Annotated in this window: 102 protein-coding genes, 7 tRNA genes, 1 other RNA gene, 5 pseudogenes and 1 riboswitch (1 of these 116 cut by a window edge); of the genes and pseudogenes, 59 read left to right on the forward strand and 56 right to left on the reverse strand. The window is 72.1% G+C overall.

The window, feature by feature from the left end; all coding sequences use genetic code 11:
• Positions 1–558: 558 nt before the first annotated feature.
• From AC0682_RS16925 to AC0682_RS16935, 3 genes are all read left to right on the forward strand, one after another.
• On the forward strand, positions 559–861 hold the full coding sequence (locus AC0682_RS16925; RefSeq protein WP_478533601.1) for a thiolase C-terminal domain-containing protein: 303 nt from the start codon (positions 559–561) through the stop codon (positions 859–861).
• 254 nt (positions 862–1,115) lie between these two features.
• Positions 1,116–1,682, forward strand: a complete 567-nt coding sequence (locus AC0682_RS16930; RefSeq protein ID WP_478533603.1) for a SigE family RNA polymerase sigma factor — start codon at positions 1,116–1,118, stop codon at positions 1,680–1,682.
• Positions 1,683–1,839: 157 nt separating this feature from the next.
• Complete coding sequence (locus AC0682_RS16935) at positions 1,840–3,492, forward strand: long-chain fatty acid--CoA ligase (protein ID WP_478533605.1); 1,653 nt, start codon at positions 1,840–1,842, stop codon at positions 3,490–3,492.
• Positions 3,493–3,573: 81 nt separating this feature from the next.
• On the opposite strand, the gene AC0682_RS16940 is transcribed toward AC0682_RS16935, so the two are convergent.
• Positions 3,574–7,950 carry a response regulator gene (locus AC0682_RS16940; protein WP_478533607.1) on the reverse strand — a complete coding sequence of 1,459 codons (4,377 nt, stop codon included), beginning with the start codon at positions 7,948–7,950 and terminating at the stop codon, positions 3,574–3,576.
• Positions 7,951–8,164: 214 nt separating this feature from the next.
• Positions 8,165–8,716 (reverse strand): SSI family serine proteinase inhibitor, encoded by a 552-nt coding sequence (locus AC0682_RS16945; protein ID WP_478533609.1) that lies wholly within the window; start codon positions 8,714–8,716, stop codon positions 8,165–8,167.
• Positions 8,717–8,978: 262 nt separating this feature from the next.
• Between AC0682_RS16945 and AC0682_RS16950 the strand changes: the two genes are divergently transcribed.
• Both AC0682_RS16950 and AC0682_RS16955 read left to right on the forward strand, forming a co-directional pair.
• Positions 8,979–9,069, forward strand: a tRNA-Ser gene (locus AC0682_RS16950).
• A 215-nt stretch (positions 9,070–9,284) separates the two neighbouring features.
• Positions 9,285–9,357, forward strand: a tRNA-Arg gene (locus tag AC0682_RS16955).
• Between the two features lie 98 nt (positions 9,358–9,455).
• Here the strand turns inward: AC0682_RS16955 and AC0682_RS16960 are convergent.
• The 3 genes and pseudogenes from AC0682_RS16960 to AC0682_RS16970 all read right to left on the reverse strand — a co-directional run bounded on the left by AC0682_RS16960 (position 9,456) and on the right by AC0682_RS16970 (position 11,092).
• Positions 9,456–9,740, reverse strand: coding sequence for a transposase (locus AC0682_RS16960; RefSeq protein ID WP_478533610.1), 285 nt, complete (start codon positions 9,738–9,740; stop codon positions 9,456–9,458).
• A gap of 135 nt (positions 9,741–9,875) precedes the next feature.
• The gene (locus AC0682_RS16965; RefSeq protein WP_478533611.1) at positions 9,876–10,346 is read right to left on the reverse strand and encodes an NUDIX domain-containing protein; all 471 of its coding nucleotides are present in this window, start codon (positions 10,344–10,346) and stop codon (positions 9,876–9,878) included.
• 2 nt (positions 10,347–10,348) lie between these two features.
• Positions 10,349–11,092, reverse strand: a pseudogene (locus tag AC0682_RS16970) (XRE family transcriptional regulator).
• A gap of 105 nt (positions 11,093–11,197) precedes the next feature.
• Between AC0682_RS16970 and AC0682_RS16975 the strand changes: the two are divergent.
• The 4 genes and pseudogenes from AC0682_RS16975 to AC0682_RS16990 all read left to right on the forward strand — a co-directional run.
• Positions 11,198–11,428 carry a hypothetical protein gene (locus tag AC0682_RS16975; RefSeq protein WP_478533613.1) on the forward strand — a complete coding sequence of 77 codons (231 nt, stop codon included), beginning with the start codon at positions 11,198–11,200 and terminating at the stop codon, positions 11,426–11,428.
• A gap of 251 nt (positions 11,429–11,679) precedes the next feature.
• Positions 11,680–12,123: a glycine-rich domain-containing protein gene (locus tag AC0682_RS16980; protein WP_478533615.1), complete on the forward strand. Its 444-nt coding sequence runs from the start codon at positions 11,680–11,682 to the stop codon at positions 12,121–12,123.
• Between the two features lie 75 nt (positions 12,124–12,198).
• Positions 12,199–13,035: a protein kinase family protein gene (locus AC0682_RS16985; protein WP_478533617.1), complete on the forward strand. Its 837-nt coding sequence runs from the start codon at positions 12,199–12,201 to the stop codon at positions 13,033–13,035.
• Positions 13,036–13,350: 315 nt separating this feature from the next.
• Positions 13,351–13,482, forward strand: a pseudogene (locus tag AC0682_RS16990) (SAM-dependent methyltransferase); the annotation flags it as partial.
• Positions 13,483–13,642: 160 nt separating this feature from the next.
• On the opposite strand, the gene AC0682_RS16995 reads toward AC0682_RS16990, so the two are convergent.
• The 5 genes from AC0682_RS16995 to sigJ form a co-directional block, all read right to left on the reverse strand.
• Entirely contained in the window at positions 13,643–14,626 is a 984-nt protein-coding gene (locus AC0682_RS16995; protein WP_478533619.1) for a tetratricopeptide repeat protein, read from the reverse strand.
• Between the two features lie 621 nt (positions 14,627–15,247).
• Positions 15,248–15,781, reverse strand: a complete 534-nt coding sequence (locus AC0682_RS17000) for an NUDIX hydrolase (RefSeq protein WP_478533620.1) — start codon at positions 15,779–15,781, stop codon at positions 15,248–15,250.
• 63 nt (positions 15,782–15,844) lie between these two features.
• The gene (locus AC0682_RS17005) at positions 15,845–16,120 is read right to left on the reverse strand and encodes a hypothetical protein (RefSeq protein ID WP_478533622.1); all 276 of its coding nucleotides are present in this window, start codon (positions 16,118–16,120) and stop codon (positions 15,845–15,847) included.
• A 303-nt stretch (positions 16,121–16,423) separates the two neighbouring features.
• Positions 16,424–17,776: an NAD(P)/FAD-dependent oxidoreductase gene (locus AC0682_RS17010; RefSeq protein ID WP_478533623.1), complete on the reverse strand. Its 1,353-nt coding sequence runs from the start codon at positions 17,774–17,776 to the stop codon at positions 16,424–16,426.
• Positions 17,777–17,872: 96 nt separating this feature from the next.
• Complete coding sequence (sigJ, locus tag AC0682_RS17015) at positions 17,873–18,817, reverse strand: RNA polymerase sigma factor SigJ (RefSeq protein ID WP_478533625.1); 945 nt, start codon at positions 18,815–18,817, stop codon at positions 17,873–17,875.
• An 83-nt stretch (positions 18,818–18,900) separates the two neighbouring features.
• Here sigJ and AC0682_RS17020 point away from each other — a divergent pair, with 83 nt between their 5' ends.
• The 5 genes from AC0682_RS17020 (at position 18,901) to AC0682_RS17040 (ending at position 22,447) form a co-directional block, all read left to right on the forward strand.
• Entirely contained in the window at positions 18,901–19,116 is a 216-nt protein-coding gene (locus AC0682_RS17020; protein WP_478533749.1) for an excalibur calcium-binding domain-containing protein, read from the forward strand.
• A gap of 77 nt (positions 19,117–19,193) precedes the next feature.
• Positions 19,194–19,766 carry a hypothetical protein gene (locus AC0682_RS17025; protein WP_478533626.1) on the forward strand — a complete coding sequence of 191 codons (573 nt, stop codon included), beginning with the start codon at positions 19,194–19,196 and terminating at the stop codon, positions 19,764–19,766.
• Positions 19,767–19,820: 54 nt separating this feature from the next.
• On the forward strand, positions 19,821–20,708 hold the full coding sequence (locus tag AC0682_RS17030) for a DUF2797 domain-containing protein (RefSeq protein WP_478533628.1): 888 nt from the start codon (positions 19,821–19,823) through the stop codon (positions 20,706–20,708).
• A gap of 33 nt (positions 20,709–20,741) precedes the next feature.
• On the forward strand, positions 20,742–21,623 hold the full coding sequence (locus tag AC0682_RS17035; RefSeq protein WP_478533629.1) for an amidohydrolase family protein: 882 nt from the start codon (positions 20,742–20,744) through the stop codon (positions 21,621–21,623).
• Between the two features lie 77 nt (positions 21,624–21,700).
• A complete protein-coding gene (locus tag AC0682_RS17040) occupies positions 21,701–22,447 on the forward strand; it encodes a response regulator transcription factor (protein ID WP_478533631.1) in 747 nt (248 codons plus the stop codon).
• 236 nt (positions 22,448–22,683) lie between these two features.
• Here the strand turns inward: AC0682_RS17040 and AC0682_RS17045 are convergent, their stop codons facing one another.
• Complete coding sequence (locus AC0682_RS17045; protein WP_478533633.1) at positions 22,684–23,922, reverse strand: serine hydrolase domain-containing protein; 1,239 nt, start codon at positions 23,920–23,922, stop codon at positions 22,684–22,686.
• A 101-nt stretch (positions 23,923–24,023) separates the two neighbouring features.
• The gene (locus AC0682_RS17050) at positions 24,024–24,881 is read right to left on the reverse strand and encodes an endonuclease/exonuclease/phosphatase family protein (RefSeq protein WP_478533635.1); all 858 of its coding nucleotides are present in this window, start codon (positions 24,879–24,881) and stop codon (positions 24,024–24,026) included.
• A 251-nt stretch (positions 24,882–25,132) separates the two neighbouring features.
• Between AC0682_RS17050 and AC0682_RS17055 the strand changes: the two genes are divergently transcribed.
• Both AC0682_RS17055 and AC0682_RS17060 read left to right on the forward strand, forming a co-directional pair.
• Entirely contained in the window at positions 25,133–26,845 is a 1,713-nt protein-coding gene (locus AC0682_RS17055; protein ID WP_478533637.1) for an MFS transporter, read from the forward strand.
• Positions 26,846–27,009: 164 nt separating this feature from the next.
• Positions 27,010–27,795, forward strand: a complete 786-nt coding sequence (locus AC0682_RS17060; protein WP_478533639.1) for a TetR/AcrR family transcriptional regulator — start codon at positions 27,010–27,012, stop codon at positions 27,793–27,795.
• A gap of 75 nt (positions 27,796–27,870) precedes the next feature.
• Here the strand turns inward: AC0682_RS17060 and AC0682_RS17065 are convergent, their stop codons facing one another.
• From AC0682_RS17065 to AC0682_RS17085, 5 genes are all read right to left on the reverse strand, one after another.
• Complete coding sequence (locus AC0682_RS17065; RefSeq protein ID WP_478533640.1) at positions 27,871–28,866, reverse strand: NAD(P)-dependent oxidoreductase; 996 nt, start codon at positions 28,864–28,866, stop codon at positions 27,871–27,873.
• Entirely contained in the window at positions 28,866–29,336 is a 471-nt protein-coding gene (locus AC0682_RS17070; protein WP_478533641.1) for a PPOX class F420-dependent oxidoreductase, read from the reverse strand. The genes AC0682_RS17065 and AC0682_RS17070 overlap by 1 nt, the downstream gene beginning before the upstream one ends.
• A gap of 64 nt (positions 29,337–29,400) precedes the next feature.
• Positions 29,401–30,216: a YceI family protein gene (locus AC0682_RS17075; RefSeq protein WP_478533643.1), complete on the reverse strand. Its 816-nt coding sequence runs from the start codon at positions 30,214–30,216 to the stop codon at positions 29,401–29,403.
• A gap of 237 nt (positions 30,217–30,453) precedes the next feature.
• Positions 30,454–32,880 (reverse strand): MFS transporter, encoded by a 2,427-nt coding sequence (locus AC0682_RS17080; protein WP_478533751.1) that lies wholly within the window; start codon positions 32,878–32,880, stop codon positions 30,454–30,456.
• 145 nt (positions 32,881–33,025) lie between these two features.
• Positions 33,026–33,538, reverse strand: a complete 513-nt coding sequence (locus tag AC0682_RS17085; protein WP_254812086.1) for a MarR family winged helix-turn-helix transcriptional regulator — start codon at positions 33,536–33,538, stop codon at positions 33,026–33,028.
• A gap of 259 nt (positions 33,539–33,797) precedes the next feature.
• Here AC0682_RS17085 and AC0682_RS17090 point away from each other — a divergent pair, with 259 nt between their 5' ends.
• Complete coding sequence (locus AC0682_RS17090) at positions 33,798–34,013, forward strand: hypothetical protein (RefSeq protein WP_478533645.1); 216 nt, start codon at positions 33,798–33,800, stop codon at positions 34,011–34,013.
• Positions 34,014–34,712: 699 nt separating this feature from the next.
• Here AC0682_RS17090 and AC0682_RS17095 read toward each other — a convergent pair.
• The 7 genes from AC0682_RS17095 to AC0682_RS17125 all read right to left on the reverse strand — a co-directional run bounded on the left by AC0682_RS17095 (position 34,713) and on the right by AC0682_RS17125 (position 40,010).
• Positions 34,713–35,579 carry an RNA polymerase sigma factor SigF gene (locus tag AC0682_RS17095; RefSeq protein ID WP_254812085.1) on the reverse strand — a complete coding sequence of 289 codons (867 nt, stop codon included), beginning with the start codon at positions 35,577–35,579 and terminating at the stop codon, positions 34,713–34,715.
• Between the two features lie 234 nt (positions 35,580–35,813).
• The gene (locus tag AC0682_RS17100; RefSeq protein ID WP_254812084.1) at positions 35,814–36,671 is read right to left on the reverse strand and encodes an RNA polymerase sigma factor SigF; all 858 of its coding nucleotides are present in this window, start codon (positions 36,669–36,671) and stop codon (positions 35,814–35,816) included.
• A 312-nt stretch (positions 36,672–36,983) separates the two neighbouring features.
• On the reverse strand, positions 36,984–37,277 hold the full coding sequence (locus AC0682_RS17105; RefSeq protein WP_030562785.1) for a Dabb family protein: 294 nt from the start codon (positions 37,275–37,277) through the stop codon (positions 36,984–36,986).
• A gap of 20 nt (positions 37,278–37,297) precedes the next feature.
• Positions 37,298–37,462, reverse strand: coding sequence for a hypothetical protein (locus AC0682_RS17110; RefSeq protein WP_254812083.1), 165 nt, complete (start codon positions 37,460–37,462; stop codon positions 37,298–37,300).
• Between the two features lie 107 nt (positions 37,463–37,569).
• Positions 37,570–38,184 carry a helix-turn-helix domain-containing protein gene (locus AC0682_RS17115; RefSeq protein ID WP_478533646.1) on the reverse strand — a complete coding sequence of 205 codons (615 nt, stop codon included), beginning with the start codon at positions 38,182–38,184 and terminating at the stop codon, positions 37,570–37,572.
• A gap of 171 nt (positions 38,185–38,355) precedes the next feature.
• Complete coding sequence (locus AC0682_RS17120) at positions 38,356–39,162, reverse strand: protein phosphatase 2C domain-containing protein (protein WP_254812081.1); 807 nt, start codon at positions 39,160–39,162, stop codon at positions 38,356–38,358.
• Positions 39,163–39,164: 2 nt separating this feature from the next.
• Positions 39,165–40,010, reverse strand: coding sequence for a sigma-70 RNA polymerase sigma factor region 4 domain-containing protein (locus AC0682_RS17125; protein ID WP_119825715.1), 846 nt, complete (start codon positions 40,008–40,010; stop codon positions 39,165–39,167).
• A gap of 511 nt (positions 40,011–40,521) precedes the next feature.
• On the opposite strand from AC0682_RS17125, the gene AC0682_RS17130 reads away from it, so the two are divergent.
• From AC0682_RS17130 to AC0682_RS17200, 15 genes are all read left to right on the forward strand, one after another.
• Positions 40,522–40,803, forward strand: a complete 282-nt coding sequence (locus tag AC0682_RS17130) for a DUF6284 family protein (protein WP_478533647.1) — start codon at positions 40,522–40,524, stop codon at positions 40,801–40,803.
• Positions 40,800–41,084 (forward strand): DUF6303 family protein, encoded by a 285-nt coding sequence (locus AC0682_RS17135; RefSeq protein WP_478533648.1) that lies wholly within the window; start codon positions 40,800–40,802, stop codon positions 41,082–41,084. The genes AC0682_RS17130 and AC0682_RS17135 overlap by 4 nt, the downstream gene beginning before the upstream one ends.
• On the forward strand, positions 41,081–42,079 hold the full coding sequence (locus AC0682_RS17140) for a DUF2637 domain-containing protein (RefSeq protein ID WP_435285357.1): 999 nt from the start codon (positions 41,081–41,083) through the stop codon (positions 42,077–42,079). The genes AC0682_RS17135 and AC0682_RS17140 overlap by 4 nt, the downstream gene beginning before the upstream one ends.
• On the forward strand, positions 42,076–42,432 hold the full coding sequence (locus tag AC0682_RS17145; protein ID WP_478533650.1) for an RRQRL motif-containing zinc-binding protein: 357 nt from the start codon (positions 42,076–42,078) through the stop codon (positions 42,430–42,432). Before AC0682_RS17140 ends, AC0682_RS17145 begins: the two co-directional genes overlap by 4 nt.
• The gene (locus AC0682_RS17150; protein ID WP_435285355.1) at positions 42,419–42,589 is read left to right on the forward strand and encodes a hypothetical protein; all 171 of its coding nucleotides are present in this window, start codon (positions 42,419–42,421) and stop codon (positions 42,587–42,589) included. The genes AC0682_RS17145 and AC0682_RS17150 overlap by 14 nt, the downstream gene beginning before the upstream one ends.
• A gap of 18 nt (positions 42,590–42,607) precedes the next feature.
• Positions 42,608–42,964 (forward strand): DUF6251 family protein, encoded by a 357-nt coding sequence (locus AC0682_RS17155; protein WP_478533651.1) that lies wholly within the window; start codon positions 42,608–42,610, stop codon positions 42,962–42,964.
• 85 nt (positions 42,965–43,049) lie between these two features.
• Complete coding sequence (locus AC0682_RS17160; RefSeq protein ID WP_478533653.1) at positions 43,050–43,373, forward strand: hypothetical protein; 324 nt, start codon at positions 43,050–43,052, stop codon at positions 43,371–43,373.
• Between the two features lie 85 nt (positions 43,374–43,458).
• The gene (locus tag AC0682_RS17165) at positions 43,459–45,627 is read left to right on the forward strand and encodes an FtsK/SpoIIIE domain-containing protein (protein ID WP_478533654.1); all 2,169 of its coding nucleotides are present in this window, start codon (positions 43,459–43,461) and stop codon (positions 45,625–45,627) included.
• A gap of 284 nt (positions 45,628–45,911) precedes the next feature.
• A complete protein-coding gene (locus AC0682_RS17170; protein WP_478533656.1) occupies positions 45,912–46,160 on the forward strand; it encodes a hypothetical protein in 249 nt (82 codons plus the stop codon).
• A gap of 35 nt (positions 46,161–46,195) precedes the next feature.
• Positions 46,196–46,417 (forward strand): hypothetical protein, encoded by a 222-nt coding sequence (locus AC0682_RS17175; RefSeq protein WP_478533658.1) that lies wholly within the window; start codon positions 46,196–46,198, stop codon positions 46,415–46,417.
• Between the two features lie 92 nt (positions 46,418–46,509).
• A complete protein-coding gene (locus AC0682_RS17180) occupies positions 46,510–47,409 on the forward strand; it encodes a bifunctional DNA primase/polymerase (RefSeq protein ID WP_478533659.1) in 900 nt (299 codons plus the stop codon).
• Complete coding sequence (locus AC0682_RS17185) at positions 47,406–47,756, forward strand: hypothetical protein (RefSeq protein WP_478533660.1); 351 nt, start codon at positions 47,406–47,408, stop codon at positions 47,754–47,756. Before AC0682_RS17180 ends, AC0682_RS17185 begins: the two co-directional genes overlap by 4 nt.
• Complete coding sequence (locus tag AC0682_RS17190) at positions 47,753–48,964, forward strand: DUF3631 domain-containing protein (RefSeq protein WP_254812080.1); 1,212 nt, start codon at positions 47,753–47,755, stop codon at positions 48,962–48,964. Before AC0682_RS17185 ends, AC0682_RS17190 begins: the two co-directional genes overlap by 4 nt.
• A gap of 197 nt (positions 48,965–49,161) precedes the next feature.
• Positions 49,162–49,389, forward strand: a complete 228-nt coding sequence (locus tag AC0682_RS17195) for a helix-turn-helix domain-containing protein (RefSeq protein WP_119825739.1) — start codon at positions 49,162–49,164, stop codon at positions 49,387–49,389.
• 74 nt (positions 49,390–49,463) lie between these two features.
• Positions 49,464–50,741: a tyrosine-type recombinase/integrase gene (locus AC0682_RS17200; RefSeq protein WP_478533662.1), complete on the forward strand. Its 1,278-nt coding sequence runs from the start codon at positions 49,464–49,466 to the stop codon at positions 50,739–50,741.
• Between the two features lie 67 nt (positions 50,742–50,808).
• Here the strand turns inward: AC0682_RS17200 and AC0682_RS17205 are convergent.
• The 4 genes from AC0682_RS17205 to AC0682_RS17220 form a co-directional block, all read right to left on the reverse strand.
• A tRNA-Ser gene (locus tag AC0682_RS17205) sits at positions 50,809–50,896 on the reverse strand.
• Positions 50,897–50,963: 67 nt separating this feature from the next.
• A complete protein-coding gene (gene tadA / locus AC0682_RS17210; RefSeq protein ID WP_478533752.1) occupies positions 50,964–51,392 on the reverse strand; it encodes a tRNA adenosine(34) deaminase TadA in 429 nt (142 codons plus the stop codon).
• Between the two features lie 249 nt (positions 51,393–51,641).
• A complete protein-coding gene (locus AC0682_RS17215; RefSeq protein WP_478533754.1) occupies positions 51,642–52,232 on the reverse strand; it encodes a tRNA adenosine deaminase-associated protein in 591 nt (196 codons plus the stop codon).
• Positions 52,233–52,473: 241 nt separating this feature from the next.
• Positions 52,474–52,725 (reverse strand): hypothetical protein, encoded by a 252-nt coding sequence (locus AC0682_RS17220; RefSeq protein WP_254812078.1) that lies wholly within the window; start codon positions 52,723–52,725, stop codon positions 52,474–52,476.
• 102 nt (positions 52,726–52,827) lie between these two features.
• Here AC0682_RS17220 and upp point away from each other — a divergent pair, with 102 nt between their 5' ends.
• Complete coding sequence (upp, locus tag AC0682_RS17225) at positions 52,828–53,463, forward strand: uracil phosphoribosyltransferase (protein ID WP_006126141.1); 636 nt, start codon at positions 52,828–52,830, stop codon at positions 53,461–53,463.
• Between the two features lie 119 nt (positions 53,464–53,582).
• Here the strand turns inward: upp and AC0682_RS17230 are convergent, their stop codons facing one another.
• From AC0682_RS17230 to AC0682_RS17245, 4 genes are all read right to left on the reverse strand, one after another.
• Positions 53,583–54,206 carry a LytR C-terminal domain-containing protein gene (locus AC0682_RS17230; RefSeq protein WP_478533755.1) on the reverse strand — a complete coding sequence of 208 codons (624 nt, stop codon included), beginning with the start codon at positions 54,204–54,206 and terminating at the stop codon, positions 53,583–53,585.
• Between the two features lie 224 nt (positions 54,207–54,430).
• Complete coding sequence (locus AC0682_RS17235; RefSeq protein WP_096626547.1) at positions 54,431–54,727, reverse strand: type II toxin-antitoxin system VapB family antitoxin; 297 nt, start codon at positions 54,725–54,727, stop codon at positions 54,431–54,433.
• 273 nt (positions 54,728–55,000) lie between these two features.
• Positions 55,001–56,560: a M28 family metallopeptidase gene (locus AC0682_RS17240; protein WP_478533664.1), complete on the reverse strand. Its 1,560-nt coding sequence runs from the start codon at positions 56,558–56,560 to the stop codon at positions 55,001–55,003.
• A 230-nt stretch (positions 56,561–56,790) separates the two neighbouring features.
• The gene (locus tag AC0682_RS17245; protein ID WP_478533666.1) at positions 56,791–57,450 is read right to left on the reverse strand and encodes an HhH-GPD-type base excision DNA repair protein; all 660 of its coding nucleotides are present in this window, start codon (positions 57,448–57,450) and stop codon (positions 56,791–56,793) included.
• A gap of 193 nt (positions 57,451–57,643) precedes the next feature.
• Here AC0682_RS17245 and AC0682_RS17250 point away from each other — a divergent pair.
• A pseudogene (locus tag AC0682_RS17250) lies at positions 57,644–58,114 on the forward strand (eCIS core domain-containing protein); the annotation flags it as partial.
• 22 nt (positions 58,115–58,136) lie between these two features.
• Here AC0682_RS17250 and AC0682_RS17255 read toward each other — a convergent pair.
• Both AC0682_RS17255 and AC0682_RS17260 read right to left on the reverse strand, forming a co-directional pair.
• Positions 58,137–59,396, reverse strand: coding sequence for an RNA polymerase sigma factor (locus AC0682_RS17255; RefSeq protein ID WP_478533667.1), 1,260 nt, complete (start codon positions 59,394–59,396; stop codon positions 58,137–58,139).
• A gap of 13 nt (positions 59,397–59,409) precedes the next feature.
• On the reverse strand, positions 59,410–59,820 hold the full coding sequence (locus AC0682_RS17260) for a YciI family protein (RefSeq protein WP_478533668.1): 411 nt from the start codon (positions 59,818–59,820) through the stop codon (positions 59,410–59,412).
• 298 nt (positions 59,821–60,118) lie between these two features.
• Here AC0682_RS17260 and cbiE point away from each other — a divergent pair, with 298 nt between their 5' ends.
• Together cbiE and cobM are read left to right on the forward strand one after the other, a co-directional pair.
• Positions 60,119–61,387, forward strand: coding sequence for a precorrin-6y C5,15-methyltransferase (decarboxylating) subunit CbiE (cbiE, locus tag AC0682_RS17265; RefSeq protein ID WP_478533669.1), 1,269 nt, complete (start codon positions 60,119–60,121; stop codon positions 61,385–61,387).
• Positions 61,384–62,133, forward strand: coding sequence for a precorrin-4 C(11)-methyltransferase (gene cobM / locus AC0682_RS17270; RefSeq protein WP_478533671.1), 750 nt, complete (start codon positions 61,384–61,386; stop codon positions 62,131–62,133). The genes cbiE and cobM overlap by 4 nt, the downstream gene beginning before the upstream one ends.
• Positions 62,134–62,681: 548 nt before the next feature.
• On the opposite strand, the gene AC0682_RS17275 is transcribed toward cobM, so the two are convergent.
• A complete protein-coding gene (locus AC0682_RS17275; protein ID WP_478533673.1) occupies positions 62,682–63,836 on the reverse strand; it encodes a cobalt-precorrin-5B (C(1))-methyltransferase in 1,155 nt (384 codons plus the stop codon).
• 17 nt (positions 63,837–63,853) lie between these two features.
• Between AC0682_RS17275 and AC0682_RS17280 the strand changes: the two genes are divergently transcribed.
• The gene (locus AC0682_RS17280) at positions 63,854–64,708 is read left to right on the forward strand and encodes a cobalt-precorrin-6A reductase (RefSeq protein ID WP_478533675.1); all 855 of its coding nucleotides are present in this window, start codon (positions 63,854–63,856) and stop codon (positions 64,706–64,708) included.
• Here AC0682_RS17280 and AC0682_RS17285 read toward each other — a convergent pair.
• From AC0682_RS17285 to AC0682_RS17295, 3 genes are all read right to left on the reverse strand, one after another.
• Complete coding sequence (locus tag AC0682_RS17285; protein WP_478533676.1) at positions 64,606–66,225, reverse strand: precorrin-2 C(20)-methyltransferase; 1,620 nt, start codon at positions 66,223–66,225, stop codon at positions 64,606–64,608. The genes AC0682_RS17280 and AC0682_RS17285 overlap by 103 nt on opposite strands.
• Before the next feature lie 2 nt (positions 66,226–66,227).
• Positions 66,228–66,854, reverse strand: coding sequence for a precorrin-8X methylmutase (locus AC0682_RS17290; RefSeq protein WP_478533678.1), 627 nt, complete (start codon positions 66,852–66,854; stop codon positions 66,228–66,230).
• 83 nt (positions 66,855–66,937) lie between these two features.
• Positions 66,938–68,377 (reverse strand): cobalamin biosynthesis protein CobG, encoded by a 1,440-nt coding sequence (locus tag AC0682_RS17295; RefSeq protein WP_478533679.1) that lies wholly within the window; start codon positions 68,375–68,377, stop codon positions 66,938–66,940.
• A 405-nt stretch (positions 68,378–68,782) separates the two neighbouring features.
• Positions 68,783–68,865, forward strand: a riboswitch (cobalamin riboswitch).
• 93 nt (positions 68,866–68,958) lie between these two features.
• Here AC0682_RS17295 and cobN point away from each other — a divergent pair.
• From cobN to AC0682_RS17315, 4 genes are all read left to right on the forward strand, one after another.
• A complete protein-coding gene (gene cobN, locus AC0682_RS17300; protein WP_478533681.1) occupies positions 68,959–72,564 on the forward strand; it encodes a cobaltochelatase subunit CobN in 3,606 nt (1,201 codons plus the stop codon).
• Positions 72,565–72,772: 208 nt separating this feature from the next.
• Positions 72,773–73,264 carry a hypothetical protein gene (locus AC0682_RS17305; RefSeq protein ID WP_478533682.1) on the forward strand — a complete coding sequence of 164 codons (492 nt, stop codon included), beginning with the start codon at positions 72,773–72,775 and terminating at the stop codon, positions 73,262–73,264.
• Positions 73,265–73,274: 10 nt separating this feature from the next.
• Positions 73,275–75,098 carry an alpha/beta hydrolase gene (locus AC0682_RS17310; RefSeq protein ID WP_478533684.1) on the forward strand — a complete coding sequence of 608 codons (1,824 nt, stop codon included), beginning with the start codon at positions 73,275–73,277 and terminating at the stop codon, positions 75,096–75,098.
• Positions 75,099–75,294: 196 nt separating this feature from the next.
• Positions 75,295–75,831 (forward strand): hypothetical protein, encoded by a 537-nt coding sequence (locus tag AC0682_RS17315; RefSeq protein WP_478533685.1) that lies wholly within the window; start codon positions 75,295–75,297, stop codon positions 75,829–75,831.
• Positions 75,832–75,972: 141 nt separating this feature from the next.
• Here AC0682_RS17315 and AC0682_RS17320 read toward each other — a convergent pair whose 3' ends face one another.
• The 4 genes from AC0682_RS17320 to AC0682_RS17335 all read right to left on the reverse strand — a co-directional run bounded on the left by AC0682_RS17320 (position 75,973) and on the right by AC0682_RS17335 (position 81,330).
• Entirely contained in the window at positions 75,973–76,680 is a 708-nt protein-coding gene (locus tag AC0682_RS17320; protein ID WP_478533687.1) for a TetR/AcrR family transcriptional regulator C-terminal domain-containing protein, read from the reverse strand.
• Between the two features lie 106 nt (positions 76,681–76,786).
• Positions 76,787–78,004 carry a serine hydrolase domain-containing protein gene (locus AC0682_RS17325; protein ID WP_478533689.1) on the reverse strand — a complete coding sequence of 406 codons (1,218 nt, stop codon included), beginning with the start codon at positions 78,002–78,004 and terminating at the stop codon, positions 76,787–76,789.
• 227 nt (positions 78,005–78,231) lie between these two features.
• Entirely contained in the window at positions 78,232–80,664 is a 2,433-nt protein-coding gene (locus AC0682_RS17330; RefSeq protein WP_478533690.1) for a helicase-associated domain-containing protein, read from the reverse strand.
• Between the two features lie 354 nt (positions 80,665–81,018).
• The gene (locus tag AC0682_RS17335; RefSeq protein ID WP_478533757.1) at positions 81,019–81,330 is read right to left on the reverse strand and encodes a PIN domain-containing protein; all 312 of its coding nucleotides are present in this window, start codon (positions 81,328–81,330) and stop codon (positions 81,019–81,021) included.
• Positions 81,331–81,974: 644 nt separating this feature from the next.
• On the opposite strand from AC0682_RS17335, the gene AC0682_RS17340 reads away from it, so the two are divergent.
• From AC0682_RS17340 to AC0682_RS17350, 3 genes and pseudogenes are all read left to right on the forward strand, one after another.
• Complete coding sequence (locus tag AC0682_RS17340; protein WP_478533759.1) at positions 81,975–84,215, forward strand: serine/threonine-protein kinase; 2,241 nt, start codon at positions 81,975–81,977, stop codon at positions 84,213–84,215.
• 170 nt (positions 84,216–84,385) lie between these two features.
• Positions 84,386–84,654, forward strand: a pseudogene (locus AC0682_RS17345) (site-specific integrase); the annotation flags it as partial.
• A gap of 168 nt (positions 84,655–84,822) precedes the next feature.
• The gene (locus AC0682_RS17350) at positions 84,823–85,017 is read left to right on the forward strand and encodes a hypothetical protein (RefSeq protein WP_478533692.1); all 195 of its coding nucleotides are present in this window, start codon (positions 84,823–84,825) and stop codon (positions 85,015–85,017) included.
• Between the two features lie 59 nt (positions 85,018–85,076).
• On the opposite strand, the gene AC0682_RS17355 is transcribed toward AC0682_RS17350, so the two are convergent.
• The 5 genes and pseudogenes from AC0682_RS17355 to AC0682_RS17375 all read right to left on the reverse strand — a co-directional run bounded on the left by AC0682_RS17355 (position 85,077) and on the right by AC0682_RS17375 (position 90,430).
• On the reverse strand, positions 85,077–86,549 hold the full coding sequence (locus AC0682_RS17355) for an AAA family ATPase (RefSeq protein ID WP_478533694.1): 1,473 nt from the start codon (positions 86,547–86,549) through the stop codon (positions 85,077–85,079).
• 406 nt (positions 86,550–86,955) lie between these two features.
• The gene (locus tag AC0682_RS17360) at positions 86,956–87,378 is read right to left on the reverse strand and encodes a PIN domain-containing protein (RefSeq protein ID WP_478533696.1); all 423 of its coding nucleotides are present in this window, start codon (positions 87,376–87,378) and stop codon (positions 86,956–86,958) included.
• On the reverse strand, positions 87,375–87,590 hold the full coding sequence (locus AC0682_RS17365) for a type II toxin-antitoxin system VapB family antitoxin (protein ID WP_100202944.1): 216 nt from the start codon (positions 87,588–87,590) through the stop codon (positions 87,375–87,377). The genes AC0682_RS17360 and AC0682_RS17365 overlap by 4 nt, the downstream gene beginning before the upstream one ends.
• Positions 87,591–87,647: 57 nt before the next feature.
• A pseudogene (locus tag AC0682_RS17370) lies at positions 87,648–90,078 on the reverse strand (helicase C-terminal domain-containing protein).
• Between the two features lie 267 nt (positions 90,079–90,345).
• Positions 90,346–90,430, reverse strand: a tRNA-Ser gene (locus tag AC0682_RS17375).
• Positions 90,431–90,583: 153 nt separating this feature from the next.
• On the opposite strand from AC0682_RS17375, the gene ffs reads away from it, so the two are divergent.
• The 6 genes from ffs to AC0682_RS17405 all read left to right on the forward strand — a co-directional run bounded on the left by ffs (position 90,584) and on the right by AC0682_RS17405 (position 99,212).
• An RNA gene (ffs, locus tag AC0682_RS17380) (signal recognition particle sRNA small type) lies at positions 90,584–90,680 on the forward strand.
• Positions 90,681–90,783: 103 nt separating this feature from the next.
• The gene (locus tag AC0682_RS17385) at positions 90,784–92,994 is read left to right on the forward strand and encodes a DNA polymerase III subunit gamma and tau (RefSeq protein WP_478533697.1); all 2,211 of its coding nucleotides are present in this window, start codon (positions 90,784–90,786) and stop codon (positions 92,992–92,994) included.
• Between the two features lie 106 nt (positions 92,995–93,100).
• Complete coding sequence (gene purD, locus AC0682_RS17390) at positions 93,101–94,351, forward strand: phosphoribosylamine--glycine ligase (RefSeq protein WP_478533698.1); 1,251 nt, start codon at positions 93,101–93,103, stop codon at positions 94,349–94,351.
• A 360-nt stretch (positions 94,352–94,711) separates the two neighbouring features.
• On the forward strand, positions 94,712–96,478 hold the full coding sequence (locus AC0682_RS17395; RefSeq protein ID WP_478533699.1) for a hypothetical protein: 1,767 nt from the start codon (positions 94,712–94,714) through the stop codon (positions 96,476–96,478).
• A gap of 268 nt (positions 96,479–96,746) precedes the next feature.
• Positions 96,747–98,201, forward strand: a complete 1,455-nt coding sequence (locus AC0682_RS17400; protein ID WP_254812073.1) for a N,N-dimethylformamidase beta subunit family domain-containing protein — start codon at positions 96,747–96,749, stop codon at positions 98,199–98,201.
• Between the two features lie 96 nt (positions 98,202–98,297).
• Complete coding sequence (locus AC0682_RS17405) at positions 98,298–99,212, forward strand: phosphoribosylaminoimidazolesuccinocarboxamide synthase (protein WP_254812072.1); 915 nt, start codon at positions 98,298–98,300, stop codon at positions 99,210–99,212.
• Between the two features lie 58 nt (positions 99,213–99,270).
• On the opposite strand, the gene AC0682_RS17410 is transcribed toward AC0682_RS17405, so the two are convergent.
• From AC0682_RS17410 to AC0682_RS17450, 9 genes are all read right to left on the reverse strand, one after another.
• Positions 99,271–99,343: transfer RNA gene (locus AC0682_RS17410), tRNA-Gly, on the reverse strand.
• A 23-nt stretch (positions 99,344–99,366) separates the two neighbouring features.
• The gene (locus AC0682_RS17415; RefSeq protein WP_478533701.1) at positions 99,367–100,014 is read right to left on the reverse strand and encodes a response regulator; all 648 of its coding nucleotides are present in this window, start codon (positions 100,012–100,014) and stop codon (positions 99,367–99,369) included.
• Positions 100,011–100,157, reverse strand: coding sequence for a hypothetical protein (locus tag AC0682_RS17420; RefSeq protein WP_478533702.1), 147 nt, complete (start codon positions 100,155–100,157; stop codon positions 100,011–100,013). The genes AC0682_RS17415 and AC0682_RS17420 overlap by 4 nt, the downstream gene beginning before the upstream one ends.
• Complete coding sequence (locus AC0682_RS17425; protein WP_478533703.1) at positions 100,154–101,479, reverse strand: sensor histidine kinase; 1,326 nt, start codon at positions 101,477–101,479, stop codon at positions 100,154–100,156. Before AC0682_RS17425 ends, AC0682_RS17420 begins: the two co-directional genes overlap by 4 nt.
• 79 nt (positions 101,480–101,558) lie before the next feature.
• Complete coding sequence (locus AC0682_RS17430; protein ID WP_478533705.1) at positions 101,559–102,383, reverse strand: ABC transporter permease; 825 nt, start codon at positions 102,381–102,383, stop codon at positions 101,559–101,561.
• Entirely contained in the window at positions 102,380–103,426 is a 1,047-nt protein-coding gene (locus AC0682_RS17435; RefSeq protein ID WP_478533706.1) for an ABC transporter ATP-binding protein, read from the reverse strand. Before AC0682_RS17435 ends, AC0682_RS17430 begins: the two co-directional genes overlap by 4 nt.
• A gap of 133 nt (positions 103,427–103,559) precedes the next feature.
• Positions 103,560–103,635, reverse strand: a tRNA-Gly gene (locus AC0682_RS17440).
• 79 nt (positions 103,636–103,714) lie between these two features.
• A tRNA-Gly gene (locus tag AC0682_RS17445) sits at positions 103,715–103,786 on the reverse strand.
• A 167-nt stretch (positions 103,787–103,953) separates the two neighbouring features.
• On the reverse strand, positions 103,954–104,289 hold the full coding sequence (locus AC0682_RS17450; RefSeq protein ID WP_254812071.1) for a histone-like nucleoid-structuring protein Lsr2: 336 nt from the start codon (positions 104,287–104,289) through the stop codon (positions 103,954–103,956).
• A gap of 441 nt (positions 104,290–104,730) precedes the next feature.
• On the opposite strand from AC0682_RS17450, the gene purS reads away from it, so the two are divergent.
• From purS to purM, 9 genes are all read left to right on the forward strand, one after another.
• On the forward strand, positions 104,731–104,982 hold the full coding sequence (gene purS, locus AC0682_RS17455) for a phosphoribosylformylglycinamidine synthase subunit PurS (RefSeq protein ID WP_145798409.1): 252 nt from the start codon (positions 104,731–104,733) through the stop codon (positions 104,980–104,982).
• Positions 104,979–105,659, forward strand: a complete 681-nt coding sequence (gene purQ / locus AC0682_RS17460) for a phosphoribosylformylglycinamidine synthase subunit PurQ (protein WP_254812070.1) — start codon at positions 104,979–104,981, stop codon at positions 105,657–105,659. The genes purS and purQ overlap by 4 nt, the downstream gene beginning before the upstream one ends.
• Positions 105,656–107,905 (forward strand): phosphoribosylformylglycinamidine synthase subunit PurL, encoded by a 2,250-nt coding sequence (purL, locus tag AC0682_RS17465; RefSeq protein ID WP_478533708.1) that lies wholly within the window; start codon positions 105,656–105,658, stop codon positions 107,903–107,905. Before purQ ends, purL begins: the two co-directional genes overlap by 4 nt.
• 104 nt (positions 107,906–108,009) lie before the next feature.
• The gene (locus AC0682_RS17470; protein ID WP_478533709.1) at positions 108,010–108,570 is read left to right on the forward strand and encodes an ArsR/SmtB family transcription factor; all 561 of its coding nucleotides are present in this window, start codon (positions 108,010–108,012) and stop codon (positions 108,568–108,570) included.
• A gap of 49 nt (positions 108,571–108,619) precedes the next feature.
• Positions 108,620–109,516 (forward strand): M23 family metallopeptidase, encoded by an 897-nt coding sequence (locus tag AC0682_RS17475; RefSeq protein ID WP_478533710.1) that lies wholly within the window; start codon positions 108,620–108,622, stop codon positions 109,514–109,516.
• Between the two features lie 10 nt (positions 109,517–109,526).
• The gene (locus tag AC0682_RS17480; RefSeq protein ID WP_478533712.1) at positions 109,527–110,324 is read left to right on the forward strand and encodes a maleylpyruvate isomerase family mycothiol-dependent enzyme; all 798 of its coding nucleotides are present in this window, start codon (positions 109,527–109,529) and stop codon (positions 110,322–110,324) included.
• 79 nt (positions 110,325–110,403) lie between these two features.
• Positions 110,404–111,291, forward strand: a complete 888-nt coding sequence (locus tag AC0682_RS17485; RefSeq protein ID WP_478533761.1) for an META domain-containing protein — start codon at positions 110,404–110,406, stop codon at positions 111,289–111,291.
• A 342-nt stretch (positions 111,292–111,633) separates the two neighbouring features.
• The gene (purF, locus tag AC0682_RS17490; RefSeq protein WP_254812068.1) at positions 111,634–113,160 is read left to right on the forward strand and encodes an amidophosphoribosyltransferase; all 1,527 of its coding nucleotides are present in this window, start codon (positions 111,634–111,636) and stop codon (positions 113,158–113,160) included.
• A gap of 60 nt (positions 113,161–113,220) precedes the next feature.
• A protein-coding gene (gene purM / locus AC0682_RS17495) for a phosphoribosylformylglycinamidine cyclo-ligase (protein WP_254812067.1) crosses the window boundary here: on the forward strand, positions 113,221–114,236 show its 5' portion. 58 nt of this gene lie beyond the right edge of the window; the window shows 1,016 of its 1,074 coding nt (coding positions 1–1,016); it begins with the start codon at positions 113,221–113,223; its stop codon lies beyond the right edge, outside the window.

The following is a 114,236-nucleotide window of genomic DNA, read 5'->3' on the forward strand; positions in this document are numbered from 1 at the left end:
CCGACCCCCCCCCCCCCCCCACCCCCCACCCCCCCCCCCCCCCCCCCCCCTCCCTCCCCCCCCCCCCCCCCCCCCCCCCCACCGGCAGCTCCTCGGCCGCCCAGCAGCAGGCCGTGGGCCCCGGCGCCTCGAACCAGAACACCTCGGCCCAGGTCGGCCGCTCGGCCTTCACCGCCATCGACCAGTCGGACCGCAGCGTCGCCGTGAACTTCACCCCCTCCCTCTGGTGGCTCCGGAGGGGACGGCTCCGAGGAGGGCTCCTCCTCGGTGATCAGGCTTCCGGGGTCTTCCGGGGGGTGGGCCCCGGAAGTCTGAACGACAGCCCGTGCGACGGCACTTCGGTGCCCCGTACGGGCTGTCGCCGTTGCGCGCGGCCTTGACAGCGGACATGAACCTGATGAGCCATCGGAAACGGTCAGGTGTGGTGATCCGTGTCCTGGGAGGTCTCCGTGCACCTCGCCCCGCCGGTGGAGGTGTGTGGAGTGCGCCCGCGGTCTGCGCCGGTCGCCCGCCGTCGTCGTGGCGGCTGCGCAGGGGGCGAGCCGGTCGCAGGAGCAGATGACGAGCTTCGCCCGCGACGGGCTGACCGGGCCGCCGGAGACGAGGGTGGTCGCCCGGCAGCTCTGGTGCGGCGCGGGGCTGTCGGCGGCCGGCATCGATGGGGGAATCCTCTGCGACCACTTCACGCTGTTCGTCCTGATGCAGCTGGAAGCGTTCGGATTCTGCGGCCAGGGGAGGGCGGGCTTTCGTCGCGGCGGACACGCTGCCCTGAACACCCACGGGGGCCGGCCGGGGGAGGCGTACCTCCACGGGATGAACGGCATCGCGGAGCCCGTCCGGCGGCTCCGCGGCACCCCGTGAACCAGGTGGCGGGAGCGGCTGGAGCCCTGGCCGCGGCCGGTAGGGGGCCCCGGCGTCCGGGCTGATCCCGGGGGCTGGCGGTTGAGCCGCCCGCGTACGGACCCTGAGGTGGGGCGGGGGGACCCTTAAGGCCGGACGGTGGCCCGTCCGCCTTCAGGAGGTGGAGGGCGGACCACGCCTACAACCTGAGGCGGACGGGGCTTCGCGACCTGGGGGCGATCCCCCGAGCGGGCCCCGCTCCTAGCGTTGAGTACATGACCACGCCAGTCTGCACAGGCGCCCGCAGGGCGGCTTCCGCCACCGCCGCCGGCCACCACGCGCACACGCCGTACGCGTCGTTCTCCTCGTACGTCCGGGCTCGGGGCCCGGTCCTGCTGCGCACCGCACGCTCGCTCACCGCGAACCCGTGCGACGCGGAGGACCTGCTGCAGACCGCGCTCGCCAAGACGTACGTCGCCTGGGAGCGGATCGAGGACCACCGGGCGCTCGACGGCTATGTCCGCCGGGCCCTGCTGAACACCCGGACCTCGCAGTGGCGCAAGCGCAAGGTCGACGAGTTCGCCTGCGAGGAGCTGCCGGAGCAGGGCGGCACCCCGGCGCCCGACCCGGCCGAGGAGCAGTCGCTGCACGACGCGATGTGGCGCGCGGTGCTCAAGCTCCCGGACCGCCAGCGCGCGATGGTGGTCCTGCGGTACTACGAAGACCTCAGCGAGGCCCAGACGGCCGAGGTGCTGGGCGTCTCGGTCGGTACGGTGAAGAGCGCCGTCTCCCGCGCCCTCGGCAAGCTCCGCGAGGACCCGGAGCTGGCCCCGGTGCGCTGAATCCCCGTCCCGACGGCTTCGTGCTCCGAGCGCGTTCCGTACCGCGGGGGCGCGGCCCCCGGCAGGAATTTCCTCCCGCGAGTAGTGACATACCGCGTGGTATGTGCGCAGAATCAGCGCAACCCTACTGCCGCGTAGCGCCCACCGGGAGGACGCCGTGCTGAGCACCATGCAGGACGTACCGCTGACTGTCACCCGCATCCTGCACCACGGGATGACGATCCATGGGAAGTCGCAGGTCACGACCTGGACCGGCGAAGCCGAGCCGCACCGCCGCACCTTCGCCGAGATCGGCACCCGCGCAACCCAGCTGGCCAACACGCTCCGCGACGAGCTGGGCGTCGACGGCGACCAGCGTATTGCGACCCTCATGTGGAACAACGCCGTCCACGTCGAGGCGTACCTCGCGATCCCCTCCATGGGCGCCGTGCTCCACACCCTCAACCTCCGGCTGCCGCCCGAGCAGCTCGCCTGGATCGTCAACCACGCCGACGACAAGGTGGTCATCGCGGACGGCACCCTGCTGCCGCTCCTCGTACCGCTCCTGCCCCACCTGCCGAGCATCGAGCACGTGGTCGTCTCCGGCCCCGGCGACCGCTCGGCGCTCGACGGGGTGGGGCCGCGCGTGCACGACTACGAGGAGCTGATCGCGGGCCGCCCGACCACGTACGACTGGCCGGAGCTGGACGAACGCCAGGCCGCCGCCATGTGCTACACCTCCGGCACCACCGGGGACCCCAAGGGCGTCGTCTACTCCCACCGCTCGATCTACCTGCACTCCATGCAGGTCAACATGTCGGAGTCGATGGGGCTGACCGACAAGGACACCACGCTGGTCGTGGTCCCTCAATTCCATGTGAACGCGTGGGGGCTCCCGCACGCCACGTTCATGAGCGGCGTCAACATGCTGATGCCGGACCGCTTCCTCCAGCCCGCCCCGCTCGCCGAGATGATCGAGCGCGAGCGTCCCACACACGCCGCTGCCGTCCCCACCATCTGGCAGGGCCTTCTCGCCGAGGTCACCGCCAACCCGCGCGATCTCTCCTCCATGGCCAACGTGACCATCGGTGGCGCGGCCTGTCCGCCCTCGCTGATGGAGGCGTACGACAAGCTCGGCGTCCGGCTCTGCCATGCCTGGGGCATGACGGAGACCTCGCCGCTGGGCACGATGGCCCACCCGCCCGCCGGGCTGAGCGCCGAGGAGGAGTGGCCGTACCGCATCACCCAGGGCCGCTTCCCGGCCGGTGTGGAGGCCCGGCTGGTCGGCCCGGCGGGCGAGCACCTGCCGTGGGACGGCGAGTCGGCCGGCGAGCTGGAGGTACGCGGCCCTTGGATCGCCGCCGCGTACTACGGCGGGTCCGACGGCGAGCACCTGCGCCCCGAGGACAAGTTCAGCGAGGACGGCTGGCTGAAGACCGGTGACGTCGGAGTGATCAGCACCGACGGCTACCTCACCCTCACCGACCGGGCCAAGGACGTCATCAAGTCCGGGGGAGAGTGGATTTCCAGCGTTGAGCTGGAAAATGCCTTGATGGCCCACCCGGACGTCGCGGAGGCCGCCGTCGTCGCCGTGCCGGACGAGAAGTGGGGCGAGCGGCCGCTCGCGACGGTGGTCCTCAAGGAGGGCACCACGGGGGCCGACTACGAGGCGCTGAGGGTGTTCCTCGCCGATTCGGGCATCGCCAAGTGGCAGCTGCCGGAGCGGTGGTCGGTGATCCCGGCGGTGCCGAAGACGAGCGTCGGCAAGTTCGACAAGAAGGTGATCCGGAAGCAGTACGCGGACGGGGAGCTGGAGGTCACCCAGCTCTGAGACACCGGGGCGCTTGTTTCACGTGAAACAGGGCGGGGGCGGTACGGGAACTCCGTACCGCTCCCGCCCTGCTCTGTGCGGTCAGTTGGTCCCTATCTTCGCCAGCAGGTCGACGATCCGGGCCTGCACCTCGTCGCTCGTGGACCGCTCCGCCAGGAACAGGACGGTTTCCCCGGAAGCCAGCCGCGGCAGCTCCGAGGGGTCCAGGCCTGCCGAGGTGTAGACGACCAGCGGGGTGCGGTTGAGCTGCCCGTTGGCGCGCAGCCAGTCGATGATCCCGGCGCGCCGACGGCGTACCTGCATGAGGTCCATGACCACCAGGTTCGGCCGCATCCGGCCCGCCAGATCGACGGCCTCGCTGTCGGTCGCCGCGCGGGCGACCTGCATCCCGCGCCGTTCCAGGGTCTGTTCCAGCGCCCCCGCGATCTCCGCGTGCTCCTCGATCAGGAGGACGCGGGGCGGGTGCTGCTCGCTGTCGCGGGGGGCCAGGGCCTTGAGGAGGACGGCCGGGTCGGCTCCGTACGCGGCCTCCCGGGACGCCTGCCCCAGACCGGCTGTGACCAGCACCGGAACCTCGGCGGCGACGGCCGCCTGGCGCAGCGACTGCAGGGCCTTGCGCGTGATGGGTCCGGTCAGCGGGTCGACGAAGAGCGCGGCGGGGAACGCGGCGATCTGGGCGTCGACCTCCTCGCGGGAGTTGACGATCACGGGGCGGTAGCCGCGGTCGCTGAGCGCCTGCTGGGTCGGTACGTCGGGGGCGGGCCAGACGAGCAGCCGACGCGGGTTGTCCAGAGGCTCGGGCGGCAGCTCGTCGTCGAGGGGCTGGGGCTGCGGCCGGTTGGCGACCTCGACCGCGCCCCCGGGCCCGTCCAGTGGCTCCGGACCCTCGGCGCCCTCGTCGGGCGCCCCTATGGCGTACGCGCGCCCCTCGGGGACGCCGGGCGCGAGCAACTGGCCGGCCCCGGAGACCGTGGCCTGCGCCTCCTGGGACGGGTGCCGGGGCGCGGTCGGAGCCGTGGGCTGCTGGCCGGGCGCGCCCTGAGCGGCGGCAGTGGCAGCCGGGGCCGGGGCGGGCGGCTGGGCCGAGGGGCGCTCGCCCTCCGGCGGGGCGGCGAGCTTGCGCCGCCGACCGGCCCCCCCGAGGCTCTGCTGCGACGCGGCAGGCCGACTCGGCTGGACGGCCTGGTTGGGCTGGTTCTGCTGCTGGGGGAGGTGCTGGGCGAAGGGCACACCCTGGCCCAGCGTCCGCACGCTGAACGCCCGCCCCTGGGTGGAGTCCGGGTTGACGCCCGGTACCGGCTCCTCGGCGGGCAGCGGTTGCCGCCGCGCGTCCGGCACCGGATCGCCCGCTCCCGCGTCGGCCGGGTGCGGAGCGGGGCCGGTCGCCGCGGTTCCGGTGGTGTGGGCGGTCTGCCCGCTGCCGCCCCAGGACCGGTCGTCGGGGGCGGGCCGGGAGCCGTGCGGCGCTGCCTCGGGGACCGGAGCCTGCGGCACGGCGGCACCCCAGGACTGCTGGTCGTCGGAGGCGGGAGCGGGAGCCGGGGCGGGAGTGTGTGCCGGTGCGGGGGCAGGGGCCTGCGCCGCGTCGGCTGTGCCGGCCGGAGGCACGCCGGTGCCGGGCCAGTCGGCGTGGTGGGGCGCGTGCGGGGCCACGGGGTGGGCCTGCGGGGGCGTGTGACCAGCCTCGGCAGCGGTGCGCTCGTGGTGGCTGTCCTCGCCGGGTGGTGGTACGGGGGCGGCGCCCGGTGCCTGCACGGGGGCGGGTACGGCGACGGGGCCCGGGTCCAGCGGTGCCCGGTCCGCGTCTGCGGGCGGCAGGGCGAAGGCGGTACGCGGCCCGGCCTCGGCGGCGGCGCGCTCCTGGGCGGCGGCCAGCGCTCGGCGGGCCCGACGCCCGCCGGGCTGCTGGGCCTGGGGCTCCGCCTGGGCGGCCGGAGCCCGGGCGGGGGCCTGGCTGAGTGCGTGGGCTTCTTCCAGGGGCTGGTTCGGGCTGCCCGGAACCTGCTCCTGACCTGCACCCGTACCGCCGCTGCCGGCCGCGAGGGCAGGGAGTGCCGGGCGGTGGTCGCCGCCCTCACGCCGCGCCCGTCGCCCGGCGGGCGGTACCGGCTGCTGCGGGTCGGCCGGTACGCCCTGCGGCGGCACGGTCTGCCCGCGCTGGGGACGGCCTGCGCCCTGGGCGCCTTCGGCCGCGGTGACCACGGACCCCTCGGACGGCGCGGAGGGCGCGGCCGACGCCAGTGCGAGGGCCTGCCGCTGGGGCTGAGGCGCCTGGGGCCGGGCCTGCTGAGGAGCGGCGGTCTCCCGCTCGCCCTCGGCGGCTCCGACACCGGCCTGACCGCCCTGAGCAGCCCCGATGGCCAGCGGCCCGCTACCGCCGCGACCACCACCGGCGGGACCGCCCCCCGCCGCTCCGTTCTCCACCGTTCCGGCTCCCGCGGTTCCGGATCCGACCGCTTGGGCCTCCGCCGGGCTGGGCCGACCGCGCCGACGCCCCGACCCCTCGCCCTGCTGGGCCGGGATCAGCTCGGGGGCCGCCTGCTCCTCCGGGGCGCCGGGTCCACGGCGGGCCCGGCGCCGCCCGGTCGGCTCGGCGCCGGGGCCGTCCGCAGGGCCCCCCTCCGCCGGGGTCTCGGTCTCGGACGCCCCGGGGCTGTCCAGGAACGCGTCGGTGGACGACCGGCGCGCCCGGCGCCGTCCGCCGCTGGTGACGCCCGGCGCCCCGACGGCCTCGGCGGGCGGGGCCGGGGGTGGCGGGGACGGGTCGGCCGGTACGTCCACCGGCGCCTCCGGGGGCGCCATGGTGCCCGCACCGGCGCCGATCGGGAGGTCGAGCACGTACGCGCTGCCGCTCATCCCCGGCATCTCGTGGGTCTGGAGCACACCGCCGTGCGCCTGGACGATGCCGCGGACGATCGGCTCGTGCACCGGGTCTCCCCCGGCGAACGGCCCGCGGACCTCGATCCGTACGGCATCGCCGCGCTGGGCGGCGGCCACGACGACGGTCGAGTCGACGTAACCGCCCCCGGGGACGGCCCGGGTCTTGCCGGTCGAGTCGACACCGCAGACGTCCGCGACGAGGTGGGCCAGGGCGGTGGCGAGCTGACGGGCGTCGACCTCGGCCTCGATCGGAGGGGCGTGCACGGCGAACTGGGCGCGCCCGGGCCCGATCAGCTCGACCGCCCCGTCGATGCCGCCCGTCACGATCCCGTCGACCAGCGCGGGGGCCTTGTGCAGCCCCTCCACGCCCGCGTCGAGGCGCTGGTAGCCCAGGACGTTGTCGACGAGGGTGGTCATCCGGGCGTATCCGGCGGCGAGGTGGTGCAGGATCTGGTTGGCCTCGGGCCACAGCTGCCCGGCCGGGTCTGCGGCGAGCGTGGACAGCTCCCCGCGCAGCTCCTCCAGGGGCCCGCGCAGCGAACCGCCGAGGACGGCCGTGAGCTGGGAGTGCCGGGCGCCGAGGGAGGCGAGCCGCTCGGCCTGCTCCTCCAGCTCGGCGGCGTACCGCTCGCTCCGGTCGGCCAGCTCGGCGGTGTGGGCTTCCTTGAGCGCCTTCAGCTCGGCCGCGTGGGCTTCCTTGAGGGCGGTGACCTCGTCGGAGTGGCTCTTGGCCAGCTCGACGACGACGTTCTTGTGCTGGGCGGACAGCTCCTCGTACGGGCGGCGGTCGGTGAACGTCATCACCGCGCCGACGAGCTGGTCCCCGTCCCGTACCGGCGCGGTCGTGAGATCCACCGGCACCTGGGCGCCGCTCTTGGACCAGAGCACCTGGCCGCGTACGCGGTGCTTGCGCCCGGACTTGAGGGTGTCGGCGAGCGGCGACTCCTCGTACGGGAACGGCTCGCCCTCCGCACGTGAGTGCAGGATCAGCGGGTGCAGCTCCTGGCCGCCGAGGTCGCTGGCCCGGAAGCCGAGGATCTGGGCGGCGGCGGGGTTGACGAGGACGACGCGCCCGTCCGTGTCGGTGCCGACGACCCCCTCGGAGGCGGCGCGCAGGATCATCTCGGTCTGGCGCTGCGAGCGGGCCAGCTCGGCCTCGGTGTCGACGGTGCCGGAGAGGTCCCGTACGACGATCATGAGCAGCTCGTCGCCGGTGTAGCTGGAGTGGATGTCGTTGTACGCCGCCTGACCGCTGTCCAGACCGGCGCTGGTGACCTCGACCGGGTACTCGTGCCCGTCGGTCCGGCGCGCGATCATGCGCGTCGGCTTGGTCCTGCCCTGCTCGTCCGCGGCGTCGGGCCGCCGCATCGATCCCGGGATCAGCCTGGAGTCGAACTCCGGCAGCAGATCGAGCAGTCCGCGACCGACGAGCGCGGTCCCCGGGGTCTCGAACATTTCGAGGGCGATGGCGTTGGCGTTGACGACCGTGCCGTTGCAGTTGACGAGCAGGAGCCCGTCCGGAAGGGCATCGAGTATGGCTGCGAGGCGAGCAGTGCCTCGGGACGGCCTGCTGCTCACGACGACGCTTCCTCCCTGATTACCGCACCTTGCCGACAACCGGCCCCATCCTGCCTCTCGGGTCCCGGACTGTCACTGGAGGAGTCTAAGGCCAGGGGCGGGCCCCGGGGCGGCGGATGAGGGGCAGCTCTCACCAAGGTTCTGTGTGCGCGATGTATGCCGCCGGCCCCTGACGTCGGCGGACGCGGGGCGGCGGCCGGTGGCCCGCCGGGCCCTACCGAAGGTCGGGGAGGACCGGCACCAGGTTGTTCCAGCGCGCGATCTCGCAGCCGTCGCCCCGGGTCACGGTGGTGTCCACGGCCCGGCCCTCCCAGGTCCCGACGATGCGGGCGGAGGCGTCGCCGCCGTAGATCATGGTGCACATGGTCCCCTGGGGCGCGGGCCGGAACAGGTCCTGCCCGGCCCGTGCGCCCCCGATCTCCGCGAGCCGGTCGCAGGCGCCCTGCCGCTCCGGGTGGCTCCCCCCGGTGGGGCCGCAGGTCAGCTCGAACGTCCCGTCGGCACCGGCCACCCCGGAGCGCTCCACGGTCACGGTGAGCCGGGTCCGTGCGGCGGGCTCGCCCTGGCCCCCGTTGCCGCCCCCGCCCAGGAACGAGGGGAGCGGCGGCAGCGGCACGGGCAGCGGTCCGAGGGCGGGCTGGACGGCCGAGAGCGGCCCGGAGGTCGGCAGTGCGGACGGGCCGTGCCCGGAGGCGGACGCGGCGGGCGCGGTGGCGCTCGCCGCGGCGAGCGTGACGACGGCGGTGAGGGCGAGACGACGCAGCATGCGGGCTCCTGTATCTCGGCTAGCTCTGATCTCGCTAGCGCGGCAATCTCAGCGAGGGCGGCGGGCGAGGAACACGCCCCACCGACGGAGGCCGAAGCCCCACGCCTCTCTAACGCGCCTCCCGCCCGGACGTTGCGCCAGCACGCCGAAGTGCTTTGCCCTGGCCCCCGCATCGCTAGTAACGTGAGCAGCGATTGGTGGCACGACGGTCGACTGTGTCATCATCTGCACGCACCACTCGCGTCCGCGCGAGGTGTGTGGAGGAGGCGTCGCCTAGTCCGGTCTATGGCGCCGCACTGCTAATGCGGTTTGGGTCTTAAAGCCCATCGAGGGTTCAAATCCCTCCGCCTCCGCTCCACCCCGAAGCCCCGTGCCCCAGGCACGGGGCTTCGGCCGTTCCTGACCCTCGGGGCGGGCGCGCGGCGTGGTCAAGGGGCTGGCGGAGATCCGTCCGGAAAGGTGTTTCCGCAGGTCAGAGGCGGTGGGGGCAATGGATTTCGCGTCACGGCGCAGGTCATGTAATGTTGTTCCCGCAACGCCGACCAGGCAGAAAAGCCCGGAACGCCAAGCACTCGTAGCTTAACGGATAGAGCATCTGACTACGGATCAGAAGGTTGCAGGTTCGAATCCTGCCGAGTGCACAGCAGACCAGAGGCCCTGTGGAGAAATCCACAGGGCCTCTGGTTTTTGCGTTGACGGCAGTGTGTGACGCTGAGGTTGAAAGGGTGAGGTGACAGGGCTACGGAGGCTCCAGCCCGAGTCCAGTCTCGGCGATGAAGCCGTCGAGGATCTCGGGGCGGCGTTGGATGCCGCGCAAGCGGTTCTTCACGAGTGGAGTGAGGTCGTCGATCGTCCGGGGTGCGAGGTTGGCCAGGGACTTCTTCAGGTGGGCCCACACGCCTTCGACCGGGTTGAGGTCGGGTGCGTAGGGCGGGAGTTTGACGATGGTCAGCCAGTCGCTATTGCGTTCGCAGAACTCCCGCAACGCCTTGGCGTGGTGGGTGCTGGCGTTGTCCCACACCACGATCAGCGGGGGAACCTCACCAACGGCGCCGGACGTAGGAACCCATGCGCGGCTCAACACGCTCCCCCCGATCGAGCAGGGACCGTGCCGGATCACGCTCCGATCGAGCTCCTGAAACGGGTGTCGCAGGTTCGATCATCCGAGATAAGGCCGCTCACGGTGCTCCAGGAAGTGACGGATCCGGAGCCGCTGCGTGTGGTGCATCGGCAGTTGAGTTGTCTCTTCCGGCTGGACGAACCGCAGCTCCGTGGACTCGTCCGAGATCGCGAGCCGGCCCCCGACCACGCGGGCGGTGAAGCAGACGTTGAACTGCCTGCGCACCTCACCGTCCGAGTAGGCGATGACGTGGCGAGGGTCGGTGTACGTGCCCACGAGCCCGCTGATCTCTACGTCCAGACCGGTTTCTTCCTTCACCTCGCGGACGGCCGTTCCCGGGAGTGAGTCGGTGATCTCCATACCGCCGCCTGGCAGCGCCCAGAGATCGTTGTCCCGTCGGCGCTGAAGGAGAATGCGCCCATCGTCGTCGGTGACCACGGCGGACGCTGCGACCACCAGGCTGTTCGGCTCCGGTGCCGCTGGGTCGTCGTAGTACTCGGTCCGCGCCATGGTCACCCTTCTCGTACCGGCGTCGCGGCTCCCCACACCGCGTCGAAGCTGCTGGCGTAGGTGTCGAACATGCCGCCCTTCCCGCTGCGCCGGAGATGCCACACGGGAGCACCGTAGGCGTTCACGCCCCAGACATGGGCATTGACCAGTGCCTGGTCATCCGCGCGATAGATCGAGTTGTAGAGCGTGGTGGCATGGGTTCGAACCTCGATGCCAGGTACCCCGGCAAGCGGGCGGTGGTGCATGAGGGCGAGTCGGCAACGGGACTCGATCCCGTGGCCGAACCTCTCTTCCGCGCCGCGCTGTTGGACATTCGTACTGTCCGGGTCGCCGATCGCGATACGGACCGCACACCCGTCGTCCGCTCGCTCTCGCAACATGTCGTTGAGCCGCGGGTACGCCTCGTGCAGGAAGACTGCGGCGTACACCAGCACGTCGATGTGCTCGCGCGCCTGGGTCAGCATGTCCACGAAGGTGGACGTGGGGATGTCCGACCGCTGGTCGTAGAGAGCCACAAGTTCCGGACTGACAGCGCGGGCAGGGCGTGCCTGCCGGAGCGCAGGCCATAGAGCGTGCACGTCTTCTCCTAGTGTTTCCGCTGCCAGCATGGCCGTGGCACGGCGCGGCGTACGCCCCAGATTGACCTATCTTTCAACGGACTTGGGATCGACTTCGGCCTTGTCCGCAAGGGCGGCATACGTCCAGCCGCCGGCCGCCATGGCAGCACGTAATCTCTCGTTCGGCATCTCAATCTCTCCTAACACCCGGGGACGGCACCCGACGCGGGACGTCCCGAAGTGGGGTTTGTCGGAGGTTCCGGCGTCCTGATGAGCGGCAGGATCCTCGTCCGCATGGCGAGCAACCAGCAGACCAGACCAGGCATCGGTGAATTGGCGAATGACACCGCCAGGGGACGTATCGGCGTCGTCATGGGCGAGGTCGGCGGCCGTGTGCAGATACGGCCGATCCGCGGCGGCTCGGAGTGGGATGCCATGCCGGACAACGTCGTGACGCCGAGTGCGCGGGAGGAACTGAGCGCACGTCTGGCCATCCGGAACGCCAACACTCGGGACGGGCTGTGATGCGCGCCGTCGGCCGGTATGCGGGAGTCCTGTTCATCGTCATGATCAGCGAGTCGTGCGGCCTGGTGATCGGCATGGCTCTCGCCGTCGGCCAGTAGACCGGCCGCCCCGAACGGGTGCCAGTTCCCCGGCTCCCCGTCCCCGTTCGGGGCCGGCCTTCCAAGCCCGCCTTCTGGTCGTCCTTGAGCCGTGGCTCAGCGACCGATGCGGGAGGTAAGTGCCACGCACCGCCACACACAAGGAGTAGTCGCATGACGGCAACGGCGAACGGTCAGAGGACCGGTCGCGCGGTGGCTGGTGAGGAGTTGTTCGAAAGCCTCGCCCACTTCGTGGTCGTCCACAACGGGCAGTCGCCCGAGCGTGCCCAGCGGATCGCGGACCAGGCCGTGGCCTTCTTGGTCACCGCCGCCACCGCCACCGTTCCCATGGTCCCGTCGGACGACGTGGACCTCGGGCTGCACGCGCTCATCCTGCACACGAAGGAGTACGCGGCCCTGTGCGAGCGGTACGCGGGCCGCTTCCTGCACCACAACCCGGCGCCGGGCGGCGGGGCCCGTGACCCGGAGAAGGTCGCCGCCTCCGCGCACGCCATGAAGGCGGCCGGGTTCATGGTCTTCGACGACCTGTGGACCGTGGACGGCACCAACCTCGCGCAGTGCGACTCGGACTGCGGCCGACCGTACGGTCAGGCGTAGCACACGACAGCAGCGACGCGGCCGACCACGAGTCGTGGCCGGCCGCGTTCGCCGGAACCGGAAGGAGAAGAGACGTTGTCCGGGTCACCCCCTGAACTGCCGATCGTGGTGCTAGACGCCCTCATGCCTACGGCTCAGCGCCTGGTGGTGGACCGCCGGGGCTCCACGGTCTGGGAGGTGGAGAGCCATCGGGGTCGCTACGCCGTGAAGCTCGGTCATCCGATCGAGGCCACAGCCGACTGGCCCGCCCAGCCCTGGACCGCGCTCGCACCCGCACGCGAGGGGGCCGTGCTGCATCGCCTCGGCCTGGATGACCTGGCGTACGGCGAGTGGGAGCGCGGAACGTGGAACCTCCAGCCGTGGCACGAGGGGCCGGACCTCTACCGACTGTGGGAGTCCTGCCGCGCAAAGGACTCGCCTTTCGAACCGCACACCGGCGACGCCCTGGGCTGTGTCGAGGCGCTGGCCGAACTCCACGCCAAGGGCTGGGCGCACGGTGACGTACAGCCCGCCCACTTCATCGTCGGGCCGGAGCGGACGCACCTCATCGACCTCGCTCTTGCCCGGGGCGGGCACGTACCCGAGGGGTACGACTTCCCGTTCCGCGGCTGCCTCGTCCACTACGAGGCTCCGGAGATCGCGCGCAGCGTGCTCGCGACCGGAGAGGCCGAACCCACGCAGGAAGCCGACGTCTACGGACTCGGCGCGTCTCTCCTCATCTCCACCACCGGGTGGCGAGCCATGGAGTATCCGGACGACGCTCCGCGCCCCATCCAGAGAGAGGCGGTGGCGAACGGCAAGCGCCGGCCCGTGAAGGCTCCCGGTCCGCTGGGCGAGCTGATCGACGCGATGCTCAGCCATGCCCCGGAGGATCGGCCAACCATCTACGAGGTGGGCACAGCCCTGAGCTGACTCCCAACAACCAAAGACCGGAGCACCCCTCAGCCTGGACAGCATTCCGCGTGGTCCGGTCGTGGAATTCCAGTCAGGAACCCGGTGCCCAAGGTACCGGGGTAGTTGACGTGCTCGCACACGGGTGCTACGTCAACCCCGTTTCTACGTTGTCGAGTTGGAGAGGGGTCCTGACCTGAGACACCGAGAGTCAGCCACGGCGGCGGGTGCGTCGAACGAGCACCCGTCACGTGTGCTTCCAGCAACCACCTGCCGGTCTCAGCCACGCTTCTTCCATTCGTCACGGCCTCGCCCTCATCCCGGCCTGAGCGATGGAGACGCGTCCTCTTCCCGCGCGAGCTCGAACAGTACGCGGAGCGTGTCGGCTTCGAGATCCTGGACATGATCGATGGCTCCGGAGTCGGCCTCGTCGGGCCGACTGCGTACACCGTGGCCAAGTACGCCTGACGTGACCAACGCATGGCGAGGAGCGTGACAGGGCCAGGCCGCCCGACGGGAAACCGGGCTTGGCCAGGGCCAGTATCCGTGGGAGGACCTTGCAGCGTGGATGACTGCCGTGGGCACGGAGTTCCGCTCCGGTTCACGGCAATCATTGAGCGTGGTGTGTTCAGCGCTTGCTGATGCGGCGGGCCTTGGCCACGAGTCTCCGGGGCAGCTCCGGCCCCGCGCACGCGTAGTCGATCAGCAGGTTCCGGTACGAGGTGTTCGCGAGTTCCGGCGCCAGGTCGATCAGCGCCCGCAGGTCGTCGGACGAGCCGGACAGGCGTGCGCGATAGGCGGCACCCGCTGCGCGCAGGGAGGCTTCATGGGGTTCGTGTCGCAGGCCCTGTTCGACGAGGGCCACCGCTGCGGCGAAGTCGGCCTGCAAGGCACGCACGTCGGCAAGGTCCAGGTAGAGGGACCAGTTGGTGGCGTCCAGCGCCAGGGCCTGTTCGAAGGCCGCCGCAGCCTGGTCCAGGTCGCCCATCGCCCGCCAAGTGTTCGCTCGCGCGACCGCAGTCCACATGACCCGATCGACGGCATCGGCGCGGTCACAGAGGGCGAAAGCCAGCTCGTAGCGGCCGCAGGCCCGGGGCAGCCGGGCCATAGCAGCCAGCGACTCCGGTACAGGACTGCGTTCGGAGATCACGTCGAGGGCATGGAACCAGGGCGTGAACCGCTCCCGCATCTCTTCGGTATCCAGGTCGTGGCCGTAGTCCAACGCTCGCAGACACGCCTCCGCCAACGCCTCGGCACTCACCACGCCGAGGAACCGCGGATCGCCGAACCAGGGGGCGCTGCCCCAGGCCACGTCGGGCCGCACCCCCGTGACCGAGCCAAGGGCCATCACCGCGTCGTCCATGTCCCCGTCGAGGAACAGGAAGTACGCCTGTGCCAGCACAGCGCTCAAGGAGCCGTCTCCTTCGAGGCCCTTCTTCAGCTCTGAGCGCCGGTCCTGCCACAACTCGGCGAGGGCCGCATAGGGCTCCGGGGCCGCCGGCGCGGAGGCTATCGCTCCCACCAGAAACTCCACGGCGCCGACCGGGCTTCCGCCGCAGTGCGCCATTACACCGGCGAGAGTGACTCCCGCTGCCACTGACTGATTCGACATTGCCGGAGAATATCCGTGGCCAGAGGTTCTGTGAAACCTTCCGCTTGCACGGCGGTGCAGCCATCAGTGATCCGTAATTGACGGCAACCCTGACGGCAACGACGGCACACAGAGGCCGATGATCACCGCCACCGGCGATCACTCCGGGAGGAGGCGGGCTACCCTCCCGAGGGGCTGCCCGATCCTGCGGATCAGAAGGTTGCAGGTTCGAGTCCTGCCGAGTGCACAGCAGGCCAGAGGCCCCCAGGAGAGATCCCGGGGGCCTCTCGCGTTGCCCGTACGGCAGCGAAGTACGGCAACCGTGTCAGCCGGTACCGCCCACGCGTCCGAAGTTTCTTTACTGGATCAAGGCGGCCCGCTGGCTCCATGTCTCCGCCCCCGCCCGCAGCGGCCCCCGCCCGCTCGCGCCGCAAAAGCCCGAGAGGCGGGCAGCCAGATCCGTGAAGAACCCCGACAGCTGCCCCACGACGGGCACGGCCAGTGGGAGCGGGGTGCACGCCAAGTCCGCACCGGTCGCCGCGGATTGCCGTTCAACCAGCCGTGACCCGGGCAGTCGGCCTACCGCCTGTTCGTCAGACGAGTGGACGTGCTCGGCCCGGGACGTGCTGGAGCGCCCTCGGGTCAGCGGATTGCCTCGTCCATGAGGATGTAGAGCAGGCCGACCAGGGATCCGCTGCTGACGATTTCGCGGCGGTCGACCATGGCCCGGATGTCGGCCAGGGGGATCCACTCGATGCGGTCCGACTCGTTCCGCTCGGTCGGGGGGCCTTCGTACGTGGCTCCGTCGGCGCGGAAGAGGTGGTGCTGCGAGTCGGTGATGCCGTTGGCCGGTTCGGCGTAGATGAGCGGCTTGATCGGGCCGGGGCGCCAGCCGGTTTCCTCCAGGACTTCGCGGGCTGCTGCCTCCGCCGGGGTCTCGTCCTGTTCCACCAGGCCCATGGGCAGTTCCCAGGCCCAGGTATCGGTGATGAAGCGGTGGCGCCACATCATGAGGACCTCGTGGCGCTCGTTGACGACGGCGGCCACGGCCAGGTTCCGGAGCCTGACGACGTGGTGGTCGAAGCGGTTTCCGTCCGGGGTCTCGATGTCGGTGACCCACAGGTCCACCCAGTGGTTCTCGTAGACCGGGCGTTCCCCGTGGATCTTCCATTGCATCGCTGCGGCCCCTCTCGATCAGGGTGTTCAGCATCGCAGAGTCGGCCGGGGAGGCGGCGGGATTCAGGTGTGCACGTCGGTGATGCGGGTCTGCGCGTTCATGACCACATCGTGGAGGCGTCCCGGCCGTACGCCCTCCCGTGCCATCCACGCGTCGAGGCGGGGGCGCAGGTAGTGGGCCATCCAGGGGCCGTGGCGGCGTAGGGCGGAGCGGTGGGTCGAGATCTCTTCCTGGATCTCCCGCCGCAGGTCGTCCGTCCAGCCCTGCTCGCGGTCCTTCGGTTCCAGAGGGGCCTTCAGGGCGGACACTGCCTTGTCCAGAGCTTCCGTCAGGTCCACAGCTCTCCCGCTACGAGTCTCTCCGAGGCCGACTGCGGCAGTACTGTACCGAAGCCTGAAGGCCCTGCTCACGGGGATTGTGGGCGGGGCCTGCTGGAGAGCGTCACGGAGCCGGAGCGGGCGTCGACGAGGGCGGCGGGGTGGGGGCGGGTGGCGGTGGTGATGCTGCCGGCCGTTGCGCTCCCGTGGTGCTCTTCGTGCTCTGAGGTCGTGAACGCTCGGCCGGAGTGGCCGTGTTGTCCGAGCGGGGCGCCCAGGATCCCGCGGATGTGGAGCGTCTCCGGGGGACCCTGGGGCGGAACCTCAAGCGGTTGTGGCGTCCGCCGGTGCCGACGTGGGAGCCGGCGTCGGAGTGGGCTTGACGACGAGGGGGCGGCGGCGGGTGGGGACGGCCAGGGTCGGGTTGGCCACGCCCCAGGCCGCGCCCTTGCAGACCAGCTCCTTGTAGAGCGCGGCCAGGCGGCCGGTCAGGGCGGCGGTGCGGGCGCGGTCGTCGGCGGTGACGTACTGGATCAGGCCCTCCTTGCGGCCCAGCGAGATGCACTGGTTGAAGTAACGCCGCGGAATGGTGGGGGACTTGGTGCCGGTCAGGCGGGCCGCGATCGAGTCGGCGGCCTGCCAGGCCATGGGCACGCCCGAGGCGCACGACATGCGGAGCGGCTTGTCGCCGGGGCCCTGTGCCAGGGCCGCGTCGCCGATGGCGTACACGTCCGGGTGGGAGAGCGAGCGCATGGTGCCGTCAACCTCGATCCGGCCCGTGGCGTCGGTCTTCAGCGTGGTCGCCCGCGCGATCGGGTGGGCCGTGAAGCCGGTCGTCCAGACCGTGACCGACGCGGGCATGTCGCCTTCCGTGGTGGTGATGTGGTCGGCCTCCACCCCGGTGACCGTCGTGTTCTCGCGCACCGTGATGCACAGGCCGGCCATGACCTTCCGCAGGTGGCGGGCGCCCTTGGGGGAGAGCCAGTCGCCCAGGGCGCCTCGGGCGGCGAGGGTGACCTTGAGGTCGGGGCGGGCCTCGGCGATCTCGGTTGCCGCCTCCAGGCCGGTGAGCCCGCCGCCCACGACGACCACGGGCTGCCCGGCGCCCAGGGCGGCCAGGCGTTCGCGCAGCCGGAGGGCGCCGGGGCGGCCCGCGATGTCGTGGGCGTGCTCGTCGACTCCGGGGACGTCGTGGGTGGCCCAGGTGGAGCCGAGGGCGTACACGAGGGTGTCGTACGGGAGTTCCTCGACGCCGGTCGTCTCGGAGGCGGCGCCGACGGTTCCGGTGGGCCTGTCGGTTCCGCCGGTTGCCTCGGAGGCGGTCCCACCGGTTCCGGTGTTCCTGGTGCCCCGGCCGTTCCCGGCGGCCTCGGATGCCCCGGCCCCTGTGATCGATACGGTCCTGCGGTCCGCGTCGACGGCCGTGACCCTCGCGAGCCGCAGCCGCACCCCCGTACCCGCGAACATCTCGCTGAACGGGCGGGGCCTGAGCTCCTGCCCGACCGCCAGCTGGTGCATCCTGACCCGCTCGACGAAGTCCGGCTCGGCGTCGACGAGGGTGATGGCGACATCCTCGCGGGGCAGCCGCCTGGCGAGGCGACCGGCGGCGGTCGCTCCGGTGTATCCCGCCCCGATGACGACGATGCGGTGCTGTCGGTGTCCGTGTCCGTGCTGCATGACGTGTACTCCTGTCTCACGCGGCTTCGCCCCTTGAACCGGGCAGCCCGTCGATTTCTGACAGGAGTGGAGTGTGAGCTGCGTCACGCGGACGGCTCAGAAGGCGTGGAACAGGGGGTCCCCGTGCTCCGTGGCCGCCCACCGCCTCGTGGCGCGCTCCAGCTTGTCGGGGTTGGCCTGGCTGCGGAACGCGGCGATGCCCTCCGCCGTGACCTCCAGGCACAGGATGCCCACGACCCGGCCGTCGACCACCGCCACCAGCGCGGGGGAGCCGTTGGCGGTCGTCGCGTGGATCTCGGCGGAGCCGCCCAGCAGGTCTCGCTTGGCCTTGCCGGGCTTGAACAGGCCCCGCATGAACTTCGCGACCGCCACGGCCCCCTCGAACGCCTTGGTGCGGGCCGGCACCTTTCCGCCGCCGTCGCCCACTGCGATGGCGTCCGAGGTCAGGAGCCGTACGAGCGGTTCGGTCCGCCCGCTGGTCGCGGCGGCGAGGAACTCCTCGACGACCGGCCGGGCGGCCTCCGCGTCGATCTCCGTACGGGCCCTGCCCTCCGCGATGTGCTTCTTGGCGCGGTGGAGGAGCTGCTGGCAGGAGGCCTCGGTGATGTCGAGCATCTCCGCGATCCTCCGGTGCGGGTAGTCGAACGCCTCCCGCAGTACGTACACCACCCGCTCGTTGGGCGAGAGCCGCTCCATGAGGGCGAGTACGGCGTACGAGACCGACTCCCGCTGCTCGGCCGTGTCGGCGGGGCCCAGCATCGGGTCCCCGGCGAGCAACGGCTCCGGCAGCCACTGGCCCACGTACGACTCGCGCCGTGCGCGGGCCGAGGTGAGCTGGTTGAGGCAGACGTTGGTGAGGACCTTGGTCAGCCACGCCTCGGGGACCTCGATGCGGTCGACGTCGGCGGCCTGCCACCGCAGGAACGTGTCCTGTACGGCGTCCTCCGCATCGCTCGCCGAGCCGAGCAGCCGGTAGGCGATGGACTCCAGACGGGGCATGGAGGCCTCGAACCGGTCCATGTGCGTCTGCGTCAGCGCCATGTTCGGATCCTAGCTCCGGCGGGGGCCGGGCGGGCAGGGGCGGGCCGGTGCCCTGAAGGCCGACGTCCACGCCGGGCCTCATGATGAGGCTTTCGGGCCAGGCGGGTGGATTCCTGTCCGTGCCGCCGGGGTCCTGCTCGTGGTGTTCTCGCTGGTGGTGGGCGGGGCCTGCCGGCTGTACGGGCGGCGGGGCGGGCGCGGCGCCTGCGGTCCCGTCTGAGGGGTTCGCAAGACCCGGATACAGGGCCGAGCTGGACCGGGACAAGGACGGGACCGCCTGCGAACCGGACGGCTCCTGAGCACGCGTCGGCGCACCTGGACGGGGTAGCCGGAGCAGTACGGGGTGTGAGGGACGCCCCGGCTCGGAGGTTGTGGGATGGGATCGCGCAGGCACGGCCGGGTGCGCAGGTGGCAGGACGAGTGGTGGGCCGTGGGGCTGCTGGTGCTCGTGGTGTGGGTCGGTATCCGGCTGGCCTTCGACGGGTGGTCGGGGTGGCCCGGGATTCTGGCCGGCGGGCTCGTCTACGCCGGGTTCACGGCCTGGTACGTGATGCGGCGCCGACGCCGTGACGCCCGGGCGGTGGGGACCGAGGCCGCGCGCGTGCCGGAGCTGGAGCGCCGGATCGCGAGGAACGGCGAGCTGCCCGACGATCCGGCCGAGCAGGCCGCCATGGTCCGGTTGATCCGGCGCCGGGAGGCGAAGCTGCGGCGCCATCAGTGGTGGGCCTTCCCGGTGCTGGGGCTGCTTCTTCTTGGGACCCCGCTGCTCTGGTTCGCCGCCGGGAATCTGGTGGCGGGTGTGTGGGGGATCGGGTTCGGGGCGGCGTTCCTGGGGTGGATGGCCTGGTTCAACCGGCGTTTCGTCCGCCGCATGGCCGGGATGCGACGGCGGATCGAGGGCGTCGGGGCGCCCGGAGCTCCGGGGGGCGTTGTCACTGGCGGTCGTTAGCCTGGGCGGGCGGGCCCCGGTGTGGCGTGACGTGGCGGAGAGAGCGGAGTTCGGGTGGCCTTCGGGTGGCGGTGTACCGGGGTCGCGTGGTCGGGGGGCGGGCCCGAGCTGGGGTGGAGCCGGGGGCGGGAGCGGCGGGTGAGCGTTCTCGCGTACGGGAGCGGGCTCGGGTTCCGGGCCCTGGGGGAGCGGCACTGTGTGGGGGCCCGGGGGAACGAGTGCCCGCTGAAGGCCCTGGTGCCCGCGCGCTCCACCGGGGCCCGGTGCCCGGAGTGTGCGCGGCTGGACCGGGCCCACTCGGTGGCCGCCGACACCATGGTCGACGACCCGCGTCCGTACCGCGTCTATCTCGCCTGGTTCGGGCCCGGCCTGGTCAAGGTCGGCATCACCCGGGAGGAGCGCGGTGGGGCACGGCTGCGGGAGCAGGGGGCCGTGGCGTACGCCTGGCTCGGGCGCGGGCCCCTGATGGCCGCCCGGCGGACCGAGGAGGTGGTACGGGCCGCCCTCGGGGTGCCGGACCGGATCCCGTACGCCCGGAAGCGGGCTGTGCGGGGGCAGCTGCCGGGCGAGCGGCAGCGGTTCGGCGAGGTGGCGGAGCTGTACGGGCGGGCCGTGGGGCTGCAAGGGCGCGGCTGGCCCGAGTCGTTGGAGCCCGTTCCGCTTGAAGTCGTCGACCATGCGGCGATGTTCGGGCTCCACCGGTCGGCCGGTGCCACGCGGGCCGTGAGGGAGCTGGTCGACGGGGGTGTGGTCGCGGGTCGGCTGGTGGCCGCCGCCGGGCCCGATCTTCACCTTGCGGTGGACGAGGGGGGCGTGGTCGTGCTGGATACGCGGTTGATCACCGGGTGGGAGCTGGCGGCAGTGGACCCGGAGAGGAAGAGCGAAGCAGGGGTCCCGCTCATCGACATCGCGGGCGGTGGCGTGCAGGGTGGGTTGTTCTGACCTTGCCCGACGAGCCCCTGCGAGGAGCTGCGTGTGCAAGACGCCGGCCTTGACGTCGTGCGGTTCCGGGAGCGGCTCGGGCTGCCCGGGATCATCGACGTCCACACCCACTTCATGCCCGAACGGGTCCTGCGCAAGGTCTGGGCCTACTTCGACTCCGTCGGGCCGCTCACCGGGCTGGAGTGGCCGATCACCTATCGGCACGAGGAGGAGCAACGGCTCGCCCTCATCAGGTCGTTCGGGGTGCTCCGCTTCACCTCCATGCTCTATCCGCACAAGCCCGGCATGGCCCGCTGGCTCAACGGCTGGGCCGCCGACTTCGCCGCCCGGGTGCCCGACTGCCTGCACACCGCGACCTTCTTCCCCGAGGAGGGCGTGGAGGTGTACGTGAAGGAGGCCGTCGAGAGCGGGGCGCGGGTCTTCAAGTCGCACCTCCAGGTGGGCGCGTACGACCCCAACGACCGGCTGCTGGAGCCTGTCTGGGGGCTGCTCGCGGAGGCGGGGGTGCCCGTCGTGACGCACTGCGGGTCCGGGCCCGCGCCGGGGCGGTTCACCGGGCCCGGGCCGGTCGGGCGGCTCCTCGCGCGCCATCCCCGGCTGCGGCTGATCGTCGCGCACATGGGGATGCCGGAGTACGGGGAGTTCCTGACACTGGCGCAGGCGTATCCGCAGGTGCGGCTCGACACGACGATGGCGTTCACCGACTTCAGCGAACGGCTCGCCCCGTTCCCGGCCGGTGAGCGGGGGCGGCTGGCCGATCTCGGGGACCGGATCCTGCTCGGGACGGACTTCCCGAACATCCCGTACCCCTACGTCCACCAGCTGGAGGCCCTGGAGCGGCTCGGGCTGGGGGACGAGTGGCTGCGCGCCGTCTGCCACCGGAACGCGGAGGGGCTGTTCGGGCCCTTCGCCTGACAGCCGGGACCTGCTTTCTCAGGCAATTCACAGAAACGGGTCAGGCTTCTCTCACGGGCGCCTCACAGGGTGGTCCCATGACGACGACGACCGCGCCCCAGGGGCGTACCGAAGTGCTCAGGCCGGACCGTGCGCCCGTGCGCGTCCTGGTCGTGGACGACGAGGCTCCGCTCGCCGAGCTGCTCTCGATGGCCCTGCGGTACGAGGGGTGGGAGGTGCGCTCCGCGGGTGACGGGGCCGGGGCCGTGCGGGCGGCCAGGGACTTCCGCCCGGACGCGGTGGTCCTGGACGTGATGCTCCCGGACACGGACGGGCTCTCGGTCCTGGGCCGGCTCCGGCGCGACCACTCCGACGTGCCCGTCCTCTTCCTCACCGCCGGGGACGGAGTGGAGGACCGGATCGCCGGGCTCACGGCGGGCGGAGACGACTACGTGGCCAAGCCGTTCAGCCTGGAGGAGGTGGTGGCCCGGCTGCGCGGGCTGATCCGCCGCTCGGGCGGGGCGCTCGCGGCGGAGCGCAGCCGGTCGACACTCACCGTCGGGGACCTGGTGCTCGACGAGGACAGCCATGAGGTGAGCCGGGGCGGGGACGCGATCCACCTGACCGCCACGGAGTTCGAGCTGCTGCGGTTCCTGATGCGCAACCCGCGCCGGGTGCTGAGCAAGGCGCAGATCCTGGACCGGGTCTGGAACTACGACTTCGGCGGCCAGGCCAACGTCGTCGAGCTGTACATCTCCTATCTCCGCAAGAAGATCGACGCCGGACGGACGCCGATGATCCACACCCGGCGCGGGGCGGGATATCTGATCAAGCCCGGTGAGTAAGGGCTGTGCCGCGGCGGCCGTGGACCCTGCGGGCCCGGCCCGTCGTCTCCTCCCTCTCCCTGATCGCCGTCGTCGCGGCCGTCGTCGGGTCCGTCGGCGCGATGAGGGAGGCGTCACCGAGGTCACGGTCGGCCGTGCCGCCTCCTACAGCTCGACACAGCCGATGAGTTGATGGTCCGGGGCATACGGGCCGGGGGCCGGGGTCGGGCCCGGTCCCCGGAGGTCGGGGGCCGGGCTCAGAACCCGGCCGCGTACGTCCAGAAGTCCCGCATCAGCCGCGGTGCGGCGGGCCCGGCCAGCTCCAGCTGCGTGAGCAGGACGGCGACCGTGCCGGTGGACGGGATGACGTGGGCCGATGTGCCGGTGCCGCCGAGCCAGCCGTAGCGGCCGAGTACGTTCCACGGGGCCGTGATCTCCACGTCCACCGAGCCGCCGAAACCCCACCCCTGGCCCTCCGTGAAGAGCCCGCTCTCCGCGCGCTGGGCCGGGGTGAGGTGGTCGGTGAGCATCTGGCGCACGGACTCGGCGCTCAGCACCCGCCGCCCGTCGTCCGCCAGGCCCCCGGCGAGCAGCATCCGGCCGAAGGCGTACCAGTCGTCGACGGTCGAGACCAGGCCGCCGGCCCCCGAGGGAAAGGCGGGTGGCCGGCTCCACTGCCCGTCGGGCGCGTCCACCAGCTCCAGCCCGCCTTCCGGGCCCCCCTTCCGCACCCGGTAGTAGCTGGTGAACCGGTCCAGCGCAGCGGGGGCCACGGAGAACCCGGTGTCCGTCATGCCGAGCGGCTCGAACAGCCGCTCCGCCAGGTACGCGGGCAGGGGCCGGTCGGCGGCGCGGGAGACGAGGACCCCGAGGATGTCGGAGCAGGTGTTGTAGAGCCAGCCGTCGCCCGGCTGGTGGAGCAGCGGGATGCGGGAGAGCGCGGCCATCCAGGCGTCCGGTCCGGGCACGGTCTGCGGCTGGGGCGGGCCCTGTTCCAGCTCGGTGAACAGCGGGGCGACGGCCGGGAGGGAGAAGTCGGACGGGAAGCCGTACCCGGCCCGGAAGGTCAGCAGGTCGAGGACGGTGATCGGGCGCACCGCCGACACCACGTCGTCCACCGGGCTCCCCGGCGTGCGGACGACCAGCGGCGAGGCCAGCTCGGGGAGCCAGGCGGCGACCGGATCGGCGGGGGCGATCACCCCGTCGTCGACCAGGGTCATGGCGGCTGCCGCGGTGATCGGCTTGGTGATCGAGGCGAGCCGGAAGATCGAGTCCCGCCGCAGGGGAGGGGCCGGGGCCCGTCGTGTGGGGTCGGCCCCGGCCGGGGCTCCCGCCCCGGCTGCCCCGGCCTCCGCGAAGGCGGACGAGCCCGCCGTCACCACCTCCACGCGGTCGCCCCGGGCGACCAGCGCCACCGCGCCCGGCGCCGATCCCGCCGCCGAGCCCCCGGCGATGTGGGAGTCCAGCAGTTCCTGCAGTCCGTGCGGGGTGCTCATGGTCGGCCCTTCTGCGGTACGCGTGTTCTGATGTAGGACGTCCCCGGCCGTCGAAAGGAAGCGGCCCGGGCCCGAATGGTGACGTGGGGACCCTCCCGCACTCACCGCCCCCGCAGCACCAGGTCCGCCACGACCGCCCGGTGGTCCGAAGCGTGGGGTGAGGCGGCGCTCTCCGGCACCCACGCGCGGCGCACCGCGGCCGTCCCCTTCGCCACCGTCACGTAGTCGATCCGCTTGACCGGGTCCTGGGCGGGGAAGGTCGGCGCCTTCGGATCGGCGTCCGTCAGCCCCTCCCACAGCGGGGCCAGCTCCGGGGCGCCGGGCTCCGCGTTGAAGTCGCCGAGCAGGATCTTCGGACCCCGGACCCCGGCCATGATCCGCCGGGTGTCGGCGACCTGGGCGCTGCGTACGGAGGGGTCGGGGCGGTAGTCCAGGTGGGTCACGTACACGTGCACGGGCCGCCCCTTCACCCGTACGACGGCCTCCGCGAACCCCGGGGCGGGGGCGGGGGCCGGGTTCGGGTCCTGGGTCGAAAGGCGGGTGATCTCGTGGTTCTCGGCGCTCACGATCCGGTGCCGGGACAGTACCGCCACCCCGAACTCCGCCCGAGAGCCGCCCGGTTCGGCCGGATCCAGGCTGTAGATCGGGGCGAAGAACACGTACATGCCCAGCCGCTCTGCCAGCTCGTCCGCGAGATCGCGCCACTCGCTGCGCGTACCCCAGTGCCGGTCCACTTCCTGAAGGCCGATCACATCGGCTTCCAGCAGGCGGAGTTCGTCGGCCTGCCGGTCGAGATCGAAGACGTTGTCCATGCCTGCCCCGGCGTGGATGTTGTACGTGGCCACCCGCAGCGGCACCTCGCGGGCGGGCATGTTCGCGGCGGCGGGCGGCGAGCCGGCCATCGCGCCCGACAGGGCTGCGGTGAGCAGGAGTCGGGCGATGCGGGGACGCGGTGACATGGCTCTCTCCGGTCGGGTCGGCGGGGATCGCGCACAGGCGTCGGAACCGTACCGCTCGGGCCGGGCGGGGCCCACCGACACGACCGGGGAGGCGTCCGCAATCGACTTGTACGCCGTACAAGACCTGTCTTACGCTGTACAACGTCCACGTCCTGTACACCGTACAACCGGCGGGGCCGCGCTCGATCCGCCACGACCCCATCCATCGCGCCGGAGCCCTGCGACCCCGCGACCCAGGAGAGAGAGTCCGCATGACGGCGCCCGCCGCACCGCGAACCGAACCGGCCCCCCAGGGGCATCCGCAGCGCTGGCTGATCCTCGGCGTCATCTGCCTCGCCCAGCTCACCGTGCTGCTCGACAACACCGTCCTCAATGTGGCGATCCCCTCCCTCACCACGGAGCTGAGCGCCTCCACCGCCGATGTGCAGTGGATGATCAACGCCTACTCGCTCGTCCAGTCCGGTCTGCTGCTCACGGCGGGCAGCTCCGCCGACCGCTACGGGCGCAAGAAGATGCTGGTCGTGGGGCTCGCCCTGTTCGGCATCGGCTCGCTGGCCGCCGGACTCGCCCAGTCGTCCGGCCAGCTCATCGCGGCCCGTGCCGGGATGGGGGTCGGGGGAGCGCTGCTGATCACCACCACGCTCGCCGTCGTCGTGCAGATCTTCGACGACTCCGAGCGGGTCAGGGCGATCGGCCTCTGGGCGACCGTCAACTCCCTCGGGTTCGCGGCGGGCCCGCTCGTCGGCGGGATCGTGCTCGACCACTTCTGGTGGGGCGCGATCTTCCTCATCAACATCCCGGTCGCCCTGATCGGCCTGGTCGCCGTCGTCCGGCTCGTACCGGAATTCAAGAACCCGCGCGGGGAGCGGCCCGACCTGCTCGGCGCGCTGCTCTCCACGGTCGGGATGTCGGGGGTCGTGTTCGCGATCATCTCCGGCCCCGAACACGGCTGGTCGTCGGCCCGGGTGGTGGCGACGGCGTTCACCGGGGCCGTGGTCCTGGCCGGGTTCGTCCTGTGGGAGCTGCACATCCCGCACCCGATGCTCGACATGCACTTCTTCCGGAACCAGAAGTTCATCGGAGCGGTGGCGGGCGCGATCCTGGTCGCCTTCGGGATGGGCGGCTCCCTCTTCCTGCTGACGCAGCACCTTCAGTTCGTGCTCGGGTACGGGCCGCTGGAGGCGGGTCTGCGGACGGCGCCGATGGCGCTCACCGTGGTCGCCCTGAACCTCACCGGCCTGGGCGCCCGGCTCGTCCCGCGCCTGGGGACGCCCGCCACGATCGCGGCGGGGATGAGCGCGCTGGCGGCCGGTCTCGCGGCCATCGCGGTGCTCGGCCGGCACGGCTACTCCGGGATGCTGCTCGGCCTGGTCGTGATGGGCGCGGGGATCTCCCTCGCCATGCCCGCGATGGCCAACGCCATCATGAGCGCCATCCCGCCGCAGAAGGCCGGGGTGGGCGCGGGCGTCAACGGCACGCTGGCGGAGTTCGGCAACGGGCTCGGCGTCGCCGTGCTGGGCGCGGTCCTGAACATCCGCTTCGCCGCCCTCGTACCGGCCGCTGTGGGTGCCGCGTCGCTGCCCGCCGCACTGGCGGCCGCCGACGGGCCGGGGGAGCGCACGGTCATCAAGGACGCGTTCGCCTCGGGCCTGGAGGCCAGCCAGCTGGTGGGCGCGGCGGCGGTGCTGGCGGGCGGCCTGCTGGCGGCGCTGCTGCTCCGCCGGGCCGAACGGGCGGAGGCGGCGGCGGGCCGGACCGTGAAGCCCGGTCCGGCGGGGGAGAACGGTCGGACGGTTGAGGCCGGGGCTGCCCAGCAGCCCGGTCCGGTGGGGAAGGCCGGTCAGACGGGGCAGTCCGGTCGGGCGGGGAAGGCCGCTCAGGCGGGGGACGTCGTGAAGACCGGGGCCGGTGAGGGGCCTGAGACGGGCGGAGGGCGGGCAGACTCGACGGGATCGGCGGCATAGCATCGGGGGGACGCGTGTACCGGACGGTAAGCATCCGGTACGTCGGCCTCCCTGACAGCCGGTAGCCGACAGTCGGCAGGGCCGTACGGCGGGGGCGGCCCCGCAAGGGCAGGACCGAACCGTACCGGCGGGGGCTGCCCCGCAAGACGAGGAGAGTGTGCGCCATGGTGTCCGCGTCCGACCCCGCGAAGAGCCCCGCTCGGACCAGCGTGTGGCTCGACCGACGGACCCCGTCGCGCTCCCGCCGCACCGAGTCTCCGGCGGGCCTGGACCGCAACCGGATCACCGAGGCGTCCGTACGGCTGCTGGACGCCGAGGGGCTCGCCAAGTTCTCCATGCGCCGGCTCGCCGCCGAACTGGACGTCACCGCGATGTCCCTCTACTGGTACGTCGACACCAAGGACGACCTCCTGGAGCTGGCGCTCGACTCGGTCTACGCGGAGATCACCCCGCCGCGCGAGGACGCCGACTGGCGGGACCGGCTGCGCGAACTCGCCCGCAGCTACCGCGAGCTGATCGTCCGGCACATCTGGATCTCCCCGCTCGCCGGGACCTTCCTCAACATCGGCCCGAACTCGATGCTGTTCTCGTACGCCGTGCAGGACGTCGTCCGGGCCACCGGTCTGCCCCTCGAACGGCAGACGGGCGCGCTCTCGGCGTGCTTCCAGTTCGTGTACGGATTCGGCACCGTCGAGGGCCACTTCAAGGCGAGGTGCGACGCGACCGGGCTGACGGAGGACGAGTACCACCGGCACGCCATGGGCACGATCCGGGCCCAGCCGCACCTGCGGAAGATCGTCGAGTCCTCCGACGAGCTGATGGCGGCCCGCGGCGGCGACACGGTCGAGGAGATGCGCGAGCGGGACTTCGTCTTCGCGCTGGACCTGCTGATCGCGGGCATCGAGGCGATGTGCGACCGCACGGGCTCCCCGACGACGACCGCGCAGTGACCCGCTCCCGCCCCCGCCCTGATCTCCCCCACCGCCCCCGCCCCGGCCTCCCCCACCGCCCCCGCTCGGGCCCCCTCAGTAGCCCCGCCCCGTATCCACCGCCAGCTCCGGCCGCCGCCCCGCGGCCACGGCCTTCCAGCAGGCGGCGAAGTCCTGGGCCACGTCCTCGTCCGCGGTGATCCCCGCGGAGTGCGACGTGATGACCGTACGGGGCAGTCGCCAGACCGGGTCGTCGGGCGCGGCGGGCTCCTCGGGCAGGACGTCCAGTACCGCGCGCCGCACCCCACCGCCCCGCAGCGCGCCCTCCAGCGCCACCGCGTCCACGGTCGCGCCCCGTCCCACGTTGACGAACGTGGCACCGCGCAGCGCGGCGAACCGGCCCGCTCCGAAGAAGCCCTCCGTCGCCCCGGTCAACGGCAGCGCGGCGACCACCCACCGTGCCCCCGCCAGCTCCTCGGCCTCCGCGCCCGGGTCCTCCTCCGCCCCGATCACCCGGTCGAAGCCCGCCGGGGGCGCCCCGGTCGGCGCGGTACGGGCCACCCCCACTGTGCGCACCCCGCAGCCGCGCAACAGCCCGGCGACGGCCCCGCCGACGCGCCCGGTGCCGTAGACGAGGGCGGTCTGCCCGGCGACCGGCTCCGTGGGGAGCCGCCGCCACTCGGCGCGGGCGTGCTGGGCGACGTACTCGGGTACGGCCTGGCACTCGGCGAGCACCCAGCCCAGGACGTACTGGGCGATCCGCTCGCCCATCCGCCCCACGGTCCGGGTGAGCAGCGCCCCGGCGGGCCACGGACCCGCGGCGAGGAGCGGGTCGGTACCGGCGTTGACGCTGTGGAACCAGAGCAGCCGCCCGGTGCGCAGCGCATCGGGCCGTACGGCCCCGACACAGAGAAGCGGGCCGTCGGGCGTCCCCCCGCCCCCCGACCGCTCGGCACCCCGCCCGGTGATCCGCTCCAACTCCCGTACGAGCGGGGCACTCAGCTCGGGCGTGACGAGCAACCGGGCCCGCGCGAGAACGTCCGGCGCGGGCACACCCCGGCCCAGCCCCGACACCGCCCCCGGGCCGGGCATCAGCGCCCCGGCGCCAGGTGCGCCGGAAAGCCGCCGGTCGCGACGGGCCCCCAGCGCTCCGGGGTGACCCGGATGATCGACTTGCCCTGCTTCACCATGGCGGCCCGGTACTCGTCCCAGTCCGGGTGCTCACCGGAGATGTTCCGGAAGTACCCGACGAGCGGCTCGACCGAGTCCGGGGCGTCGAGCACCTCCGCCGCACCGTCGATCTGCACCCACGGCCCGTCCCACTCGTCGGAGAGGACGATCACGCTGACCCGCTCGTCCCGCTTGGCGTTCCGGGTCTTGGCGCGCTCCGGGTACGTCGACATGACCAGCCGCCCCGCGTCGTCGACTCCGCAGGTCAGCGGGGAGCCCTGGGGGCGGCCGTCGGCCCGGGTGGTCAGCAGGACCGCCCGGTGCCGGGGGCGTACGAACGCCAGCAACTCATCCAGGTCCACCGTGGTGTTGGTCGCGATCCGAGGGGCCATGGGCACCACCCTACGGCCGGCCGCGACTCCGCCGGCGGCAGCGGACCGCCGGATCCCCGCCGCGCTATCCCGGCAGGGCCTCGCCCTGGACCGCCTGGATGTCCAGCTCCACGCGCAGGGTGGTCCCGATGGCGGAGATGCCGGCCTGGACGACCTGGTTGTAGTTCATCGCGAAGTCGTCGCGGCGCAGCTCGGCGGTGGCGTGGAAGGCGGCGCGCACCCCGCCCCACGGGTCCGGCCCGGTGCCGAGGTAGTCCAGGTCGAGATCGACGGGGCGGGAGACACCGCGCATGGTCAGCTCGCCGTGGACGGTCCAGCGGTCGGGGCCGGCCGGGGTGAGGCCGGTGGAGCGGTAGGTGATCTCCGGGTAGCGGTCCGCGTCCAGGAAGTCGGGGGAGCGCAGGTGCTTGTCCCGCATGCCGTTGCCGGTGTCGATGCTGGCCGCGCCGATCACCGCGTCGACCCGGGAGCGGGAGACGTCCGCAGCGATCTCCATGCGGCCGGTGAAGTCGGTGAACCGACCGTGCACGCTGGAGATCCCGAGGTGCTGGGCGACCGCGCCGACCGAGGAGTGGGCCGGGTCCAGCGACCAGGCGCCCGGCGGGGGCAGCTCGATCCCGCCCTGGCGGGCCAGGACGATCTGCCCGCCCTCGATCCGGCCGCTCGCGGTGACGAGGGCGGTGGAGGCGGCGGGGGCGTAACCGACCGCCGTGACGATCACCGTGTACGCGCCTGCCGGCAGGGACCCGTCCGTGCGGACGGCCCCGTCCTCGTCGGCCGCGGCCCGCAGCACCTGGGTGCCGGTCGTGTCGGTGACCGTCACGACGGCGTGCTGGACCGCCCAGCCGTCCCGCGTCCGTACCTGTGCGCGAAGTCCCATACGTATCTCCCTCTCCTGCTCCTGGCTCCATGGCCCGGGGGCCACATGAGTCGGGCCCCGGGGCGGGTACGGCAGGCCGTCCCCTGCCTGCCCTACCCGCCACCGGGGCCCCTTTCCACCCGGCCGCGACAGCCTCTCCGCAAGAAGTACCGCCCGACCAGGGGTCTTTGCGATCCCTTCACGTGTTCACGCGCTCTCCCCCGGGGGGCTCGCGCGTGCGTAGGGGATACGGATCAATCACTCACCCGGGTGCGCGAGTTCGATGTCGTGGCCGTCGACGCCCTTGCCGCTGACCGTCAGCGCGCCCGCCACCGGCGGGTAGCCGGTCGCGACGACGGAGTAGTCACCCGCGTCCAGGTCGGTGAAGGCGTACGCCCCGTCCTCGCCGGTCGTCGCGGTGGCGACGACATTGCCCGCCGCGTCGATCAGCGTGACCCGGGCGTCGGCCAGCGGACTCTGGGCCGCCCCGGCCCGTACGGTGCCCCGGACCAGCGCACCGGCCCGCAGTGCGGCCTCGACGCGGGTGACGCCCTGCCCGCCGATCTCCACCGGCAGCGCGAGCGGGCGGAACCCGGCAGCGTTGACCGCGACGGTCACAGGGCCCGGGACCAGCTCGCCGAACGTGAACTCGCCCGCCCCACCGGACGTTCCGGTGGCCAGGACATCGCCCCGGACGTCGGTGACGACGACCATCGCGCCCTCGACCGGCGTACCGGATGCGGCGGCACGCACGGTTCCGGCCAGTCCGCTGGTACCGGCGAGCAGGATGTCGAAGGCCAGCTGCTCCGGGCCGACGACCACCGTGGATGCCTGCGGCTGGAAGCCGTCGGCGGAGGCGATCAGGACGTAGCTGCCGGAGCCCGGCGCCTCCAGGGCGTAGCCGCCGTCGTCCCGGGCGACGGACCGCCCGAGCTGGCGGCCGTCCAGCGAGATCAGGGTGACGGCGGCACGGCCGACCGGAGCCCCTTCGACGCCGCGCACGACGCCGTGGACGGGGGTGCCCCGGCCGGAGCCGTACGAGGTGACGGCGTCGGCGTCGAAGGCGCCCCTGTCGGGGACGGCCGCGCCCTCCGGGACGAGAGCGGCGGCACCGGCGGCGGCCGGGACCTCCGCCTTCACAGGAGAGGTCCCCGAGGCGTCCTCTTCGGGAGCGTTCCCGGTGGCGCTGCTCTTCAGAGCGACCTCCTTGATGAAGAGCGTCACGATGAAGGCGGCCAGTGCGCACGGGGCGGCGTAGAGGAAGACGTCACCGACGCCGTGCCCGTACGCGGCCTCCATGACCAGCCGGAAGGGCTCGGGCAGCTTGTCCAGGTCGGGGATGCCCCCGCCGCCGGTACCGCCGTGGCCGAAGGCGGCGCCCTCGGGGCCCAGTGCGGCGAGGCCGTCCTTCACGTAGTGGGTGACGCGGTTGCCGAGGACGGCACCGAGCGCCGAGACGCCGATCGCACCGCCGAGGGAGCGGAAGAAGGTGACGACGGAGCTGGCGGAGCCGAGGTCCTCGGGGGCGACCTGGTTCTGTGTGGCGAGGACCAGGTTCTGCATCATCATGCCGATGCCGAGGCCCATGACGAACATGTAGGTGGCGACGTGCCAGTACTCGGTGTCGTACCGGATGGTCCCGAGCAGTCCGAGCCCGGCCGTGACCAGGACCCCGCCGCTGACCAGCCAGGCCTTCCAGCGGCCGGTCTTGGTGATGATCTGGCCGGAGACGGTCGAGGAGAGGAAGAGCCCCGCGATCATCGGGATGGTCATGACGCCGGACATCGTCGGTGACTTGCCGCGCGCGAGCTGGAAGTACTGGCTGAAGAAGACCGTGCCCGCGAACATCGCGATGCCGACGAAGAGCGAGGCGACGGAGGCGAGGGTGATGGTCCGGTTCCGGAAGAGGCGCAGCGGAATGATCGGTTCGGCGGCACGCGACTCGACGAAAACGAAGACCAGGCCGAGCAGCACCGAGCCCGCGACCATCACGTACGTCTGCCAGGACAGCCAGTCGTACTTGTCGCCCGCGAAGGTCACCCAGATCAGCAGCAGGGAGACGGCGGCGCTGATGAAGAACGCGCCGGCCCAGTCGACCTTGACGCCCTCGCGCTTGACGACGGGGAGCTTCAGGGTCTTCTGGAGCACGATCAGGGCGATGACGGCGAACGGCACACCCACGTAGAAGCACCAGCGCCAGCCCATCCAGCTGGTGTCGGTGATGACACCGCCGAGCAGCGGGCCGCCGACGGTGGCGACCGCGAAGACGGCGCCCAGGTAGCCGCTGTAGCGGCCGCGCTCGCGCGGGGCGATCATCGCGGCCATGACGATCTGCGCGAGGGCGGAGAGACCGCCGACGCCGATGCCCTGGACCACGCGGCAGGCGATGAGCATGCCGCTGCTGGTGGAGAGCCCGGCGACGACCGAGCCCAGCACGTAGATGATCAGGGCTATCTGGACCAGCAGCTTCTTGCTGAAGAGGTCCGAGAGCTTGCCCCAGAGGGGGGTGGTGGCGGTCATGGCCAGCAGCGAGGCCGTGACGACCCAGGTGTAGGCGCTCTGGCCGCCGCCGAGGTCGGAGATGATCTCGGGGAGGGCGTTGGAGACGACCGTCGACGACAGGATCGCGACGAACATGCCGAGCAGCAGCCCGGTCAGCGCCTCCATGATCTGGCGGTGTGTCATCGGCGCGCCGGCGGAGGCGCCGGAGCCGGGGGAGCCACCGGGGCTCGCGTGGCCGCCGTGTCCTCCGTGCTTGGCGTGGCCGCCCCGCACACCGGTCGGTGTGGTCGTAGCCATTGAGTTCCTTATCCGTGCGTATTTGCTTCTGTTACACAGGTGTACGGGTGTACGCGTCGTCGATCGGGCCGTTCCGGCACTCGCCGGAGTGGCTTCCGGGGGCGCAGCCACCGGGTCCGCGACAGGCGAAGCTGTCGCGGAGCCGGGACAGCAGTTCGTTGAGCCGGCCGACGTCGTCGTCGGACCAGTCCGAGAGGTTGCGGGCGAACACATCGGTGGTCCGCCGCGTCAGCTCGTCGAGCTGTGCGTGGCCGCCGGCGGTCAGCCGCAGGATGCGGGACCGCTTGTCCGCCGGGTCGGGGGACCGCTCGATCCAGCCGTGCTCGGCCGCATGGGCCACGTGGCGACTGGTCACCGAGAGGTCCACGGCCATCAGTTCGGCGAGTCTGCTGAGCCGCATCTCGCCGTGCCGGTCCAGGAGCGTCAGCACGGCGGCGGAGCCCCCGGGGCACTCGGGGGGCAGTGCGCGGGCGAGCCCCCGCTTGACGGCCCCGACGGCGCTGAGCTGCCGGGCCAGTTCCTCGTACCGACTCCGCGCGGCCACGGAACCTCCAGCGCACCGATGTCTGTGTTGCCGGCCGTATCGCCGACCATGTTGTTGCTTAGGGCAACCATAGAAGCCGTTGGTTGCTACAGGCAAACGAAAATGGCCTTGCAGAAGTAAAGGAACGCCAAAGCCTCCGTAGCCCCCCGGTCAAGCCCGCTCATTTCCGTGTTCCGCCGGGCTCCACCGCTGGTCGGGCGGACCGCCGGACGGCCCCGGGGGTTGGGTGGCAGGCCCGGGTTCGCTAGGGTCCTGCCCCATGGCACACAACCCCCACGCCCCTCAGCCGGGCCCCGAGGGCACCCCTGATCCGGCGGGCAGCACGCAGATGTTCCGCGCCTTCGTCGACGAGGGCGAGCCGCAGCGCCGGGCGCAGCCGGCCGCGACCTCCTCCGGTCCGAGAGTCGGGGTGATCGCGGCGGTCGTCGCGGTCGTCGTCGTCCTCGGCGCGGTGGCGTGGCTCGCCCTGCGCTGACCTGACCCGACCGCACGCCACGCATCCGTACGGCCTCTGCACGGCCTTCGTGCGGCCTTGTGCGGGGCCGGTACGACCTCTGTACGGGCCCGTACGAGTCCCGTATGACCCGTACGAGTCCCGTACGACCGGAACGCCCGTGGGGCGGACGGCGGACCCGCCCTCGCGCGCCCGCTGCCAGCTCCACGGGCGTTCTCCTTTTCCCCGGGGTCCTGGCCGGGCCTGCTCTCGGCCCAGTCGATGCCGAGAGCCCCGATGGCGCGCGTGGCGAAGGTGATGGCCCCGGAACGGGCCGGTGAGCCACCGGTGTTGCCGAACGCCACGGGCACCCCCTCGCACCAGCGCCTGCCCGTCGGCGCCCGCCGAGGAGCGCTGAGGATCAGGGCGGCGGGGGCGGGAGGGGGAGGAGGAGTGCCGGGGCCGCCTCCGCTGCCGGGACGGGGGTCGGGGCTGCCGCGGGGCGAGGGCTCGGCGGATCTGTCCGGCTTGGACCACCCAGGGGGCCTGGCACCTCGGGGGCCTCGGGGCTCCGGTCGGGAGGCCGCCGCCCAGGCGCAGCGCGGCCGCCGAGGCGCGATCAGGGTGCCTCGGCGGCCGAGGGGCCATGGTGCGGGACCGTGCCCCGGGGTCTGAGGCGCCTGACGTCGTATCGCGCCACTGTGGTTGACGTACCGTCACACCCCAGACCTCGTACGGGCCTCAGTCGGAGATGAGCCCTTCCCGGAGCTGGGCGAGGGTGCGGGTGAGCAGCCGCGAGACGTGCATCTGGGAGATGCCGACCTCCTCGCCGATCTGCGACTGGGTCATGTTGGCGAAGAACCGCAGCATGATGATCTGCCGCTCGCGCGGGGCGAGTTTGGCCAGCAAGGGCTTGAGGGACTCGCGGTACTCGACGCCCTCCAGCGCCGCGTCCTCGTAGCCGAGGCGGTCGGCGAGGGAGCCCTCGCCGCCGTCGTCCTCGGGGGAGGGGGAGTCGAGCGAGGAGGCGGTGTACGCGTTGCCGACGGCGAGGCCGTCGACCACGTCCTCCTCGGAGACGCCGAGGGCCCGGGCCAGCTCGGGCACGGTCGGGGAGCGGTCGAGCTTCTGGGCCAGCTCGTCGCTGGCCTTCGTCAGCGCGAGCCGCAGTTCCTGGAGGCGCCGGGGGACCCGGACGGACCAGGAGGTGTCGCGGAAGAAGCGCTTGATCTCGCCGACGACGGTGGGCATCGCGAAGGTCGGGAACTCCACGCCCCGTTCGCAGTCGAACCGGTCGATCGCCTTGATCAGGCCGATCGTGCCGACCTGGACGATGTCCTCCATCGGCTCGTTGCGGCTGCGGAACCGCGCCGCGGCGTACCGCACCAGCGGGAGGTTCAGCTCGATGAGTGTGTCCCGCACGTAGGTCCGCTCCGGACTGTCCGTTCCGTCGGGACCCGAGGCGGGGCCGAGCGCGGCGAGCCGCAGGAACAGGGAGCGGGACAGAGTGCGGGTGTCGATGGCTTCCGGCGAGCTGGTGAGCACGGCGGGTGCCGGCACGCTCTTGGTGAGCGTGAGCACCTTCGAGCTGCCCTGTTCTTCGGACATGCCACCCCCTTGAGGTCGCGGACGGTCGCGGTGGCCGCGACCATCGGAGGAACGCAGCCTCCACCTGAATACCGGAGGCGGGGCTGCGGCAAACGCGCTTCGAGCAGAATGTCACATGTCGGCAACACGCTGTAGTGACTTGTCGACATCTCAACGCCGAATCCGCCCTGGAAACAAGGGGTGTGAGCCTTTTATGCCGTCAGAACCGCCGTCTTGAGGGTCTACCCGATCCGGTTACGCCTCGATCCTGTTTGCGGACCTCAGTCGGGCGAAACTTCTGGCCAGGAGCCTTGACACATGCATCTGGGAGACGCCTAGTTCGGCGCTGATCTGAGACTGGGTCAAGTTGGAGTAGTAGCGCAGGAGAAGAATGCGCTGCTCGCGTTCGGGGAGCTGGACCAGGAGGTGGCGTACGAGGTCGCGGTGCTCCACTCCGGCGAGCGCAGGGTCCTCGTAGCCGAGCCGGTCGAGGAGGCCGGGGAGCCCGTCGCCCTCCTGGGCCGCCTCCAGGGAGGTGGCGTGGTACGAGCGCCCGGCCTCGATGCAGGCGAGCACCTCGTCCTCGGAGATCTTCAGCCGCTCGGCGATCTCGGCGGTGGTGGGGGAGCGCCCGTGAGCGGTCGTCAGGTCCTCGGTGGCGCCGGTGACCTGGACCCAGAGTTCGTGCAGCCGCCGGGGGACGTGGACGGTGCGGACGTTGTCGCGGAAGTAGCGCTTGATCTCGCCGACGACGGTGGGCATCGCGAAGGTGGGGAACTGGACGCCGCGTTCCGGGTCGAAGCGGTCGATGGCGTTGATGAGGCCGATGGTGCCGACCTGGACGACGTCCTCCATCGGCTCGTTGCGGCTGCGGAAGCGGGCGGCGGCGTACCGGACGAGGGGCAGGTTCGCCTCGATGAGGGCGGCCCGGACGCGCCCGTGCTCCGGGGTGCCCGGCTCCAGCCCCTTGAGTTGGCCGAAGAGCACCTGGGTGAGGGCTCTGGTGTCCGCCCCGCGGGTTCTGGCGGGCGGGGTGGTGGGGTCCGGGGTCTCGGTCTGGATCTCGTCGGCGGGGGCGGCCTGGGGGGCGTGCCCGGGGCCTTTGGGGGGCATGCCGGACGAGGCCGCCTGCGGGGACCCCGGGGCACCCTGAGGTCCCTGGGAGGCGGCCGAGGGCGGCTGGACGGACTGGGGTGGCACTTGAGGCGCTGTACTGGCCGGCACGGTGACGCCACCCCTTCGTGGTCAACTACGGTCAACTCATCCGTCAAAAGCGGTCATAGCATCACAAGACATGTCCACTGTGTGCAAGCACCGCAAAATGTCGTGTTGACGGCATAAGGGGGTTTAAACCCAACAAAAAAACCCCTCACCGAAGGGCGAGGGGCGGCTGATCCGGCTCGTGGGTCAGCCCATGAGCAGGGGTCAGAAGGGGTAGTCCGCGATCACCCAAGTGGCGAATTCGCGCCACTGGCCGGCGGCGGCCTGGTGGGCGGGGTGCTCGATGTAGCGCTTGAGGGCGGCCTCGTCGGCGACGGCGGAGTTGATGGCGTAGTCGTACGCGATCGGCCGGTCGGTGATGTTCCAGGCGCACTCCCAGAACTCCAGCTCCGGAACCTGCCCCTCCAGCTCCCGGAAGGCGCGGTCCCCGGCGACGACCCGCGGATCGTCCCGCTCGACGCCCTCGTTCAGCTTGAACAGGACCAGGTGGCGGATCATGGGTACCCCTACGGTTTTCGCTACTTCACCAGTTCGGTCATGAAGTCGCCGACGCTCTGGGCGGCGTTGGAAACGCCCTCGAACCCTACCCCCACCAGCTCGGCGGACCGCTTGGGAGAGGTGATGATCGTGTACAGCACGAAGACCACCACTATGTAGAGCGCGATCTTCTTCGCTTGCGCCACTGTCCTTGCCTCCCCGTAGACCCCGCCCGAACCCAGCGTGCGATCGGCAGATTGTATCCGCACGTATGGCCGTATCCAGGGGCCGCTTCAGCGCACTGACGCCCTCTTTAAGGCCTTACGACCCGCCGATCGGGGCCTTTTGCCCACAGAAACACCTTCTGCGTCCCGGCAGGATGGACCCGAGGCCTCCGGCCCCGGCAGGAACCGGAGCCCTCGGAACAGGCACCCACTGTGGGCTGCCGCCGCGCGAATCCCCCTGACCGCGACGGCAGACCGGGCCCCTGTTCCCACCGGGGGAAGCGGCTTGTCCCCCGATGCCGCTTCCCCCGACCTACTTTCCCTCGCGACACTCCTGGGATCGATGCGATCTGCCACGCTCGGATGGTCGTCGCCTCTGCCTCAAGGCTGATCAAGTCCTGGTAGACCGGGGACAGAACCCTTCGGTAGGACTGCCACCATCCGCGCTGCCCTCCCTCTCGGGTGAGGCAGATGATGTCGCGGCGCAGCTCGGCTTGGGCGACCCCGTAGAGGTCCAGAAGGAGTTCGACGTCCGAAGCGGAAGCGGCGTTGCGGGCTGTCTCGATGCGCGACAGCGTCGGTCGGCCCCGCCCGGCGGTACGTCTCCGAGCGCCGCAGGCGCCGTAAAAGCAGAACACCCTCTCGATCGCGTTTCCGCAGATCGAGAGGGTGTCAGAAGCGGTAGCGGTGGGATTTGAACCCACGGTGACGGGTTACGCCACACTCGCTTTCGAGGTCTGTTCATGCAGTTTGGGGCGCGATCCGGGACAGTCCGCCGCCGTTCATTCCCGTACCCGGGGCCCTTGCCCGGTCTCCGGTGAACGCCTCCGAACGACGGTGAATGAGACGGAAACTGAGACGCTTGCCCAGAGGGTCTACCACTGACAGAAGGCAACGGATGCGTCGTCACCCGACTTGTACCGGGGCCACCGTCGCCCCGTCGGGTCCGTAGCTTCGACGGCCCTCACTGTGTCGATGAGTGCACCGGGGCCACCATCTCTGAGCGTAGTGAAGACCTCAGTCCACGTCGCCGCACCGTACTCCGTAACCAGCCGTGACACTCCGTCTGACATGACTGCCACGCTACGCAGATCCTTGACAGCGGTGGTGCCCGTGATCACGTGGTCAGCCGCTTCCGGACTGGCAGAAGCCACCCAATAGCCACCGCTGGTGTTGCGGGTCTGGCGCTGAGCAGACACGAAGCGTCGCAAAGCTTCCTTGTGCTCCGCAGTGTTCGTCTCGTGTTGTTCCACTTCAGCGCGTAGGTCGGGCAAGATGCTGTCGACGCGGAGGTCTGTGATCACGGTGTAACCCTCCTGACCTTCGAGAACCACAGGTGAGTCCGCGAGGACCAAGTGATCGAGGTATTCATCTCGCTGACGTACTACAGCGACCGTCGCGGACGGGGTGCCAGGGTTACTCAGGTCGCACTCGCGATGGGATGCGGCGACCCGGTCGAGTGCTTCGGCTAGGGCGCTCTTGAGCGACACATCAGGGGTGGCCAGCGCGGCCATGAGCTGGCCGCCGAGGTGCGCGACGTACCAAGGGACGCCGTGGCGACACCCTGTTTCGAGCCCCGCCGTACTGAGACCATCCAGCACGATGGCGACCGATGGTGTGCTGGCTACCCAGTCTTCGTTGGGGGCGGGCCCACCAGAGCGGGTCTCGATGGCGATACGCATGTTCACCTCTCGTGTTGGTAGAGCGGGGTTACGCGCTTGCTTTCCAGCACTTCGAGCGTCTTCGGGTTGTACCTGCACGAAATGAGCGTCGAGAAGCGGCGAGTGCGGACCGCCCGGTAGAGGTCAGCCAGGTTGTTTTCGAGGAAGTGCACGACCCCGTTGGCTCCGATGGCGTGGATACCTGCGATGTAGAGGAAGGTGCCCTTCCCATCGAGCCGGGGCAGTCGACCCAGGTACCCGACATCGCCGGACGTGCCATCTTCGTCCTGGGGGGACCGGTATTCCGTTGCTGTCTTCTGGTCCACCAGATGCCAGGCTCGATCCTTCGCGAACCGCAGGTAGTCGTCCCCTTCGAGAACCTGCGCCACGATGGGGGAGAGCCGGGGCCCGCAGATCACCACGTGGTTGTCCCGGTTGAGATTGACAATCCCGCTCGGTGGAATCACCTCGTACTGAGTGTCCAGCTTCATTCCGCCCAGCAGGGTGCGCAGGTGCTCGAAGTTTTCGAGGTCCTCCCGGACAACGACCTCACTCGGCTGCTGATCGGGTGTCTTCCCGGCCTCATACTTCCCGCCCAGCGACACCGTGACCTTGGCGGTCCCGAAGAACGCGCGCTCGGGCGGGGGGCCAGCGGACGCGAGTTGCCCGACGCGCCCACGCGTCACCCCAAGTCGCTTCGCGATCTCCGTTTGGGTCATGCCCGCCGCCTGAGCCTCTTCGATCGCTTCACGCCGTACGCGGCCCAGCTCGTTGATGTGGGTCTGGTAGCGCGCCAGTAGGTCGATCGCAGCTTTGGCGCGGTCCACAGGGTCCGCGATTCCAGCGACCTTCTGCATCTCGTCTTGCACGGTGCTCCCATCGTTGCTTAGGGGGTCTATCGAAGCGTATCGCGAGTGGGGGTTGCGCGCGATCGTGAGGTTGCTTACTGTACCTAGCAAGCGCAGGGGATAGCCCCCCTAAGCGGCACTTGGGTGTGGCTTTGGCGGCTGCTTGACCTGCGCGAATGGGTGTCAAGTCTTCGGATCTGACGCCAAGGGGCCCGGGTTGGATCGGGCCGAGGCGACCGGCGCCTTGTCAGTCCGGATGGCTTAGACCGCAAGGTCACGTCTCCATACGCCTACAACGCGGCCATGCAGCGCTACCTGATACGGGCGCTGCACCCGCGAAGGAGACATCGCACCAACTCAACTCCGCAGCACGCGCTGCGGCCGGTTGCCTCCCCCGCCCGTCCGGACTGCCCTTTCGGCGGTGCCGTACGGGCGGGGTTGAGGGGAGCCGGATGGTTCCAACGGCGAGACCCCCGGAGGTGCAACTCCAGGGGTCTCTGTGAGCCGTTCCTGTGTGAGAGGAACTGACCCAATGAAGAGCATCGCAGCACTTCAGGTGGCCGTTACGGTCGCCGCCCCGTTCGACGGTGAGCCGTCGGACGTTGAGCTGGACGCGATCGAGCTGGAGATGCCCGCCATCCTCGCGGACGTCGCCCTGCTGGACGCGCAGATCATGACCATCGACCGCACCCCGACCGAGCTGGACCACCAGCGCATCCGGCGGGCTCGGCGGCGGGTGCTGGCCGCCCGCCGGGACCTGGCCAACCGCACCGCCGCCGCGTCGGACGTCCCGGTGTCGGGGGGTGCGGCGTGAGTGAGCACACCGCGCAGATGTCTATCCGTACCGGCAGGTGGACCCTGTACGTCGCCCTCATGGGTGTGCCGGTCTCGCAGTGGCCGGAGCACCGCTTCGGCACCGGAGTAGTGCCGACCCCGGCGGAGCGTTCACGGGCGCTCACCGGGCTCGGGTTCGTGTTCACGGACGGGGCCGAGTGGATGTGGGAGGAGTACCCGGAGCAGCCGGGCGACGACACGTCGCCGGTCCTGCTGCTGGCCTCGATCCGGGTGCGTTCACAGGACGGGGGCTGGTCGTGAACAGTGTTCAGATCCGTTCAGCGGAACGCGCCCTGTCGGTCGGGACGTGGTTGATCGTGGGCGGGGCGATGCTGTTCTCCATCCTCACGGTCACGCCGCTGATGGAGCGCCACAGCCCCACCGGGTGGGAGTGGACGGCCCCGATCCTGCCGCTCGTGGTGGACGCGGCGGTGGTGATCGTGGTCCGTCTCGACTCGGTCCTGGCCGCCATGGGTGGGGACGGGGGCCGGTGGCCCATCGCGCTGCGGTGGATGACCGGCGCCATGACCCTGGCCCTGAACATCGCTGACAGCGCGCTGAAGAAAGACCTGGTCGGCGTCGCGGTCCACTCGGTCGCGCCGCTGCTGCTGATCGTCACGGCCGAGACTGGTCTCGCCTATCGGCGGGCCATCACCACTGCCCGTACCGCCCGCGAAACCCAGCTCAACGCTGAGCGTGCGGAGCGGGAGCGGGCCGCCGATGAGCGCCGGGAGGCTGCTGAGCGTCGGCGGCGTGAGGAGCGTGAGCACGTGGCCCAGTTGGGGCGTGAACAGCGTGAACACGAAGCCATGTTGGCCCGTGAGCAGACCGCTCGGGAAGAGGCCGCGCGGCGTGAGGAGCGTGAGCGTGCCGAGGCGAAGGAGCGGGCCGAGCGGGAAAACCGTGAGCGCCGTGAGCGCGAGCGTGAACAGCGTGAGCGTGAACGCACCGAGCGGGAGACGGCACAGCGGCGGGAGCGGGAGGCCCGTGAACGCCGTGAACGCGAGCATGAACAGCAGCGGGCCGAGCGTGAACGTCAGGCTCTGCTGGCGGCCGGGCCCGCCGATGTGAAGCAGGGCGAGGAGCAGGCGCGGGCCACGGTCCGGGCCGCCTTCGAGGCAGGTCTGCCGATCCGGCAGGCGGCCGAGCTGTGCGGCTGGTCGGTCGGGTGGGTGACCGCCCGCTACCAGGAACACCGCGACACCACCACCGACGTCGTCGCTCCTGCTCTGGACCTTGAAGGGGCCACCGCATGAGCACCCTGCCCACCTACCGGTGGCGCCTTGCCCCCGATGGCCTGGCCACCCGCCGTCAGCTCCGCGCGATGGGGTTGCGACCGGGTGGTCAGGAGGTGGTGGCGGAGGTTCACCGCCCCCGCCGCCGACGGCCCCCGCTGGTCGCCTACCTCTACCGCATCGAGCACGCCCGCCCCGTCCGGCCCATGACCCCGGCCCGCGCCGCCGCTCTGGCGGCGGCGATGCTCGCCCGCCGCACTTGCCCCAACTGCCTTGTGGATGTGGGGTATTGCATTCCGCGGTCGCTCGGCATGTGCGTCCCCTGCCACGACACCCCCGCTTCCTCTGAAGGGAACCGCCGTGTCCTTGCGTGAACGCCTCACCCGCCGCATCCACGCCGCCGGACTCCGCATCGCCGGAGAGCCCGGGGGCCGGGCCGCGAACGTCCTGACCAGCCTGCTCGGGCTCGGCCGGATCGAGCTGTGCACCAACCCGGCCTGCATCGACTGCGCCCCCGCCCCGACCACCTGACCCGGAAGGACCGAAGCCGTGAACCACCTTCCCGAACCCCGACCCCCGGTCGTCCAGCTCCCGGACGGCACCCCCGCCTACACCGACCACCTCCCCACCACCTACCAGCAGTCGGCGCCCGTGCCGCAGGTGGTGCACGTCCACCACGCACCCCCGGACCGGACGGTGCAGCGCCTCGCGCTCGGCTCCGGCATCGGCGCCGGGACGGTGGCCGCCGGGGTCTACTTCGGGCCCCTCCTCGTCGGCGTCCTCACCGCCATCGCGGCGAACCTGGCGATCCTCGCCCTGGTCGCCGCCGTGTGCGCCTGGGGTGTCGTGACCGTCGTGAAGTCGGTCGGCGGCAAGAGCACGCCGACCGGCCGCGAGCACCGCTGACGGCTGCCCGCGTCGCCCCGGACCACGGTCCGGGGCGGCAAGGGGAGCCGGACAGACCGGCTACCGCCCATCTGGGAGGTTCGCTGTGTACAGCTACACCAAGGCCGAGTCCCGTGAGCGCCGCCGCCTGTTCGTGAAGGGGCTGCGGCAGTCCGCCGCTGACTGCCTGGACCCGGAGATCCGCCGGCGGATCGAGCGCATCGACCAGTCCGCCGCCGAACGCGGCGCCCAGGAGCTGGCCGCCCTGCACAAGGTGCAGGCCGACGCCCGCCACGACCTCGCCGCCGCGAAGGCCGCCGAGCGCACCGCGCCCCGTGCCGAGCGGGCCGCCGCGAGGGAGGCCCGCAAGCAGGCCGAGCAGCGCGTGCGCCTGGCGGAGCGGGCCGTCCACAAGGCCGAGCAGTCCTGAACAGGGGGCGGCCGGACCCGGCCAAGGAAACCGGCCGCCCCCTTAACCCCAATTCGTATTACTGAGCAGGAGAGGCACGTTCATCATGACCGAACCCGTCAGCACGGTCCCCGTCATGGGGACCGTGCACCACCTCGATGACCACCGTCCCACCGCCCCCGACACCGCCAAGCCGGTGGTGTCCCTGGTCAAGGCCCCGGCCACCGACGCCGCCGACGGGGAGGTGGTGGAGGCGGTCGACCGGGCTGACAACCCGTTGGCCGACTGGCTGGCCGTTCCCGACGCCCCTGTGCTTCCGGCGTGGGCGCGGTCGGCCGCGTCCATCAAGGCCAATGCCGCCGCTCTGTGCCGCTTGTCGTGGTGGCATGCCCGGTATCACGCGGTGCGTACGCCGAAGTACCTGGTGAAGACGGTGCTGCTGGCGGCGCGGGGGTTCTACCGAGCGGCGGTGGGGCTGTGGCCGACGCTGTCCGCGCAGGATCACAGTGCGGTGGTCAAGGCGCTGCGGGCGCAGTCCAAGGCCCGTCCGGAGGATGTGGAGCTGGCCGCCCGGTTGCAGATCGCTCACGGCATCCGTACCCGTACGCGCCGTTGGCGGTTCGGGGCGGCGGCTGTGGGGGTGGCCGCCGCCGCGATCGGTATCGCTCTGGCACCTCCGGCGCTCCAGACCGGTATCGCCACCGCCGTCATCACCCCCCTCGCCTACCTGGGGCGGGGGAAGGAAACCCAGTTTCTGGATCAGGGTGTTCCGCCGCTGCGGGTGGACATGTCCGCCCAGCAGCTCAACGACGCTCTGCGTGCTGCCGGTCTCCTGAAAAGCGGCCGGGGCGGTGACGACGAGGGTCCGAAGGTCTCTTGTTCGATGGGCCCGGTCCGTGACGGCCGTGGCTGGGCAGTGATCTTCGACCTTCCCCGGGGCGGGGGCAAGACCGCATCCGATGTGCTGGCGAAGCGGGAGGTCATCGCCCAGGAACTCGGCGTGGACGAGATCCAGGTCATCATGTCCCGGGTGCGGGCAGCGAAGGGCGGCAACGCCGGGCGGGTCAGCATGTGGGTCGCGGACGATGACCCCTACCTCGGGGCCCTGAACCCCTCCCCGTTCGTGTCGGCCGAGCGGTTCTCCATCTGGGACCCGGTCCCCTTCGGACAGGACGCGCGCGGGACCCGGGTCAACATCCCGGTCATGTGGCAGTCGATGTTCTTCGGCGGTCTGCCCCGCCGGGGCAAGACGTTCTCCCAGCGCCTCCTGACCGCCGCCGGGCTGCTCGATCCGTTCGTGCGGCACTACGTCGCGGACGGCAAGGGCGGCGCGGACTGGATGCCCATGAAGGCCGTCGCCCACCGCCTGGTCATGGGCGCGGAGGACGATGCGATCGAGGCCCTGAAGGCCATGCTCGCGGAGCTGCTGACGGAGATGGAACGGCGGTTCGCGCTGCTGCGGGACCTGCCCACCTCCGTCTGCCCGGAAGGGAAGCTGACGCCGGACATCGTCGCGAAGTACAACCTGCCGGTCATCTTCGTCACCATCGACGAGTTGCAGGAGTACTTCACCGCGATGGAGCGGGAGGACCGCGAACAGGTCATCAACGACCTGTGCCGCATCGCCCGACGCGGTCCGGCCGCCGGGTTCATCAGCAACTTCGCCTCCCAGCGGCCCGACGCCGACAGCGTGCCCACGAAGCTGCGGGAGATCATCACCATCCGGTACTCGACTCAGGTCGTGGACCGGGCGTCCTCCGACATGGTGCTGGGCAAGGGCAAGGCCGCCCAGGGGGCCGACGCCTCCGTGCTGTCCGAGGAGCACAAGGGCGTCGGGGTCCTGGTGACCGGCCCCGCCTCCTACGTGACCGTGCGGGCGGACTACCTCGACGGCCCGGCGTTCGCCGCCCTGTGCCGCAAGGGCCGGGTCCTGCGCGAGGAGACGGGACAGCTCACCGGAGAAGCCGCGGGCGATGTCACCGCCGCTGCCGACGCCGCAGGCATCACCGTCCCCGCCATCGTCTCCGACACGTTGGAGGTCATGCGCCACAGCCCGCGCATGTTCACCACCGACCTCCTCAACGGACTCGTGAACCTCGACGAGGACGAGTACGGCGACTTCAACGCCGAACAGCTCGCCGCCGCCCTCGAAGCCGCCGGGGTCAAGCGGACCAGCAAGCAGGTCAAGATCAGCGGCAGCAACGGCGCCGGATACCAGCGGCGCGACATCGAAGCCGCCGTCCCCGCCGAAATCCTCCTCAGCACCGGCAGGTAGAGGGGGCACCCCCTACCCCACCCCCATCACACACCCCCGCCCGGGGCCGGTTCGGCATGGTCCGGCACCGGCCCCGGGTAACGGGGGCCCTTTACCCCGGTCAAGGGGGAGGTAAGGGCCCCTGACCAGGGAGGTAAGGCCGGTAAAGGGGGGTGCAGGCCACCCGCCCGCACCCCTCCACGGGCCTGAATCCCGCACCACCACACGCACCCCGACAGGGGGTGCCCAAGCCTCCCTGCCCCACCAGCGGCAGGGATTCCGTTTCGACCTGTCTAGGAGCACCTGTGCGACTGCGCATCTGGCGCACGACCTGGCCCCGGCCCGCGCTTGTCCTGACCGACACCCCCCGCCCTCGCTGCCCCGACTGCCAGGGTGCGGGGGGTCACGCCGTCGACTACGGCGACCACAACGGCGAGTACGCCGGAACCGACTGGTGGCCCTGCCCCTGCTGGGACGACACCCGCCGCTGGACCCTGCTCCCCCTGCCCCGCCGCACCCCGCCCGGCGGCTACTCCGACGAACCGCCCTTCTGACCGCAACAGCCACCCACCACAACCAAGGAGAACCCTTGCCCCGCACACCTGCCCGCCGCACCCGCGTCCCGGAGACGGAGCCGGTCGAGATCCGGCTGATCGCCCGCGACGGCATCACCCAGCACCTCGCCGCCCAGATCGCCGCCGCCATCCCCGGCTGCACCACCCCCCGCTACTACCCCTCCCGCAAGACCCCCGGCCAGACCATGGCCTACCTGCGCGCCGAACTCCCCACCCCGCCCGCCCTCAACCCCTGACCACCCGCACACAACGAGAGCGGCCCCCGTCTCACCACAAGTCGGGGCCGCTCTCGTCTGCCAGCACCCTCTACAGGACTGGAGACACCAGCATGACTCATCACGCCCCATCCGCGCTGCTCTGCGCGGCATTACAGGCCGCCGAACGCGGCTGGCACGTCTTCCCGCTCCGCCCCCGCGACAAGCGCCCCGCCCTCCACGGCGAAACCGCCTGCCGCCGTACCGGGGACTGCGCGGCCGGTCACCGCAAGTGGGAGCAGCGGGCCACCACCGACCCCGACCGCATCCGCAAGGCGTGGTCGACCGGGGCGTTCAACATCGGGATCGCCACGGGCCCGTCCGGGCTGATCGTGGTGGACCTGGACCCGGTCAAGGCCAAGCACCCGAAAGGAACGCCTGACGGCGTCACTTCCCTGCAAGCGCTCTGCGAGCGCGCCGGGCAGACCGTCCCCGCCACCTACCGCACCCGGACCGCGAGTGGTGGACACCACCTGTACTTCACCGCCCCCACCGGGGTCCGGCTCGGCAACAGCGCGGGCAGGCTCGGCAAGCACATCGACACCCGTGCCCACGGCGGCTACGTCGTCGCCCCCGGCAGCACCCTCCCTGGCGGTGCGTACGAGGTGGTTGACCCCACCGAGCCCGTACCGCTCCCGGAATGGCTCCACGCCCTCCTGACGCCCCGTCAGCCCTCCCGGTGCCTGACGGCTGCACCCGTGCCGGTCCGGGCCTCCAGGTACGCCGCAGCGGCCCTTAAGGCCGAAACGGCGGCTGTCGCGGGGGCTGGGGAGGGTGTGCGGAACTGGACGCTGGTTCGGGCCGCACGCGCTCTGGGGCGGTTCATCCCGTCCGGCGACCTCGACCGCCATGAGGTAGAGCATGCTCTTAATTCGGCGGGATTGCGGGCCGGACTCCGGGAGAGCGAGTGCCGCGCCGCGATCACCAGCGCCCTGAACTGGTCCATCGCCAACAACCCCCGGCGGGCGGCATGACCACCACCCGAACCCCCTGCCTTAAGAGCCTGCCCGCCACCCCGAACGACCCGCGCACCGCCGCCCCGGCCGCAGGACCGGCCACGAGTGGCGCGCTGAAGGCTGCCGCCCGTCAGGGCGTCCCCGTTGCTGTTCGCCCTGACCCGCGCACGGTCACCGTGACCGGCATCCGCCCCGGGCTGACGGTGCGCGGGCTCGGACGCAGCCAGATCCCCGCCGCTGACTGGCTCTGTGTCTGCGGCCACCACGAACGCGCCCGGGGCCGCGATGCCGTCACCGACCTGACCACCCGCGCCCGTGTCGACCACTGCCCGCACACCGAGCAGCACCGGAGGAACGCCGCATGAACACCCCCAACCAGCCCGCCGGGCCCACCATCGATGGTGCGGCGCTGCTGACCGAGGTGGAAGCCTTCCACCGCCGGTTCAACGTCTTCCCCCGGGAGGCCGCCTACGTCGCCGTGGCCCTGTGGGACGCGCACGCGCACCTGCTCGACGCGTTCGACTCCACCCCGCGTCTGGCGTTCCTCTCCCCGGAACCGGGGTCGGGGAAGTCCCGGGCCCTGGAGGTGGTGGAGACCCTGGTCCCGCGCCCCATGCTCGCCGTGAACGCGCGGGCCGCCGCCCTGTTCCGGTCCGTGTCCGACCCCGCCGGGCGTCCGACGATCCTATTCGACGAGATCGACACCGTCTTTGGCCCCAAGGCGGGGGACAACGAGGAACTGCGCGGCTTCCTGAATGCCGGTCACCGTCGCTCCGGGGTCACCTACCGGTGCATCGGGGACGGCGGCAATCAGACGGTGGTGGAGTTCCCCTCCTACACCGCCGTGGCCGTTGCCGGTCTCGGCTACCTGCCCGACACCATCACCACCCGATCCGTCATCATCCGCATGCGCCGCCGCGCACGGAACGAGACGGTGGAGCCCTTCCGGTCCCGCCTCCACGAGGCCGAGGGCAACGCTCTGCGAGACCGCCTCGCCCAGTGGGCCGACACCGTCCGCGACGACGTGGCCGGACGGTGGCCCGAGATGCCTGAAGGGGTCACCGACCGGCCCGCCGACGTGTGGGAGCCCCTGCTGTCCGTCGCGGACGCCGCCGGGGGCGACTGGCCCCAGCGCGCCCGCGCCGCCTGCGTCGAGCTGGTCAACGCCGCCCGCGCCGACGACAAAGGGTCCCTCGGTATCCGGCTGCTCACCGACCTCCGCGACCACGTGATGGCGGGCATCGACCGGATGCCGACCGTCGCCATCCTGGACCGGCTCTGCGCGCTGGACGAGGCACCGTGGGCGGACATGAGCGGACGCCCGCTCGACTCCCGGGGCCTGGCCAAGATGCTCGGGGAGTACATGACCAGCGACAACACCCCGGTCAAGGCACGCAACATCAAGACCGCCGGGACCGTCCTCAAGGGCTACTACGCCCTCGATCTCCACGACGCGTGGCAGCGGTACTGCCCCCCACCCCCCTCAGGGGCCGCTACCTCCGCTACCTCCGCTACCCCGCAGGTCAACGCCCCGGAAACGGTAGCGGCACCCCTCTTCCCCTCCGCTACCTGAGCGCTACCCGCTACCGGTCCCACACCCGCCACGGGGCGGGGCCGGTAGCGGCAACCATCCGCTACCCCCACCACATCCGCTACCACCCACACCCCCTCTGACCAGGGCGGTAGCGGAGGTAGCGGAAGTAGCGGACCTGACATAAAGGGGCCCCAGGGCCCCGCCCCGCCCCGCCACAACCGTCAAGGAGCGATCCAGTGCCGCACCTCCGCGTAGCCGCACCCGACGCGGCCGACGACCAGACCCTGATTCTGCTCACCGTCGAAGAAGCAGCCCGCCGCCTTCGCATCGGCAGAACCACCTGCTTCGCCCTCATCCGCTCCGGTGCGCTGGAGTCGCTGACGATCGGCAACCTTCGCCGCATCCCGGCCGACGCCCCCGCCGCATACCTGGCCCGCCGCCGCGCCGAGCAGCACGCCGCCTGAACCACCCATATCCACGGGACGCCACCTCACCCGGTGGCGTCCCGTGCTCACACCCACCCCGAAGGAGTCCGCCCGTGGCGGAAGAGAAGAAGCGCACCCGGCAGCCCAACGGGCGCTCATCCATCTATCAGGGCAAGGACGGCAAGTGGCATGGCCGCGTCACGGTAGGGACTCGCGACGACGGCAAGCCGGACCGGCGCCACGTCGAGCGCAAGACCCGAGCCGCCGTGACGGCCGCCGTTCGTGAGCTGGAGAAACAGCGCGACAGCGGAGCCGTACGCAAGGCCGGGCGTGCCTGGACGGTAGAGGCGTGGCTGACCCATTGGGTCGAGACCATCGCACCGCTCGCGGTCAACGAGAACACCATGGTCGGGTACGGTGTCGCGGTCCGGAAGCACCTCATTCCGGCGCTGGGAGCGCACCGCCTGGACAAGCTCGGGCCGGAACACATCGAGCGGTTCTACGGCCGGATGCAGACCGATGGCCGCCGGGCCGGGACGATCCATCAGATTCACCGCACCTTCCGGACGGCTCTCAACGAGGCGGTTCGCCGGGGGCACCTCACCCGGAACCCTGTACAACTCGCCAAGGCTCCCCGCCTGAGTGACGAGGAGATCGAGCCGTACACCGTCGATGAGGTGAAGCGCCTCCTTGTGGCCGCCGACAAGCGGCGGAACGCGGCGCGGTGGGCCGTGGCGCTCGCCCTGGGGCTCAGGCAGGGGGAGGCCCTGGGGCTGAAGTGGGCGGACGTGGACATGGAGCGGGGTGTCCTGATGGTCCGCCGAAGCCGCCGGCGCCCACGCTACGCCCACGGATGCGGCGACCCGTGCGGGCGGAAGGCCGGGTACTGCCCGCAGCGCAAGCGCACCAACCCGGAGACCGCCGACACCAAGTCGCGCGCCGGGCGTCGGGTGGTTGGTCTGCCCGCACAGCTCGCGGACCTGCTGACGGCTCACCAGGTGAAGCAGGAAGCCGAACGCCTGGAGGCGGGCGGCAAGTGGGCGGACGAGGGGTGGCTGTTCGCCACGCCGGACGGACGGGGCACATCGACCCGCACCGACTACGACGACTGGAAGGAACTGCTGGCCGCCGCCGGAGTCAGGGACGGTCGCCTGCACGACGCCCGTCACACCGCCGCAACCGTCCTGCTGATCCTCGGTGTCTCCGAGCGCGCTGTCATGGGGCTCATGGGGTGGTCCACCACCGCCATGGCGGCGCGGTATCAGCACATGGTCGACACCGTGCGGACGGACGTGGCGCGGCAGGTCGACGGGCTCATCTGGAAACCGGTGGGAGAGCGGCCGGACGACGATGACGACGGGGCCGCCGGGGTGCTCGTACCGGCCAACTGAGACGGAAACTGAGACGGAGGGCAAAGCGAAGGGTCCGGCTCATCGAGCCGGACCCTTCGTCTACCTGCGGTAGCGGTGGGATTTGAACCCACGGTGACGGGTTACGCCACACTCGCTTTCGAGGCGAGCTCCTTCGGCCGCTCGGACACGCTACCGAGAGAGAGCTTAGACCATCCCGGGGCGTGCACAGAAATCGGTTCCTGGAGGCGGGGCCGTACACCGTCAGAGCGTGCGGAAGAACGCCGTCAGCTGGGTTGCGCAGGCGTCCTCCAGCACGCCCGCGATGACCTCCGGGCGGTGGTTCAGGCGGCGGTCGCGGAGGACGTCCCAGAGGGAGCCGGCCGCGCCCGCCTTCTCGTCGCGGGCGCCGTAGACCACCCGGGCCACCCGGGACTGCACCAGGGCGCCCGCGCACATCGTGCAGGGCTCCAGGGTGACCACCAGCGTGCAGTCGGTCAGGCGCCACTCGCCCACCGCCTCGGCCGCCCGGCGCAGGGCCAGGATCTCGGCGTGGGCCGTCGGATCGCCGGTGGCCTCGCGCTCGTTGTGGGCGGCGGCCAGCTCCGTCCCGTCGGGGCCCAGGACGACGGCGCCGACCGGAACGTCACCGGTCGCCGCCGCCTCCTCGGCCTCGGCCAGGGCGCGGCGCATCGGGGCCTGCCACGGATCGCGTACGGGGTCGGGGTCCGGCACAGGTACGCGTACGGGATCCGGGGCGGGCCGGGGGGAAGGGTTCGGCGGTCGTGCGGTCACCCGCGGACCTTAGCGAACACATGAGGGGCGGAAAGGGGTGGGAAGGGGTGGGAAGGGGGTGGGAAGAGGAGGGTGGGATTGGGGGTGGGCCCGGCGTGCAGGCGTGAACCTGCCGTCCGTACCCGTACTCGTGCCGTGCGGTCCGGCCTAGCGGACCGCCTCCAGGACCTCCGATGCACCCAGCGCGTCCGCGATCTCCGTCAGCGCGTCGGTCCGCAGCGTCAGCAGGTCCTTCTCGGAGATCCCGTAGTCCGCGAGGATCCCCAGCTCCCCGATCGGGCCCGCCGGGACCGCGTCGGAGTCGAAATCGGCTTCGGATGCGGAGTTGGCGGTGGTGGTGGCGGTGTCGGAGGAGGGGGATGCTGCCGTGGAGGCCGGCCCGGTGGGCTCGCCGTCCTCCGTGCCGTCCAGGTCGACCAGCTCCTCCAGTGCGGCGATCTCGTCCTCGGCCCCTGGTTCGCGGCCGAGCAGTTCGTCGGTGAGCAGGATCTCCCCGTAGGAGGAGCGGGCGGCGGCGGACGCGTCCGAGACGTAGATACGGGGGTCCTCCTCACCGTCCACCCGGAGGATGCCGAACCAGGCGTCCTCCTGCTCGATGTAGACCAGGACCGTGTCCTCGTCCACCGAGGCCTCCTGGGCCAGATCCGTCAGGTCGGACAGGGTCTCCACATCGTCGAGCTCTGTGTCGCTCGCTTCCCACCCGTCTTCGGTGCGCGCGAGCAGTGCGGCGAAGTACACCGTGACTCTCCCACTGGTCATAGGCGAATCGGTCCGACGGGAGGGCAGACGGAGAATCCGCCTGCTCTGAGCCCCGCCCAATCGGCATCGTGGCAGAAACAAGCGCCGAGCGAGACCTCTTCGACCGTTGCGTCGGCCATCAGTTCCAGGAGTGCCTGGTCGGGCGTCTCCCTGACGGAACGGCCGGGGGACCCGATCGGAGGGGGAGTGCGCCGGTGGTACGCGGTGGCCTCGGGGGGCCTCACCAACGGAACGTGCGCATCCGCATCTGTTGGCGCATACGGGCCGCACGGGCCCTGCGCGGCTGCACCCGGTCGCGCAACTGCTTCGCCTCGTGCAGCTCGCGGAGGAACTGGGCGCGTCGTCGGCGGCGGGCCGCGTCACTCTCCTGCGCGTCCGTGACATCACCCGTCACGTCCTGCGGCTCGCGCGCGTCGGGCGCGTCGCTCACGTTGCGTGAGCCCGCGTTGCGCGGCTGTTCCCCGTCCGCCATCGACACACCACCCCACCACTGGGTCCGTATGCCCCCACCTTCCCCCCGAACAGGTGGTTGATGCCAGCGCAGAGTGCCGGAAGGCACGGTTACTGTTGACGCATGCGGATCCACGTCGTTGACCACCCGCTGGTGGCGCACAAACTGACCACGCTGCGCGACAAGCGCACCGACTCCCCGACCTTCCGGCGCCTCGCCGACGAGCTGGTCACCCTTCTCGCCTACGAGGCCACCCGGGATGTGCGGACCGAGCAGGTCGACATCGAGACCCCGGTGACGCCCACGACCGGTGTCAAGCTCTCGCACCCCCGCCCCCTCGTCGTCCCGATCCTGCGCGCCGGGCTCGGCATGCTGGACGGCATGGTGCGGCTGCTGCCCACCGCCGAGGTGGGCTTCCTCGGCATGATCCGCAACGAGGAGACGCTCCAGGCGGAGACGTACGCGACCCGGATGCCCGAGGACCTCTCCGGCCGCCAGGTCTACGTCCTCGACCCGATGCTGGCCACCGGCGGCACCCTCGTCGCCGCCATCCAGGAGCTGATCAAGCGCGGCGCCGACGACGTCACCGCCGTCGTCCTCCTCGCCGCGCCCGAGGGCGTCGAGGTGATGGAGCGCGAGCTGGCGGGCACCCCCGTGACCGTCGTCACCGCCTCCGTCGACGAGCGGCTCAACGAGAACGGCTACATCGTGCCGGGGCTCGGTGACGCCGGGGACCGGATGTACGGCACCGCGGAGTAGCCGACCGCCGCCGCTGGAGGGCTGGCCCCGGGGCGGCGGCGCTCTTTTCGCGTCGCTCCGGAGGGGTCGTCGCTCCGGAGGGGCGTCCGCTCCGACGGAGCCTCCGGCCAGTCCTTCGGTCAGCCGTTCCTCGGCGTCGGCGCGCAGGACGTGGACGACGGTGCCGGGGACGGCTTCGTCAGCGCCGTCATCGCGGCCGTCGCCTCCGCCGGGGTGCTGAACGCCGTGAACTTCGCCCCGAGGATCAGGTCGACCTCCGCCGTCTTCCGGGCGTCGGTCTTCTGCACCGTGCCCGGCAGCTGCGTGCCCAGGACGACGAAGCTGCTCTCCAGGGCCGTCGGGGCGCCGAGCAGCACGCCGGGGCCGGGGACCTTCTTGTCGTACGCCTCCGGGGCGTTGCCCACCTCACCCACGGTGAACCCGCGCTTCTTCAGCTCGTCCGCCGCCGCCTTGGCGAGCCCGGTGGTCGTCGTCGCGTTGAGGACGTTGACCTTGATGGCGGCCGGCTTCGGGAGTGCCTTCGCGGGGGCGGCCGGGGTCGGCGTGGGGCAGTCCCGCCTGTGGCCGGCGGCGCTGGCGCTCTGGTCGCCGCCCGTGAAGACGTCGATGAGCTGCAGGGTTCCCCAGCCGGCCAGGCCGAGGGCCACCACTGCCGAGACGCCCGCGAGGACGATCCGCCGACGGTTCTGGGGGCGGCGCATGCGGGGGTAGGCGTTGCCCGTGATGCGGTACTTTCCGCCCATGCCGGGGGGAGTGAGCATGCTCATGGGGGCAGCGTAGTGCGGCCCGGTGATGATGCGTACTAAATGATCAACGTATGGCACCCGGATGAGTGCGAAAGCACCCGAAAGGCCCGAATCCGCGTGCCGGTGTTATGAGGGTGGTATCTGCGCGGGCGCGCGCGGAGAGGCGCGGGAGCACGGGAGTCGGAGACTGGGAGCCGGAGCCTGGGGTCCGCGCGGGGGTGTCAGCCCAGGTCGAGGACGCGTGCGTGCAGCACCTGGCGCTGCTGGAGGGCGGCTCGCACCGCCCGGTGCAGCCCGTCCTCCAGATACAGGTCGCCCTGCCACTTCACGACGTGGGCGAAGAGGTCGCCGTAGAACGTGGAGTCCTCGGCGAGGAGGGTCTCCAGGTCCAGCTGGCCCTTGGTGGTCACGAGCTGGTCCAGGCGAACCGGACGCGGCGCGACATCCGCCCACTGTCGGGTGCTTTCCCGGCCGTGGTCGGGGTATGGCCGCCCATTTCCGATGCGCTTGAAGATCACACGGAAAGCCTACCGGTCAAGGGGCGCCGGGCGCAGCCGGGGAACCCCACTGCGAGGGCCTGTGAATTGTTGTAGAGCGCCGCATAGCGCTGGATACCGGGACAGGGTTTCCCCCGTACGAGTGGGGGATTCCCCCGTAGCCGTAGCCGTAGCCGTACGAGTGGTGGTGGGGGTGCGGGTACGCCGCAGGCCAGGGGTGTCGGGCCCCTTCTGCCTGCGGCGTACTCGGTGCGTACTCGGTGCGTGCGCGTGTGTGCGGGTGCGCTGAGGGTGCTACTCCGTGACCTCGTGGCCGTGGCCGTCGTGCAGGCCGCCGCCGCTGCCCGGCGTGCCGGTGCTGGGTGACGGGGTGACCGGGCGGGTCAGCGAGCGCAGGTCGTGGGCGTACGTGCCGACCGCGTTGGCGATCACGTCGATGTTGACGTCGAAGTGCTTCATGCTGATGTTGCTCAGGTCGTCACAGGCCTCGTGGTAGCACGGGTCGTAGGCCACGCCCGCCTGGCCGCCGTACGTCCGGGCCTGGTCCGCCGTCTTGAGGCCCTCGGCGCCCGTGAACGTACCGCCCGAGGGGATGCCCACCTCGATGAACGGCCCGTAGTCCGAGCGGCCGGTGAAGTCGGTTCCCTCGTGCTTCTTGCCCTTGCTGTCGAGGAACTCGTTGATGTCCCGCTCCAGTTGGGCGGAGCCCTCCGGGCCGGGGCCCGCGCCGACGCCGTCGGAGTCGTCGCCGTCGTAGACGAACTGGACGCCGTTGGGTGAGGCGATCATGTCGAAGTTCAGGTAGAGCTTGATCTGCTGGCGCTGCTGTTCCGAGAGCGACGCGACGTACGCCTCCGAGCCGAGCAGGCCGTTCTCCTCGGCCGACCACCAGGCGAACCGCACCCTGTTGGCGGGCTTGCTCTTCGACTCGGCCAGTTTCAGGGCGACGTCGAGGATTCCGGCGGATCCCGAGCCGTTGTCGTTGATGCCGGGGCCCTCGGTGACCGAGTCGAGGTGGGCGCCGAGCACCACGGTGTTCTCGGCCTTACCGGTGCGGGTGTCCGCGACGACGTTGCGGGTGGTGCGGTTCTCCCGGAGCTGGCGGACCTCGAAGGACACCGTCACGTCACCGGCGGCCGCGTCGGTGGCGAGCCTCTCGCCCTCCTCCTTCGCGATCCCACCGGTGGGGATCTTCCCCGCCCCGGCCTCGCCGAGCGTGCCGGACAGGGCGCCCTCGGTGTTGTTGTAGATGACCGCTCCGGCTGCTCCGGCCGCTGCCGCCGCCGCCTGCTTGTCGGCGAAGGTGCAGCCGCCGCGCTTGATCAGCGCGATCTTGCCGGTGAAGTTGGCGGAGGCGTAGTCGGACGCCTCGCAGCCGGTCGTGTCATCGACGGGTACGGCGACGAGCCCTGCCGTCAGCCCGCCCACCCGGGTCGACGGCGTGTACGTCATCGCCTTGATCGTCACATCGCGCGGCGAGGGCGAGACCACGGCGAGCTTTTCGGCCAGGGTCTCCGTGTAGACGAACGAGAAGGTCTGGTACGAGACCTGGTACCCGGCGCGCTGGAGCTGCTGGTAGACGTACGCCGCCGAGGCGTCGTGGCCGAGCGAGCCCGCCGCGCGGTGACCGCCGGCGGAGTCGGCTATCGCCTGGAACTGCTGGAGGTGGCGGTAGGCGTCACGCGCGGACGCCTTCTTCACCAGCTCCCGGGACAGCTTGACCGCTTCCTTCGAGGGGCGCTCCGAGTGACCGGGCCCGGGCTTCGCGTGGCCGGGGCCCTGCGAAGTCCCGTGGAACGGGGCGGCACCCAGGAGGAGCGGCGTGGCCAGAGCGGTGGCGGCCACAACTGCCATGGCTCTGCGACGTGTTGCGTGCACAAGAGTCCTTCCGGTCGAGACGTGACGGACGAGCGAACGAATGTGCTGCGAAAGCTGCTGCGAAAGCTAGCGAGTGGGGTGGCTCCTGGGAACAGCAATGGCTGATTTTGATCGTTTCCGCCGACTGTTCTGTCCGGCTGCGTGCTGGACTGTGTATTCCGGTCATCAGCTGGTCCCTTTGTCCTCGCCGTCGTCTTCTGGGCGGCCTATTTCGCGGCCTTCCTCGCTTTCGCCGCTTTTGCCGCCGCCTTGGCCTCCTGTTTGTACGCGCGCACCTCCGCCAGCGACTCCGGGCCGGTGATGTCCGCGACCGACCGGCGCGAGCCCTCCTCCCCGTACGCACCCGCCGCCGCCCGCCACCCCGGCGGACGTACGCCGAACTGCTTGCCGAGCAGCGCCAGGAAGATCCGGGCCTTCTGTGCGCCGAAACCGGGCAGCTCGTTCAGTCGTCGCAGCAGCTCCTCCCCGCTCTCCGCGTCCCGCCACACCGCGCTCGCCTCCCCCTCGTACTCCGCCACCAGGTACTGGCACAGTTGCTGGACCCGCTGGGCCATGGAGCCGGGGTAGCGGTGGAGAGCCGGCTTGGCCGTGAAGAGGGCGGTGAAGGCCTCGGGGTCGTACGCGGCGATCGCGTCCGCGTCCAGATCGTCCGATCCCATGCGCTCCGCCAGCGTGTACGGGCCCGTGAACGCCCACTCCATCGGGACCTGTTGGTCCAGCAGCATGCCTACGAGGACGGCCAGCGGGCTGCGGGCGAGGAGCTCGTCCGCCTCCGGCCGCTGGGCGATCCGGAGGGTGGGGCCGCTGGGGTTCTCACCGGTGCCGGTGCCGGTGCCGGTGCTGGTGCCGCTGTCGCTCTTGCTCATGCTTTCGATGATCCTGAGGGCGGGCGCCGACGGCGACTCCAGTGGCTCCGGTTGCGCCCCCGCCCTCCTGCCTGGGGGTGACGGGGCCGTCACCTCGGGTGTTCGGTGGCCGTCCGTGCCGCGCCCCTGCCCGATGGGGCAGCCCCGGGTGCCCCGGATCGGCCCGGAGGCGGGCTGGACGGGGGCGGCCGGTGAGCAGCGGTCGCCCGTGCACGACGTGATCTCCTCCGGCGGTGGCTCGCCCCTGGACACCGACACTCGGGCGGACATGGAGCGCCGGATGGGCGCCGACTTCTCCGACGTACGGATCCACCACGACTCCGCCGCCGACGCCTCCGCGAAGGGCGTCGGGGAGTATCTCGAGGCGGACTTCGCGCAGCCGGTGCGGATGATGAAGATCGTGGTGTTCTCGGGGGCGTCGGCGCGCAGGGACGAGTACCTCACGCAGGGGCGCCCGGCACGGATCACGGTCGAACTGACCTCGCGGGACGGGGAGAAGAGCAGCCGGACGCTGCGGCTGCGCGACCAGGCGGGCCAGCAGACGTTCGACGTACGGGGATCGGAGACGGTACGGGCACGGATCGCCCTCGACGCGGCGTACGGGTCGGGGGAGGACCGGCGGACGGCGGTGGCGGAGGCGGAGTTCTTCGGGCGGTGGGAGTGAACAGCCCATCCGCGTACGCCGCTTACCGCTCGATCCGGTCCGCGCGGTCGCGGAGGTAGCGGGCCTCGGGTTGACTGAGGGTGTGGTCGGCGGCGGCGAGGTAAGCGGTCCGGGCGGCCTCCAACTCCCCGACTTCTTCGAGGAGATGGGCGCGCACCGCATCGATCCGGTAGCGGACCTCCCCGGGAACGGCCTTCGCCAGCGCGTCGACCTCCGCCAGTCCGGCGCGCGGGCCGTGCACCATGGCGACGGCCACCGCCCGGCCCAGGGCGGCGGCGGGGTCACAGGTGCGGCGGACGAGGTGGTCGTACAGGGCGAGGATCTGCGGCCAGTCGGTGTCCTCCGCGCGCCCCGCCTCGTCGTGCAGGGCGGCGATGGCGGCCTGGAGCTGGTAGTCACCGGCGGGCCCCTGGGTGAGCGCCTCCTCGGCGAGGGCGGTGCCTTCGGCGATGGCCGTACGGTCCCAGAGGGAGCGGTCCTGTGCGTCGAGGGGGATCGGCTCACCGCTCCGCCCGGTGCGCGCCGGGGTGCGCGCCTCCGTGAGGACCATCAGCGCCAGCAGACCGGTCACCCGCCCCTCGTGGGGGAGGAGCCGGCGTACGGCACGGGTGAGCCGGATCGCCTCGCGGGCCAGGTCGGTGCGGTGGAGTTCGGGACCCGCCGTCGCGGTGTACCCCTCGTTGAAGATCAGGTAGAGGACCTGGAGGACGGCCGCGAGCCGCCGGTCCCGGTCCTTCGGCCCCGGCGCCCGGAACTCCGCGCCCCGCACCGCCCGCTTGGCGCGGCTGATCCGCTGCGCCATCGTCGCCTCCCCGACCAGGTGGGCGCGGGCGATCTCCGCCGTGGTGAGCCCGCCGACCGCGCGCAGGGTGAGCGCGATCTGGGCGGCGGGGGAGAGGTCGGGGTGGCAGCAGAGGAAGAGGAGGGTGAGGGTGTCGTCCTCGGAGGACGCTCGCCCGCCCGGCCCGGTGGCGTCCTCCCCGGGCGGCGGGGCGACGAACGCGTCGGCCGGGGTCAGGGCGGCCGCGGTCTCCTCACGCCGTCGCCGGGCCGTGTCGCTGCGGAGCCGGTCGGTGAGGCGGCGGGAGGCGACCCGGATCAGCCAGCCGCGCGGATTGCCGGGCACGCCCTGCTTCGGCCACTGCTCGGCGGCGGCGATCAGGGCCTCCTGGACGGCGTCCTCGGCCGGGTCGAAGTGCCCGTAGCGGCGGACGAGCGCGCCCAGGACCTGCGGCGCGTGGCGGCGCAGCAGGTCCTCGAAGCCGTCGTCCGTACGGTTCATCCCACCCGTGGGGCTAGTCGTCGATCCCGCCGCCGATGGTCCGGATGAGTACCGGGTACTCGGGCGCCCCGGCCGGCTGCGGACAGCGTGCCACACGGGCGGCGATCTCGGTCACCCGCTCCAGGCTCTCGCATTCGAGGACCCAGAACCCGGCGAGCAGCTCCTTGGTCTCGCTGTACGGCCCGTCCGAGACCACCGGCCGTCCCTCGGCGCCGAGGCTCACGGCCCGCCCCTGCGCGGGCTCCGTGAGCCCGTACGCGGACACCAGCTCGCCCGTCTCGGCGAGGTCGTCGTTGATGCCGCCCATGTGGGCGAACATCTCCTGCATGGCCTTCTCGTCCCAGACGGGACTGCCCGGGGACCCCTTGCCGGCCTGTGCGTCGTAGTCGGCCTGGCTGCCCTGGACCATCACCAGATACTTCATGACCGTCGCCTCCTGTAGCGATCTCTTCGTACTTCTTTTCCGCTTGCACAGGGGACGTCGGTGCCGGGCCCGGGTTCTCGACACGACGCGCGGTTCGTTTCGGGATTCACCCGCTGATTCACCCGCCGGAGGGGTCGGAAGAGGCCGTTCAGTAAAGTTCGGCTGCGTCTCGCTTCCGCTCGCTGCCACCGCTCCCTCCCACCTCTTCCCGCCCCCTCTCCTCCCGCTTCCCCCTCCTCCCACCTCCCTGTCCTCCCACTTCACTGTCCTCCCCTCCCGAACGACGAGGTCCCGGCCCGTGCCCCCATCTCCAGCCCTGCCCCCGCCGTCCGTCTCCGTCGTGGGGATCGGCGCGGACGGGTGGTCCGGCCTGCCCGCCGGAGCGCGCGGGGCGCTGCGGGAGGCGGAGGTGCTGATCGGCGGGGCGCGCCAGCTGGACCTGCTGCCCCCGGAGTGCGCGGGCGTACGGGTCGCGTGGCCGTCGCCGCTGCGCCCCGCCGTGCCCCGGCTGCTGGCCGAGCACGGGCGGCGCCGGATCGCGGTGCTGGCGAGCGGGGACCCGATGTTCTACGGGATCGGGCGCGCGATCGCGGAGGAGCTGGGGCCGGAGGGCGTGGAGGTGGGGGCGCTGCGCGTGCTGCCGCATCCGTCCTCGGTGTCGTACGCCTGCGCGCGGCTGGGCTGGCCCCTGGAGGACACGGAGGTCGTGACGCTGGTGGGCCGCCCGGTGGCGCGGCTCGCGCTCTTCCTCCACGAGGGGCAAAGGCTGCTGGTCCTGAGCGCGGACGCGACGACGCCCGCCACGGTGGCGGCCCTCCTCAGGGCCCACGGCTTCGGCCCGAGCCGGATGCGGGTGCTGGAGCAGCTGGGCAGCGAGGCGGAGGCGTACGCGGACGGCACCGCGGAGAGCTGGGCGCACGCCCCCGGCGACCGCCTGAACGTCATCGCGGTCGAGTGCCGGGCGACGGCGGACGCGCTGCGGCTGGGCACGGCCCCGGGCCTGCCGGACGAGGCGTACGAACACGACGGCCAGCTCACCAAGCGCCACATCCGGGCGGCCACGCTCGCGACCCTGGCGCCCGCACCCGGGGAGCTGCTGTGGGACGTGGGCGGTGGCTCGGGCTCGATCGCGATCGAGTGGATGCGATCGCACCGCGCCTGCCGTGCGGTGAGCGTGGAGCGGGACCCGGTGCGGGCGGAGCGGATCACGCGGAACGCGGAACGCCTGGGGGTCCCGGGGCTGCGCGTCGTGACCGGCCGGGCCCCCGCCGCCCTGGCCGAACTGGAAACGCCCGACGCGGTGTTCGTCGGCGGCGGTCTGACGGCACCGGGCCTGCTGGACGCGTGCTGGGAGGCGCTGCGGCCGGGGGGCCGGCTGGTGGCGAACACGGTGACGCTGGAGTCGGAGGCGCTGCTGGGAGAGCGGCACCGGGCGTACGGCGGGGAGTTGACCCGGCTGGCGGTGGCGCACGCGGTCCCGGTGGGCGGGTTCACGGGCTGGCGCCAGGCGATGCCGGTGACGCAGTGGTCGGTACGCAAACCCTCAGTCTCAGGAGATCGAACATGACGGTGTACTTCATCGGCGCGGGCCCGGGCGCCGCCGACCTGATCACGGTGCGCGGCGCGCGACTGCTCGCCGCCAGCCCGGTCTGCCTGTACGCGGGCAGCCTGGTCCCGGTCGAGCTGCTGGCCGAGTGCCCGGCGGGCGCCCGCCTGGTCGACACGGCGAACCTGGACATCGACCAGATCACCGAGGAGCTCGTACGGGCCCATGCGGACGGCCACGACGTGGCGCGGCTGCACTCGGGGGACCCGTCGGTGTTCAGCGCGGTGAACGAGCAGATGAAGCGCCTGGACGAGGCGGACATCCCCTACGAGGTCGTCCCCGGCGTCCCCGCCTTCGCCGCCGCTGCCGCGGCCCTGAAGCGCGAGCTGACGGTCCCCACGGTCGGCCAGACGGTGATCCTGACCCGCATCGCCCAGCGCGCCACGGCCATGCCGCCCGGCGAGGACCTGGCCACCCTGGGCCGCAGCGGCGCCCTGGTCGTCCTCCACCTGGCGGCCCGCTACGTGGACCGGGTGGTGGAGGAGCTGCTGCCGCACTACGGGGCCCACTGCCCGGCCGCGGTGGTCGCGATGGCGTCCCGCCCGGACGAGATCGTGCTGCGGGGCACGCTGGACTCGATCGCCGAGCAGGTGAAGGCGGCGGGCGTGATCAGGACGGCGGTCATCATGGTGGGGCGGACGCTGGGGGCTGAGCAGTTCCGGGACAGCCACCTGTACTCGGTGGGGCGGGACCGGCATGTGTGCTGATGCGCTCCCGGGGCCTGTTCCCGGGCCCTGAGTCACCGGACACGCTCGGGTGGTGGTTCTCCCGCCAGGGCTGCCAGGTGGAGCGCAGACCCGCTGCTCTCGCCGGCTCCCGAAGACCTTCGGTCCGGGGTGGTGTGAATGGACCTCGGTGACCGTGTGCCGGATGGCCCGGCGGTGCGTACCCCACCCGGTGGGACACGCCCCGCGGACGGAAGCCCGGCGGTCGTCCGTTCCGGCTTGCCCCCCACTGCCACCAGGCCCGTGCGCCGAGGTCCGCCTGCCGCCACCCACGCCTTGGGTGGTGCGGCGACCTCCGTATACGGCACGTGCAGCACGTGCGATCGCGTCGCGCTGTACGGGTGTCGCCTGTCGCGCCGACCCCGGCACGAGGTGTCCTTCTGTCATCGCCCCCGGCCGGGGCCGACCCGGAGGAGGCCTCCCCCATGACGGCAGTCCTGGAGACCCCTGTCTGCGGGAGCACCGGGCCCGTCAGTTCCCCGCGAGACCGCACGCGTACGTGTCCGCCGACGGGTGGCGGGGACGGTTCGCTACCCCCGCCCCACCACCGCCCCCGCCCGGTCGATGCAGATCACGTCCACGGCCACCGGGGCGCCCCGCAGCACGGACAGGGCTTCGTCGCGGGCGCGCGCCGCCACCAGGTCCCCCAGCGGCACCCCCGCCGCCTCGCACAGGCGCAGGGCCGCCAGGCCCGTGTTGGCTGTGGCGATCTCGGCGGCCAGGGACTCGTCCGCGCCGCCCTGGCGGGCCAAGGCGGCCAGGAAGGCCTTGTCGACCTGGGAGCGGGCCGAGTGGAGGTCCAGGTGGCCCGCGGCCAGTTTGGAGAGCTTGGCGAAGCCGCCGCAGACGGTGAGGCGGTCGATCGGGTGGCGGCGTACGTACTTCAGGACCGCGCCCGCGAAGTCCCCCATGTCCAGCAGCGCGATGTCCGGCAGGTCGTACTCCGCGCGTACGGTGCGCTCCGAGGTCGAGCCCGTGCAGCCCGCCACGTGGGTCAGGCCCGCGGCCCGCGCCACGTCGACACCCCGGCGGATCGAGTCGATCCACGCCGAGCAGGAGTACGGGACCACCACCCCCGTCGTCCCCAGGATCGACAGGCCGCCCAGGATGCCGAGGCGGCCGTTCCACGTCGAGCGGGCGATCTCCTCGCCGTGGTCCACGGACACCGTCACCTCCACGTCGCCCGGCTCCCCGTGCTCCGCCGCCACCCGCTCCACATGCTCACGCATCAACCGGCGCGGGACCGGGTTCACCGCCGGCTCCCCGACGTCCAGCGGCAGGCCGGGCAGCGTCACCGTCCCCACGCCCGGGCCCGCCCGGAACACCACCCCGGACCCGGGCGGCAACCTCCGTACCGTCGCCCTCACCAGCGCCCCGTGCGTCACGTCCGGGTCGTCCCCCGCGTCCTTCACCACCCCGGCGCTCGCCCGGCCCGGCCCCAGCTCCTCCACCGCCAGCGCGAACGCCGGTGTCTGGCCCTTCGGCAGCGTGATGCTCACCGGGTCCGGGAAGTCGCCGGTCAGCAGCGCCGTGTACGCGGCCGTGGTCGCCGCCGTCGCGCAGGCACCGGTCGTCCAGCCGGGGCGCAGCCCGGTGTGCTTGAGTTGGGCATCGCGGCCCCCGCGGAGCCCGGTGCCCGCCGCCGGTGCCCCGTCGCCGCCCGTACCCCGTGCCTCAGCGTTCATGAGAAGAGTCCGTTTCGATGCCTGTGCCTGTGCCTGTGCATGTGCTTGTTCTGGGAGGGACGACCGAGGCCCGCCGGCTGGCCGAGAGTCTTGCCGGTGACCGGCGCGTCCGGGTCACCACCTCGCTCGCCGGGCGGGTCGCCTCTCCCCGGCTGCCGCCGGGGGAGGTCCGCGTCGGTGGGTTCGGGGGGCCCGAGGGGCTGGCGGAGTGGGTGCGTGCGCACCGGGTCGACGGCCTCGTCGATGCCACCCACCCCTTCGCCGCCACCATGAGCCGGAACGCGGCCCGGGCCGCCGCGCAGGCCCATGTTCCCCTCCTCGCCCTCCGCCGCCCCGGCTGGGTGGCCCAGGACGGCGACCGCTGGCACTCCGTCGCCTCGCTCGCCGAGGCCGCCGAACTGCTGCCCGCACTCGGGGAGAGGGTCTTCCTCACCACCGGGCGGATGGGGCTCGCCGCCTTCGCGGACCTGGACGCGCTGTGGTTCCTCGTACGGTCCGTCGACGCGCCGGAGCCGCCCGCACCGGCCCGGATGGACGTGCTCCTCGACCGGGGGCCGTTCGAGCTGGAGGGGGAGCGGGAGATCCTTCGGCGGCATCGCATCGATGTGCTGGTGACCAAGGACAGCGGGGGAGCCGCCACCGCCCCCAAGCTCACCGCCGCCCGTGAGGCCGGGATCCCCGTCGTCGTGGTGCGGCGGCCACCGGTTCCCGGAGGGGTTCCGGTGGCCGCCACGCCGGACGAGGCCGCGGAATGGGTCGTACGGAGGCTCTACGCGGACGGCTCCGAAGGCGCGCAGGTCCCCGAGGGCGCGGACGGCTCCGAGGGGGCGGAAGGTTCCGAAGGCGCGGACGGCTCCGGCGTCTCCGGGTAGCGGCGCGGGGTCCAGACGATGCCCTGGTCCGCCCCGGAACCGCCCCGCCGCACCCAGCGCGTCTGCGACGAGCCCACGATCAGCAGCGTCCGCATGTCCACCTCCGCCGGGTCGACATCGGCCAGCCGCACTGTCCGTACGGACTCCGTCGCGCCGCCCACGTCCCGCGCCAGCACCACCGGGGTGTCCGGGGAGCGGTGCTCCAGCAGCAGGTCGCGGGCCTGGCCGACCTGCCAGGTGCGGGACTTGGAGCCCGGGTTGTAGAGGGCGAGGACCAGGTCGGCCAGGGCAGCGGCGCGGAGCCGTTCCGCGATGACCTCCCACGGCTTGAGCCGGTCCGAGAGGGAGATCGTGGCGTAGTCGTGGCCGAGCGGTGCACCGGCGCGCGCCGCCGCCGCGTTGGCCGCCGTGACCCCGGGCAGGACCCGTACGGGAATCTCCTCGTACTCCTCCTGCGAGGCCACCTCCAGCACCGCCGTCGCCATCGCGAAGACCCCCGGGTCGCCGCCCGAGACCACCGCGACGCGGTGGCCCCGCCGGGCCAGGTCCAGCGCGAACTCCGCCCGCTCCGACTCCACCTTGTTGTCCGAACCGTGCCGCGCCTGGCCGGGGCGGACCGGGACCCGGTCCAGGTAGGTGGTGTAGCCGACCAGGGCGTCGGCCGCCGCCAGCGCGCCCCGCGTCTGCGGGGTCAGCCACAGCGGGCCCGCCGGGCCGGTGCCGACCACGACCACGTCTCCGGGGGTCGCAGGCGCGGGGCGCGGCGCGTCCACCCGGCTCGGCAGCACCGCCACCGAGAAGTACGGCACCGACGCCGGGTCGATGTCCGCCAGTTCGCCCGTACGCTCCCCGGCCATCGTCGCCCGCTCGACGTACCGCGCCTCGGCCAGCCGGCCGGAGGCCTCGAACGCGCCGCGCACCGCCGGGAACGTACGCCCCAGCTTCATCACCACCGCCGTGTCGGTGGCCGCGAGCCGGGCCGTCAGCTCCTCCTCCGGCAGCGTGCCGGGCAGGATCGTCAGGATCTCCTCGCCCTCCACGAGGGGCGTGCCCAGGCGGGCCGCCGCCGCACTCACCGAGGTGACGCCCGGGATGACCTCGGTGGCGTACCGGTCGGCCAGGCGCTTGTGCATGTGCATGTACGAGCCGTAGAACATCGGGTCGCCCTCGGCGAGGACCGCCACGGTCCGGCCCGCGTCCAGGTGCGCCGCGAGCCGGGCCGCGGCCTTCTCGTAGAACTCCTCCAGCGCGCCCCGGTAGCCGCCCGGGTGGTCCGTGGTCTCCGTCGTGACGGGGTAGACCAGGGCCTCCTCGATGTGGTCGGGCCGCAGGTGCGCCGCCGCGATGGACCGGGCGATCGAGCGGCCGTGGCGGGCGCTGTGGTACGCGACGACGTCCGCCTCGCCGATGGCCTGGACGGCCCGCAGCGTCATCAGGTTCGGGTCGCCGGGGCCGAGGCCGACGCCGTAGAGCTTGCCGCCGCCGACTCCGATTGCGCTTCCGCTGATCTCGCTCACTCCTACTCTTCCTCGCTCGCGATGGCGTTGAGCGCCGCCGCCGCTATCGCGCTGCCGCCGCGTCGGCCCCGGACGATCAGGTGCTCCAGGCCCGACGGGTGCGCGGCCAGGGCGTCCTTGGACTCCATCGCGCCGACGAAGCCGACCGGGACGCCGATGACGGCGGCGGGGCGCGGGGCCCCTTCCTCGATCATCTCCAGGAGGCGGAACAGGGCCGTCGGCGCGTTGCCCACGGCCACGACCGCCCCCTCCATCCGGTCCCGCCACAGCTCCAGGGCCGCCGCGCTGCGGGTCGTGCCCATCTTCGCGGCCAGCTCGGGCACGGACGGGTCGGAGAGCGTGCACACCACGTCGTTGTCGGCCGGGAGCCGCTTGCGGGTGACCCCGCTGGCCACCATCGCCACATCGCAGAGGATCGGTGCGCCTGCGCGCAGCGCGGCGCGGGCGTCGGCCACGGCGTTCGGTGAGAAGGCGAGGTCGCGTACGAGATCGACCATGCCGCAGGCGTGGATCATCCGGACGGCGACCTGGCTGACATCGGCGGGCAGCCCGGCGAGATCCGCCTCCGCGCGGATGGTGGCGAAGGACTGGCGGTAGATCGCCGGTCCGTCCTTCTCGTACTGGTGCACAGTGCTGTCGCTTTCTTCTGCCGTTACGTGGGGGACTGCGGGGTGCTGGTGGGGACTTCGGGGTGCTGGGGACTGCGGGGCGCTCAGGCGCGGGCGTCGGCCACCGCCGCCGCCAGCCGCCCCGGATCGTTCCGCACGGTCGTCGGGGCGCCCCGCCGCTCGCCCCGTACGTGCGAGATTCGGTGCCCGTCCGGTGTGACGACCACGTCGATCCACTCTCCGTGGGGGTGGCCGCAGCGGCGTTCGCACCCGGACCAGTACACAGGTAGCCGCCCGGGCCGCCCCACGGCGGCCCCCGCCTCGGCGCGTACATCGGCCAGCGACTTCGCGCAGCCGGGGTGGCCGATGCAGGCTCCCACACCGGTCCAGGGGGAGTCGGGGGTGGTGATCAGCCCGGCCCCGGACAGCGCGCGGAGCACCTCGGCCGCCTCCTCCCCGGGGAAGGGGCCGGGGACGACGATCCCGCGCCAGGGGGTGAGCCGCAGCTGGTCGCCGTACCTCCTGGCCGTCTCCGTGAGCAGCCGCCACTGGTCCGGGGTGAGCCGCCCCAGGGGTACGTCGACGCTGAGCGCGGTCGTCGAGCCGACCGGACCGGGGGCGGGAGCGGCCGCCTCGCGAGGGCGGGGGCGCGGGCGGTGGACGGCCGGGCCCGCCGCCGTGCCGATGGCCCTGACCAGCTCGGTCCGTACGTCGTCGGGCAGGTCCTTCACGCGCCAGGCGGCGGAGTTCCGGGGGGTGGAGTCGCGGGCGCTGGAGCGGGGGCCCTGGGCTGCGGAGTCCGGGCTTCCGGAGTCCCGGGCAACGGCGGAGTCCCGGGCGGCGGAGTTCTGGGCAGCGGCGGCGAAGTCCTGTGCAGCGGCGGGGGTTTTGGCGGCGGCGCTGTCCTGGGCGGCGCGGAGGAACGCCTCGGCGGCCCGGAGCGCGGCGCGCGGTGCCTCGGCGGCGGACGGCAGCCGGAACACCTTGTCCTCCGCACCGATCCGCAGCAGGGCGTGTGGCCCCTCGGCGATCAGCGTCACGTCCGCCCCCAGCGTGTCCACGTCACCGCCGCCGGCGTCCAGGGCGAACAGGAAGCGGCCGGAGAGCGTCGCGGCGGCGGAGGAACCGCACACCAGCCGGTCCAGCTCTCCCAGCCAACCCGTCAGCGAGGGCGAACCGTCCAGCCCCGCCAGCGGCGACGCCACGATGTTGCGGGCCCGCTCGTGCGCGGCGGAGGGCAGCAGCCCGGCGCCCGTGAGCAGAGCGGCCAACGCGCCGCCGCACCCGGAACCGAGACCGCGCAGCTGCACGTTGCCCCGCGAGGTGAGATGCAGCTCACCGTCCCCGAACCGCTCGGCCGCGGCCAGCAGCGTGTCCGCCTGGTCGGCGGTCAGCACACCGCCGGGTATCCGTACGCGGGCCAGAGCCCCGTCGTCCGCCCGGTGCAGCCGCAGCGTTCCGGGGCAGGCGTCGCCGCCGGTGCGGGGGGAGGCGCCACCCGCGGAAACGGGCGAGGGGGCGGAATCGGGCATGGCGGCGAGCATACCGACCGGGCCGGTCCCGGCGGCAGGCTCGCGGCTGTGACCTGAGGGACAGAGGCGGGGGCCGACGGCCACGGTGACGGTGGACGCACGGGGAGGGCGGCCACCGGAACAGAGGCGACGGGGCCGGATCCCTCCCGAACAGCCCAGGGACACCAGGACAGACCGTCCAGGGACACCAGGACAGACCGTCCAGGGACACCAGGACAGACCGTCCAGGGGCGCCAGGGACAGAGCCCCCTTCCGCGACAGCCTCCGCACCACAGTGCTCCCCCGCGACAGCACCATCCGCCCACCCCCCAAACAGTGATCACCACCGCACCCCCGCCCCCTGCCCCGCTCCCGCCCTCGCCGCTTAGGATGCAGGCGGTGGTCCGTTCAGGCCGCCATCGCCAGACGGCGACAGGGGAGGAAGCCCGGTGAGATTCCGGCGCGGTCCCGCCACTGTGAGTCCGGCCGCCACCACCGGCTGCCGGACGAGTCAGGAACTCCCTTCTCCGAGTGCCCGGTAGCCGCCGGGCCGCCCGGGGAAACCCTCCGACACCACCCGGGGCGTGGACACCCCGAGGAAGGCCTGACGCAGCATGATCCTGCTCCTGTCGACGTCCGACACCGACCTCCTGAGCGCCCGCGCTTCCGAGGGGCCGGTCACCTACCGGTACGCCAACCCCTCCCGCCTCGACCTCGACGGCCTGCCGGAACTGCTGGACGGCGTCGACCTCGTCGTCGTACGGCTCCTCGGTGGCGTCCGGGCGTGGCAGGAAGGGCTCGACGCGGTGCTGGCCACCGGGCGGCCTGTCGTCGTGCTGACCGGTGAACAGGCCCCGGACGCCCAGCTGATGGCCGCCTCCACCGTGCCGATCGGGATCGCGGCCGAGGCGCACGCGTACCTCGCGCACGGCGGGCCCGCCAACCTGGAGCAGCTGGGCCGGTTCCTCTCCGACACCGTGCTGCTGACCGGCCACGGCTTCGAGCCGCCCGCCCCGGCCCCCGCGTGGGGCCCGCTGGAGCGGGACGCCCGGGAGCTGCCCGAGGGCGCGCCGACGGTGGCCGTCCTCTACTACCGCGCCCACCACATGAGCGGCAACACGGCGTTCGTGGACGCGCTGTGCGCGGCGGTCGAGGACGCGGGGGCCCGGCCGCTCCCGCTGTACGTCGCCTCTCTCCGTACGCCGGAGGCCGACCTGGTCGACGCCCTCCGCGCCGCCGACGCCATCGTGACCACCGTCCTCGCGGCGGGCGGCACCAAGCCGGCCGAGGCGTCGGCCGGTGGCGACGACGAGTCGTGGGACGCGGGCGCGCTGACCCAGCTCGACGTGCCGATCCTCCAGGCGCTCTGCCTCACCAGCCCGCGCAGCGCCTGGGAGGAGAACGACGAGGGCGTCTCCCCGCTGGACGCGGCCACGCAGATCGCGGTGCCGGAGTTCGACGGCCGGCTGATCACGGTCCCGTTCTCCTTCAAGGAGATCGACGAGGACGGGCTTCCGGCGTACGTGCCCGACGCCGAGCGCGCGGCCCGGGTCGCCGGGATCGCCGTACGCCACGCGAAGCTCCGCTCCATCCCGAACGCGGAGAAGCGCATCGCGCTGGTGCTCTCCGCCTACCCGACCAAGCACTCCCGCATCGGCAACGCGGTCGGCCTCGACACCCCCGCCAGCGCCGTGGCCCTGCTGCGGCGACTGCGCGCCGAGGGGTACGACTTCGGCCCGGAGGAGGACATCCCGGGCCTGGTCTCCGGCGACGGCGACGAGCTGATCTACGCCCTCATCGAGGCGGGCGGCCACGACCAGGAGTGGCTGACCGAGGAGCAGCTGGCGAAGAACCCGGTCCGGATCCCGGCCGCCGACTACCGCCGCTGGTTCGCCCGACTCCCGCAGGAGCTGCGGGAGTCGGTGGAGGAGCACTGGGGCCCGGCCCCCGGCGAGATGTTCGTCGACCGCTCCGCCAACCCGGAGGGGGACATCGTCCTCGCCGCCCTGCGGCGCGGGAACCTGCTCATCCTCATCCAGCCGCCGCGCGGCTTCGGCGAGAACCCGATCGCGATCTACCACGACCCCGATCTCCCGCCGTCCCACCACTACTTGGCCGCCTACCGCTGGATCGCCGCCTCCGCCGAGGACAACGGGTTCGGCGCGGACGCGATGATCCACCTGGGCAAGCACGGCAACCTGGAGTGGCTGCCCGGCAAGAACGCGGGCCTCTCGGCCGCCTGCGGCCCCGACGCCGCACTCGGTGACCTCCCCCTGGTCTACCCGTTCCTGGTGAACGACCCGGGCGAGGGTACGCAGGCGAAGCGCCGCGTCCACGCCACGCTGATCGACCACCTCGTGCCGCCCATGGCCCGCGCCGACAGCTACGGCGACATCGCGCGGCTGGAGCAACTCCTCGACGAGCACGCCCAGATCGCCGCGATGGACCCGTCGAAGCTCCCGGCCATCCGCGCCCAGATCTGGACGCTGATCCAGGCAGCGAAGCTCGACCACGACCTCGGGGTGGAGGACCGCCCGGAGGACGAGGGCTTCGACGACTTCATCATGCATCTCGACGGGTGGCTCTGCGAGATCAAGGACGTTCAGATCCGCGACGGGCTCCACGTCCTCGGCAACCCGCCCGCCGGGAACGACCGGGTCAACCTGGTCCTCGCCGTGCTCCGCGCCCGCCAGATCTGGGGCGGTACGGCATCCCTCCCCGGCCTGCGCGAGGCCCTGGGCCTCGACGAGTCGGCCGCCACCCGCACCGACGCGGACGCGATCGAGGAGCAGGCGCGTGCCCTGGTCCAGGCGATGGACGACGCGGACTGGGACCCGGCGGCAGTGGCGGCCGTGGCCGCCGGCCTGCCGGACGCCGTGGCGGACATCCTCGCCTTCGCGGCCACCGAGGTCGTCCCGCGCATGGCGGCGACGACCGACGAACTCACCCACGCCGTCCACGCGTTGAACGGCGGCTTCGTCCCGGCGGGCCCCTCCGGCTCCCCGCTCCGCGGCCTGGTCAACGTCCTCCCCACGGGCCGCAACTTCTACTCGGTCGACCCGAAGGCGGTCCCCTCCAAGCTGGCGTGGGAGACGGGCCAGGCCCTGGCCGACTCCCTCCTCACCCGCTACCGCACCGACAACGGCGAGTGGCCCACCTCGGTCGGCCTCTCCCTCTGGGGTACGAGCGCGATGCGCACGGCGGGCGACGACATCGCGGAGGCGTTCGCGCTGCTGGGCATCCGTCCCGTCTGGGACGACGCCTCGCGCCGCGTGACGGGCCTGGAGCCCATCCCGTACGAGGAGTTGGGCCGACCGCGCATCGACGTCACGCTCCGCATCTCGGGCTTCTTCCGGGACGCGTTCCCGCACACGATCGGGCTGCTCGACGACGCCGTACGCCTCGCCGCCTCGCTCGACGAACCGGCCGAGCAGAACTACGTACGGGCCCACGCCCAGGCCGACCTGGCCGAGCACGGTGACGAACGCCGGGCCACCACCCGCATCTTCGGCTCGCGCCCCGGCACGTACGGCGCCGGCCTCCTCCAGCTCATCGACTCCCGCGACTGGCGCACCGACGCCGACCTCGCGGAGGTCTACACGGTCTGGGGCGGCTACGCCTACGGCCGCGAACTCGACGGCCGCCCGGCCCGCGAGGAGATGGAGAGCGCCTACAAGCGCATCGAGGTCGCCGCGAAGAACACCGACACCCGCGAGCACGACATCGCGGACTCGGACGACTACTTCCAGTACCACGGCGGCATGGTGGCCACCGTGCGCGCGCTCAAGGGCAAGGCCCCGGAGGCGTACATCGGGGACTCCACCCGCCCCGAGACCGTCCGCACGCGCACGCTCGTCGAGGAGACCTCCCGCGTCTTCCGTGCCCGGGTCGTCAACCCCAAGTGGATCGAGGCGATGCGCCGCCACGGCTACAAGGGCGCGTTCGAGCTGGCGGCCACGGTCGACTACCTCTTCGGCTACGACGCCACGACGGGCGTGGTCGCGGACTGGATGTACGACAAGCTCACCGAGACGTACGTCCTCGACCCGGAGAACCGCCAGTTCCTCCAGGAGGCCAACCCCTGGGCCCTGCACGGCATCGCGGAACGCCTGCTGGAGGCCGAGTCGCGCGGCATGTGGGCCAAGCCGGACCCGGCGGTCCTCGACGCGCTGCGCCAGGTCTACCTGGAGACGGAGGGCAACCTGGAGGGCGAGGACTGACGGGCCCCGGCCCCTCCCTCCCCGGCTCGTCTTCCCTCTGCCCTGCCCGCCCCGGAGCCGACGCGATCACGGTCGTGGGGCGACGGGGTGGGGCAGGTGAGGGTCCGGGGAGGGGGCGGGGCGAGCTCTCCTTCCGGAAACCCCGGCTTGGTACGTTGCCGGGGCGACGCCCGACGAGGGGGAGACCGACGAGGGGGAGTACGGGCACATGCCATGGGAAGAGTGGGAGCGGCTGAAGCAGGACGCCTCCCAGCGCCAGGGCGCCGGGACGGAGCCCGGGGAGCAGACCGGGATGCGCCTCAACCAGCTGCCGCCGGAGGACCGCCCCGGGACCGGAGCCGGTACCAGCAGCGTCACCGGTGGAGTGAAGTCCACGAAGAAGGCGTGGAACGACGCGGGCGCGGGCGTCGGCGCGCTGCGGGAGCCCCTCGACAAGGCAGTGGGCAAGCTGCGGGAGGGACAGCAGGGGCTCGGCGCGGGCGACGGCTGTCTGACGGCCGGGGCGCAGAAGACCGTGCACACGTCGTGGGACCGGTACGTCAGGGAACTCGGCAAGCGGTGCGGCAGCGTCAAGGGAATCCTGGAGAAGACCGGGCACGACCTGCTGCTGACCGACCAGGCCGTGGTCGGCGAGTTCGGGAAGATCAAGACCGAGTACGCGGACACGCCCGCCATCGGTGGCAAGAGCGCGGGGCGGTGACGGGGACCCGGTGAACCTCACGACGCTCAAGCAGCTCAGGCCCGCTGAGTGGGAGCAGGCCGCCGACGGCTACCGCGCCACCGGTGACATGGCCGCCGAGGCCAAGGACCAGGTGGAGAACGTCGTCGCCGCCGGGATACGGAAGTCGCTGCGGGGCGAGGCGGCCGACGCGGCGCTCGAGGAGCTGAAGCTGCTCGCGGCCAACTTCCACTACACCCAGGTGCAGTGCGGCCTGGTGAGCGCCGCGCTCAACGGGTTCGCCCACGACATGGACGCGGCCCGGAAGAAGCTGCTGTCGGCGCTCGACGACGCCGAGTCCCGTAAGTTCACGGTCGGACCGGACGGCAGCGTCACCTACCCGGCGGCGGCGCCGCGCAACGGGGTCGAGCTTCCCCCCGAGGGCGGCTCCACCAACGGGCTCACCGACCCCACCGCGCAGGCCGTCGGCCGCCAGGCGGCGAGGTTCCAGCCCAACCCGCACGCGGCGGTGGCGCAGGAGATCGCCGACCGGATCGCGGAAGCGCTGAAGGCGGCGAGCGAGGCGGACGCGAAGTGGGCCCCGAAGGTGCGGGCGCTGGAGGCGGACGACGACCTCACCGTCTCCGACGCCGACTGGAAGGACGCGCGGTCGGACATGGAGGGGGTGCGGGAGGCGGGCAAGGCCTACCTGGACGCGATCGGCGCCCCGCCGAAGGACGGCACCCCGAAGGAGAACGCCGACTGGTGGGCGGGGCTCAGCCCCGAGGACCGCGAGGCGTACCTCTCCCTGGACCCGGCGCTGGTCGGCAGGCTGGACGGGCTTCCCTCCGACATCCGGGACGAGGCGAACCGGGTCGTCCTCGACGAGACACAGGCCGCCCACCGCCTCCAGCTGAACGGCATCCCCGCCCCGCCCGCCAACGAGTGGACCTGGATCACCTCGGGCCGCTACCCCGTCAAGGTCCACACCGACGAGTGGATGGCCTGGGACAAGAAGTACGGGGACGACTACCGTCGGCTGAACGCCTCGCTCAAGGGCATGGACGCGATCCGGACCCGCTTCGACCAGACCGGCGAACGCGGCCTCCCCGAGGCGTACCTGCTCGGGTTCAGTGCCGAGGGCAACGGCCGGGCCATCATCGCCACGGGCAACCCGGACACCTCCGAGCACCAGGCGGTGTACGTGCCCGGCACCACGTCGAACCTCAGCAAGGTCGAGGGCGACATCAACCGGATGACCCAGCTCTGGCGCCAGACCCAGGAGGCGACGCCCGGCGCGTCCGTCTCGGCCATCACCTGGCTCGGCTATGACGCCCCGCAGGACATCGTCAAGGACGCGCCCTTCGAGCACTACGCGTACGACGGCGCCCCCGCCTACCGGCAGTTCCTGGACGGCCTGGAGACCTCCCACAGCGGCCCGGGCGACCCGCACCGCACGGCCATCGGCCACAGTTACGGCACCACCCTCATCGGGGCCGCCGCGCAGAAGGGCGAGCTGAACGCGGACGACGTGATCTTCGCGGGGAGCCCGGGCGTCAAGGTCGGATCGGCCGAGGAGATGGACGTACCGAAGGGGCACGTGTGGAACGCGGAGGCCGACGGCGACCCGGTCCCCGACATCGGCCGCTGGGGCCACGGCGGCAGCCAGTGGAGACTGGGCGGCGGAGTGTTCCTCATCCCGAGCGACGAGGTCTTCGGCGCCAACCAGATGAACACCGCCCCGGAGGGCGCCGGATCGACGGCGACCAAGGGGGTGGAGGGGCACAGCGGCTACTGGGACGAGTCCTCGACGGCGCTGAAGAACCAGGCGCTGGTGGTGGTGGGTGAGTACGGTGACGTCACCAGGCCGGAGTGAGGCGCCCCTTCTCCCCTCCCTCGCCCCTTTCGGCCCCCGCTTCCGCTCCCGACCGAGGTTCTCCGTGCTCCGACCTGGACTCCGCCCCCGACTCCGATCCGCGACCGGTCCCCCCGTGCGCCGCGCCCCTCGGGCCCCCGCCGCCCTCACCCTCGCCCTGACCGGCCTTCTCCTCCTCAGTCTCAGTGGATGTGGCATGACCGACTCCGACAGCGGCAACACCGGCCCGAGCTCCGCTCCCGACTCTTCCGCGAGCGACGGCGGTTCGGCGGAATCCGGCGGACCGTCCGGGGGCCTCCCGTACGCGGGTGTCGCCACCACGGACGAGGCGGCGGACGCGCTCGAGGCCGTCTCCAGCCGGATCTACACGTACCTCGGCGTGCCCGGGAAGGCGTCCGAGCCGGGTCCGGGGGTCAAGGAGTGCGAGGGGAAGGACCCCGAGCGCTTCTTCAGCGTGTACCACCCGTGGAACTTCCTGCCGGCGTCCGCCGAGGACACGGATGTGGCGATGGAGAACCTCAAGAAGAAGCTCAGCACCGGTGACTGGGTACTGAAGAGGGAGTACCGGGACAACAGCGAGAACAGGAACCTGAACCTTGTCGCCGACAACGACAAGAAGAAGGTGAGCGCCTGGATCGTCCAGTACCGGGAGCGGGCGAAGCCGAGCCTGGGGATCACGCTCACGTCGGGCTGCTACGAGGTCCCCGAGGGCGCGACGGTGGAGAGGTTCTGAGGAGGGCGCCGGGCGGTCCGCCCGCCGCCGCCCGGTCATCGCTTCCCGCACCTTCGCCCCTGCCCCCGCCCCCGCCCACTGCCCCGCAAGGCCAGGAGGGAGATACGACGGGGGGTCGGCCGACTCCGGGCCGGTGCCGCTTCACGCGGGGTGGCCGGAGCGCGCCTCTACCGCGTCCAGCAGCAGCCCCATCACGAACTCGAACTGATCGTCTTCGTCGGCCTGTGCCAAATACGGTGCTACGGAGGCGAGTTGCGGGAAGCGCTGAGGCGAGGCCATCAGGTACTCGCGCTGCCAGGCCATCCGGTCGCCCTCCCGCTCCGGCCCGCCCAGCATGGCCGACGCGGCCTCGAAGGAACTCATCGCCAGTGTGACGTCGACCAGCGCCCGGTAGTAGCGGGCGGACTCCCGCGCGCCGAATCCCGCTTTCAGCAGCGCGCCGATGACCAGGTCCGCGCCCCGGAACTCCGCGTCGCGCCGGGACACCCGGGAGGCGACCAGTACGGCGAGCGCCGGGTGCGCCAGGCAGGCCCCGCGCACCCGGCGGGCCAGCCCGGTCAGCGTCGCCCGCCAGGTCGGGCCGGGCTCGAAGCCGTCGACGGCCTCGGCGATCAGGCGCTCGGCGAGGCCGAGCAGGATGTCGTCCTTGCCGGAGAAGTAGCGCAGCACCGCTGTGTGGTTGGACCCCAGGTCCGCGCCGAGCCTGCGCAGCGTCAGCGCCTCCGGACCTTCCCGCTCCAGCACCGCCAGGGCCGCGTCCAGGATGCGTTCCCGGCTGAGCGCGTTCGACGGGGGCCGCCCCCGCCTGGCGCCGGCGGATCTGGGGGCCGGGCTGTCGGGATCGGTCATGCCTCCATCCTAGGGCGCGGCGGCCGCGACCCCGGGGGCGTGCGAGCGGACCCTCCAGAGGCTCCCACCTGCCCGTACTCGTCCATCCGCACGCTCTGCCGCTCCGTTATCCATCTGCCGACAGGTGGGCCACCAGAGCGGTGAGCGCCGCCGCGGTCTCGCCGTCCAGTGCGGGGTCGTCGGCCACCGGCCAGGCGCTGGTCTTCACCACCACCACGTCGGCATCCGGGTCGACCCAGAGGAACTGCCCGTATATCCCGAGACCGGTGAAGGCCCGCCCCGCCCCGCCGAGGGTCCACCACTGGTTGGCGTACCCGTAGTGGGCGGGGTACCGCTCACCGAGCGCACCGACCTCCAGATGCGGCAGACCGGCCCCGCGGCCGCGCTCCACCCACGCCTGCGGGACGACCTGCTCCCCGCCCCACCGGCCCTCGCGGGCCATCAGCAGGCCGAGCCGGGCCATGTCCCGCACCGTGGCGTTGAACGACCCGCCCCCGACGGCCGTACGCGGCGTCCCCCGCGACAGCGCGTAGTACGCGTCGCACTCCGCCCCGACCGGCCCCCACAGCCGCTCGGCGGCGTACTGCGCCAGCGTCCGGCCGGTCGCCGCCTCCAGGACCCAGCCCAGCACCTGGGTGTCGAGCGTCGAGTAGTTGAACCGGGTGCCCGGCGTGCTGTGCGGCGGCACGGACCGCACGGCTTCCAGCACGGTGCCCCCCTGCCCGGCCACCGCGCGCATCAGCCGGTTGACGGGGGCCTGCGGGTCCTCGTAGTCCTCCTCCCCGCCCGCCCCGCTGCTCATCTGCAGCAGGTCCTCGACCGTCGGCCCGTCGAACGCCGAACCGGCCAGCTCCGGGCAGTACGTGACGGCCTTGTCGTCCGTCGACCCGATCGCGCCCTCCTCCAGCGCGATCCCCACCAGCACCGAGGTCACCGACTTCGTCAGCGAGAACAGCTGGAACCGGCGGTCCGGCCCCGCGAACCGGCCCGGGTAGGCCTCGTGCACCAGACGCCCCCGGTGCACGACCGCGAACCCTGTCGTACGCGTCCGGGTGTGCAGATCGGCCGATGTGTACCTCACCCCGTCCCACTCGTACGTGAACTCCAGGCGCCGGGGAGCCCGCGGCAGCACACTCGGGCGGCCGGCCCGCGGCACGGTCTCCGAGGGCAGCAGCAACGACATGTGCGCGAACGTCCACTCGTTCAACGGCGGGCGCATCATCAGCTCGTCCTGATGCCGCCACGCCCACCGCGCCCCCGCGGCGGCCCCCACGACCGCCGCAGCCGCCGCGACCCCGGTCGCCCACTTGCTCTCGCCCACCATGTCACCGCACCTCACAGACGCTCGCCCGCTAATTTTGAACCAATGGTGACACCGTTGGTTCGCCGGGGCAAGGAGGCGCGCAACGCAGGCCCGCCCGGTGCGCAGCGAGAACGGGGGCCGGGTCGCACCCGCCTGAGCCCGTTCCATCGACAGCGACCCCCCATCGGTCACCTGGGTCTGTTCACGAGTTCCTCGGTGAACAAAGCCAGTCCCCCTCGTGCCGCGCCTCAGGCGTGCCCTGTCGGCATGACGCTGTGGATGCGGGACAGAGTGAAGACTCGTTCGGCTTCACGCAGGTGGCACCAGGCTTCGAGGTAGGGCGGGTCGAGTTCGAGGCGGGTGAGGGTGCGCACGGTGCGGGCGCCCGAGGCGGAGACGTATTCGATCGCGATGGCGGTGCCGGCGTCGAGGGCGTGACCGAGCTGGCGTACGTCGGCGTACGTCAGCTGCTTCGCGTACCCGGCGACGATCTCCTCGGTGTCCGTCCCGAAGGGGCCTCCGGCGCCGAAGGGATCGGGGTCCGGCAGGGTCGGCGGGGCCGCGAGCAGTCGGACAGCCACAGCGTGTGAGTCGACGGCCTCCGACACCGCAGCCGCCGTGTGCGCCACGAGTCGTCCGCCGGTCTTCGCGGATGGCTTCCGTGCGGTCGGAACAGCGGCTGCCCGCTGGGTCGGAACCCTCTCGACGCGTACGGTCCCGTCCGGGGCCTCGGCGACGGGGGCATAGCCCTGGTCCCGCAGGGCGGCAAGGGTCTGATCAGGCGTGCCGGCGCTGACGAGCACCGTCGGGGCGAGCTGCCGCAGCCCGATTGGCGAGAGCCCTCGGTGGGCGGCGATTTCGGCCAGGAGGGACGGCTCGTCGCCGTGGATGACGCAGGCGGCGGGAGCGACGCGCACACGGCCGTGACGGCGTGCGGCATCGGCGATGAGGTAGGACAGGGGCTGTGGCAGGGGCCCCTCGGCGATGGCGGCCAGCTCGGCGGAGACTTCGTCCGGAGCGAGACCGGCGTCCAGGGCCCGTCGGATGCTGGCGGCGCTGAACCGCCATACCGAGGCCACCCCGCTCGTCTCCCGGTCCGCGGTCGCGTCCAGGAGTTCGGCGAGGCTCCCCGCGGGCGCGCCGCTGACGACGGCCGTGAGATCGCTGCCGAGCCGGGCTGTGCCGGTGGCCTTCGGCAGCAGCCGTCGGCACTCGGTGGCCAGCACCTCGGCGTCGCCGGCCAGCAGAGCCGCACCGAGCGGGGAGAGTGAGCCCCGGGCGATGACGCCCAGCAGCTCGGCCTCGCGGACCGCGGTGGTGAACGGCGCCTCGTCCTGGAAGGACAGGTGGGCGAGCGGACGGTGCCAGGCCGCGGACGGGCCCAGATCCGTGGCGACCCGCGCGCCCAGCCCCTCCGGGAGCTGTGCCGCAGCGGTGAGGAGTCCCCTGCGCGCCTGCAGGCAGCCGTCGCAGGGAGACGCTCCGGCCAAGGCGGGTAGCGCTTTGTTCTCCTCGTCGCGGGCCTGGGACGGGGTGAGCGGCAGGTTCCACCATGCCTGGAGCAGTACGGCGAACCGTGCCGCGGGTTCCTGCGCCGCCCAGGCGTCGTACTTCTGGGTGGGCGCGACGCGGTGGCCGTCTCTGGCCAAGAGTCCGACCGCGTACGCGGCCTCCAGGACGAGACGCACCGCGACGTCGTCGGCCTGTGCGGCCTTGCCGATCCGGACGAGTTCACGTGCGCCGATCCCCCCGGACTTCAGCCGGGCCGGGGGTGCCGACGAGCAGACCGACAGGACCGAGGCGGCGTGGGCCGCGAAGCCCGTGGCCGCTGCCGCCGCCTCTCGTTCCACCTCCGCAGCGGCGACGGACACCAGCTCTGCGGCAGGCGGTACGGGATCGAACGGGGCATGCCAGTCGGGGCCGCGGAGTGCGAGTGCCACTTCGGCGGGCATGCGGGCCGGCCCGTATCCGTGACGGCTCCGGATCAGCAAGCCCCGGTCGAGGGCCCATCGCTCGCCGGGCCGGGAATCGGAATCGGGGGCCCCGGACACGATGAGCTCCGTGTGCCGCGGTGCGGACCTCGCTCGGTGTTCGAGCAGCTCGCGGGCAGAGGAGGGAGCCTTCGCGACCATGGAGGCGATGCGTTCCGGATCGCCATGGTGGTGCAGGAGGGCGGCCGTGCGCTGCTGCCGGGTGCCGGGCGGCTTGCTGCCCAGCGCGACGAGCATGCCGCGCAGCTCCTCGGACGACACGCCCTCCAGGAGCTCCTCCAACGGAGCGTCAAGGCCCAAGGGCGATTCCCAGGCTTGCCGCATTGGCGCGGCCATGCGGAGTCTTCCGTCGCCATCGGGCCAGATCAGCGCGCGATCGGCCAGAGTCTCCAGCACGGCGTCGAGTTCCCGGACGGCGGTGGGTGTCGCCGCTCCCAGCGCCTCCGCCAGAGTGCCGCACGGCATGGGTGTCCCCAAGGCGGCCAGGGCCTCGGCCACCTGGAGGCACGGCAGCGGGAGCTGGGGCAGGGCGAGCGCCACCGAGCCCGGTCGCAGAAGACGTTCGGCCACTTCGTCCAGCGAGCGCGGCTCAGGGGGAGCCGAGACGTCCTTCCGCAGCGCGAGCACACGCCCCAGCCGGGGGGCATCGAGACCGGCAAGCCAGGCCGTCAGCGTGGACCGGGACGTCACAGGAACACCTCGCGAGGTCGGGAACGCACGAGCGGACCAGATGCGGCCCGTGCACAGACCAAGGATGGCGCATCCCATGTGCGCCGCAGGTGGCGTACGTGGGGGTTCACCCCCGAGAGCGCGCCGTCTGATCGCAATCAGCGATCCAGCTCTCCGTTTCGCCCGTTCAGGCGGCTGCGGAGGATGCGAGATCCGAACTCGTGAGGGGTTGCCCCCAACACGCTTTCCCTATGTTCGGACGCCCGTCCGTCGGGGGCCGCACCCGTCCCGACCTGCGGCGGCTCGTCCTGGGTGACCTTGTCCGGACGGCCCCGGACGGAGGCGAACGCAACCAGAACCGCAACTACTGCTCGGCTACTTATGGCCCTCCGGGCCGTACCACTGGACGGGTTGGCCGGTCACTGCGGCGATGCAGTCGAAGTCGTGGTCGCAGTGCAGGAGGGTGAGCCCCTGCAACTCGGCAGTCGCCGCGACGACGAGGTCGACCGCACCTGCGCTGCGGTGCTTGCCGTCCCGGGCGATCAGGGCGGCGGCGTACGCGGTTTCCGGGGTGAGGCGTACGACGACATCGTCGGCCCGGGCGGCCTTGCCGATCCCTGCCAGTTCACGTGCACCGATCCCGCCGGACTTCAGCCGGGCCGGCGCGGTCGTCGAGCGGACCGACAGGACCGAGCCGGCACCGGCGGCGAAGGCCGGGGCGGCGGCCGACGCCTCTTGGTCGACTCCCTCGGGGTGACGGTGTCAAGCCCGCGGAAGGCGGGGCGGGGTGGAACGGGGCGTGCCAGCCGGGCCCGCCGAGCGCGAGCGCCACCTCGGCGGGCATACGGGCCGGACCGTGGCGATGACGGTCCTGGATCAGGAGCCCTCGGTCCCGTGCCCATCGAGCGCCCGGTTCGGGGCCGGGGCCCGGGCTCCCGAACCCTAGCGGGCGGGGATGACTCGCGGGTCGCCTCATCGCGGCGGGGAAGGGGCTGTCCGGTTCCCTGAAATGCCTGAATTGGGTGCATGTGAATGCAGCCGGAACTGTAACCAGCCGTCAGCGAAAGGACTGCAGGTCACGCGCGGTTCTGGGTGTCGGCTTCGCCCGCAGCGCCAGCCGCGTCGACCCCGGCGACGAGGGATGCGGACCGAGCTCGATCGGTCGGTCGCTGAGCTGCTCGCCCTGCGCCCGACATTGACGCCACCGAGCCGACGGCCGCTCTGACGAACGCCCTTGGCATTCGGCGCACTTGATCACCCGGTGTCGGTCGGTATCGTGCATTGCCCCGCAGCTGTTCCGATCTCAGCGGGGGGCCGAGGGGGGCGGATTGGTGTTCGCAGAGCTGGAGGCGGGGGACCCGCGTCAGGTGGGCCGGTATCGGATTACGGCGCGGCTCGGCGCGGGCGGGATGGGCCGGGTCTTCCTGGGGCGTTCGCCCGGAGGCCGGTCCGTGGCGGTGAAGGTGGTGCGCGCGGAACTCGCCGAGGACACCGGGTTCCGGCAGCGGTTCGCCCGGGAGGTGGCGACGGCCCGTCGGGTCACCGGGGTCTTCACTGCCGCGGTGGTCGACGCCGACCTGGAGGGGTCCCCCGCGTGGCTGGCCACCGAGTACGTACCGGGGATGTCCCTGGACGAGGCGATAGCGAAGCACGGCGCATGGTCCGAGACGGCGGTGCTGGCGCTGGGGGCGGGGCTGGCCGAGGCGCTGGAGGCCATCCATGGCGCCGGGGTCGTACACCGGGATCTGAAGCCGTCGAACGTGCTGCTGGCGCCGGACGGCCCGAGGGTGATCGACTTCGGGATCTCGATGGCTGACGACGTGAGCGCGCTCACCCAGACCGGCATGGTCGTCGGGACTCCCGGGTTCATGTCCCCGGAGCAGCTGGCGACGCGTGGGCGGGTCGGGCCGGCGAGCGACGTGTTCTCGCTGGGGGCGGTACTGGTCTTCGCCGCGACCGGCTCGGGTCCGTTCGGAACCGGGGCGCCGCACGCTCTGCACTATCGCATCGTCCATGAGGAGCCCGACCTGAGCGGGCTGCCCCCGGTGCTCGGCGCTGTGGTGGCGAGATGCCTGGCCAAGGAACCACAGCAGCGGCCCGCCGTGGCTGCACTCCTGGAGGAACTGGCCCATGCGCTGCAGGGCGAGGGGCAGGAGGCGCCCCGGCCGCACACCGAGCACGGCTGGCTGCCCCGGCCCGTGGCGTCGGCGCTCCAGGAGGCCGGTGCGGGCAGCGATCCGGCCGTGCACCAGGACACCACGCGTACGGGCAGAGCGCCGGCACCGGGCCCGGCCCACCCGCCGACCGCCCTCGCGGCACCGGTGCCCGCCCTGCCGACGCCCGGCATACCGCCGACTCCACCTCCGCCGGCGGCCCGGCCTCGGACCGGCGACGCCCCGGTCCGCTCGCGCCGCCAGGTCCTGGCCGCCGTTGCCGCCCTGGGGGCAGCGGGCATCGGCTTCACCGCCTGGAAGCTCATCGGCAGCAGCGATGGCGAGAAGGACGCCCAGAAGGGCGTCGCCCGCCCCGGAGCCAAGAGCGGCACCCGACTCTGGTCCATCCCGGACTTCTCCGCCATGAGCGGCGCGACGGGCGCCGACGGCACTGTCTACGTAGCCGGTTCCAAGGGCCTGAAGGGCAGCGTCGCCCTGCACGCCTTCGACGCCACCGACGGCAAGCAGCGCTGGACCTTCCCCATCGACGGTGACTTGCTCCAGCGCCCCGAGGCCGCCGAAGGCGCGGTCCACCTGACCTCTCCCCGCGACAGGCTGTACGCGCTCGACGCGGCCGACGGCAGGCTGCGCTGGTCCTTCACCGCCGCCGACCCACCGGCGACGGCCCCGGCGGCAGCCGACGGCCTCGTCTACGTCTGCGGCAGCAGGGGCCGGCTGTTCGCCGTGGACGCCACCGACGGCAAGCAGCGCTGGGTCTACAGCTACCCCTGGAAGGACGCCACCTCGATCACGACGACCGCTCCCGTGGTCGTCGACGGCACCGCCTACATCGGGGACAGCGAGGGCGCGCTGCACGCTGTCGACGCCGCCACCGGTCGGAAGCGATGGGTACACCACTCCACCAGCGACTCCCCGGTGTTCTCGCCCGCCGTGGTTGCCGACGGCACCGTCTACTACTCCGGCTCCGACGGCAGGCTGTACGCCGTCGACGCCGCCGACGGGGGGCGGCGCTGGTCCTTCCGTGTGTCGAAATACCAGCCCTCCGGCCCGGTCACCGCCGACGGCACGGTCTACGTGCACGACTTCACGGACACTCTGTTCGCCCTCAACGCCGCCGACGGCAAGCCGCGTTGGCGCTTTCCCCTGGGCGGCATCGCGGTCCTCGACCCGGCCGTCGGCGACGGCGCGGTCTGCATCGCCACCAGGCGAAGCCAGAAGGGCAGGAAGAGCACGCTGTACGTCGTGGAGGCCCGCACCGGCCGCGAGCGCTGGTCTTTCGACGCCGTCCTCGAGAGCGAGATCAAGACGCCTTTGGCCATCGCCGACGGCACCGTCTACTTCGGCGTCACCGACGACTTCCGGAGTGCGACCTTCATCCTCTACGCGATGGCCCTCTGAGCCCGGCCCCATGGACCCTTTCTGCAGGCGGGCATGACCGAGGACGGCCGGATCCGAGACCACGTTCGCGTCCACGGAGCGTGACGCGCCCCGAGCGCCTGCTCGATCCTGGAACACGAGGGGACCCCGATCAACGGCGTGGACGCCGTCCGGCGACGGAGGGGGTGCAGAAGCGGCTCCTTGAAGGCGCACAGGCTCGGGACGGCCGGCTTCGCGATGCCCGGCACCCCCCCAGAACGGTGCTGATGCTGCTGGGTGATCCAGCCCGGGGCATCGACCAGGTCACGGGAGGGGAGCCGGGTGGCGCCGTGAGGATGCGAGCGCGGTACCTCCACGTGCCCGATGACCTTCTCAAGGAGGCGGCCTGGACGATCGGGACAGCGATCCGGGAGCCCCGGAAACAACCCTTGTGGACAAAGACCAGGACAACGAGGGCTGAGACAACCGCGAAGGGCCCCAAGCGGTGGGGCCCTTCAACGTATTGCCCGGTGAGAGCAATGATGGAGGCCGCGGAGCGGAGAGCAGGGCGTCGGCTTGCGATCATCTTCTTGCCTAGCCTGGTCCTGATCGGGCCCTCCTGTACGGCTGGGCCTGTCAGGCATTCGGCTTGGCGCGCGGTGATGCAGCGCTGGTGTTGCAGGGCACGCTGCTGCTGGCTATCAGCAGCCTTCTTCTCCCCTTCCTGGACAAGTGGTGGACCGGTCGCCGCTACCAACTTCGGAGAGCAATCGTGGGCTTCTGCCTGCCGACGCCACTCAGCATGGTGCTGATCTACCTGCTTCCCATACTGAAGGAACGGTAGGGAAACTGCTGGCGGTGCTGCGAGGTGCCGAAGGCTGACCTTCGGGCGACGCCGAGATGTCAGACCTGGCCGTAGAGAGTAGCCAGGTCGATCAGTCGGATGTCCGGGTCGGCAGCCGCTGCGGCGTGTGCTTTGTCGTCGAATCCGGTTCCGCTGAAGCAGATGAGCCGGGTGTTGGTCGTGTCGTAGCGCCCGGCCTGGGCGGTGAGGTCCCGGATGTGCCGGAGGCGCTCGATGTGGGCGATGCCCAGGGTGTCGTTCCACTTGGCTTCCCCGATGGCCAGGAGCGGAGGCTTGGCGCCGTCGGCGATTCCGATGGCCGCGACATCGACCTCGTGGCCGGTGCGGGCCTTGGGGTCGTGGACGACGCCGTGTCCTACGCGGGCGGGCAGACCGCCCAGGAGCTCGGGGTCGGCGTGATGCAATGCCCAGTCGCGGCAGACCTGTTCGAAATGGGGCCCGAGGACATTGCTGACGAAGCGGCGACGGCTGGCTTGCCAGACCCGTGGCGCGCTGCCGGGGCGTTCGAGCTTGTCCCAGACCGGTCGCATGATCGCGTGGTAGAAGCCGATCAGCGGTTCGGCGATGCGGTAGGTGGGCCGGTTGTCGCGGAAGACGTCGGCGTCCCGGTGGAGCAGGCCTGCGTCTTCGAGGACGTTGATGGGATGGGCGATGTCGGTGGCCTTGCGTTCCAGGTAGCCGGCCATGCCCCCGCGTGTGGCGTTGCCGTCGGCGACGGCGGCCAGGACGGACAGGTACAGGGCGGTGTCGCGGAGGTCGGGTTCTTCGGCCAGTAGATAGCGGGCCTCGCGGAAGAGAGGGGTTTCGGGATTGAGGACGGTGCGGACGACCCAGTCGTCGAAGTCGTCCGGACCCTTTGGCGAGTCGCCGCGTGCGAATTCGCGCCGATAGGCCGGGGTGCCGCCCACGATCGCGTTCACCTTCATGGCCAGGTGAGGGTCGGTGATGTCCCAGAATTCGGCGGCGAGGCGGTGGTCGAGGGGCCGGACGACCAACTCCAGCCCGGCTCGTCCGCGCAGTGGGGCGTTACCCGGGAGCAGCCGCCCCATGAAGGACAGCGCCGAGCCGCACAGCAGCAGCCGGGTGCGGGAGCCGGTGCGCTGGTCACGCAGAGGCCGCAACGCCTCTTGGATGAGCGAGGGCAGCTCCGGGTTGGCCTTGGCGAGGTACGGAAACTCGTCGATCACCACGGGGACGGGCCGCTCGGCGCCGAGCGCGAGGAGTGCGTCGACGGCCTCTGCCCAGTCGGCGAAGTGGAACGGGCTGGCGGGGCGGACGTGGGCGGTCAGCGCTGTGCTGATCCGCCGTAGCGACTCGGCATCGGCGGCCTCGGTCGCTCCGAAATAGAACCCTCCGGCGGCACGGCAGGCGGCGTCCAGCAGGAACGTCTTGCCCTGGCGGCGGCGCCCGGAGACCACGCCCAGAGTTGCGCCGGGCTGCGGATCGGTGATGAACCGGCTCAGCGCCGACCACTCATAGTCCCGGTCGAACATCTCGGCGGGCTTGTCCACGAGGGCTCCAGATATAGAAGTACACCTCCATAAAACATACTCCTAGTTCTGGCGTCCTCAGTGTGTCCCCGCCGTTCTCGACGTCGGCCACTCCCAAGGGTGCCCTGGTGCATGCGGTTAATGTCGCGAATATCGCAAGTAAACGAGACCGAAACTGAGACCAGGGCATGCCGAAGACCCCGGCCGCTGGAGCGGTCCGGGGTCTTCGTTTCGCCTGTTCAGGCGACTGCGGAGGATGCGAGATTCGAACTTGTGAGGGGTTGCCCCCAACATGCTTTCCAAATGTTCGTATGGCCGCCCGGCGGAGGCTGTACCCGTCCTGGCCTGGGGTGGAGTGCCTGAGGTGCTACCTGGCGGACGGCCCCGGACGGGGGCGAGTGCAACCAGAACTGCAACCACTGCTCGCCTACTTACGGCCCTCCGGGCCGTACCACTGGAGGGGCTGGCCGGTCACGGCGGCGACGCATTCGAAGTCGTGGTCGCGGTGTAGGAGGGTGAGGCCCTGCAGCTCCGCTGTTGCGGCCACCACGAGATCCACTGCGCCCGCACTGCGGTGCTTGCCTTGCTTGGTAAGGGCCTCCTGAACCTGCCAGGCACGGTCGTAGGCGCGGTCATCGACGGGGACCCAGCCGAAGATCAGCCGGATGTCCTCGATACCGCGCGCCCGGTCGGCGGCCGACCGGGCGCTGTAGAAGAACTCCAGCTCCGTGATGGGGCAGGTGGCGATGAGCCCGGCGGCTGCCGCCTGGTCCCAACCGTACTGCTCCGCGTCTCTCCTCAGGAAGCGTGCGAGGGCGCTGGTGTCGATCAGGAACTGTGCCGCGTTCACCGCCGGTAGTTCCTCTTGTCCTCGAACAACTCCAGGTCGAAGGCGCCCTGATCGGCGGCGGCGCGGAGCCGGGTGAGGGCCAGTGCGCGGCGCCGGTTTTCCAGCACTTCGCGGAGCGCTGTGTTGACCGTTTCCTTCTTGGTGCTCGTTCCCAGGGCTTTCGCCACATCGGCGACCAACTCGTCGTCCAGATCGATGACGGTTCGGCTCATGTGCACCTCCTGATATCAACTGTGGAGTCAAGTGTATCTGAAGCTGTGCACGGACGGCTACGCGGGCATGACGCTGTGGATCCGGGAGAGGGTGAAGACGCGCTCGTCCTCTCGCAGGTGGCACCAGGCTTCGAGGTAGGGCGGGTCGAGTTCGAGGCGGCTGAGGGTGCGTACCGTGCGGTTGCCGGAGGTCGCGACGTATTCGACGGTGATGGGCGTTCCGGTGTCGACGGCATGGGCGAGCTGGCGGACATCGGTGTAGGACAGCCGCTTCGCGTACCCGGCGACGATCTCCTCGGTGTCGGTGTCGGTGCCGAAGGGGATCCCGCTGCCGAGGGGGTCGGGGTCCGGGGTGGTGGGTGGGGCGGTGAGCAGGCGGGCGGCCAGGGTGTTCCGGCCGGTGCCGGCCGGTGTCCTCACGGTGTGGTTGACCGCGTTGTGGCGGCCGGAGCCCGTGCCGGCCTTTCGGGGGGTCGGTACGGCGGCGGCCCTCTGCGGTCGGGTCTTCTCGATGCGTACGGTTCCGTCGGCGGTCTCGGCGACGGGGGCGTAGCCCTCGGCGCGGAGCGCGGCGAGGGTCGTGTCGAGCGGGCTGCGGCCGACCAGCACCGTGGGCGCGAGCTGCCGCAGGCCGAGTTTGCGGAGCTTGCGGTGGGTGGTGAGCTCGGTGAGGAGCGCCGGCTCCTCACCGTGGATGACACATGCGGCGGGGGCGATGCGCACGTGGCCATGGCTGCGGGCTGTGTCAGCGATGAGGTAGGACAGAGGCTGGGGCAGCGGCCTGGAAGCGATGGCGGCCAGGCCGGCTGTGAGGTCGTCCGGCGAGTGTCCGGAGTCCAGAGCCCGCCGGACGCTGCCGGTACTGAACCGCCAGACCGAGGCCGTGCCGCTGGTCTCGCGGTCGGCGACGGAATCCAGCAGCGCGGCGAGTGGTGCCGATGGAGTGCCGGTGACGACGGCGGTGAGGTCGGCGCCCATATGTGCTGTCCGGGTGGCCGTGGGCAGGAGCCGCCAGCACACAGCGGCCAGTCCTGCGACGTCGTCTTCCAGCAGGGCGTCGCCGAGGGGGAGACAGCGCGCCGCGGGCGAGCACGCCGAGCAGCTCGGCCTCGCGGATCAGGGTGGCGAACGGTGTCCCGTCCAGCGGCGACCAGTCGGCGAGCGGGCGATGCCAGGCCACCAGCGGCCCCAGGTCCGCGGCGATGGTCGCGCCGTGCCCCGCCGGAAGCTGCGCCGCCGCGTGGAGCAGTCCGTGCCGGGCCTGCAGGCAGCCGCTACAGGGAGGCGCTCCCGCGAGGGCGGGGAGCGCCTTGTTGTCCTCGTCACGCGCCTGGGTGGGGGTGAGTGCCAGGTTGCGCCATGCCTGGAGCAGTACGGCGAGCCGCTCGGCGGGCTCCTGCTCCGCCCAGGCGTCGTATGCCCCGGTGGATGCCACACGGTCGCCGTCCCGGCCCAGTAGTCCGGCGGCGTACGCGGTCTCCAGGATGATGCGGACCACGGCGTCGTCGGCCTGGGACGCCTTGCCGGTCCGGGCCAGTTCACGTGCACCGATCCCACCGGACTTGAGCCTGGTCGGCGGGGAAGCGGAGCAGGCCGACAGGACGGAGGCGGCCTTGGCGGCGAGTGCCGTGGCCGCGGCTGCGGCCTCCCGTTCCACCTCGGCGGCGCCGACCGGCACCACCTTTGCGGAAGGCGGCAGGGGGTCGAACGGGGCGTGCCAATCCGGCCCGCGCAATGCCAGCGCGACTTCGACGGGCATGCGCGCGGGGCCGTACCGGTGGCGGTCCACGATCAGGAGTCCCCGGTCGAGTGCCCATCGCGCGCAAGGTTCGAGGTCGGGCCCGGGTGACCCGAACATAATGAACTGCCGCTGCCCTGACGTGGATTCCGCTCGGCGGGCAAGCAGCTTCTGTGTGTTTGCCGGTGCCCGTGCCACCAGTGTGGCGATGCCTTGCGGGTCGCTGTGGTGTTCCACCAAGGCCACCAGTCGCTGCTGCTTGGTGCCGGGTGGCTTGATGCCGAGGGTCACGAGCATGGTGCGCAGCTCGTCTGAGGTCGCGCCCGCCAGCAGCTTCTCCAGAGGGGTGTCCAGCCCCAGGGGGGCGTCCCATGCCTGCCGCAGGGGTGAGGCCATGCGGAGTGCTCCGGTGCCGTCCGGCCACACCAGTGCGTAATCGGCGAGCACCTCCAGCGTGGAGTCCAGTCCGCGCCGTCCGCCGCCGTCCATCGCTCCCAGCAGGTTCGCCAGGTCATCAGGCGATGCCGGGCCCTCGAATGCCGCCAGCGTCTCGGCCACCTGCAGGCACGGGAGCGTGAGCTGCGGCAGGGCGAGAGCCACCGACCCAGGGCGCTGGAGGCGGTCCGCCAGCTCCCCCACCGTCCGCGGCTCCGGAGATGACGCCGCGTCCTTCCGTGCCGCGAGCACACGCGCCAGGCGAGGAGCGTCGAGGCTGCCCAGCCAGGACGCCAGTGTCGATCGGGACTTCATGCGGGCACCTCGTCAGACCAGGCCGGAGCAGCACCGAAGCCGTTCCGGTGCCGGGCTCAAGCATGGTGCCTTCGCCGGGGTCGCGGGTGCGGAACAGTGAGGGGTATTCCCCGGACGTCGCCATCTCGCGGGCAGTGTCGGCCACTCGCGCGCCGAAATGTTCCGATTAAGGTGATGTAAACACAACCCGAAATGCAACCACGGCACGCCGAAGAGCCGGACCGCGCGAAGCGGTCCGGCTCTTCGTTTCGCCTGTTCAGGCGACTGCGGAGGATACGAGATTCGAACTCGTGAGGGGTTGCCCCCAACACGCTTTCCAAGCGTGCGCCCTAGGCCACTAGGCGAATCCTCCGCCGCAAACAATACAAGACGTTGGAGGGTGCTCGCGAACACGTTCGCCGAAGATCGTCCCGAGGGGCCGTGCGGGACGTCCGGAGGAGCCGTGCGGGTCGTCCGGCGGGGCGGGCGGGTGGACCGGAGGGGGCGGGGATCGGTTAAGGTGGGCGTCAGCCCCTCACGTGGCGCTATCTGACTGAACTCCCCCAGGGCCGGAAGGCAGCAAGGGTAGGTCGGCTCTGGCGGGTGCGTGGGGGGTCCTTGCGTTTTGGGGCCTTGCTCGCCGGAGTGCCCGTACGGCCCGTTCCGAGGGTGGTCGTGCGGGCTGTGTGGGGCCGGGTGTCAGTGCGCCCCGATAACCTCGTAGATGTGTCGTCCCTTGCGCTGTACCGCCGCTACCGCCCCGAGTCGTTCGCCGAGGTCATCGGTCAGGAGCATGTCACTGACCCGCTCCAGCAGGCCCTGCGGAACAACCGGGTCAATCACGCGTACCTGTTCAGTGGGCCGCGCGGCTGTGGAAAGACGACCAGTGCGCGCATCCTCGCCCGCTGTCTGAACTGCGAGCAGGGACCCACGCCGACCCCGTGCGGGGAGTGCCAGTCGTGCCGGGACCTCGCGCGGAACGGGCCGGGGTCCATCGACGTCATCGAGATCGACGCCGCCTCGCACGGTGGTGTGGACGACGCCCGTGACCTGCGCGAGAAGGCGTTCTTCGGGCCCGCCTCCAGCCGTTACAAGATCTACATCATCGACGAGGCCCACATGGTCACCCCGGCGGGGTTCAACGCCCTGCTGAAGGTGGTCGAGGAGCCGCCGGAGCACCTCAAGTTCATCTTCGCGACCACCGAGCCCGAGAAGGTCATCGGGACGATCCGGTCGCGTACGCACCACTACCCGTTCCGGCTGGTGCCCCCCGGGACCCTGCGCAGCTATCTCGCCGATGTGTGCGGGCGGGAGAACAGCCCCGTCGAGGACGGCGTCCTGCCGCTCGTCGTGCGGGCCGGAGCCGGGTCAGTGCGTGACTCCATGTCCGTCATGGACCAGCTGCTCGCCGGTGCGGGCGACGACGGCGTGACCTACGCCATGGCGACCGCCCTCCTCGGCTACACGGACGGCTCGCTCCTCGACTCGATCATCGACGCCTTCGCCGCCGGTGACGGGGCCGCCGCCTTCGAGGTCGTCGACCGGGTCATCGAGGGCGGCAACGACCCCCGCCGGTTCGTGGCGGACCTCCTGGAGCGGCTGCGCGATCTGGTGATCCTCGCCGCCGTGCCCGACGCCGGTGAGAAGGGGCTCATCGACGCCCCCGCCGATGTCGTCGAGCGCATGCAGGCCCAGGCCTCCGTCTTCGGTGCGGCCGAGTTGAGCCGCGCCGCCGACCTGGTCAACGAGGGGCTCACCGAGATGCGCGGCGCCACCTCGCCCCGCCTCCAGGTGGAGCTGATCTGCGCCCGGGTCCTGCTTCCGGCCGCCTTCGACGACGAGCGGTCGATGCAGGCCCGGCTCGACCGGCTGGAGCGCGGTGCGTCCGCCGCCGCTGCCGCCGCACTCTCCGCGCCGCCCGCCGCCGTGGCGCCGATGGGGTACGTCCCCGGGCCCGAGGCCCACGCCCCGCAGGCCGCACCCGTGGCCCCCGCGGGCCCCGAGGGCGCCCGCGGGGCCGTACGGGGCGAGGCCCCGGCCCCCGCCGCCTACGCGCCGCCCGCAGCGCCGCAGACCCACACCCCCCCGCAGCCTGCCGAGGCCCCGGCGCCCGCCCCCGCCCAGCGGCCCGGCTCGTGGCCCGCCGTGGCCGGCGGCGAGCAGGCGCCCCGGCGCCCCGGTGGCTGGCCCACCGCCTCGGCCCCCGGCGGCGGCCCGGCCGCCCCGGCGCCCGCCGCCCCCGCCGCGGCCACCCCCGCCCCCTCCGCCCCGGCCGCCCCCGCGTCGGGCCAGGACATGAGCCAAGGGGCCGGCCAGGTCCGGAGCATGTGGCCCGACATCCTGGAGGCCGTGAAGAACAAGCGCCGCTTCACCTGGATCCTGCTCAGCCAGAACGCCCAGGTGAACGGGTTCGACGGCACCACCCTCCGGCTCGGCTTCATCAACGCCGGCGCCCGGGACAACTTCGCGAGCAGCGGCAGCGAGGAGGTCCTCAAGCAGGCGCTCGCCGAGCGGTTCAACGCCCAGTGGCGCGTCGAGGCGGTCGTCGACACCTCCGGCGGCGGCTCGGCCCCCCCGGCCCCCGGCGGCGCACGCCCCCCGGCCCCGCAGTACCAGCCGGCCCCCGCGCCCTCGCCGTCCGCCCCGGCCCCGTTGGCGTACGAGGGCAACCCGGCGCACGCCCCCCAGCAGCCCCCCTCCCCGCAGGCCGCGGCCTCCTCCCCGCCGCCCCGGCAGCAGGCCCGGGACACGGCGCCGCCCGCCGCCCCGGAGCCCTCCCACGGGTACGCCTCCGAGCCACCGCGCTCCGTGGCCCCCGAGGACGACACCGCGGAGGCCGACGACCCGGATCTCGTCGACTCCGCCCTCTCCGGCCACGAGCTGATCGTCCGCGAGCTGGGCGCCACGGTGGTGGAGGAGTTCACCAACGAGCAGTAGCCGGGGCGGAGGGAGTGTTCCCGGGGGTGTCCCCGGCGGCGCTCCTCGCCGTCCACGGATCGGCGGGGGTCCGGGTCCTCGGGCCCCGGCGGCTAGGCTGCACCCCGTGAAGGTCCTCGTCATCGGCGGCGGCGCCCGCGAACACGCCCTGTGCCGCTCTCTGTCCCTCGACCCCGAGGTCACCGCTCTGTACTGCGCCCCCGGCAACGCCGGCATCGCAGAGGTGGCCGAACTGCACCCGGTCGACGCGCTCGACGGCGACGCCGTCGCGCGCCTCGCGACCGAGCTGGGCGCCGGGCTGGTGGTCGTCGGCCCGGAGGCGCCGCTCGTCGCCGGGGTCGCCGACGCCGTGCGCGCGGCCGGCATCCCGTGCTTCGGCCCCTCCGGCGAAGCCGCGCGGCTGGAAGGCTCCAAGGCGTTCGCCAAGGACGTCATGGCGGGCGCCGGGGTCCCCACCGCCCGTAGCTACGTCTGCACCACCCCCGCCGAGATCGACGAGGCCCTCGACGCCTTCGGTGCCCCCTACGTCGTCAAGGACGACGGCCTCGCGGCGGGCAAGGGCGTCGTCGTCACCGAGGACGTCGAGGCGGCCCGCGCCCACGCGCTCTCCTGCGACCGTGTGGTCATCGAGGAGTTCCTCGACGGCCCCGAGGTCAGCCTCTTCGCCATCACCGACGGCACCACCGTGCTGCCGCTCCAGCCCGCCCAGGACTTCAAGCGCGCGCTGGACGGCGACGAGGGCCCGAACACCGGCGGCATGGGCGCCTACTCCCCGCTCCCGTGGGCGGACCCCAAGCTGGTCGACGAGGTCCTCGAAACCGTCCTCCAGCCGACCGTCGACGAGCTGCGCCGCCGGGGCACGCCCTTCTCCGGGCTGCTCTACGCGGGCCTCGCCATCACCTCGCGCGGGGTCCGGGTCATCGAGTTCAACGCGCGGTTCGGCGACCCGGAGACCCAGGTCGTGCTGGCCCGGCTCAAGACCCCGCTCGCCGGTGTCCTGCTCGCCTCCGCCGAAGGCGCCCTGGACCAGCTCCCGCCGCTGAAGTGGCGCGACGACGCGGCGGTCACCGTCGTGATCGCCTCGCACAACTACCCGGGCACCCCCCGCACCGGCGACCCGATCGACGGGCTCGCGGAGGTCGCGGCGCAGGATGCCCCCGACGCGTACGTCCTGCACGCCGGGACCCGCGCCGAGGGCGACGCGGTCCTCAGCGCGGGCGGCCGGGTCCTCTCGGTGACCGCGACGGGCAAGGACCTCGCAGCGGCCCGTGAGCGCGCCTACACCGCCCTCGGCCGCATCCGCCTGGACGGCTCTCAGCACCGGACGGACATCGCCCTGAAGGCCGCCGGAGGCTGATCCCTCACGCACCGCCCGCGCAGCCCCTCGCGCCGTCCCGCACGCCACCGGCGTACGCGGGCGGCCCGGGGGGCTGTCCGCGTACGCACCACGGCTCCCGGACCTAGCCCTCTACGCCCGCCCCGCCCCGCGCCCTCCCTGCCCCGGCCCTGCCCTATGGGCGCGGACACGTCAGCAGCTTTGCCCAAAGCCATTCCATCGGGTGACGACTGGGCCAGACGGATGACGCCCGCCGAGGCCCCAACTAGGGTGCGGCGCAAGCGTTCCGGCACTTGGCCCACCGGCATTGCGATGTCGGTGACGGGTGCCACAGTGGTGGAGTGAACAACCGTCGCGGGGCAGAGGGGGTGACATCCGGCCGTGTCCGGTATCGACGTGGGTGAGGAGCTGGGTGCGCGGGCCGCACAGGCCCGAGCGCTCGCCCTGCTGCGGATCCGCGGCAGGGCGTTGGCCGTGGTGATCACGCCCGCGGCCGTGGCCGTCGTGCTGTTCGCCGCGGGCGCGCAGGGGTATCTCGGCGGGCCCGTCTGGGACGGTGTGCGCTGGGTGGCGGCCGCTGTCGCCGTCGTGGTGCTGCTGGTGGCCGCCGCCGTCGCGGTCTCCGTCGCGCGGGCCCGGCCCGCCGTGAGCCCGACCGTCCCCGTGGCGGAGGAGGGCGCCCCCGATCTCTACCGGCTGGTCCGGGACCTGGCCGAACGGCTCGGCGTCCCCGCGCCTTCCGCCATAGCCCTGACCCCGGACTGCGACAGCTGGCTGGAGGACCGCACCCACCGTACGCGCCGCGCGCATCGCCCCCACAGGAGGCGGCCGAAAGCCCCGCCCGGAGGCCAGTGGGAAGCCGACACCTGGTCGGAAGCCGGGACCCGGTCGGGAGCCGGAGCTACGCCGGGGCCCCGGGGCCGTGCGGCCCAGGAGACCGCCCCCGCGCCCGTCCTCGTCATCGGCTCGCCCTTCCTCTGGTGGATGCGGGTCGCCGAGCTGCGCGCCGTCCTCGCCCCCGTCGTCGCGGGCACCGGGTCCTCCGCGCACCCCGACATAGCCGCCGCCCGCCGCTTCGTCCGCGGTCTGGACGCCGCCGTGGCCGATGCCGCCGCCCCTGGCAAGGGGCCCCTCCGCGCCGCCCCGGCCGCCTTCACCGGCTGGGTCGCCCGGCTGCTGCTGCGCGCGTGCCGGGAGCATGCCGCCGAGATGGAGCGGTGCGTGGCGGTCACCGCGTCGATGCGTGCCCAGGACGTCGACTACGCGCTCCGCATCGCCGCCCAGGAGCAGGTCGGCCTGGCCTACGCCGGCTGGGACCGGCTGCTGACCCGGGTCGCGCTGCCCGCCTGGCGGATGGGCCGCTGGCCCTCCCGGCTGGACGCCGGGGTGGTCTCCGCCCTCACCGAGCTCTCCCGCAGGGACCGGCTGGCCGACGGCTTCACCTCGCGCCTCGGTGAGCGCCCCGCCTGCGACCTGCTCGAAGAGCCCGGCGTGGCCGACGAGGCCACCTCCCTGCTCGCCGCCCGGCTCTTCCACGGCGGCCCGGCGGAGAGCGGTCCGGACTGGGCCCCGGTGGACTGGCAGCAGTATCCGGAAGAGGTCGTCGACCGGAAGTGGCGTACGGAGGCGGCCCGGCTGCACCGGGTGCTCGACGCGATGGGCGTGCCCCCGGCCTCCGTCGCCGACCCGGCCGTACCCACCCTCGCCCGGGTCATGGAGCACCTGGCCGGCCCCGGCGAGCCGGGGGAGGAGCTGGCCGCCGGTATCGGGGCGGCGGTCGCCCGCGACGACGCCCGGGCCCCCGTGTCCGGCCCGGCCCCGCAGACGGGGGTCGGCGCGGGACCGGACGCGCTCGACGTCTGGGGCCCCGACCCGCTCCCCCTCTTCCCGCTCCAGCCTCCGCGTACGGGCACCGAGCTGCTGGCCGACCACGTCGCGGCCATGGTCTGCTGCGCGGCCGTGGACACGGCGGGCGCGGCCCCCGGGCTCGACTGGCTGGACGGTCCCGCGCTGCTCGTCGACGGCGAACGCCGGGCGGACCTCGCGACGCCGGTCCTCAGCCTGGTCGAGGACGGCGACCCGGACCCGCTGCGGTCCTGGCTGGCCGAGGTGGGCGTGCGCTCCGACAAGCCGGTGCGGTTGGTCTGAGCCTTGGTGGCAGCCCGGTCGCGGCCCTCACGAGCGAGGCGGCCGGGACGGGCACCGGCAGCCCGTACGAGCCGGGGCAGCCCGTACGAGGCCGGGGCAGTCGGCACCGGCCCGGAGGCAGTCGGCGGAAAGGTCGGAAGGAAAGGTTCCGTTCACGTCAATTAGCGACGAAGGGTGACGTAGCGCGTGCGTTATGTGATGTGCTGGGGATCGGCGCTGACATCGTGCGCACAGGAGTTGTCCGGGGGACCCGAGGGAGGGGCGCGGCATGGGGGCGGAGCAGATTCGCCGGTGGGAGTCGGGCGCCCTCGCGCACGCGGTGAGCGACCCCTTCGGTCAGGGCCCGCTGCCCTGGCTGCGCGGCAGTGAGAACTACTTCGACGACACCGGCCAGGTCGTCCCCTGGTACGCGGACCTCGCCCGTTCCACCGGCGGTGGCACCCGTACCGCCGACGACGTCCACCGCCAGATCAAGGGCTTCGTCTCGCCCGGAGCGGCCGCCCCCGGCGAGGCCATCGACTTCCACATCACCGTGGACCCGCCCCAGCAGTTCTCCGTCGACGTCTACCGGATCGGTCACTACGGCGGCGACGGCGCGGCCAAGATCACCACCAGCCCGCGCCTCTCCGGTATCGTCCAGCCGCCGCCGCTGGCCGCCGACCGGACCGTCTCCTGCCACCACTGGTGGATGTCCTGGCGGCTCCAGATCCCGAGCCACTGGTCGGTCGGCGCGTACGTGGCCGTGCTGACCACCGCCGACGGGTACCGCTCGCACATCCCCTTCACCGTCCGCCACGACCACCCCGCCGATCTGCTGCTCCTGCTCCCCGACATCACCTGGCAGGCGTACAACCTCTACCCGGAGGACGGCCGCACCGGCGCCAGCCTCTACCACGCGTGGGACGAGCGGGGGCGGCTGCTGGGCGAGGAGGACGCGGCCGTCACGATCTCCTTCGACCGCCCGTACGCCGGGGCCGGACTGCCCCTGCACGTGGGGCACGCCTACGACTTCATCCGCTGGGCCGAGCGGTACGGCTACGATCTCGCCTACGCCGACGCCCGCGATCTGCACGCCGGGCGGATCGACCCCAGCCGCTACCGGGGCCTGGTCTTCCCCGGCCACGACGAGTACTGGACCGCCCCCATGCGCCGGGCCGCCGAGCGCGCCCGCGACGGCGGCACCTCGCTCGTCTTCCTCTCCGCCAACACCATGTACTGGCAGGTGGGCCTCGCCCCCTCGGCTTCCGGCGAGCCGGACCGGCTGCTGACCTGCCGCAAGCGCCGGGGCCCCGGGAAGTCCGCCCTCTGGCGCGAGGTGGACCGGCCCGAGCAGCAGCTCCTGGGCATCCAGTACGCGGGCCGGGTGCCCGAGCCCAGCCCGCTGGTGGTGCGCAACGCCGAGCACTGGCTCTGGGACGCCACGGGCGCGGCCGACGGCGACGAGATCGAGGGCCTGGTCGCCGGTGAGGCCGACCGCTACTTCCCCCGTACGAGCCTGCCGGAGCACGACAGCCGCATCCTGCTCGCCCACTCCCCGTACCAGGACTCCGAAGGCGCCACCCGCCACCAGGAGACCTCGCTCTACCAGGCCCCCTCCGGCGCGCTCGTCTTCGCCTCCGGCACCTTCGCCTGGTCCCCTGCGCTGGACCGCCCCGGCCACGTCGACGCCCGCATCCAGCAGGCCACGGCCAACCTTCTCGACCGCATCTGCAAGCGGGACTGAAGCGCGGCCGGGCGTGTTCACGGCCCCGCTCCCGTACCCGCCGCCTCCGTACGGGACAATCGGAACCGCTCCTGGATCAATCTACGCGGAGGCACCGTGTCCGGTTTTGTAGAAAAGCCCGAGCCCGTACAGGTTCCGGGCCTCACCCACCTGCACACCGGCAAGGTGCGTGACCTGTACCGGAACGAGGCGGGCGACCTCGTCATGGTCGCCAGCGACCGTATGTCCGCCTACGACTGGGTTCTGCCGACCGAGATCCCCGACAAGGGCCGCGTCCTCACCAGGCTCTCGCTCTGGTGGTTCGACCAGCTGGCCGACCTGGTCCCCAACCACGTGCTCTCCACCGAGCTGCCGCCCGGCGCCCCGGCGGAGTGGGAGGGCCGCACCCTCGTCTGCAAGAACCTGCGCATGGTCCCGGTCGAGTGCGTGGCGCGCGGCTATCTCACCGGCTCCGGACTCGTCGAGTACAACGACTCCCGTACGGTCTGCGGCATCGGCCTACCCGAGGGCCTGCTCGACGGCTCCGAGCTGCCCGGCCCGATCTTCACCCCGGCCACCAAGGCGGCCGTCGGGGACCACGACGAGAACGTCTCCTACGAGGAGGTCGCCCACCAGGTCGGCGTGGAGACCGCCGCCGAGCTGCGCCGGACCACGCTCGACGTCTACCGCCGCGCCCGGGACATCGCCCATCAGCGGGGGATCATCCTGGCCGACACCAAGTTCGAGTTCGGCTACGAGACCACCGAGGACGGCGGCGAGCGGCTGATCATCGCGGACGAGGTGCTGACGCCCGACTCCTCGCGCTTCTGGCCCGCCGCCACCTGGCAGCCCGGCCGCGCGCAGCCCTCGTACGACAAGCAGTTCGTCCGCGACTGGCTGACCTCCCCGGCCTCCGGCTGGGACCGCGCGAGCGAGACGCCGCCGCCGGCGCTCCCGCAGGAGATCGTGGACGCGACCCGCGCCAAGTACATCGAGGCGTACGAGGTGCTGACCGGCTCCAACTGGTCCTAGGGGCAGGCGGATACGGCGAAGGCCCCGGTCCAGGTGGACCGGGGCCTTCGCTTTCCGGAGCGGACGACCAGGTTCGAACTGGCGACCTCAACCTTGGCAAGGTTGCGCTCTACCAACTGAGCTACGTCCGCAGTGCGCCTCGGCGCGGTGCCTACTATACCCAACCTCGCTCGCGGGCGAGACGCACCGCCGTGTGCCGGTTCTCCGCACCGATCTTGGAGGCGGCCGAGGAGAGGTAGTTGCGGACCGTGCCCGGCGAGAGCGAGGCCCGCTCCGCGATCTCCGCGACCGGCGCCCCGTCCGCCGCCAGTTCGAGCACCTCGGCCTCCCGTGCGGTCAGCGGGGAGTCCCCGGCGGCGATGGCGTCGGCCGCCAACTCCGGGTCCACATAACGATGTCCGGCGTGGACGGTGCGGATGATCTCGGCGAGCCGACGGGCGCTGACGGTCTTCGGGACGAAGCCGCGCACACCGGCGGCCAGCGCCCGCTTGAGGTGCCCGGGGCGGCCGTGGCTGGTCACGATCATGGTGCGGCAGTCGGGGAGTTCGGCGCGGAGCGATGTGGCGACCTTCACACCGTCCGCGCCCGGCATCTGGAGATCGAGGACGGCGACATCGGGCCGGTGCGCGAGGGCCATCGCGAGCGCCTCCGGGCCGCTCGCCGCCTCCGCGACGACCGCGAGGTCGTCCTCCAGGGCGAGCAGCGCGGCCAGGGCGCCCCGGATCAGGTGCTCGTCGTCGGCGAGCAGCACCCGCAGGGGCCGGCCGGAGTCCTCGGTGGTCATGTCTCCCTCGGCGGTCATCCTCTTCCCTCCGGGAGGGCGGTACGGGTGCGGACGGTACGGGTGGGGGGCGTCGGCTCCGCGGCGGGGCGGGCCGGGAGGGAGGCGGCACGGGCGGTGGCCGTCGGCCCGCCCGGGAAGCAGGCGGCAGGGAGGGCGGTCATCGGCCCTCCGCCGAAAGGACCGCGGAGGAGGGGCGCCCGCCCGGGGCCGTGAGCGGGACCGTCGCCGTGACGCGGAACAGGCCGTCGCCGGTCGGCCCGGCCTCCAGCGCACCGCCCAGGGCCGCCAGCCGCTCCCGCAGCCCGGCCAGGCCGGAGCCGCCACCGGGCGCCCCGAAGCCCCTGCGGAGCGCACTGGAACCGTCCCCGCCCGGTGCGCCCGCCCCGGGACCGGCCCCGTCGTTCTCGACCTCCAGCACCACCGCGCCCGGCGTCGTCGTCAGCCGGATCACGCAGGCCCGGGGGTCGCCGTGGCGCAGGACGTTGGTCGCCGCCTCGCGGACCACCCAGCCCAGGGCCGCCTGGACCGCCGGGGGCGCGACGATCTTCGCCGGCCCGTCGGCGCCCTGCACGGTGCAGCTGATCCCGGCGGCCTCCAACACGCCCTGGGCGCCCAGGAGTTCGGTGGGCAGGTCGGCCTCGCGGTAGCCCCGTACGACATCGCGCACCTCCTGCTGCGAGGCGCGGGCGATCCGCTGCACCTCGACCATCTGGTCCACGGCCGCCGCGCTCCCGCGCTGGGCCAGCTCCACGGCCAGCTCGCTCTTGAGCGCGATCACCGCCAGGTTCCGGCCCAGCACGTCGTGCATGTCCCGGCCGAACCGCAGCCGCTCCTCCGCCACCGCCAGCCGTGCCTGCGTGTCCCGCGCCTCCTCCGCCTGCCACATCACCGTCAGGCTCCAGGCGCTCGGCCGAGTCGAGACGAGCACCAGCAGGACGACGACGAACAGCGAGAGGGCCGCCCCGAGCAGCATGCCGCCAGGTGTCCCGACGGCCGCCAGGAGACCCGTCACGACCACCGCGAAGGCCGCGCAGTGGAGCAGGTACGTCCGGAGGGGGACGAGCAGTACGTAGGGCACCGTGAACGCCAGGGGCAGGTCCAGCACCAGCAGGGAGAGCCCCGCGTCGTCGACGCCGCCCACCGCCGCCAGGGCCACCAGCAGGCCGGTCAGCACCGCCAGCAGCACCGCCGGGAGCCGCAGCCGGCGCGGCGGGAAGGGCTCCGCGCCCCGGTAGTGGGCGAAGGCGGGTGCCACATTGCGGTTGCTCAGCACGCTCTGGAAGGCGTTCACGGCGAGGAACGCCGCGCCGAGGGCCATGGCCCCCGGGCCCTGGTCCAGGGTCGCGCCGAGCGGCAGCAGGCCCCAGGAGAGCAGGAAGGCCCAGGGGAGCGTGCAGAGCGTGACCTGTGTGTAGAGGTCGATGCGCTGGAGCCTGGTCCGCTCCTGCCACCCGCGCCGCCAGCCCCGTATCCGACCGATCACCTTGTCCAACCCCTTCGCCCCGTCCCCGTGGGGAGTCTCCGTGCCGCTCAGCCGCTCCCCGTCGGGGCTTCGTGCCGCCTCAGCCGCGCGGGTCCCAGCGGAACCACCGCTGCACAGCAAACACCGCGAACCCGGTCCAGGCCAGCGCCGTCATCCCGGCCGCGAGCAGGTCGCCGGTCTCCGCGTTGCCGAGCCAGCCGTGCCGTACGAGGGTCATCACCCCGGTCAGCGGCAGCAGTTCGAACGCCGAGGCCAGCCGGTCCGGGAAGACGTCGAGCGGCAGCAGGATCCCGGAGCCGAAGAGCGAGACGAAGAACAGCGGCAACGTGGTGAGCTGCGAGGTCTGCACCGTACGGGTCATCGCGGAGGTCGCGGCGGCCAGTGCGGACATCATCACGAAGCCCGCCGCCAGACCCACCAGGAACAGCTCCGGCCGCTTCGGGGCCGTCAGATCGAAGGCGATCGCCCCGACCACGACCAGCAGCACGCACTGGAGGAGCGCGAGCGCGACGGAGGGCAGGGCGGTGGCGGTGAGGATCTCGCGGTCGGTGACCTCGCCGGTGCGAAGCCGCTTGAGGACCAGCTCCTCGCGCCGGGCGACGTAACCGGTGACGAGGTTCATGTAGACCACCTGGACGAGCACGATGCCGATCCCGCCGGTGAGGGCGGCGCCCGCGACGGAGAGGCCGGTGCCGGCGAGGTCGACCTGCTGGAGCGAGGCCCGGATCGAGAGGATCATCACGACCGGCAGCACCAGGGCCACGAAGACCGCGGACCGGTTGCGGACCAGCAGGAGCAGCTCGGCGCGGGCGAGGGCGGCAAGCCGCCGCCCGGAGGCGGAGGCCTTCGTGGAGGGGCGGCGAGGGGCCGTGCGGTCGTCCGCGAGGACGGTGGGCGTGGTCATGCTGTCACCTTCTTCGTCTTGTCCTGGGTCCTGTCCGAAAACCGGCTCCTGCCCGAGGACCGGCTGCCGGCGTCGCGCGGGTCCTCGGAGCGGGGGCGGAGCTGGGTGTTGGCGATCTGGAGGAACGCCTCCTCCAGGGAGGCGGAGCGGGCGTCGAGCCCGATCAGACGGACGCCCGACTCCCGGGCCCAGCCGAGCAGTTCGTGCAGCGACTCCTGGAGCGCGGCGGTACGGATCTCGACCCGCCGCCCGTCCGCGCCCGCCCGCAGTGCGAGCGGAAGGCGCCCTGCCGCTACGTCGTCGGGCAGCGTGAACCGGATCCTGGCGGGCTGCGACGCCGTGACCTCGGCGGTGGTCCCGGCCGTCACGATCTGCCCCTGGTGCATGATCGCCAGCCGGTCCGCGAGCGCCTCGGCCTCCTCCAGGTAGTGCGTGGTCAGCAGGACGGTCGTGCCGGACTCACGGAGTGCCCGGATCAGCTCCCAGGTGTCGCGCCGCCCCTCCGCGTCCAGCCCCGTCGTCGGCTCGTCCAGGAAGAGCACCTCGGGCCGCGAGGTCAAAGCCAGCGCCAGGTCCAGGCGCCGCTTCTCCCCGCCGGAGAGCTGCTTGACCCGCACCCGGGCCCGGCCGCCCAGGCCGACCATCTCCAGGGCCTCGGCGGCGGGCCGGGCGCCGGTGGTGCACGCCGACCACATCCGCGCGGTCTCCAGGACGGTGAGGTCGGAGGGGAAGCCGCCCTCCTGGAGCATCACCCCGGTCCGGGGCCGGACGGCGGCACGCTCGCGGTACGGGTCGTGGCCCAGGACCCTGATCGTCCCGGCGGTCGGTAGGGCCAGGCCCTCCAGGAGTTCGACGGTGGAGGTCTTGCCCGCGCCGTTCGTCCCGAGGAGGGCGAAGAGTTCGCCGCGGGCCACGGAGAAGGAGACCCCGGAAACGGCCTCGAAGCCGTCCTGGTAGCTGCGGCGGACCCCGTCCGCCGCGATCACCGGACCGTCCGCCACGGCAGGGGCCGCCCGGTCGCTGAGAAAGTCGTCGCTGGTCATGCTCCAAGCGTTCCGCCGGAGCAGGCCCGCGAGCAGTGCGCGCTGTCACCAGTGCCCATGACAAACGTCATGGCGGGGGAGGAGCGGACACGACAGAGGCCCTGATCGAGATCGATCAGGGCCTCTGTCCTTCTGGAGCGGACGACCAGGTTCGAACTGGCGACCTCAACCTTGGCAAGGTTGCGCTCTACCAACTGAGCTACGTCCGCAGTGCGACCACTCGGCTTTCACCGGTGGGGCGATCACTACTCTACCTGATCCACCGGAGTGGCCCGAAGAGTCGTGCAGAGCGGGTGACAGGAATTGCACACTGCGCCTTCCCCCTGGAAGGGGGATGTTCTGCTACTGAACTACACCCGCACGCTGCTGGGGGTTCGGCCTTTCGGCCTCGCCCCTCGGCGTGCTCCAGACTCTATCCGACCTGCGGGGGTGGAACGCAAGTCGGCTCCCCGCGACCGGCCTGACGGGGTGTGAGGCCGGTCGCGGGGGGAGGCGGGCCCCATGCTGAACCGCTGTGGGCCCGCGCCTCACACCGCCGCGTTGAACGCCTCGTAGACCTTCTTCGGGATCCGGCCGCGGGCCGGCACCTCCATCCGGTGCGAGCGGGCCCAGGCGCGGACGGCCGCGGGGTCCGGGGCGAGGGAGGTGTGGTGGTACGAGTCGGGGGTCCTGCCGCGCTTGCTGGCATTTGTCTGCTTTCGGCCGGCCGCCATGTAAGGCGCCAGCGTCTTCCGCAGTTTCTTCGCATTGGCGGGATTGAGGTCGATCTCGTAGGTCTTGCCGTCCAGGGCGAAAGTGACTGTTTCCGCCGCTGTTCCCCCGTCGATGTCGTCGGAGAGCGTAACCACTACGCGCTGAGCCACGGATATCGGTCCTTTCCTACGGCTTCGGCGCGTCGGGCGTGCGCCGATGGGCCGGCCTTCCGGCTGCCAGGCGGATACGGATCGACGGATGTCGACTGTTCCGGTGTTCCCGGGGGCAATGCTGTTTTCCCCGGTAATCATTTGTACAGCGGTGGGCACCGCATTGTGAAGCCCAGCCAATTGCCTCCGCGTGTCCGAGCGCAATCCCGGGCGTGATTCTTTCCCAGGACTTTTCCTGCCTGTTGCCGTGACTGATATCTCGATGTGATCCACCTCGGACCCGCGCGGTCCGGGTCGGACCTGCGGGGTCGGCCGCCGTGTCCGTTCCGTCTCATATCTACCCGCGTAGAAATTTCGGGCAGGTACGCTGAGTGGACCCGCGGGGGTCTGGGGAACCCCCCGGAGAGACAGCCGCACCACACCACCACACCGGGAGTGCCAGTGGCACGCGTCGTAGTCGACGTCATGCTCAAGCCGGAGATCCTCGACCCGCAGGGACAGGCGGTGCAGCGTGCGCTGCCCCGTCTCGGCTTCGAGGGAATCGCGGACGTTCGTCAGGGAAAGCGTTTCGAGCTGGAGGTCGAGGGGCCGGTCGACGCTGCCGCCCTCGCCCGCATTAACGAGATGGCCGAGACCTTCCTCGCCAACACCGTCATCGAGGACTTCGTCGTGAAGGTGGAGGAGGAGAAGTGACCACCCGTATCGGCGTCGTCACTTTTCCCGGCACCCTCGACGATCAGGACGCCCTGCGCGCCGTCCGGATCGCGGGCGCGGAGCCCGTATCGCTCTGGCACCGCGACAAGGACCTGCACCAGGTCGACGCGGTCGTCCTGGCCGGTGGCTTCTCCTACGGGGACTACCTCCGGGCCGGAGCCATCTCGCGCTTCTCGCCGGTGATGGAGACGATCATCGAGCAGGCGAAGGCCGGTCTGCCGGTCCTCGGCATCTGCAACGGCTTCCAGATCCTGACCGAGGCGCACCTGCTGCCGGGCGCGATGCTGCGCAACAACCACCTCCACTTCATCTGCCGCGACCAGAAGCTGCGGGTGGAGAACGCGGAGACCGCCTGGAGTGCCGACTACAGCGCGGGCCAGGAGATCCGGGTCCCGCTCAAGAACATGGACGGCCGGTACACCGCCGACGAGCGCACGCTCGACGAGCTGGAGGCCGAGGGCCGGGTCGCCTTCCGCTACCTGGACGGCAACCCCAACGGCTCGCTCCGCGACATCGCGGGCATCACCAACGCGGCGGGCAACATCGTCGGGCTGATGCCGCACCCGGAGCACGCCGTGGAGCCGCTCATCGGCACCGGCCGCACCGACGGCCTCGGTTTCTTCACCTCGATCATCAAGAAGCTGGTCAACGCATGAGCCTGGATACGGTCAAGCACGCGGCCGAGACCCCGGACGCCGAGCAGCCCTGGAAGGAGCTGGGCCTCAAGGAGGACGAGTACGCCCGGATCCGCGAGATCCTGGGCCGCCGTCCCACCGGCGCCGAGCTCGCCATGTACTCGGTGATGTGGTCGGAGCACTGCTCGTACAAGAGCAGCAAGGTCCACCTCAAGCAGTTCGGCGAGAAGGTCCCCGAGAACGACGCGATGCTCGTCGGCATCGGGGAGAACGCGGGCGTCGTCGACGTCGGCCAGGGGTACGCGGTCACCTTCAAGGTCGAGTCGCACAACCACCCCTCGTACATCGAGCCCTACCAGGGCGCGGCCACCGGCATCGGCGGCATCGTCCGCGACATCCTCGCGATGGGCGCCCGACCGGTCGCGGTCGTCGACCCGCTGCGCTTCGGCGCGGCCGACCACCCCGACACCAAGCGCGTCCTGCCGGGCGTCGTCGCGGGCATCGGCGGCTACGGCAACTGCCTGGGCCTGCCCAACATCGGCGGCGAGGTCGTCTTCGACGCCTGCTACCAGGGCAACCCGCTGGTCAACGCCGGGTGCATCGGCGTGATGAAGCACGAGGACATCCACCTCGCCCAGGCATCCGGCCCCGGCAACAAGGTCATCCTCTACGGCGCCCGCACCGGCGGCGACGGCATCGGCGGCGTCTCGGTCCTCGCGTCCGAGACCTTCGACGACACCAAGCCCACCAAGCGTCCGGCAGTCCAGGTCGGCGACCCCTTCCAGGAGAAGCTCCTCATCGAGTGCACCCTGGAGATCTTCAAGGAGAAGCTGGTCGCGGGCATCCAGGACCTCGGCGGCGCCGGGCTCTCCTGCGCCACCAGCGAGCTGGCCTCCGCCGGTTCCGGCGGCATGCGCGTCGAGCTGGACACCGTCCCGCTGCGCGACGCGACGCTCTCGCCCGAGGAAATCCTCATGAGCGAGTCGCAGGAGCGCATGTGCGCGATCGTCGAGCCGCAGCACGTCGACCGCTTCCTGGAGATCTGCGAGAAGTGGGACGTCATCGCCACCGTCATCGGTGAGGTGACCGACGGCGAGCGCCTGGAGATCTTCTGGCACGGCGAGCAGATCGTGGACGTGCCCCCGGGCACCGTCGCCCACGAGGGCCCGACCTACCACCGCCCGTTCGCCCGCCCGTCCTGGCAGGACGCGCTCCAGGCGGACGACGCGGGCAGGCTGCCCCGTCCGGCGAACGCCGCCGAGCTGCGCGAGCAGGTCCTGAAGCTGGTCGCCTCCCCGAACCAGGCCTCCAAGGCGTGGATCACCGACCAGTACGACCGCTTCGTGCAGGGCAACACCGTTCTGGCGATGCCCGAGGACGCGGGCATGGTCCGCATCGACGCCGAGTCGAACCTGGGCGTGGCGCTGGCGACCGACGGCAACGGCCGGTACGCCAAGCTCGACCCGTACACCGGCGCGCAGCTCGCGCTGGCGGAGTCGTACCGCAACGTCGCCGCCTCCGGCGCCAAGCCGCTCGCCATCTCGGACTGCCTGAACTTCGGCTCCCCGGAGGACCCGGACGTCATGTGGCAGTTCGCCGAGGCCACGCGAGGTCTCGCGGACGGCTGCCTGGAGCTGGGCACCCCGGTCACCGGCGGCAACGTCTCGCTCTACAACCAGACCGGTGAGACGGCGATCCACCCGACGCCGGTCGTGGCCGTGCTCGGTGTGATCGACGACGTCACCCGCCGTACGCCGATCGCCTTCGCGGAGGAGGGCCAGCTCCTCTACCTGCTGGGCGACACCCGTGAGGAGTTCGGCGGCTCGGCCTGGTCCGAGGTCGTCCACAACCACCTCGGCGGACTGCCGCCCAAGGTCGACCTCGGCCGCGAGAAGCTGCTCGCGGAGATCCTCATCTCGGCCTCGCGCGACGGCATGATCGACGCCGCGCACGACCTGTCCGACGGCGGTCTGGTCCAGGCGGTCACCGAGTCCTGCCTGCGCGGCGGGAAGGGCGCCCGGCTGGTCGTGCCGGACGGCCTGGACGCGTTCACGTTCCTCTTCTCCGAGTCGGCGGGGCGCGCGGTCGTCGCCGTCCCGCGCAGCGAGGAGCTGCGTTTCACCGACATGTGCGGCGCGCGCGGTCTGCCCGTCGCCCGTATCGGGGTCGTGGACGGCGAGGAGATCGAGATCCAGGGCGAGTTCAGCATCCCGCTGAGCGAGCTGCGGACGGCGCACGAGGCGACGATCCCGGCGCTGCTCGCCTGAGCCCGCCTCCTGTTCGACAGCCCCCGCCCGGGTCGTCCGGGCGGGGGCTTCGGCTTTTCCGCACGCGCTTGTCAGGGATTACGTAATTACGTAAGGTTGGTGTCATGGAGCTGGAGCAGCGGGTGGCCGAGCTGGAGCGGCGGCTCACGGCGCTGGAGCGGCGGGACCGGGAGTCGCCCCGCCTGGGCGACGGCGACTTCTGGGCGCTCAACGGGCTGAAGCAGCAGCTCGCGGACGTCGGGGAGGCCGGCGCTGACGGGGGAGTGCTCTTCACGGGAGCGGTCCGGCTGCCGACCGGCGAGCAGTACGAGTGGCAGTACGGCGCCTTCACCGGGACCCTGCTCGACGGCGACGGCGACGGCGACGGCGACGGGAACGGCGGGGCGGGCGAGGGCCGGTCCGACGGCGGATCGGCGGCGGCGGACGCGCTCGCCGCGCTCGGCCATCCCGTACGGCTGCGCCTGCTCCGCGAGATCCTCGGCGGCCGCCGCACGGCCGCCGAGCTGGCCGCGCTCGACGCGGTCGGGACCACCGGCCAGATCTACCACCACCTGCGCCAGCTGACCGGCGCGGGCTGGCTCCACACGGCCGGCCGCGGCCGGTACGAGGTGCCGGCCGCCCGGGTGGTGCCGCTGCTGGTGGTGCTGACGGCGGCGGCGCCCTAGGACCTGCCGACGGACGGCGGGCCCGGTAGACGACAACGGGGAAGCGATCATGTCTGTACGCACCGTCCTGGCCACGGCCCACCGGCTGTCCTGGCTCGTCCTGATCGCGCTGGTGATCGCGGCGTTCGTCACGGATCTGCCCGGCCCCGGGTGGGCCACCACGTTCCTGCCCGCCGCGGTCGTGGCGGTGCTCCTGCTGACGACGACCGCGCTCCAGGCCAGGGCCGGAGCGCCCCGGGGCGAGCCGCGCGAGCCGGTGGAGGTCGACCCGCCGGTGACCGGGCGGTGGACGGCCCTGAACAGCCCGGCGGACAAGGTCCCCAGCCATGGGACGCACGGGTACGGACAGACGTACGCGATCGACGTCGTGGCCGAGCCGGAGGTGGCGGACGGCGATCCTCCGGGCCGCCCCCCGTTCCGCTTCATGTGGCCGGTCGTCCGCCGCAACCGTGACTTCCCGGCCTTCGGCGCCCCGCTGCTCGCGGTGGCCGACGCCACGGTCGTCCGGGCGAGCGACGGCCAGCGCGACCACCTCAGCCGCACCTCGCTGCCCGCTCTCGCCTACCTGATGTTCATCGAGGGCAACGTCCGCTCCGTCCTGGGCGTGCACCGCGTCCTGGGCAACCACGTGGTCCTGGACCTCGGCGGCGGTGCGTACGCGGTCTACGCCCATGTCCGGCGCGGCTCGCTGAAGGTGAAGGCCGGGGACCGGGTGCGGGCCGGGCAGGAGATCGGGTGCGTGGGGAACTCCGGCAACACCACCGAACCCCACCTCCACTTCCACCTCATGGACGGCCCCGACCCCGACGCCGCCCGGGGCGTCCCGTTCACCTGGCGGGGCGTCGGAGTCCCGGCGAACGGGGAGACGTTCACGGTGGACGCCGTTGACGGCGCGGGGGAGCGGGTCGTACGGGACCGGCCCGGCGTCGTCGGCGGGGCCGGTTAGTCTCGGCCCCATGCCCCCGGCCAAGAAACGCCCGCGCGCCTACGACCACCTCAGGACCCGGACGGCGGTCCTCGCCCAGTTCGGCCATGTCCGCGACGCCGTCCGGGGGTTGGCCCCCGAGCAGCTCGCCCGGCCGACCCGGCTCGACGGCTGGGCGGTGCGTGACCTGGTCGCGCACATCGCGCAGGGGCTCGGCGCGGTCAGCCGGGACCTGGCCCTGCCGGAGCCGCCCGGCCCCAAGCCCGGGATCTCGCTCCTGGAGTGGGCACCGGCCGTGGCGGCAGCCGTCAGGGACACCACGGCCCCGCCCCCGGCGGCCACCCGCCCCGACCTCCTCGCGCTGTACGAGGAGGTGGAGGCCGGGTTCCTCGCGGACGTCCCGGCCTCCGGCACGGGGGACCGGCTGCTGGCCACCCGGGTCGGCTCCATGCGGCTGGCCGACGCGCTGGTCACCCGGACCGTCGAGCTGACCGTCCACACGGACGACCTGAACGAGGCGCTCGGGCTGGAGATCCCGTACGACCGGCAGGCGCTGGCCGCCTGCACCCGGCTGCTGGCGGACACCCTCGCGGGCCGGGCGCCGGGCGGCTCGGTCGAGGTGCGGGTGCCGCCGTTCGCGGTGGTCCAGTGCATCGGCGGCCCCAAGCACACCCGGGGCACCCCGCCCAACGTGGTGGAGACGGGCCCGCTGACCTGGGCCCGTCTCGCCACCGGACGTACGGAGTGGGCGCGGGCCCTGGCGGACGCCGAGGTCAGCGCGAGCGGCGAACGGGCCGACCTGGGAGGACTGCTCCCCCTGATGCGCTGAAGCACCTGGTGGTGAGCGGGACCACCCCGGTCGGAGCAGGGAGCGGAACCGGATCGGGCCCCTGTTCCGTCACATGGCCATGCGCACACAACGTACGGAAGTCAGCACCGGCACCGGCACCCGTGTCAGCACCGGTGTCGGCACCGGCATCAGCGTCCTGGCCCTCCTCACCCTCGCCGCCTGCGGTACGGAGTCGGGCTCCGGCCCGGCCGCCGGCGGCAGCGACACCGCGCGGAGCGATGTGCCCGTCACCGGGGTCGCGTGGCAGGTCGACTCCCTGACCGCCGGAGGGAAGAAGACCCGGGCCCCCGAGGGGTCCCGGCTGGAGATCGACCCGAAGGGCCGGGCCACGGCCTACTTCGGCTGCAACCACATCGGGGCGAAGGCCGACGTGGAGGGCGACCGGATCACCCTGAGCGAGCCGAGCCACACGGAGATGGCGTGCGGGGAGGAGACCGACAGGTTCGAGAGGGCCGCCGTCGCCGCGCTCGACGGCGTCCTCACGGCGAAGCTCTCCGGTGAGAAGCTCACCCTCACCGCCGAGGGCGGCGACACCATCCAGCTCAGCGAGGAGCGGCCCGCCGACCTGGCCGGCACCCGGTGGGCGGTGACCACCCTGATCGACGGCGAGACGGCGACCTCCGTCCCCGCCGACCTCCCGAAGGAGCGGGTGCCCCACCTGACCTTCGGCGAGGACGGCACGGTCCAGGGCAACTACGGCTGCAACTCCTACCGGGGCGAGGCCGGGGTCAAGGACGCCACCATCACCTTCGGCCCCCCGGCCGGCACCAAGAAGCTCTGCCCGGAGGCGGAGATGGAGACGGAGCGGGCGGTCCTCGCGGTCCTGGACGGTCCGACGACGTACACGATCAAGGGCTCCACGCTCACCATCACGGCGGAGGGGGGCCAGGGCATCACCGCTCAGGTCGCCCCGGCGGAGTCCGAGGGCACCCGGGAGCAGGGCTGAACCCGGACCGCCGGTGTGAGGCTCACCACGAAACGAGCGTTCGGCCAGTGGCCGCGACGGGTTCCGGTCAGGTTCACCGAGCGCCACGGCCGGACGGTCGCCACCGAAGACCGCCCTCCCTGCCTACCGGTCGGTAACGGGCCTCGTTGCCCGGCAGTGAGCCCCGGCACCGGCTCCCCGCCCATCCTCGACCTGAAGCGATGGTCACGCATCGTAACTGCTCGAAGTCCCGCGAATCACCCGCCCGGCACGGTGTGCGGAGCCGTTCCCCGTGCTCCGCCCCGGCATTGCCGACCGGTCCCCAATTCGGACCAGTGGTCGATCTCGCCTACACTCGGTGCTGTGCCCCGTGGTGATGGACGACTCAACCACGACCTGCTCCCCGGAGAGAAAGGCCCCCAGGACGCTTGTGGCGTCTTCGGTGTCTGGGCTCCGGGTGAAGAGGTCGCCAAGCTCACCTATTTCGGACTGTATGCCCTGCAGCACCGCGGACAGGAATCCGCGGGCATCGCAGTGAGCAACGGGTCCCAGATCCTGGTCTTCAAGGACATGGGACTGGTCTCGCAGGTCTTCGACGAAACGTCTCTGGGTTCCCTCCAGGGCCATATCGCGGTCGGTCATGCCCGCTACTCCACCACCGGTGCCTCGGTGTGGGAGAACGCGCAGCCGACGTTCCGTGCCACCGCGCACGGCTCGATCGCCCTCGGCCACAACGGGAACCTGGTCAACACCGCCCAGCTCGCGGAGATGGTCGCCGACCTGCCCCGCAAGGACGGCCGCGCCACCCAGGTCGCCGCGACCAACGACACCGACCTCGTGACCGCGCTGCTCGCCGGGCAGCGCGACGAGAACGACAAGCCGCTGACCATCGAGGAAGCCGCCGCCAAGGTGCTCCCCGACGTCAAGGGCGCGTTCTCGCTCGTCTTCATGGACGAGCACACCCTCTACGCCGCCCGTGACCCGCAGGGCATCCGCCCGCTGGTGCTCGGCCGGCTGGAGCGCGGCTGGGTCGTCGCGTCGGAGTCCGCCGCGCTCGACATCTGCGGCGCCAGCTACGTACGCGAGATCGAGCCGGGCGAGCTGATCGCCATCGACGAGAACGGGCTGCGCACCTCCCGGTTCGCAGAAGCGAAGCCCAAGGGCTGTGTCTTCGAGTACGTCTACCTGGCCCGCCCGGACACCGACATCGCCGGCCGGAACGTGTACCTCTCCCGGGTGGAGATGGGCCGCAAGCTGGCCGAGGAGTCGCCCGTCGAGGCGGATCTGGTCATAGCGACCCCGGAATCCGGCACCCCCGCCGCGATCGGGTACGCGGAGGCCAGCGGCATCCCCTTCGGCGCCGGACTGGTGAAGAACGCCTATGTCGGCCGGACCTTCATCCAGCCTTCGCAGACCATCCGCCAGCTCGGTATCCGGCTCAAGCTGAACCCGCTGAAGGAAGTCATCAAGGGCAAGCGCCTGGTGGTCGTCGACGACTCGATCGTCCGCGGCAACACCCAGCGCGCGCTGGTCCGGATGCTCCGCGAGGCCGGGGCCGCCGAGATCCACATCCGGATCTCCTCGCCGCCGGTGAAGTGGCCCTGCTTCTTCGGGATCGACTTCGCCACCCGCGCCGAGCTGATCGCCAACGGCATGACCGTGGACGAGATCCGCACCTCGATGGGGGCGGACTCCCTCGCGTACATCTCGATCGACTCCATGATCGAGGCGACCACGATCGACAAGCCCAACCTGTGCCGCGCCTGCTTCGACGGTGAATACCCGATGGAGCTTCCGGACCCGGAGCTGCTCGGCAAGCAGCTGCTGGAGACCGAGCTGGCGGCAGGGCCCGCGGCCACCGCCGCGGCCGACGCGCTGCGCCGTCCGTGACCCGGACGGGCCGCCGCCCCTCCCACCAGCCCCGTATCTCCACACGAAAGATCCCAGGCCATGTCTGAGACAACAGGTGCTTCCTACGCGGCGGCCGGCGTCGACATCGAAGCCGGTGACCGCGCCGTCGAGCTGATGAAGGAGTGGGTGAAGAAGACCCAGCGCCCCGAGGTCGCCGGCCTCGGCGGGCTCGGCGGCTTCGCCGGTCTCTTCGACGCCTCGGCGCTGAAGCGGTACGAGCGTCCGCTCCTCGCCTCCGCCACCGACGGTGTCGGGACGAAGGTGGACCTGGCGCGGCAGATGGGCGTGTACGACACGATCGGCCACGACCTCGTCGGCATGGTCGTGGACGACCTCGTCGTCTGCGGGGCCGAGCCGCTCTTCATGACCGACTACATCTGCGTCGGCAAGGTGCACCCCGAGCGTGTCGCGGCGATCGTGAAGGGCATCGCGGAAGGCTGTGTCCTCGCGGGCTGCGCCCTGGTCGGCGGCGAGACCGCCGAGCACCCGGGGCTGCTGGGCCCGGACGACTTCGACGTCGCCGGAGCCGGTACGGGTGTGGTCGAGGCCGACCGGCTGCTGGGCCCGGACCGTATCCGCAAGGGTGACGCCGTCATCGCGATGGCGTCCTCCGGTCTTCACTCGAACGGGTACTCGCTCGTCCGCCACGTGGTCTTCGACCGGGCCGGCTGGACGCTGGACCGGCAGGTCGAGGAGTTCGGCCGGACGCTCGGCGAGGAGCTGCTGGAGCCGACCCGGATCTACTCGCTGGACTGCCTGGCGCTCACCCGCACGACCGAGGTCCACGGCTTCAGCCACGTCACCGGCGGCGGCCTGGCGAACAACCTGGCCCGGGTCATCCCGGACGGGCTGCACGCCACCGTGGACCGCTCCACCTGGACCCCCGGCGCCGTCTTCGACCTGGTCGGCAAGGCCGGGAACGTCGAGCAGCTGGAGCTGGAGAAGACGCTGAACATGGGTGTCGGCATGATCGCGATCGTCCCGGCCGACTCCGTGGACGTGGCACTGACGACCCTGGCCGACCGCGGGGTCGACTCCTGGGTCGCCGGTGAGAT

The organism is Streptomyces sp. NPDC043746 (assembly GCF_056436485.1).

Bases quoted from the DNA above. Each gene is read 5' to 3' on its own strand.
- AC0682_RS16925 (WP_478533601.1), top strand. From the start codon at position 559: ATGACGAGCTTCGCCCGCGACGGGCTGACCGGGCCGCCGGAGACGAGG.
- AC0682_RS16930 (WP_478533603.1), top strand. From the start codon at position 1,116: ATGACCACGCCAGTCTGCACAGGCGCCCGCAGGGCGGCTTCCGCCACC.
- AC0682_RS16945 (WP_478533609.1), bottom strand. From the start codon at position 8,716: ATGCTGCGTCGTCTCGCCCTCACCGCCGTCGTCACGCTCGCCGCGGCG.
- AC0682_RS16965 (WP_478533611.1), bottom strand. From the start codon at position 10,346: ATGGCGCGGACCGAGTACTACGACGACCCAGCGGCACCGGAGCCGAAC.
- AC0682_RS16975 (WP_478533613.1), top strand. From the start codon at position 11,198: ATGGCGAGCAACCAGCAGACCAGACCAGGCATCGGTGAATTGGCGAAT.
- AC0682_RS16980 (WP_478533615.1), top strand. From the start codon at position 11,680: ATGACGGCAACGGCGAACGGTCAGAGGACCGGTCGCGCGGTGGCTGGT.
- AC0682_RS16995 (WP_478533619.1), bottom strand. From the start codon at position 14,626: ATGTCGAATCAGTCAGTGGCAGCGGGAGTCACTCTCGCCGGTGTAATG.
- AC0682_RS17000 (WP_478533620.1), bottom strand. From the start codon at position 15,781: ATGCAATGGAAGATCCACGGGGAACGCCCGGTCTACGAGAACCACTGG.
- AC0682_RS17010 (WP_478533623.1), bottom strand. From the start codon at position 17,776: ATGCAGCACGGACACGGACACCGACAGCACCGCATCGTCGTCATCGGG.
- sigJ (WP_478533625.1), bottom strand. From the start codon at position 18,817: ATGGCGCTGACGCAGACGCACATGGACCGGTTCGAGGCCTCCATGCCC.
- AC0682_RS17020 (WP_478533749.1), top strand. From the start codon at position 18,901: ATGAGGCTTTCGGGCCAGGCGGGTGGATTCCTGTCCGTGCCGCCGGGG.
- AC0682_RS17025 (WP_478533626.1), top strand. From the start codon at position 19,194: ATGGGATCGCGCAGGCACGGCCGGGTGCGCAGGTGGCAGGACGAGTGG.
- AC0682_RS17040 (WP_478533631.1), top strand. From the start codon at position 21,701: ATGACGACGACGACCGCGCCCCAGGGGCGTACCGAAGTGCTCAGGCCG.
- AC0682_RS17045 (WP_478533633.1), bottom strand. From the start codon at position 23,922: ATGAGCACCCCGCACGGACTGCAGGAACTGCTGGACTCCCACATCGCC.
- AC0682_RS17050 (WP_478533635.1), bottom strand. From the start codon at position 24,881: ATGTCACCGCGTCCCCGCATCGCCCGACTCCTGCTCACCGCAGCCCTG.
- AC0682_RS17055 (WP_478533637.1), top strand. From the start codon at position 25,133: ATGACGGCGCCCGCCGCACCGCGAACCGAACCGGCCCCCCAGGGGCAT.
- AC0682_RS17060 (WP_478533639.1), top strand. From the start codon at position 27,010: ATGGTGTCCGCGTCCGACCCCGCGAAGAGCCCCGCTCGGACCAGCGTG.
- AC0682_RS17065 (WP_478533640.1), bottom strand. From the start codon at position 28,866: ATGCCCGGCCCGGGGGCGGTGTCGGGGCTGGGCCGGGGTGTGCCCGCG.
- AC0682_RS17070 (WP_478533641.1), bottom strand. From the start codon at position 29,336: ATGGCCCCTCGGATCGCGACCAACACCACGGTGGACCTGGATGAGTTG.
- AC0682_RS17075 (WP_478533643.1), bottom strand. From the start codon at position 30,216: ATGGGACTTCGCGCACAGGTACGGACGCGGGACGGCTGGGCGGTCCAG.
- AC0682_RS17080 (WP_478533751.1), bottom strand. From the start codon at position 32,880: ATGACACACCGCCAGATCATGGAGGCGCTGACCGGGCTGCTGCTCGGC.
- AC0682_RS17090 (WP_478533645.1), top strand. From the start codon at position 33,798: ATGGCACACAACCCCCACGCCCCTCAGCCGGGCCCCGAGGGCACCCCT.
- AC0682_RS17095 (WP_254812085.1), bottom strand. From the start codon at position 35,579: ATGTCCGAAGAACAGGGCAGCTCGAAGGTGCTCACGCTCACCAAGAGC.
- AC0682_RS17100 (WP_254812084.1), bottom strand. From the start codon at position 36,671: ATGCCCCCCAAAGGCCCCGGGCACGCCCCCCAGGCCGCCCCCGCCGAC.
- AC0682_RS17105 (WP_030562785.1), bottom strand. From the start codon at position 37,277: ATGATCCGCCACCTGGTCCTGTTCAAGCTGAACGAGGGCGTCGAGCGG.
- AC0682_RS17120 (WP_254812081.1), bottom strand. From the start codon at position 39,162: ATGCGTATCGCCATCGAGACCCGCTCTGGTGGGCCCGCCCCCAACGAA.
- AC0682_RS17130 (WP_478533647.1), top strand. From the start codon at position 40,522: ATGAAGAGCATCGCAGCACTTCAGGTGGCCGTTACGGTCGCCGCCCCG.
- AC0682_RS17145 (WP_478533650.1), top strand. From the start codon at position 42,076: ATGAGCACCCTGCCCACCTACCGGTGGCGCCTTGCCCCCGATGGCCTG.
- AC0682_RS17165 (WP_478533654.1), top strand. From the start codon at position 43,459: ATGACCGAACCCGTCAGCACGGTCCCCGTCATGGGGACCGTGCACCAC.
- AC0682_RS17180 (WP_478533659.1), top strand. From the start codon at position 46,510: ATGACTCATCACGCCCCATCCGCGCTGCTCTGCGCGGCATTACAGGCC.
- AC0682_RS17185 (WP_478533660.1), top strand. From the start codon at position 47,406: ATGACCACCACCCGAACCCCCTGCCTTAAGAGCCTGCCCGCCACCCCG.
- AC0682_RS17190 (WP_254812080.1), top strand. From the start codon at position 47,753: ATGAACACCCCCAACCAGCCCGCCGGGCCCACCATCGATGGTGCGGCG.
- tadA (WP_478533752.1), bottom strand. From the start codon at position 51,392: ATGCGCCGCGCCCTGGCCGAGGCCGAGGAGGCGGCGGCGACCGGTGAC.
- AC0682_RS17220 (WP_254812078.1), bottom strand. From the start codon at position 52,725: ATGGCGGACGGGGAACAGCCGCGCAACGCGGGCTCACGCAACGTGAGC.
- upp (WP_006126141.1), top strand. From the start codon at position 52,828: ATGCGGATCCACGTCGTTGACCACCCGCTGGTGGCGCACAAACTGACC.
- AC0682_RS17230 (WP_478533755.1), bottom strand. From the start codon at position 54,206: ATGGGCGGAAAGTACCGCATCACGGGCAACGCCTACCCCCGCATGCGC.
- AC0682_RS17240 (WP_478533664.1), bottom strand. From the start codon at position 56,560: ATGGCAGTTGTGGCCGCCACCGCTCTGGCCACGCCGCTCCTCCTGGGT.
- AC0682_RS17245 (WP_478533666.1), bottom strand. From the start codon at position 57,450: ATGAGCAAGAGCGACAGCGGCACCAGCACCGGCACCGGCACCGGCACC.
- AC0682_RS17255 (WP_478533667.1), bottom strand. From the start codon at position 59,396: ATGAACCGTACGGACGACGGCTTCGAGGACCTGCTGCGCCGCCACGCG.
- AC0682_RS17260 (WP_478533668.1), bottom strand. From the start codon at position 59,820: ATGAAGTATCTGGTGATGGTCCAGGGCAGCCAGGCCGACTACGACGCA.
- cobM (WP_478533671.1), top strand. From the start codon at position 61,384: ATGACGGTGTACTTCATCGGCGCGGGCCCGGGCGCCGCCGACCTGATC.
- AC0682_RS17275 (WP_478533673.1), bottom strand. From the start codon at position 63,836: ATGAACGCTGAGGCACGGGGTACGGGCGGCGACGGGGCACCGGCGGCG.
- AC0682_RS17280 (WP_478533675.1), top strand. From the start codon at position 63,854: ATGCCTGTGCCTGTGCCTGTGCATGTGCTTGTTCTGGGAGGGACGACC.
- AC0682_RS17295 (WP_478533679.1), bottom strand. From the start codon at position 68,377: ATGCTCGCCGCCATGCCCGATTCCGCCCCCTCGCCCGTTTCCGCGGGT.
- cobN (WP_478533681.1), top strand. From the start codon at position 68,959: ATGATCCTGCTCCTGTCGACGTCCGACACCGACCTCCTGAGCGCCCGC.
- AC0682_RS17305 (WP_478533682.1), top strand. From the start codon at position 72,773: ATGCCATGGGAAGAGTGGGAGCGGCTGAAGCAGGACGCCTCCCAGCGC.
- AC0682_RS17315 (WP_478533685.1), top strand. From the start codon at position 75,295: ATGACCGACTCCGACAGCGGCAACACCGGCCCGAGCTCCGCTCCCGAC.
- AC0682_RS17320 (WP_478533687.1), bottom strand. From the start codon at position 76,680: ATGACCGATCCCGACAGCCCGGCCCCCAGATCCGCCGGCGCCAGGCGG.
- AC0682_RS17325 (WP_478533689.1), bottom strand. From the start codon at position 78,004: ATGGTGGGCGAGAGCAAGTGGGCGACCGGGGTCGCGGCGGCTGCGGCG.
- AC0682_RS17365 (WP_100202944.1), bottom strand. From the start codon at position 87,590: ATGAGCCGAACCGTCATCGATCTGGACGACGAGTTGGTCGCCGATGTG.
- AC0682_RS17400 (WP_254812073.1), top strand. From the start codon at position 96,747: ATGGGGGCGGAGCAGATTCGCCGGTGGGAGTCGGGCGCCCTCGCGCAC.
- AC0682_RS17415 (WP_478533701.1), bottom strand. From the start codon at position 100,014: ATGACCGCCGAGGGAGACATGACCACCGAGGACTCCGGCCGGCCCCTG.
- AC0682_RS17420 (WP_478533702.1), bottom strand. From the start codon at position 100,157: ATGACCGCCCTCCCTGCCGCCTGCTTCCCGGGCGGGCCGACGGCCACC.
- AC0682_RS17430 (WP_478533705.1), bottom strand. From the start codon at position 102,383: ATGACCACGCCCACCGTCCTCGCGGACGACCGCACGGCCCCTCGCCGC.
- AC0682_RS17435 (WP_478533706.1), bottom strand. From the start codon at position 103,426: ATGACCAGCGACGACTTTCTCAGCGACCGGGCGGCCCCTGCCGTGGCG.
- purL (WP_478533708.1), top strand. From the start codon at position 105,656: ATGAGCCTGGATACGGTCAAGCACGCGGCCGAGACCCCGGACGCCGAG.
- AC0682_RS17470 (WP_478533709.1), top strand. From the start codon at position 108,010: ATGGAGCTGGAGCAGCGGGTGGCCGAGCTGGAGCGGCGGCTCACGGCG.
- AC0682_RS17475 (WP_478533710.1), top strand. From the start codon at position 108,620: ATGTCTGTACGCACCGTCCTGGCCACGGCCCACCGGCTGTCCTGGCTC.
- AC0682_RS17480 (WP_478533712.1), top strand. From the start codon at position 109,527: ATGCCCCCGGCCAAGAAACGCCCGCGCGCCTACGACCACCTCAGGACC.
- AC0682_RS17485 (WP_478533761.1), top strand. From the start codon at position 110,404: ATGCGCACACAACGTACGGAAGTCAGCACCGGCACCGGCACCCGTGTC.